This window comes from Pseudomonas sp. DR208 (genome assembly GCF_019823005.1).
GTDB lineage: Bacteria > Pseudomonadota > Gammaproteobacteria > Pseudomonadales > Pseudomonadaceae > Aquipseudomonas > Aquipseudomonas extremorientalis.
Genome location: NZ_CP081944.1, coordinates 335,001 through 450,343, shown reverse-complemented (window position 1 = coordinate 450,343; position 115,343 = coordinate 335,001). Strand labels below are relative to the sequence as shown.

At 61.0% G+C, this 115,343-nt stretch carries 93 protein-coding genes, 1 tRNA gene, 3 rRNA genes and 1 pseudogene (2 of these 98 cut by a window edge); 28 read left to right on the top strand and 70 right to left on the bottom strand.

What is annotated here, in order from left to right:
* The 6 genes in view from K5K89_RS02010 to K5K89_RS01985 are tightly spaced (at most 40 nt apart) and all read left to right on the top strand, a layout consistent with a single transcriptional unit that may run on beyond the window.
* Positions 1 to 921 carry the 3' portion of an SfnB family sulfur acquisition oxidoreductase gene (locus tag K5K89_RS02010; protein WP_071492516.1) on the top strand. The gene continues 273 nt to the left of window position 1, outside the view, so only the last 921 of its 1,194 coding nucleotides appear in the window; its start codon lies off the left edge, out of view; the stop codon is at positions 919 to 921.
* Positions 921 to 2,300: an LLM class flavin-dependent oxidoreductase gene (locus K5K89_RS02005; RefSeq protein WP_222540765.1), complete on the top strand. Its 1,380-nt coding sequence runs from the start codon at positions 921 to 923 to the stop codon at positions 2,298 to 2,300. Before K5K89_RS02010 ends, K5K89_RS02005 begins: the two co-directional genes overlap by 1 nt.
* Positions 2,297 to 3,112, top strand: coding sequence for a MetQ/NlpA family ABC transporter substrate-binding protein (locus tag K5K89_RS02000; RefSeq protein ID WP_025855519.1), 816 nt, complete (start codon positions 2,297 to 2,299; stop codon positions 3,110 to 3,112). The genes K5K89_RS02005 and K5K89_RS02000 overlap by 4 nt, the downstream gene beginning before the upstream one ends.
* Positions 3,109 to 4,224, top strand: coding sequence for a methionine ABC transporter ATP-binding protein (locus K5K89_RS01995; RefSeq protein ID WP_222540764.1), 1,116 nt, complete (start codon positions 3,109 to 3,111; stop codon positions 4,222 to 4,224). Before K5K89_RS02000 ends, K5K89_RS01995 begins: the two co-directional genes overlap by 4 nt.
* Complete coding sequence (locus tag K5K89_RS01990) at positions 4,214 to 4,858, top strand: methionine ABC transporter permease (RefSeq protein ID WP_071492519.1); 645 nt, start codon at positions 4,214 to 4,216, stop codon at positions 4,856 to 4,858. The genes K5K89_RS01995 and K5K89_RS01990 overlap by 11 nt, the downstream gene beginning before the upstream one ends.
* A gap of 40 nt (positions 4,859 to 4,898) precedes the next feature.
* Complete coding sequence (locus K5K89_RS01985; RefSeq protein ID WP_071492520.1) at positions 4,899 to 5,525, top strand: class I SAM-dependent methyltransferase; 627 nt, start codon at positions 4,899 to 4,901, stop codon at positions 5,523 to 5,525.
* A gap of 116 nt (positions 5,526 to 5,641) precedes the next feature.
* On the opposite strand, the gene K5K89_RS01980 is transcribed toward K5K89_RS01985, so the two are convergent.
* The 4 genes from K5K89_RS01980 to K5K89_RS01965 are packed head-to-tail and all read right to left on the bottom strand — an operon-like array spanning position 5,642 to position 13,027.
* Positions 5,642 to 7,825: a glycoside hydrolase gene (locus tag K5K89_RS01980; protein WP_222540763.1), complete on the bottom strand. Its 2,184-nt coding sequence runs from the start codon at positions 7,823 to 7,825 to the stop codon at positions 5,642 to 5,644.
* 2 nt (positions 7,826 to 7,827) lie between these two features.
* Positions 7,828 to 10,881 (bottom strand): efflux RND transporter permease subunit, encoded by a 3,054-nt coding sequence (locus K5K89_RS01975; protein ID WP_093513589.1) that lies wholly within the window; start codon positions 10,879 to 10,881, stop codon positions 7,828 to 7,830.
* Complete coding sequence (locus tag K5K89_RS01970) at positions 10,878 to 11,948, bottom strand: efflux RND transporter periplasmic adaptor subunit (RefSeq protein WP_222540762.1); 1,071 nt, start codon at positions 11,946 to 11,948, stop codon at positions 10,878 to 10,880. Before K5K89_RS01970 ends, K5K89_RS01975 begins: the two co-directional genes overlap by 4 nt.
* A complete protein-coding gene (locus tag K5K89_RS01965) occupies positions 11,945 to 13,027 on the bottom strand; it encodes an efflux RND transporter periplasmic adaptor subunit (protein ID WP_071492524.1) in 1,083 nt (360 codons plus the stop codon). Before K5K89_RS01965 ends, K5K89_RS01970 begins: the two co-directional genes overlap by 4 nt.
* Before the next feature lie 167 nt (positions 13,028 to 13,194).
* Here K5K89_RS01965 and K5K89_RS28580 point away from each other — a divergent pair.
* A pseudogene (locus tag K5K89_RS28580) lies at positions 13,195 to 13,266 on the top strand (ATP-binding protein); the annotation flags it as partial.
* A 122-nt stretch (positions 13,267 to 13,388) separates the two neighbouring features.
* Here the strand turns inward: K5K89_RS28580 and K5K89_RS01960 are convergent.
* From K5K89_RS01960 to K5K89_RS01910, 11 genes are all read right to left on the bottom strand, one after another.
* Complete coding sequence (locus tag K5K89_RS01960; protein ID WP_222540761.1) at positions 13,389 to 14,240, bottom strand: transporter substrate-binding domain-containing protein; 852 nt, start codon at positions 14,238 to 14,240, stop codon at positions 13,389 to 13,391.
* Positions 14,237 to 15,013 (bottom strand): amino acid ABC transporter ATP-binding protein, encoded by a 777-nt coding sequence (locus K5K89_RS01955; protein WP_071492526.1) that lies wholly within the window; start codon positions 15,011 to 15,013, stop codon positions 14,237 to 14,239. Before K5K89_RS01955 ends, K5K89_RS01960 begins: the two co-directional genes overlap by 4 nt.
* Positions 15,010 to 15,669: an amino acid ABC transporter permease gene (locus K5K89_RS01950; RefSeq protein ID WP_092248628.1), complete on the bottom strand. Its 660-nt coding sequence runs from the start codon at positions 15,667 to 15,669 to the stop codon at positions 15,010 to 15,012. Before K5K89_RS01950 ends, K5K89_RS01955 begins: the two co-directional genes overlap by 4 nt.
* The gene (locus tag K5K89_RS01945) at positions 15,650 to 16,315 is read right to left on the bottom strand and encodes an amino acid ABC transporter permease (protein ID WP_003187615.1); all 666 of its coding nucleotides are present in this window, start codon (positions 16,313 to 16,315) and stop codon (positions 15,650 to 15,652) included. Before K5K89_RS01945 ends, K5K89_RS01950 begins: the two co-directional genes overlap by 20 nt.
* A gap of 490 nt (positions 16,316 to 16,805) precedes the next feature.
* Complete coding sequence (locus K5K89_RS01940) at positions 16,806 to 17,588, bottom strand: MetQ/NlpA family ABC transporter substrate-binding protein (RefSeq protein ID WP_071492528.1); 783 nt, start codon at positions 17,586 to 17,588, stop codon at positions 16,806 to 16,808.
* 128 nt (positions 17,589 to 17,716) lie between these two features.
* Complete coding sequence (locus K5K89_RS01935) at positions 17,717 to 18,643, bottom strand: sigma 54-interacting transcriptional regulator (RefSeq protein WP_058424836.1); 927 nt, start codon at positions 18,641 to 18,643, stop codon at positions 17,717 to 17,719.
* 49 nt (positions 18,644 to 18,692) lie between these two features.
* A complete protein-coding gene (locus K5K89_RS01930; protein ID WP_071492529.1) occupies positions 18,693 to 19,274 on the bottom strand; it encodes an alpha/beta hydrolase in 582 nt (193 codons plus the stop codon).
* Positions 19,275 to 19,577: 303 nt separating this feature from the next.
* Positions 19,578 to 19,979, bottom strand: a complete 402-nt coding sequence (locus K5K89_RS01925; RefSeq protein WP_010565408.1) for an ExbD/TolR family protein — start codon at positions 19,977 to 19,979, stop codon at positions 19,578 to 19,580.
* Between the two features lies 1 nt (position 19,980).
* A complete protein-coding gene (locus K5K89_RS01920) occupies positions 19,981 to 20,703 on the bottom strand; it encodes a MotA/TolQ/ExbB proton channel family protein (protein ID WP_222541671.1) in 723 nt (240 codons plus the stop codon).
* 51 nt (positions 20,704 to 20,754) lie between these two features.
* Entirely contained in the window at positions 20,755 to 21,564 is an 810-nt protein-coding gene (locus K5K89_RS01915; protein ID WP_222540760.1) for an energy transducer TonB, read from the bottom strand.
* 240 nt (positions 21,565 to 21,804) lie between these two features.
* Positions 21,805 to 22,656: a LysR family transcriptional regulator gene (locus tag K5K89_RS01910; RefSeq protein ID WP_222541670.1), complete on the bottom strand. Its 852-nt coding sequence runs from the start codon at positions 22,654 to 22,656 to the stop codon at positions 21,805 to 21,807.
* Positions 22,657 to 22,765: 109 nt separating this feature from the next.
* On the opposite strand from K5K89_RS01910, the gene K5K89_RS01905 reads away from it, so the two are divergent.
* On the top strand, positions 22,766 to 23,950 hold the full coding sequence (locus K5K89_RS01905; protein WP_222540759.1) for a CynX/NimT family MFS transporter: 1,185 nt from the start codon (positions 22,766 to 22,768) through the stop codon (positions 23,948 to 23,950).
* Here K5K89_RS01905 and K5K89_RS01900 read toward each other — a convergent pair.
* Positions 23,947 to 26,295, bottom strand: a complete 2,349-nt coding sequence (locus K5K89_RS01900; protein WP_071489781.1) for a TonB-dependent receptor — start codon at positions 26,293 to 26,295, stop codon at positions 23,947 to 23,949. The two genes, K5K89_RS01905 and K5K89_RS01900, sit on opposite strands and share 4 nt — an antisense overlap.
* 155 nt (positions 26,296 to 26,450) lie before the next feature.
* On the opposite strand from K5K89_RS01900, the gene K5K89_RS01895 reads away from it, so the two are divergent.
* A complete protein-coding gene (locus K5K89_RS01895; RefSeq protein ID WP_222540758.1) occupies positions 26,451 to 27,395 on the top strand; it encodes a LysR family transcriptional regulator in 945 nt (314 codons plus the stop codon).
* Between the two features lie 190 nt (positions 27,396 to 27,585).
* Entirely contained in the window at positions 27,586 to 29,193 is a 1,608-nt protein-coding gene (locus tag K5K89_RS01890; protein ID WP_222540757.1) for an alkaline phosphatase family protein, read from the top strand.
* Here K5K89_RS01890 and K5K89_RS01885 read toward each other — a convergent pair whose 3' ends face one another.
* Positions 29,194 to 30,099, bottom strand: coding sequence for a TauD/TfdA dioxygenase family protein (locus K5K89_RS01885; RefSeq protein WP_092248649.1), 906 nt, complete (start codon positions 30,097 to 30,099; stop codon positions 29,194 to 29,196). It abuts the gene before it with no gap.
* Positions 30,100 to 30,278: 179 nt separating this feature from the next.
* On the opposite strand from K5K89_RS01885, the gene K5K89_RS01880 reads away from it, so the two are divergent.
* Positions 30,279 to 31,199: a LysR family transcriptional regulator gene (locus K5K89_RS01880; RefSeq protein WP_071489777.1), complete on the top strand. Its 921-nt coding sequence runs from the start codon at positions 30,279 to 30,281 to the stop codon at positions 31,197 to 31,199.
* Between the two features lie 6 nt (positions 31,200 to 31,205).
* On the opposite strand, the gene K5K89_RS01875 is transcribed toward K5K89_RS01880, so the two are convergent.
* Positions 31,206 to 32,207 carry an ABC transporter substrate-binding protein gene (locus K5K89_RS01875; RefSeq protein ID WP_092248652.1) on the bottom strand — a complete coding sequence of 334 codons (1,002 nt, stop codon included), beginning with the start codon at positions 32,205 to 32,207 and terminating at the stop codon, positions 31,206 to 31,208.
* A gap of 286 nt (positions 32,208 to 32,493) precedes the next feature.
* On the opposite strand from K5K89_RS01875, the gene K5K89_RS01870 reads away from it, so the two are divergent.
* From K5K89_RS01870 to K5K89_RS01860, 3 genes are read left to right on the top strand one after another with little or no spacing between them, the layout of a single operon-like run.
* Positions 32,494 to 34,092 carry an ABC transporter permease gene (locus tag K5K89_RS01870; protein WP_093121785.1) on the top strand — a complete coding sequence of 533 codons (1,599 nt, stop codon included), beginning with the start codon at positions 32,494 to 32,496 and terminating at the stop codon, positions 34,090 to 34,092.
* Entirely contained in the window at positions 34,089 to 34,904 is an 816-nt protein-coding gene (locus tag K5K89_RS01865) for an ABC transporter ATP-binding protein (RefSeq protein WP_222540756.1), read from the top strand. The genes K5K89_RS01870 and K5K89_RS01865 overlap by 4 nt, the downstream gene beginning before the upstream one ends.
* Positions 34,905 to 34,919: 15 nt before the next feature.
* Positions 34,920 to 36,530 (top strand): arylsulfatase, encoded by a 1,611-nt coding sequence (locus tag K5K89_RS01860; protein WP_222540755.1) that lies wholly within the window; start codon positions 34,920 to 34,922, stop codon positions 36,528 to 36,530.
* Here the strand turns inward: K5K89_RS01860 and K5K89_RS01855 are convergent.
* Entirely contained in the window at positions 36,502 to 37,581 is a 1,080-nt protein-coding gene (locus K5K89_RS01855) for a fatty acid desaturase (RefSeq protein ID WP_222540754.1), read from the bottom strand. The genes K5K89_RS01860 and K5K89_RS01855 overlap by 29 nt on opposite strands.
* Positions 37,582 to 37,681: 100 nt before the next feature.
* Here K5K89_RS01855 and K5K89_RS01850 point away from each other — a divergent pair, with 100 nt between their 5' ends.
* Positions 37,682 to 38,686: an AraC family transcriptional regulator gene (locus K5K89_RS01850; protein WP_222540753.1), complete on the top strand. Its 1,005-nt coding sequence runs from the start codon at positions 37,682 to 37,684 to the stop codon at positions 38,684 to 38,686.
* Positions 38,687 to 38,813: 127 nt separating this feature from the next.
* Here K5K89_RS01850 and K5K89_RS01845 read toward each other — a convergent pair whose 3' ends face one another.
* Positions 38,814 to 39,179 (bottom strand): response regulator, encoded by a 366-nt coding sequence (locus K5K89_RS01845; RefSeq protein ID WP_071489770.1) that lies wholly within the window; start codon positions 39,177 to 39,179, stop codon positions 38,814 to 38,816.
* A 98-nt stretch (positions 39,180 to 39,277) separates the two neighbouring features.
* Between K5K89_RS01845 and K5K89_RS01840 the strand changes: the two genes are divergently transcribed.
* Together K5K89_RS01840 and uraH are read left to right on the top strand one after the other, a co-directional pair.
* A complete protein-coding gene (locus K5K89_RS01840) occupies positions 39,278 to 39,751 on the top strand; it encodes a GlcG/HbpS family heme-binding protein (protein ID WP_093121803.1) in 474 nt (157 codons plus the stop codon).
* 10 nt (positions 39,752 to 39,761) lie between these two features.
* Entirely contained in the window at positions 39,762 to 40,172 is a 411-nt protein-coding gene (gene uraH / locus K5K89_RS01835) for a hydroxyisourate hydrolase (RefSeq protein ID WP_058424846.1), read from the top strand.
* Here the strand turns inward: uraH and K5K89_RS01830 are convergent.
* Complete coding sequence (locus K5K89_RS01830) at positions 40,169 to 40,858, bottom strand: Crp/Fnr family transcriptional regulator (RefSeq protein ID WP_071489768.1); 690 nt, start codon at positions 40,856 to 40,858, stop codon at positions 40,169 to 40,171. The genes uraH and K5K89_RS01830 overlap by 4 nt on opposite strands.
* Positions 40,859 to 40,941: 83 nt before the next feature.
* Here K5K89_RS01830 and K5K89_RS01825 point away from each other — a divergent pair, with 83 nt between their 5' ends.
* The gene (locus K5K89_RS01825; RefSeq protein WP_222540752.1) at positions 40,942 to 41,469 is read left to right on the top strand and encodes a DUF962 domain-containing protein; all 528 of its coding nucleotides are present in this window, start codon (positions 40,942 to 40,944) and stop codon (positions 41,467 to 41,469) included.
* Positions 41,470 to 41,587: 118 nt separating this feature from the next.
* Here the strand turns inward: K5K89_RS01825 and K5K89_RS01820 are convergent, their stop codons facing one another.
* From K5K89_RS01820 to dibA, 6 genes are all read right to left on the bottom strand, one after another.
* Positions 41,588 to 42,568: a sulfate/molybdate ABC transporter ATP-binding protein gene (locus tag K5K89_RS01820; RefSeq protein ID WP_034101869.1), complete on the bottom strand. Its 981-nt coding sequence runs from the start codon at positions 42,566 to 42,568 to the stop codon at positions 41,588 to 41,590.
* A gap of 3 nt (positions 42,569 to 42,571) precedes the next feature.
* Positions 42,572 to 43,444, bottom strand: a complete 873-nt coding sequence (gene cysW, locus K5K89_RS01815) for a sulfate ABC transporter permease subunit CysW (RefSeq protein WP_010214166.1) — start codon at positions 43,442 to 43,444, stop codon at positions 42,572 to 42,574.
* Positions 43,445 to 43,457: 13 nt separating this feature from the next.
* Positions 43,458 to 44,276, bottom strand: coding sequence for a sulfate ABC transporter permease subunit CysT (gene cysT / locus K5K89_RS01810; RefSeq protein WP_016975029.1), 819 nt, complete (start codon positions 44,274 to 44,276; stop codon positions 43,458 to 43,460).
* A 165-nt stretch (positions 44,277 to 44,441) separates the two neighbouring features.
* The gene (locus K5K89_RS01805) at positions 44,442 to 45,452 is read right to left on the bottom strand and encodes a sulfate ABC transporter substrate-binding protein (RefSeq protein WP_222540751.1); all 1,011 of its coding nucleotides are present in this window, start codon (positions 45,450 to 45,452) and stop codon (positions 44,442 to 44,444) included.
* A 65-nt stretch (positions 45,453 to 45,517) separates the two neighbouring features.
* Entirely contained in the window at positions 45,518 to 45,700 is a 183-nt protein-coding gene (oscA, locus tag K5K89_RS01800; RefSeq protein ID WP_003170956.1) for a sulfur starvation response protein OscA, read from the bottom strand.
* Between the two features lie 301 nt (positions 45,701 to 46,001).
* Positions 46,002 to 47,915, bottom strand: coding sequence for a phosphodiesterase DibA (dibA, locus tag K5K89_RS01795; protein WP_222540750.1), 1,914 nt, complete (start codon positions 47,913 to 47,915; stop codon positions 46,002 to 46,004).
* A 165-nt stretch (positions 47,916 to 48,080) separates the two neighbouring features.
* Between dibA and desA the strand changes: the two genes are divergently transcribed.
* Together desA and K5K89_RS01785 are read left to right on the top strand one after the other, a co-directional pair.
* Positions 48,081 to 49,265: a delta-9 fatty acid desaturase DesA gene (gene desA, locus K5K89_RS01790; protein WP_092248684.1), complete on the top strand. Its 1,185-nt coding sequence runs from the start codon at positions 48,081 to 48,083 to the stop codon at positions 49,263 to 49,265.
* A gap of 188 nt (positions 49,266 to 49,453) precedes the next feature.
* On the top strand, positions 49,454 to 50,455 hold the full coding sequence (locus tag K5K89_RS01785) for a sensor domain-containing diguanylate cyclase (protein ID WP_222540749.1): 1,002 nt from the start codon (positions 49,454 to 49,456) through the stop codon (positions 50,453 to 50,455).
* A gap of 107 nt (positions 50,456 to 50,562) precedes the next feature.
* On the opposite strand, the gene K5K89_RS01780 is transcribed toward K5K89_RS01785, so the two are convergent.
* From K5K89_RS01780 to gabD, 3 genes are all read right to left on the bottom strand, one after another.
* Positions 50,563 to 51,771 carry an HDOD domain-containing protein gene (locus K5K89_RS01780; RefSeq protein WP_071489762.1) on the bottom strand — a complete coding sequence of 403 codons (1,209 nt, stop codon included), beginning with the start codon at positions 51,769 to 51,771 and terminating at the stop codon, positions 50,563 to 50,565.
* 140 nt (positions 51,772 to 51,911) lie between these two features.
* On the bottom strand, positions 51,912 to 53,189 hold the full coding sequence (gabT, locus tag K5K89_RS01775) for a 4-aminobutyrate--2-oxoglutarate transaminase (protein WP_071489761.1): 1,278 nt from the start codon (positions 53,187 to 53,189) through the stop codon (positions 51,912 to 51,914).
* Between the two features lie 181 nt (positions 53,190 to 53,370).
* Positions 53,371 to 54,813, bottom strand: coding sequence for an NADP-dependent succinate-semialdehyde dehydrogenase (gene gabD / locus K5K89_RS01770; RefSeq protein ID WP_025855477.1), 1,443 nt, complete (start codon positions 54,811 to 54,813; stop codon positions 53,371 to 53,373).
* 371 nt (positions 54,814 to 55,184) lie between these two features.
* Here gabD and K5K89_RS01765 point away from each other — a divergent pair.
* Positions 55,185 to 55,261 (top strand) — tRNA-Arg (locus K5K89_RS01765).
* An 83-nt stretch (positions 55,262 to 55,344) separates the two neighbouring features.
* On the opposite strand, the gene K5K89_RS01760 is transcribed toward K5K89_RS01765, so the two are convergent.
* The 29 genes from K5K89_RS01760 to K5K89_RS01620 form a co-directional block, all read right to left on the bottom strand.
* Positions 55,345 to 56,409, bottom strand: coding sequence for a 2,3-butanediol dehydrogenase (locus K5K89_RS01760; RefSeq protein WP_261401107.1), 1,065 nt, complete (start codon positions 56,407 to 56,409; stop codon positions 55,345 to 55,347).
* Positions 56,410 to 56,663: 254 nt separating this feature from the next.
* Positions 56,664 to 57,257 carry a hypothetical protein gene (locus K5K89_RS01755; RefSeq protein ID WP_222540747.1) on the bottom strand — a complete coding sequence of 198 codons (594 nt, stop codon included), beginning with the start codon at positions 57,255 to 57,257 and terminating at the stop codon, positions 56,664 to 56,666.
* On the bottom strand, positions 57,254 to 57,826 hold the full coding sequence (locus K5K89_RS01750; protein WP_071489758.1) for an RNA polymerase sigma factor: 573 nt from the start codon (positions 57,824 to 57,826) through the stop codon (positions 57,254 to 57,256). Before K5K89_RS01750 ends, K5K89_RS01755 begins: the two co-directional genes overlap by 4 nt.
* Positions 57,827 to 57,978: 152 nt before the next feature.
* Entirely contained in the window at positions 57,979 to 59,601 is a 1,623-nt protein-coding gene (locus K5K89_RS01745) for a vWA domain-containing protein (protein ID WP_222540746.1), read from the bottom strand.
* 185 nt (positions 59,602 to 59,786) lie between these two features.
* Positions 59,787 to 60,437, bottom strand: a complete 651-nt coding sequence (locus K5K89_RS01740; RefSeq protein ID WP_058426354.1) for a DUF799 domain-containing protein — start codon at positions 60,435 to 60,437, stop codon at positions 59,787 to 59,789.
* Positions 60,434 to 60,796, bottom strand: coding sequence for a DUF4810 domain-containing protein (locus K5K89_RS01735; RefSeq protein ID WP_025855472.1), 363 nt, complete (start codon positions 60,794 to 60,796; stop codon positions 60,434 to 60,436). Before K5K89_RS01735 ends, K5K89_RS01740 begins: the two co-directional genes overlap by 4 nt.
* Before the next feature lie 29 nt (positions 60,797 to 60,825).
* Positions 60,826 to 61,506: a CsgG/HfaB family protein gene (locus K5K89_RS01730; RefSeq protein WP_071489756.1), complete on the bottom strand. Its 681-nt coding sequence runs from the start codon at positions 61,504 to 61,506 to the stop codon at positions 60,826 to 60,828.
* A 40-nt stretch (positions 61,507 to 61,546) separates the two neighbouring features.
* Complete coding sequence (locus K5K89_RS01725; RefSeq protein ID WP_071493217.1) at positions 61,547 to 62,128, bottom strand: hypothetical protein; 582 nt, start codon at positions 62,126 to 62,128, stop codon at positions 61,547 to 61,549.
* Positions 62,129 to 62,420: 292 nt separating this feature from the next.
* The gene (locus K5K89_RS01720; RefSeq protein ID WP_222540745.1) at positions 62,421 to 63,302 is read right to left on the bottom strand and encodes a tetratricopeptide repeat protein; all 882 of its coding nucleotides are present in this window, start codon (positions 63,300 to 63,302) and stop codon (positions 62,421 to 62,423) included.
* 58 nt (positions 63,303 to 63,360) lie between these two features.
* A complete protein-coding gene (locus K5K89_RS01715; RefSeq protein WP_222540744.1) occupies positions 63,361 to 64,056 on the bottom strand; it encodes a hypothetical protein in 696 nt (231 codons plus the stop codon).
* 79 nt (positions 64,057 to 64,135) lie between these two features.
* On the bottom strand, positions 64,136 to 64,528 hold the full coding sequence (locus K5K89_RS01710) for a DUF2846 domain-containing protein (protein ID WP_170856112.1): 393 nt from the start codon (positions 64,526 to 64,528) through the stop codon (positions 64,136 to 64,138).
* A 341-nt stretch (positions 64,529 to 64,869) separates the two neighbouring features.
* On the bottom strand, positions 64,870 to 65,352 hold the full coding sequence (locus K5K89_RS01705; RefSeq protein WP_222540743.1) for a DUF6985 domain-containing protein: 483 nt from the start codon (positions 65,350 to 65,352) through the stop codon (positions 64,870 to 64,872).
* A complete protein-coding gene (locus K5K89_RS01700) occupies positions 65,349 to 65,564 on the bottom strand; it encodes an HNH endonuclease (protein WP_071488113.1) in 216 nt (71 codons plus the stop codon). Before K5K89_RS01700 ends, K5K89_RS01705 begins: the two co-directional genes overlap by 4 nt.
* A gap of 599 nt (positions 65,565 to 66,163) precedes the next feature.
* Positions 66,164 to 66,622 carry an SMI1/KNR4 family protein gene (locus K5K89_RS01695; protein WP_222540742.1) on the bottom strand — a complete coding sequence of 153 codons (459 nt, stop codon included), beginning with the start codon at positions 66,620 to 66,622 and terminating at the stop codon, positions 66,164 to 66,166.
* Between the two features lie 6 nt (positions 66,623 to 66,628).
* Positions 66,629 to 75,208 (bottom strand): hemagglutinin repeat-containing protein, encoded by an 8,580-nt coding sequence (locus K5K89_RS01690; RefSeq protein WP_222540741.1) that lies wholly within the window; start codon positions 75,206 to 75,208, stop codon positions 66,629 to 66,631.
* Between the two features lie 30 nt (positions 75,209 to 75,238).
* Positions 75,239 to 76,960 carry a ShlB/FhaC/HecB family hemolysin secretion/activation protein gene (locus K5K89_RS01685; RefSeq protein WP_222540740.1) on the bottom strand — a complete coding sequence of 574 codons (1,722 nt, stop codon included), beginning with the start codon at positions 76,958 to 76,960 and terminating at the stop codon, positions 75,239 to 75,241.
* A 368-nt stretch (positions 76,961 to 77,328) separates the two neighbouring features.
* The gene (gene pgaD / locus K5K89_RS01680) at positions 77,329 to 77,811 is read right to left on the bottom strand and encodes a poly-beta-1,6-N-acetyl-D-glucosamine biosynthesis protein PgaD (RefSeq protein ID WP_071489608.1); all 483 of its coding nucleotides are present in this window, start codon (positions 77,809 to 77,811) and stop codon (positions 77,329 to 77,331) included.
* Between the two features lie 2 nt (positions 77,812 to 77,813).
* Positions 77,814 to 79,154: a poly-beta-1,6-N-acetyl-D-glucosamine synthase gene (pgaC, locus tag K5K89_RS01675; RefSeq protein ID WP_071489607.1), complete on the bottom strand. Its 1,341-nt coding sequence runs from the start codon at positions 79,152 to 79,154 to the stop codon at positions 77,814 to 77,816.
* Positions 79,155 to 79,156: 2 nt separating this feature from the next.
* A complete protein-coding gene (pgaB, locus tag K5K89_RS01670; RefSeq protein WP_071489606.1) occupies positions 79,157 to 81,154 on the bottom strand; it encodes a poly-beta-1,6-N-acetyl-D-glucosamine N-deacetylase PgaB in 1,998 nt (665 codons plus the stop codon).
* Positions 81,155 to 81,166: 12 nt separating this feature from the next.
* On the bottom strand, positions 81,167 to 83,647 hold the full coding sequence (gene pgaA / locus K5K89_RS01665) for a poly-beta-1,6 N-acetyl-D-glucosamine export porin PgaA (protein WP_222540739.1): 2,481 nt from the start codon (positions 83,645 to 83,647) through the stop codon (positions 81,167 to 81,169).
* A gap of 300 nt (positions 83,648 to 83,947) precedes the next feature.
* Positions 83,948 to 85,444, bottom strand: a complete 1,497-nt coding sequence (locus tag K5K89_RS01660) for a YdgA family protein (RefSeq protein ID WP_222540738.1) — start codon at positions 85,442 to 85,444, stop codon at positions 83,948 to 83,950.
* 146 nt (positions 85,445 to 85,590) lie between these two features.
* Positions 85,591 to 86,223: an NADH:ubiquinone oxidoreductase subunit N gene (locus K5K89_RS01655; protein WP_092248747.1), complete on the bottom strand. Its 633-nt coding sequence runs from the start codon at positions 86,221 to 86,223 to the stop codon at positions 85,591 to 85,593.
* A gap of 81 nt (positions 86,224 to 86,304) precedes the next feature.
* Positions 86,305 to 87,747: an efflux transporter outer membrane subunit gene (locus K5K89_RS01650; protein ID WP_071489603.1), complete on the bottom strand. Its 1,443-nt coding sequence runs from the start codon at positions 87,745 to 87,747 to the stop codon at positions 86,305 to 86,307.
* Positions 87,744 to 88,634, bottom strand: coding sequence for an efflux RND transporter periplasmic adaptor subunit (locus K5K89_RS01645; protein WP_058425808.1), 891 nt, complete (start codon positions 88,632 to 88,634; stop codon positions 87,744 to 87,746). The genes K5K89_RS01650 and K5K89_RS01645 overlap by 4 nt, the downstream gene beginning before the upstream one ends.
* Positions 88,631 to 88,840 (bottom strand): DUF1656 domain-containing protein, encoded by a 210-nt coding sequence (locus K5K89_RS01640; RefSeq protein ID WP_010214247.1) that lies wholly within the window; start codon positions 88,838 to 88,840, stop codon positions 88,631 to 88,633. The genes K5K89_RS01645 and K5K89_RS01640 overlap by 4 nt, the downstream gene beginning before the upstream one ends.
* The gene (locus tag K5K89_RS01635; RefSeq protein ID WP_092248756.1) at positions 88,837 to 90,915 is read right to left on the bottom strand and encodes an FUSC family protein; all 2,079 of its coding nucleotides are present in this window, start codon (positions 90,913 to 90,915) and stop codon (positions 88,837 to 88,839) included. Before K5K89_RS01635 ends, K5K89_RS01640 begins: the two co-directional genes overlap by 4 nt.
* The gene (locus K5K89_RS01630; protein ID WP_058425810.1) at positions 90,912 to 91,322 is read right to left on the bottom strand and encodes a MarR family winged helix-turn-helix transcriptional regulator; all 411 of its coding nucleotides are present in this window, start codon (positions 91,320 to 91,322) and stop codon (positions 90,912 to 90,914) included. The genes K5K89_RS01635 and K5K89_RS01630 overlap by 4 nt, the downstream gene beginning before the upstream one ends.
* A 271-nt stretch (positions 91,323 to 91,593) precedes the next feature.
* Entirely contained in the window at positions 91,594 to 91,848 is a 255-nt protein-coding gene (locus K5K89_RS01625; RefSeq protein WP_058425812.1) for a DUF2789 domain-containing protein, read from the bottom strand.
* Between the two features lie 33 nt (positions 91,849 to 91,881).
* Entirely contained in the window at positions 91,882 to 93,486 is a 1,605-nt protein-coding gene (locus K5K89_RS01620; RefSeq protein ID WP_222540737.1) for a glycosyltransferase family 39 protein, read from the bottom strand.
* 168 nt (positions 93,487 to 93,654) lie between these two features.
* Between K5K89_RS01620 and K5K89_RS01615 the strand changes: the two genes are divergently transcribed.
* Positions 93,655 to 95,823 carry an outer membrane assembly lipoprotein YfiO gene (locus K5K89_RS01615; protein ID WP_222540736.1) on the top strand — a complete coding sequence of 723 codons (2,169 nt, stop codon included), beginning with the start codon at positions 93,655 to 93,657 and terminating at the stop codon, positions 95,821 to 95,823.
* Positions 95,820 to 96,524, top strand: coding sequence for a DUF3142 domain-containing protein (locus K5K89_RS01610; protein ID WP_222540735.1), 705 nt, complete (start codon positions 95,820 to 95,822; stop codon positions 96,522 to 96,524). Before K5K89_RS01615 ends, K5K89_RS01610 begins: the two co-directional genes overlap by 4 nt.
* Here the strand turns inward: K5K89_RS01610 and K5K89_RS01605 are convergent.
* The 7 genes from K5K89_RS01605 to K5K89_RS01575 all read right to left on the bottom strand — a co-directional run bounded on the left by K5K89_RS01605 (position 96,424) and on the right by K5K89_RS01575 (position 104,287).
* Positions 96,424 to 97,974 carry an efflux transporter outer membrane subunit gene (locus K5K89_RS01605; protein WP_261400872.1) on the bottom strand — a complete coding sequence of 517 codons (1,551 nt, stop codon included), beginning with the start codon at positions 97,972 to 97,974 and terminating at the stop codon, positions 96,424 to 96,426. The genes K5K89_RS01610 and K5K89_RS01605 overlap by 101 nt on opposite strands.
* Positions 97,971 to 99,029 carry an HlyD family secretion protein gene (locus K5K89_RS01600; RefSeq protein WP_071489598.1) on the bottom strand — a complete coding sequence of 353 codons (1,059 nt, stop codon included), beginning with the start codon at positions 99,027 to 99,029 and terminating at the stop codon, positions 97,971 to 97,973. The genes K5K89_RS01605 and K5K89_RS01600 overlap by 4 nt, the downstream gene beginning before the upstream one ends.
* A gap of 15 nt (positions 99,030 to 99,044) precedes the next feature.
* Positions 99,045 to 100,580 (bottom strand): MFS transporter, encoded by a 1,536-nt coding sequence (locus K5K89_RS01595; RefSeq protein WP_071489612.1) that lies wholly within the window; start codon positions 100,578 to 100,580, stop codon positions 99,045 to 99,047.
* Between the two features lie 102 nt (positions 100,581 to 100,682).
* Positions 100,683 to 101,603: a LysR family transcriptional regulator gene (locus K5K89_RS01590; protein WP_071489597.1), complete on the bottom strand. Its 921-nt coding sequence runs from the start codon at positions 101,601 to 101,603 to the stop codon at positions 100,683 to 100,685.
* 51 nt (positions 101,604 to 101,654) lie between these two features.
* A complete protein-coding gene (locus K5K89_RS01585; protein WP_071489596.1) occupies positions 101,655 to 102,503 on the bottom strand; it encodes an ABC transporter permease in 849 nt (282 codons plus the stop codon).
* A gap of 12 nt (positions 102,504 to 102,515) precedes the next feature.
* Positions 102,516 to 103,367, bottom strand: coding sequence for an ABC transporter ATP-binding protein (locus K5K89_RS01580; RefSeq protein WP_071489595.1), 852 nt, complete (start codon positions 103,365 to 103,367; stop codon positions 102,516 to 102,518).
* A gap of 26 nt (positions 103,368 to 103,393) precedes the next feature.
* Positions 103,394 to 104,287, bottom strand: coding sequence for a TauD/TfdA dioxygenase family protein (locus K5K89_RS01575; RefSeq protein ID WP_071489594.1), 894 nt, complete (start codon positions 104,285 to 104,287; stop codon positions 103,394 to 103,396).
* A 365-nt stretch (positions 104,288 to 104,652) separates the two neighbouring features.
* On the opposite strand from K5K89_RS01575, the gene K5K89_RS01570 reads away from it, so the two are divergent.
* From K5K89_RS01570 to K5K89_RS01550, 5 genes are all read left to right on the top strand, one after another.
* Positions 104,653 to 105,363 carry a GntR family transcriptional regulator gene (locus K5K89_RS01570; RefSeq protein WP_071489593.1) on the top strand — a complete coding sequence of 237 codons (711 nt, stop codon included), beginning with the start codon at positions 104,653 to 104,655 and terminating at the stop codon, positions 105,361 to 105,363.
* Between the two features lie 313 nt (positions 105,364 to 105,676).
* Complete coding sequence (locus K5K89_RS01565) at positions 105,677 to 106,435, top strand: DUF3050 domain-containing protein (protein WP_222540734.1); 759 nt, start codon at positions 105,677 to 105,679, stop codon at positions 106,433 to 106,435.
* Entirely contained in the window at positions 106,432 to 107,379 is a 948-nt protein-coding gene (locus K5K89_RS01560) for a diiron oxygenase (RefSeq protein ID WP_222540733.1), read from the top strand. The genes K5K89_RS01565 and K5K89_RS01560 overlap by 4 nt, the downstream gene beginning before the upstream one ends.
* Positions 107,376 to 110,753, top strand: coding sequence for an amino acid adenylation domain-containing protein (locus tag K5K89_RS01555; RefSeq protein ID WP_222540732.1), 3,378 nt, complete (start codon positions 107,376 to 107,378; stop codon positions 110,751 to 110,753). Before K5K89_RS01560 ends, K5K89_RS01555 begins: the two co-directional genes overlap by 4 nt.
* An 18-nt stretch (positions 110,754 to 110,771) precedes the next feature.
* Complete coding sequence (locus K5K89_RS01550) at positions 110,772 to 111,230, top strand: SRPBCC family protein (protein WP_071489589.1); 459 nt, start codon at positions 110,772 to 110,774, stop codon at positions 111,228 to 111,230.
* Positions 111,231 to 111,274: 44 nt separating this feature from the next.
* Here K5K89_RS01550 and K5K89_RS01545 read toward each other — a convergent pair whose 3' ends face one another.
* The 4 genes from K5K89_RS01545 to K5K89_RS01530 all read right to left on the bottom strand — a co-directional run.
* Positions 111,275 to 113,155: a methyl-accepting chemotaxis protein gene (locus K5K89_RS01545; protein WP_071489588.1), complete on the bottom strand. Its 1,881-nt coding sequence runs from the start codon at positions 113,153 to 113,155 to the stop codon at positions 111,275 to 111,277.
* 282 nt (positions 113,156 to 113,437) lie between these two features.
* Positions 113,438 to 113,553, bottom strand: a 5S ribosomal RNA gene (gene rrf, locus K5K89_RS01540).
* A 109-nt stretch (positions 113,554 to 113,662) separates the two neighbouring features.
* Positions 113,663 to 113,778, bottom strand: a 5S ribosomal RNA gene (gene rrf / locus K5K89_RS01535).
* Positions 113,779 to 113,933: 155 nt separating this feature from the next.
* Positions 113,934 to 115,343: ribosomal RNA gene (locus tag K5K89_RS01530) — 23S ribosomal RNA — on the bottom strand; it runs 1,482 nt beyond the window's last position.

The window sequence follows — 115,343 nt, the reverse complement described above, 5'->3', positions numbered from 1 at the left end:
AACCATTTCTACGCCCTGGAAGTGCTGCGCGTAAACGGCAGCCCGGCACAGCAAAAACGCCTGTACACCGAGGTACTCGCCGGCCAGCGCTTCGGCAACGCCCTGGCGGAACTGGGCACCAAGACCGCCCATGACCGCGTCACCAAAATCACCCGCGACGGTGACGGTTTCCGTATCAGCGGCCGCAAGTTCTATTCCACCGGCGCGATCTACGCCCAGCGCATCCCCACTTCGGTGGTGGATGAACACGGCGTGCAACAACTGGCCTTTGTGCCACGCGACAGCGAAGGCCTGAGCGTGATCGACGACTGGAGCGGCTTCGGCCAGCGCACCACCGGCAGCGGTTCGGTGGTGTTCGATAACGTGTGGGTGGCCGCGCAGGACGTGATCCCGTTCCAGAGCGCCTTCGAACGCCCGACCACCGTCGGCCCGCTGGCCCAGATCCTTCACGCTGCCATCGACACCGGGATCGCCCGTGCGGCCTTTGAAGATGCGCTGCACTTTGTACGCACCAAGACCCGCCCGTGGATCGACTCCGGCAACGACAAGGCCACTGAAGACCCACTGACCCTGAAAAGCTTCGGCCACTTGAGCATCCGCCTGCACGCCGCCGAGGCGCTGTTGGAGCGCTCGGGCGAGTACCTGGACCGCGCCCAGGCCGACAGCAACGCCGAGACCGTCGCTGCCGCCTCGATTGCCGTCGCGGAAGTACGCGCCTTGAGCACCGAAATTTCCCTGGCCGCCGGCAGCACCCTGTTCGAACTGGCCGGCAGCCAGGCGACCCTGGCTGAACATGGCTTGGACCGCCACTGGCGCAACGCCCGGGTGCACACCCTGCACGACCCGGTGCGGTGGAAGTACCACGCGGTGGGTAATTACTACCTGAATGATGAAAACCCGCCACTGCGGGGGACCATTTGATGGCGAAGAAAAAAATCCTGCTCAATGCCTTCAACATGAACTGCATCGGGCATATCAACCACGGCCTGTGGACGCATCCACGGGACACTTCGACCCAGTACAAGACGATCGAGTACTGGACCGAGCTGGCGCAAACCCTGGAGCGCGGGCTGTTCGACGGTTTGTTCATCGCCGATATCGTCGGTGTGTACGACGTGTACCAGAACTCGATTGATGTGCCGCTCAAAGAGTCGATCCAACTGCCGGTGAATGATCCGTTGCTGTTGGTCTCAGCCATGGCCGCCGTCACCAGAAACCTCGGCTTCGGCCTCACCGCCAACCTCACCTACGAGCCGCCGTATTTGTTCGCCCGGCGCATGTCCACGCTGGACCACCTGAGCCGTGGCCGTGTGGGTTGGAACATCGTCACCGGCTACCTCGACAGCGCCGCCAAGGCCATGGGCCTCACTGAACAAGTCGAGCATGACCGCCGCTACGACCAGGCCGATGAATACCTGGAGGTGCTCTACAAACTCTGGGAAGGCAGCTGGGAAGACGGCGCGGTGCTCAACGACCCCAAGACGCGGGTGTATGCGCAGCCGGGCAAGGTGCACAAGGTCGAGCACCAGGGTGAGTTTTACCAGGTGGACGGGTATCACCTGTGCGAGCCCTCTCCACAACGTACGCCGGTGCTGTTCCAGGCCGGCAGTTCGGAGCGCGGGTTGCTGTTCGCCGGGCGCCATGCCGAGTGCGTATTCATCAGCGGCCAGAACAAGGCGGCGACCAAGGTCCAGGTGGACAAGGTGCGCGCCAGCGCGGTCGAGGCCGGGCGCAACCCGGATGACATCAAGGTGTTCATGGGCCTCAACGTGATCGTGGGTGCCACAGAAGCGTTGGCCTGGGCCAAACACGCCGAGTACCTCAGCTACGCCAGCCCGGAAGCCGGCGTGGCGCATTTCTCGGCATCCACCGCCATCGACTTTGCCCAATACGAACTGGACGAGCCGATCCAGTACGTGAAGAGCAACGCGATCCAGTCGGCCACCAAGAACCTGCAGAACAACGACTGGACCCGCCGCAAATTGCTGGAACAGCACGCCCTGGGCGGGCGCTACATCACCCTGGTCGGCTCGCCCGGACAGGTCGCCGACGAGCTGGAATCGTGGATCAGCGAGACCGGCCTGGATGGCTTCAACCTAACGCGCATCGTCACGCCGGAAAGCTATGTGGACTTCATCGACCTGGTGGTGCCGGAGCTGCAAAAGCGCGGGTCGTACAAAACTGAATATGAACAGGGAACGCTGCGGGAAAAAGTCTTCCAGGGCAGCGCCCGCCTACCCGAACAACACACCGGTTCCACCTACCGACAAATTGCTTCTCTGACTGGAAATACCCAATGAAAAAGACACTGCTCACTCATCCAGTCAAAGCACTGGCCCTGGCATTCGGACTGTTCAGCTCAGCGGTATTCGCCGCCGATGCGCCGTTGAAGATCGGCACCACCGCCGCCTTTGCGATTCCTCTGGAAGCCGCTGTAGCCGAAGCCGGCAAGCAAGGCCTCAAAGTCGAGCTGGTGGAGTTCACCGACTGGATCGCACCCAACGTCAGCCTGGCTGCCGGCGATATCGACGTGAACTATTTCCAGCACATCCCGTTCCTGGAAAACGCCAAGGCCGCCGCCGGTTTTGACCTGGTGCCTTATGCGCCGGGCATCATCAACAACGTCGGGCTGTATTCCAAGAAGTACAAAAGCATCAACGACCTGCCCCAGGGCGCCAGCGTGGCGATTGCCAACGACCCGATCAACAGCGGTCGTGGCCTGCAACTGCTGGCCAAGGCGGGGCTGATCACGCTCAAGCCGGGCGTGGGCTACAAGGCCACCGAAGAGGACATCGTTTCCAACCCGAAGAAGATCAAGATCCTGCAGGTCGAGGCCGTGCAACTGGTGCGCGCCTATGACGATGCCGACCTGGTGCAGGGCTACCCGGCGTATATCCGCCTGTCCAAGACCTTCGATGCCGAATCGGCGCTGCTGTTCGACGGCCTCGACCATCCGGAGTACGTGATCCAGTTCGTGATCCAGCCCAAAAGCAAGACCGACCCACGGGTGATCAAGTTTGTGGATATCTACCAGCATTCGCCGGTGGTGCGTGCCGCCTTGGATAAATCCCTCGGCAAGCTCTACCAAGTCGGCTGGGAAGATAAAAAATGACCGCCGCCCATGCCCAACTGCGCGACCTGGGCCTGCCGCCCAGGGACGCCGAGCAGAGCGAATTGCACCCGAACCTCAATCGCGCGCATGTGCGTTTCATCAACCTGGGCAAGACCTACGACGGCACGGTGCATGCGTTGCAAGGCATCGACCTGGCGATCCAGCGTGGTGAAGTGTTCGGCATCATTGGCCGCAGCGGCGCCGGCAAGTCATCGCTGATCCGCACCATCAATCGCCTGGAACAACCCAGCAGCGGGCGGGTGCTGATCGATCAGGTGGACATCGGTGAGTTTGATGAAGACCGTCTGGTGGCCCTGCGTCGACGCATCGGCATGATCTTCCAGCACTTCAACCTGATGTCGGCCAAAACGGTGTGGCAGAACGTCGAGTTGCCGTTGAAAGTGGCGGGCGTGCCGAAGCAGCAGCGCGAGCAAAAAGTACGCGAGCTGCTGGAACTGGTGGGGTTGCAGGACAAGCACACGTCTTACCCGGCGCAGCTGTCCGGCGGGCAGAAACAACGGGTGGGCATTGCCCGTTCGCTGGTGCACGACCCCGAGATCCTGCTGTGCGACGAGGCCACCTCGGCCCTCGACCCGGAGACGACCCAATCGATCCTAGGCCTGCTGCGCGAAATCAACCGGCGCCTGGGTTTGACCATCGTGCTGATCACCCACGAGATGGCGGTGATCCGCGAAATCTGCGACCGCGTGGTGGTGCTGGAACATGGGCGCATCGTCGAGCAAGGCCCGGTGTGGCACGTGTTCGGCAACCCGCAGCATGAAGTCAGCAAAACCCTGCTGGCCCCCCTGCAACACGGTCTGCCGGACGAGTTGCAAAGCCGTTTGCAGGCCAAACCGGCGACTGCCAATGCCTCGGTGGTGCTGCGCCTGCGCTTCACCGGCAGCGATACCGACGAGCCGGACCTGGCCGCACTGTTCGGCGCCCTCGGCGGGCGCGTGCGCTTGCTGCAAGGCGGCGTGGAACGCATCCAGGGGCATGCCCTAGGCCAACTGCTGCTGGCGGTCAATGGCTCGCCCCACAGCGCGGAAGAACTGCGTAACCGCGCCGGCAATTGGGCACAACAGGTGGAGGTGCTGGGCTATGTGGTTTGATCGTTTAGTGCAGGGCGCCATCGACACGTTGTTGATGGTCGGCGTGTCATCGCTGATCGCGCTGCTGGTGGGCATCCCGCTGGCGGTGTTCCTGGTGACCAGCGACAAAGGCGGCATCTACCAAGCCCCGGCGCTGAACCGCGTGCTGGGGGCGTTCGTCAATCTGTTCCGCTCGATTCCGTTCCTGATCCTGATGGTGGCGCTGATCCCGTTCACTCGGCTGATCGTCGGCACCACCTACGGCGTATGGGCAGCGGTCGTACCCTTGACCATCGCCGCCACGCCGTTCTTTGCACGCATTGCCGAAGTGAGCCTGCGCGAAGTCGACCACGGCCTGATCGAAGCCGCACAAGCCATGGGCTGCCGCCGCTGGCACATCATCTGGCACGTGCTGTTGCCGGAAGCGCTGCCGGGGATCGTCGGCGGCTTCACCATCACGCTGGTGACCATGATCAACTCATCGGCCATGGCCGGCGCGATTGGCGCGGGGGGCTTGGGGGATATTGCGTACCGGTATGGGTATCAGCGCTTTGATACGCAGATCATGCTCACGGTGATCGTACTGCTGGTGATTCTGGTGGCGGTGATTCAGGTGGGTGGGGATCGCCTGGCGCGGGGGCTCAATAAGAGGTGAGGTATAGTCGGGTCATCGAAGACGCCCGGTATTACCCGTCATGACACTCAAACCCGACGACCTTAAGCAGATCACCTCCGCCACCCTCGGCCACTACAACAAAGTGGCCGAGGACTTCCGTGAAGGCACCCGCGATCACGATGTGAGCCAGAACATCGATGCCCTGCTGCGGCATATCCAGGGTCCGGCACCGTTTACTGTGCTGGATTTCGGCTGCGGCCCAGGGCGTGACTTGCAGACCTTTACCCGCATGGGCCATATCGCGGTGGGGCTCGACGGCTCGGAGCGGTTTGCGCAGATGGCGCGGGAGGACAGTGGCTGCGAGGTGTTGCAGCAGGATTTCCTCAAGCTCGACCTGCCTGTCGAGCGCTTTGACGGGATCTTCGCCAATGCGGTGTTGTTTCATATCCCCAAGCAGGAACTGCCACGTGTGCTCAAGCAATTGCATGGGGCGTTGAAGGCGGGCGGCGTGTTGTTCAGTTCCAACCCTCGGGGTGACAACCAGGAAGGCTGGAATGGGCCACGGTACGGGTCTTATCACGACCTGGCGGCGTGGCAAACACTCCTGACGCAAGCCGGGTTTGTGGAGTTGGAGCATTACTACCGGCCGGCAGGTTTGCCCAGGGCGCAACAGCCCTGGTTGGCGAGTGTGTGGCGCAAGCGGTAGATTTTCGTTGCCTGGTCTGACGCCATCGGGGGCGAGCCCACTCCCACAGTTTGATGTGTGAATACAGTCAACATGTGTGAGGGGGCTTGCCCCCGATGACGCCTGCTGAAGCAACCTTACTCCACCCGATACACCAGCGGTTTTTCACCCACCCCATATGCAGTCACACTGCGCCCGGCATAGCCCTCCTTTTCCTTGACAGCAAAATTCGCCACCAACCGCGTCCCATCGGCAAAGGTGGTTTGCTGCACCTGCCTGTCCGCCGTCAGCCAACGAAAATCCGTCATCGCCTGGGTCGCCAAACGCTGGTGCAGCGGCCGGAAGAACCGATCCTGCCGCTGGATCACCGGCAGCCGCTGCTTAACGGTCGAGGCACTCAGGTGATACAGCGGCGGCACGTTGTAGAGCAGTTGCGTCAGCTCATTCTCGACCCGCACATTGCTCAGTTTGAGACTGTCGAACAGCCAGTGGTGTGTGGTGATCACCGAGCCGTGGAACACCGCCTGGTACAACGGCAGCCGCATGCTCGGCTCAAAGTAGATCGTACGAAACGGCTCTTTGAGCGGCACCGGCTTGAAGAACACCGTCGGCTGCTCCGGCGGGTACCAATTGCCCACGTAGTAAGGCGATTGCTTGTCCTGGGTCATGGCCTGGTCACCCCAGCCAATCACCGGCGTCTGCATGCCATGGGCGAACAGAATGCCTTGGGCGGTGATGGCGTTGCCGTCTTCGGAACCGGTTGGCAATTTGAGCACCGTGTTGAGCCAGCGCGAGGCGTCGATATTGCCCTCGGCGTTTTGCGCCTGGGTCATCCCGGCGCCGTCGCGGTAGCTGTCGAACACCATGCTGGTGGCATAGGCATCGAGGAACCAGGCGTTGAAACCGGCCTTGGCCTGCACGGCCTTCACACGGGCTTCGAGCAAAGGCCGCACGCAACGTGGGTCGGTGTAGTGACCGGACTGCTGGAAGCCGGTTTTCAGCGTGCCACCCTTCAACATAATCGCGCAGTCGCGGTAAGCCCTGCTGCCCAGGTGGGCGGTGGTCCAATCCGGATTTTCCGTGGCAGACAACGCGGTTTCATAGGAATCGTAGGGCGCCATCAGGTAACCCGCCTCAACCCCGGCGCGGATCGCCTCGGGGTGCCACAGGCCGCCCTCCCAGCCTTCGCCCAGGGTCAGCAGCAAGCGTGAAAGACCTGTATCACGCAGCGACTGGATCGCCCGGCTGCCCCAGGCTTGGGGGTTGTCGCTCAGCGCACCGGCGAACGCGACGGCCAACTCGCTGCGCAGCTCACCATAACGTGCAGCGAGGCGCGTCATATCCGGCTCTTGCACCTGCCAACTCTGCCGGGCCTTGCTGTTGATTGCCGCATTCAGCCCCCGCAGCAGCGCGGTCTGCTCATAGCGATTCAAGGCCGTCGCCTGCCCCAGGATCTTTGTCGACTCCTTGTCGAGCAAGCCTTTGAGTTCATGGCCACGCAGGCGCTTGAGCAACAACGGCCAGTCACGGACATCCTCCAGCGCCAGCAGGTCATTACCCCACAGGTAGACATGGCTGGCACCCAGCAACTTCTCGGCCTCGGGTGTCTGCCGCAGTTTTTCCGCCAGCGCTTCATAACGCCCTTGCTCCACCAGCCATTGGCGGTAGCGCTTGGCGCCGGCCAAGGGATCGGCCTCCCCCAGGTGCAACAGCAGGGTCATCGGCGCATCAGGGTCGAGCGCGGTGAACTCATGGGCCACGGACAGCGCCATCCCTTCCTGCCAGCGCAGGCGATTGTTGTAGGGGTTGGTCAGCAACCAGTTCAAGGTGAAGCGCCCGTGGTCCAGGCCCCAGAGCGGCAGGCTGAGGTCCTGGGTGGTGTTGAGATCACCTTGTTCCTGCAAAAACGCGTTCCATACAGCGTTGTCGGCGGGCACGTAATGCCCTTCGGCCAACGGCCACATCAGCCCGTTGCCCAGGGCGCTGGCGGGTTGCTGAAGGATAGGTAGCTCGCCAGGCCCACGCGCGCGCAGGGTCAACTTGAGGTCGCGCTGTTCAAGGCTGGCGCTCACCCGGAAGGCGCCGTCATCCCACTGCCAACTGGCCTGTTGATCGCTCCGCACAAGCTGGCTGACGGCACGCGCCGGCAAGCCGCTGGAAGCTTGTACCGTCGCCTGCCCGTGGGGCGTCACGCGGATGGCGAGGGTGGCCGGGTCGAGTTCGACCCGCCACAGGAGGTTTTCCAATACGGTGCTGGCAAAAGCCATGGGTGACAGCAACAGTGTGCAAATCAACAGACCGTAGCGCAGGGAGTGAGGCATGTTCAGCTCTGCTCTGGTTTGGGCTCCCGGATCTTGTACCAAGCCACATAAAGCGCAGGCAAAAACAAAAGTGTTAACAAAGTCGCGATGATGATCCCGCCGATCATCGCGTAGGCCATCGGCCCCCAGAACACCTCACGGGCAATCGGGATCATGCCCAGGCTCGCCGCCGCCGCCGTGAGCAGGATCGGCCGGCGCCGATGCTCGGTGGCTTCCACCACCGCATCCCACGGCGTATAGCCGGCCACCTCATACTCATGAATCTGCGTCACCAGGATCACTGAGTTACGGATGATGATGCCGATCAACGCCAGGATGCCGAGGATCGCCACGAAACCCATGGGCGTGCCCGTAGGGATCAACGCCAGCACCACACCGATCAACCCGAGCGGCGCGACACTGGCCACCAGGAACATCTTCTGCACGCTGTGCAGCTGGATCATCAGGAACGTCGCCATGAGAAACAGCATCAACGGCACCACGCTGGCAATCGGCCCCTGGGCCTTGCCGCTTTCTTCCACGGTGCCGCCGGTAGCGACCTTGTAGCCCACCGGCAGGCCAGCGCTGAACTTGTCGATTTCCGGCTTGAGCTGCTTGACCAGGTCCGTCGGCTGCATCTCATCGCGCACCGAAGCCTTGATGGTGATGGTCGGCTTGCGGTCGCGACGCCATACCAGTGGCTGCTCCAGCTCGTAACGCACAGTGGCGAAGGCCAGCAGCGGAATCGACGTACCGTTGGGCGTGACGATCTGCAGGTTCTGCAAGGTTTCCGGCGTACCGCGTTCAGCGTCTTCGGCACGGCCCACCACGTTGATCAGGTAGATATCGTCATGCACCTGAGTTACCGAAGCGCCGCTGACCACGCTGTTCATCAACTGCGCCACGTCTTCCGACGACAGCCCCAGCTGGCGCGCCTTGTCCTGGGCGATGTCGATGCGCAGCACTTTGCCCGGCTCGTTCCAGTCGTAGATGATCTCGCCCAGGTGAGTGTTCTTGTCCAGCAAGGTCGCCAGTTCGATGGCGTGCTTGCGCACCTGGTCGGTATCTTTGCCCGACACGCGATACTGAATCGGCCGGCCCACTGGCGGGCCCATTTCCAGCGGCTGCACGTAGCTGCCGATCCCGACGAAATCATCACGCAGGCGCTTTTGCAGGCGCGCGATCAACTCGCCACGCTCTTCCAGGCCCTTGCTTACGATGACCAACTGCGCGTAGTAGGGGTTTTCCAGTTGCTGGTCGAGGGGCAGGTAGAAACGGATCGCGCCCTGGCCGATGTACGTGCTCCAGCGGGCAATGTCCGGGTCGTCCTTGATGATCGCTTCCAGGCGGTCGACGGCCTTGCGCGTCTCGTTGATCGAGGCGTTTTGCGGCAGGTTGAGGTCGACGAGGATTTCCGGGCGGTCCGACGAGGGGAAGAACTGGTTCTGCACAAACTGCATGGAAAACACCGACGCCGCGAACAGCGCCACGGTGATGCCAATCGCCCACCAGCGGTTACGCATGGCCCACAGCATGCCGCCATTGAAAGCCCGTCCAATCCGCCCCGGCTCTGCGTTGTGAGGTTTGACGTTGGCGCTCAGGATATGCACGCCGATCACCGGCGCAAACAGCACCGCCACCACCCACGACACCAGCATCGCCACGGCTATCACCGCAAACAGGGTAAAGGTGTACTCGCCCGCCGAGCTGGCGTTGAGGCCGATCGGCACGAACCCCGCGACGGTCACCAGCGTACCGGTGAGCATGGGGAACGCCGTGGAGGTGTAGGCGTAGGTCGCCGCCTGCTCCTTGGTCTCGCCTTTTTCCAGGCGTGTGATCATCATCTCGACGGTGATCATCGCGTCGTCCACCAACAGGCCGAGGGCAATGATCAGCGCGCCGAGCGACACACGCTGCATGGTGATGCCGCTGTATTCCATGAACACGAACACCAGGGCCAGCACCAACGGAATCGAGCACGCCACCACCAGTCCGGCGCGCATGCCGAGGCTGATAAAGCTCACCACCAGCACGATGATGACGGCCTCAAACAAGGCACTGGTAAAACCGCCGACCGCCTCTTCCACCACTTCCGCCTGGTCGGACACCTTGTGCACGCCGACGCCCACTGGCAGGTCGGCGGTGAGTTCGTCCATGCGCTCGTGCAGGGCCTTGCCGAACGACTGGATATTGCCGCCCTTCTGCATGGCAATCGCCAGACCGATGGCCGGCTTGCCGTTGAACCGGAACATCGGCCGCGCCGGGTCCACATAACCCCGGCTGATGTCCGCGATATCCGCCAGGCGATAGAAACGGTCATTGAGCCGCAGATTGACGTTGGCCAGGTCCTTCTCCGAGGCGAACTGCCCCGAGGTGCGCACCGAAATCCGCTCCGGCCCGGCCTCGATCACCCCGGCCGGCGTCACCGCGTTCTGCGATTGCAGGCTCTGCACCACCTGGCGCTGGTCAATCCCCAGCGCCGCCAGTTTGCGCGTGGAGAAGTTCAGGTAAATCACTTCATCCTGCTGGCCGATCATCTCGACCTTGCCCAACCCCGGCACCGAGCGGATCTCGGCGCGTACCTGCTCCACGTAGTCACGCAACTGGCGCATCGACAGGCCATCGCCGGTAAAGGCGTACACCGAGCCAAATACATCACCGAACTCATCGTTGAACGACGGCCCCTGCAAACCCGGTGGGAAGCTGCCACGAATGTCGTCGATCTTCTTGTGTACAAGGTACCAGATATGGGGGATGTCCTTGGCGCTGGTGGTGTCCTTGAGGAACACGAATACCGTGGACTCGCCCGGCCGGGTGTAGCTTTTCACGTAGTCGAGGGAATCGAGCTCTTCAAGCTTTTTCTCGATGCGGTCGGTGACCTGCTTGAGGGTTTCTTCCTGGGTCGCGCCCGGCCAGCGGGTCTGGATCACCATGGTCTTGATGGTGAAGGAAGGGTCTTCCTCACGGCCCAGGTTCATGTACGAAAACACGCCCATCAGCAGCGCGACGAACATCAGGTACCAGACGAAGGACTGATGCTTGAGGGCCCAGTCGGATAAGTTGAAGCTCCCTTTCATCGTGGGCTGTCCTCGTCGATTTTGACTTTTTGCCCAGGTTTCAGGCTGTTGACGCCGGCGGTGACGATGCGCTCGCCGGGTTTGACGCCGCCGTTGAGCAAGGCGCTGTCGGCATCGCGGCTGATCACCGTGATATCACGCGGTTGTACCGTCTGGCTCTGGGTGTCGAGCAGCCAGATGCGGGTCTTGCCGTTGACGTCCTGCAAGGCGCTCAGGGGCACTTCGATGCGCGGGGCGATGGCGGTGCTCAACGTTACGCTGATCGCCGTGCCCAGGCGGAACGCGGGCGGCGTGTCGGCCAGGGTCAGGCGCGCACGTCGGGTGCGCGTGGCGCTTTGGGCCTGGGGTTCGATCTCGCGCACGATAGCGGTGGTATGCACGCTGGGGTCGAGCTGCCCGGCAACCAGGAACACCACGTCCGGTGGCAAGCGCTCGGCGAGGCCGGCGGGCAGGTCGATCACGGCTTCCTTGATATCCGGGCGCGCCAGGGTGACGACCTGCTGGCCGGCACTGACCACCTGGCCGGCCTCGGCATTCCAGGCGGTGACGATACCGGCGTGGTCAGTGCGCAGTTCGGCGTAGTTGAGCTGGTCCTTGGCTTGATTGACGGAGGCCTGGGCCTGATCGAGCGAGGCCTGGGTGGTCTTCAGGTCGGTCTGGGCGATATCCAGCTGGGCCTGGGCGCCGACGCCACGGTTGAACAGCTCCTGCTGGCGGCGCGCATTGGCCTGGGCGTTGATGTATTGCGCCTGCACGCGGGCCAGGTCGCCCTGGGCCGAGCGCAGTTGGTTCTGTTGGTCGGTGGGGTCGAGGACGGCGAGCAAGGCGCCCTTCTCCACCTCGGCGCCCACGTCCACCGCGCGGCGGGCAATGCGGCCGGGTACGCGGAAGCCTAAATTACTTTCGTAGCGCGCCTGGATGGTGCCGGCGAAGCGACCGAGGTTTTCCTGGTCTTGCGACTTCACTTCCATGGACAGGACCGGGCGCACGGGCTCGGGCGGCGGTTCTTCCTTGGAGCAGGCCACCAGCAGCAGGCTGGCGGCGAGTATCCACGTGAGGCGTTTCATGGCTGCGCTCCTGGCTGGGCGATCTCGACAATCATGCCGGGATGCAGCAATTGCCCGCCGGCGACCACAACTTTTTCGCCGCCCTTGAGGCCGTCGCCAATGATGACTTTGCCAGTGAGGTAACGCGCCACGGTGACTTTGTGCAATTGCGCCTTGCCGTCGCCGTCGACCAACCACACAGCGGGTTCGCTGAGGTCTTTGGTCAGCGCGGCCCACGGCAATTCGATACTGGCCTTCGCCGGGCCATTGGCGGTGGCGCTTACCACCGAGCCCAGCTCCATGCCTTTGGGTAAGGCCTGCAGGGCGATTTTCACCTGCACAGTGCCGGTGTTGGCGGCCACGGCGGGGGTGACCTCACGGACCTTGCCCACGGCCTTGATGCTGGGGTTATCCAGCAGGCTGACGGTGATCGGCGCATCGGGCGGCGGCTCCACCAGCAGGGACTCATAGACGTTGAACACCGCATCACGCTCGCCATCGCGCGCCAGGCTGAAAATCGGTACGGTGGCCTGTACCACCTGGCCGACTTCGGCCTGGCGTGCGGTAATCACCCCAGGCGCTTCGGCGATCAGCGCGGTGTAGCCGAGTTGCTCGCGGGCGTTGGCCAGTTGAGCCTGGGCGGCAGCCAGGGCGCTCTGGCTGCTGCGTAACGCGGCCTGGGCGGAATCGTATTCGCTGCGGCTGGTGTAGCCCTTGGGCAAGAGTTTTTCCTGGCGCACAAAAGCAGCGGCAGTCTGCTTGACCCGCGCCTGTTCGGCCACGACCTGGGCCTGCGCGGAATCGACGTTGGTCTGCAAGTCCTTGGGGTCGAGCTTGGCCAGCACTTGCCTGGCGGTCACGCGGTCGCCCACATCCACCATGCGTTGGATGATTTTGCCGCCCACGCGGAAGGACAGATCGGTTTGCACCCGAGCCTGGATATCCCCGGTCAGCGTGACCGCCGCCGCGAAGTCCGCCGGCTGCACGGTCTGCACGAACACCCGCGAATGGGCCTTGGGTTCAGCCTTGTCCTCGCCACAGCCGCTCAACAGCGCCAGTAGGCCAAGGCCGAAAATACAGGTGGAAATGCGAGCGCCCATGCAGGCTCCTTTTGCGTGATGCCGACGTGCCAGTGTGTATGCGACTGTGAGCTTAGTTCAGGGTTCCTTATCTGCATGGAGGCTCCCATACTCCAATGGTTCCCAAGACGACTGGATGCCCATGCTCAAGACCCACGCGGTGGCCAATTACCGGTTTGCCGGCGAACAAGGTGCTGGGGGAAACCCGGATTGACGGGCAGGGGATTCTGGATGCGCCGGCTTGGCATTGGCCGGAGTAGGCGGTGGCTGTGCTGGCCTCAGCGGGGGCAAGTCGAATCGTCGCACCGCCCCTCCCACATTATTGATCTGTGAATACATTCAAGTGTGGGAGGGGCGGTGCGACTTGCCCCCGATAGCGGTATCAGCCCTGCCACTTCCCGCCTTCAACAATCACGCTTTCAGGCTTGGTGTCATCGCTCAGTTCTTTACGCACATACTGGTCATACAGCTTGAGCAAAAACTTCTCCTCGCCCAGCTTCGCCAACTCGGCATTCACCCAGTCGCGCAGTTCGATGTTGCCTTTCTTCACCGCCGGCGCGATGGGCGCTTCATCACCGAGCTTCTCTTCCAGCACGCGGTAGCCCGGGTTCTGCTTGGCCCAGCTGAACAGCACCAGGTTGTCCTGGGCGTAGGCGTCGCCACGGCCGGCGGACAACGCTTGCAGCGACTCGGAGTTTTTCTCGAACTTGAGCAGTTTCCAGTCCGGGTGGTTCTTGGTCAGCCAGATATCGGCGGTGGTGCCGGTGGTGACGATGGTGGTGCGGGAGGCCAGGTCATCCAGGCTTTTGACCGCGCTGTCATTCGGCACCAGGGCCTGTACCGCGACTTTCAGGTTGGGGTTGGTGAAGTCCACCGCTTCCTTGCGCTCCGGCGTTACGGTCATGTTGGCGAGGATCAGGTCGACCTTGTCGCTTTGCAGGAACGGGATGCGGCTGGCCGGTTCGACGGCGACGAACTCGACTTTGTTTTCATCGCCCAGCAGGTCCTTGGCGAATTGGCGGCCGATGTCGGTATCGAAGCCGACGTAGCGCCCGGCTTCGTTGACGAAACCAAAGGGCGGCTTGTCGGTGAATACACCCACGATCAGCTTGTCGCGCGCCTTGATCTTGTCGAGGTAGCTTGCGGCGGCAACCGGTTTTGCAGGCTCTTCGGCCTTTTTATCGCAGCCGGCGAGCAGGGCGACGGCAAACAGTGGCAGCAGTAGTTTTTTCATATCAGCTCCAGTTCCTGGGTTTTCTTGGGCAGTGTTGAAACAAAGGAGAACTTCTCCAGGAACTGCTGCGCGCGTGCGGTTTGCGGGTTCGTAAAGAATGCCTCGGGGGTGTTGTGTTCGAGAATGCGACCGGCCTCCATGAACACCACGCGGTCGGCGACGGCGCGGGCGAAGGCCATTTCGTGGGTGACGATCAGCAGGGTCATGCCATCGCGGGCCAGGCCCTGGATCACTTCCAGCACCTCCTTGACCATCTCCGGGTCGAGGGCTGCGGTGACTTCGTCAAACAGCATGACCTGGGGGTTCATGCACAGCGAACGGACGATGGCGATGCGTTGTTGCTGGCCGCCGGAGAGCTGGCGCGGGAAGGCATCGCGCTTGTCCGCCAGGCCGACGCGGGCCAGCAGTTTTTCCGCCTGTTCGCGGGCTTCACGGGGGTCGCGTTTTTGCACTTTCAGCGGGCCGAGCAGGATGTTGTCGAGCACGCTCATGTGTGGGAACAGGTGGTAGCTCTGGAACACCATGCCCACGTCCTGACGCACCTGGCGCCAGTCGGTGTGTTTGTCCAACAGCTCTTTGCCGGCGAAACGCAGGCTGCCGCTGTGCGCGACTTCCAGCCCATTGAGGCAACGCAGCAAGGTGCTTTTGCCACAACCGCTGGGGCCGAGAATCACCACCACTTCACCGCTTTGCACGCTCAGGTCGATGCCCTTGAGCACCTGCGCCTCGCCAAAGAATTTGTTGAAACCCTGGAACTCGATCAATGCGTTCATGCCTGGCCCCAGCGCCGTTCCAGCACCTTGGAGGCGGCCGATAACGGGTAGCAGATAAAGAAGAAAAACAGGAACAGCACGCCGTAGATCAACACGGACTCGTAGGTGCGTTCGATGATTTGCTGGCCGACCTTGATCACGTCCACCACACCGATCAGCACCGCGAGGGAACTGGTCTTGATAATGCGCGTGTAGACATTGATGGTCGGCGGCGTCATGCGCTTGAGCGCTTGCGGCAGCAGCACGTAGCCGTACAGCTGCGGACCTGACAAGCCAATCGACAAGCCCGCTTCACGCTGGCCACGGGGCAGCGAATGCAACGCGCCGCGCACCACCTCGCCCACTTCGCTGGCGCCCCACAGCGACAGCACCAACACCGCGCACCAGAAGCTCGGAATGCTCAAACCAAAGAAAATCGGCAAGCCGAAAAACACCAGGTACAGCCACACCAGCACCGGGATCGCGCGGAACAATTCCAGGTACACCCGCAGCACGCCGTTGATCAGGCGGTTGTTCAAGGTGCGCAGTACGCCGTACAGCACGCCGCCGACGGTGCTCAAAGCGATACTCAAGAACGAAATCGACAGGGTTTGCGCAGCGCCCTTGCCCAGTTGCGGCAACGACACCCACAGCAACTCAAGACCCGAACTGGCCATGCTGGAGCCTCCTTTCCAGGCGGCTGAGCAGCAGCGACAGCGGCAAGAACAGCAACACGCAAATCAGCGTCAGCACGGCGAGCATTTCGTAGGTCTTGTAGTAGAGCGCTATGTAGCTCTTGGTGGTGTAGAGAATCTCCGGCACCGCCACGGCGGAGACCACGGTGGTCTCTTTGAGCAGGAAGATGAAATTGGCGAATAGCGCTGGCAGGCTGAGGATGCCGGCCTGGGGCAGGATCACATGGCGCAGCAGTTGCCAGTCGGACAGGCCGATGGACTTGCCCGACTCGATCTGCGCCAGCGGCACCGCTTCCACACCGGCGCGCAGCACTTCGGTGAGGTAGGCGCCGCCGAGGAAGGTCATGGTGATGATCGCCGCCCAGAACCCGGAAATATTGAAGCCCAGGGCCGGTAGCGCGAAGTACACGAAAAACAGCTGGATCAGCAGCGGCGTGTTACGCGCCAGCTCCACATACAGCGCCACCAGGCGCGACAGGTAAGGTGTGCGAAACACCAGCAGCGCGGCGTTGATCAGCGCCACCAGCAGGGAGGTGGCAATGGCGATCAGGCCCACTTGCAGCGTCACCCCCACGGCCTTCAGGAACGCCGGCAGGGTGCTGAGGATAAAAGCGAAATCGAAGGTCATTTCCAGTCCATGACGCCGCACGGGTAGTGCAGCGAGCGCAATCCGATCCGGTGTGGGTAACGCCGGGTAGCGCGAACTTTAAAGGTATAAAAAGTAAAGTTTAAATACCCAAATAGCATATTGATATCACCCAAAAAGATAACCGCCGGATTCGCGGGTTTGGCGGGTGAGGGCTATGGTTTGGAGGTCTGAGATTCGAGGGATCGAACCATGAAGGAAGTGAAACCGATGGATCCGCAGGAGTTGGTGAAGTGGTTGATGGCGTTGCGCAGGGCGATCAATAGCAGAGCTCTCTAGATCAAAGCGGATCAAATGTGGGAGGGAGCTTGCCCCCGATGGTGGTGGCACAGAAAAAATGTGCTGACTGAACCACTGCTATCGGGGGCAAGCCCCCTCCCACATTTGGATTGCATTCCACATTCAGGGCATAAAAAAACGCCGACGCTGTACAGCCGTCGGCGTTCAAACCTTGAAGGGGGTTTGGGTTACATCAGAACGCAGGCACTACAGCACCGTTGTACTTCTTCTCGATGAAGGCTTTGACTTCCGGGCTGGTCAGGGCCTTGGACAGCTTCTGGATCGCATCGCTGTCCTTGTTGTCCGGGCGAGCCACCAGGAAGTTCACGTACGGCGAATCGGCGTGTTCGATGATCAGCGCATCCTTGGCCGGGTTCAGGCCGGCTTCCAGGGCGTAGTTGGTGTTGATCAGGTCCAGGTCAACCTGGTCCAGCACGCGTGGCAGCAGGGCCGATTCCAGCTCCTTGAATTTCAGGTGCTTGGGGTTGTCCTTGATGTCTTTTGGCGTGGCCAAGGCATTGGTCGGGTCTTTCAGGGTGATCACGCCGGCTTTCTGCAGCAGCAACAGGGCGCGACCGCTGTTGGAACCTTCGTTGGGGATGGCCACGGTGGCGCCATCTTTCAGATCTTCAATTTTCTTGATCTTTTTCGAGTAGCCGCCGAACGGTTCAACGTGCACGCCGACCACTGTCACAAGGTTGGTGCCCTTGCCTTTGTTGAAGTTTTCCAGGTACGGCAGGGTCTGGAAATAGTTGGCGTCCAGGCGTTTCTCGGCAACCTGCACGTTTGGTTGTACGTAGTCGGTGAAGACTTTGATTTCCAGGTCCACGCCTTCTTTGGCGAGGGTTGGCTTGACCAGTTCGAGGATCTCGGCGTGCGGGATCGGCGTGGCGGCCACCACCAGTTTTTCGTTGGCCTGGGCGAAGCTTGCAGTCAGGGCAGCCGCCAGTGCGGTAAACAACAGAACCTTTTTCATGCAGTGTCCTTATCGGAATTCCGGGGGCGTCTCTGACGACCGTTTTTTATGTAGTGTGCCAGCGAAGTGCTATCGCGGCGTGGGAGGGACAATACCTAGATTTTTTATTCCCGAACAATATCTTTTATTCACGTTGATATTCCATTTTGTTCATGCAGGAATTTACTTAACGTTTCCCGCTCGGCGGGGCTGGCGCGCTCGAAAATCCGCCGCACCTGTTCCAGCGCAGAACCCGCTACCGGCAGATTCAAATGTTCGGGCAAAATCTCATCCCCACTGCTGACCAGCAGGGCAAAGTGAATAACGTTTTCCAGCTCGCGGGTATTGCCCGGCCAGCTGTGGTGTTCCAGCACACGCTGCGCGGCATCGCTGATCAGCGGCACCGGCAGGTCCAGGCGCTGACTGTAGATGCCCAGGAAGTATTCGGCCAGGGACAAGATGTCACCGACCCGCTCGCGCAGCGCCGGCAAATCCAACCGACCTTCGCTCAGATAGTGGAACAGGCGCTCATGGAACTTGCCGGCCGCCACGGCCTGGGCCAGGTCGATGCTGGTGGCGGCGACCAGGCGCACATCCACCGGGCTCGGCTGATGGGCACCGACACGGGTGACTTCGTGGTTTTCCAGCGCGGCCAACAGTTTCACCTGGATCGGCAGCGGTAAATCGCCGATCTCGTCCAGGTACAAGGTGCCGCCATTCGCCGAACCGAACCACCCTGCCCGGCTGCTGGCCGAACCACTGTGGCTGCCGGCGGCATAACCGAACAATTCGGCATCGGCATAGGTCGGGCTGATCGCACCGCAATTGACCGAGACAAACAGACCGGTGCGGTCGCTGCCCCGGTGAATATGCCTCGCCAGCAACTCCTTGCCGCTACCGGTCTCGCCGCGGATCAACACGGGCAAGGCACGGGGTGCGAGGCTTTCGAGGTCTTCGCGCAGCTGCCGCGAACGCGGGTCGACAAACACCAGCGCCTTGGCGCGGATGCTCAGTGGGCTTTTTTCCGCGTCGGGAAAGGTCAGCAATGGCTGGCCGTAGGTTTCATGCAGACTCATGGCAGGCTCCCGCCCCCAATCCACTCAAGGGACGGGGCGTTGAAAAAATTCAGGCAGTACGCCGGGCGTGATGCTCAAGGCGGCTTTGCAGGCGGTAGAGGTAGGCGAACCCCTGTTCCCAGCGCTGGTGGCCGGACTTCACATTGATGTGCCCCGCCCCCGACAGAATGCCGGCTTCGGCGCCCCAGTTGCGGGCCAATTCCAGGGCTCGCGGGGCGCTGACAGCACTGTCGTTGTCGGAGCTGACCACCTGGCTGGGGAACGGCAACAGGTCGGTCGGGATCGGCGCAAAATTACGCAACGCAGGTGAGCAGGCGGGCCGTTCGACATCGGCCGGGGCCACCAGCAAGGCACCGCGCACCTGGCGCAGGAAGTGCACCGGCGCGGTGGCCGCCCAATGCGCCACCGTGATGCAGCCCAGGCTATGGGCGATCAGGATCACCGGCGTGCTGTCGGCTGCGATGGCCTCGGCCAGCGCAGCGACCCAATCTTCTCGACGTGGCGTCAGCCAGTCGGCCTGCTCCACGCGGGCGCTGTTGGGCAGGCTGGCCTGCCAGTGACTTTGCCAATGATCTTCTGGCGATCCTTGCCAGCCCGGCACGATCAGATAACGAATCGACTCGCTGTGCATGGGTGTGCCCTCCTGCAGCGTTTAACGTTGCTGAACAGTATAGGGACGGGTGTTATATTCGTTAAGGAATAAGAAGCTATTTATTAATAACCAAAAATTCAAAATTAATGAAGTTCAAAATGTGGGAGGGAGCTTGCTCCCGATGGCGGTGTATCAGTTACAGATTGATTGGCTGACACACTGCAATCGGGGGCAAGCCCCCTCCCACATTGATCGCATTTCAAGTTGAGGATTGAATCGCAGGCAAAAAAAAGGCCGCACCCTGCCAAGGAAACGGCCAAAAACTTGTCGAGGCTTTTGCAACTAACGTGCGGTAATCACCGACAGCTTGGTAATGCCCGCGCGTTCGATAGACGCCATGGCTCGCGCCACTTCGCCGTAGTTCACGCCATCATCCGCCTGCAGTTGCACCCGCACATCGGGGTCCTTGGCCTTGGCCGCCTGCAGGTTGAACTCCAGCAAGTCCGGCTGGATTTCGTCCTTGTTGATAAACAGTTTGCCGGCGCCGTCGATGCTCACCACCAGCGGGTCTTTCTGCTCCACCGGCGCGACCGCCTCAGTCTTGGGCAGGTTGATCGGGATCGCGTTGGTCAAAAGCGGCGCGGTGACGATAAACACCACCAGCAGCACCAGCATCACGTCCACCAGCGGCGTGACGTTGATCTCGCTCAGTACCTCATCGCTGTCTTGCGTGGAGAAGGCCATGTCAGGACGCCTCCTTCACTTTCTGCGGGTTAGCGGCAGTGGTTTTGTTCAGGGTCGGGTGCAGCAGCACACGGAAGGAATTTTTCTGCGCCAGGCTGTAGAAGTCGTGGGCGAAGTCATCGAGGTCGGCAGCGGTCAGCTTGAGGCGACGCAGGAAGTAGTTGTAGACCAGCACCGCCGGCACGGCGACGGCGATACCGACGCCCGTCGCAACCAGTGCCGCACCAATCGGGCCGGCCACCGTTTCGAGGCTGGCGGAACCGGCGGCACTGATGCCCTTGAGCGCTTCCATGATGCCCCACACAGTACCGAACAGGCCGATGAACGGCGAGGTGCTGCCGATACTGGCGACCACGGCCAGGCCGGTTTCCAGGGAGCGCCGCTCTCGCACGATCTGCTGGCGAAGGGCGCGCTCAAGGCGGTCCTGGTGATTGATCGCCTGGCTCAGGTCCGTCGCGTGTGGGGTTTCGCCCACCTGGATCGCGGCGTAGCCGGCCTGGGCCACGCGGGCAGCGGCACCCGGCTGGGTTTGCGCCAGCTCGGCAGCCGAGTCGAGACTCGACGCCGCCCAGAACAGTTTATGAAACTTGCGATCCTGCGCCTTGAGGCGACCGAACTGCACGCCCTTGAGCAGGGCCAAGCCCCAGGTGGCGACCGAAAAAACCACCAGCAGCCAGATCACCGCGCTTTCGATGGATTCAAGTGGAGATGCTAATGCCATGATGTCTTCCCTCTGTGCAGGTCGCGGCGCGTGCAACACACCGCAGCCGAATAATTAGTGAATCTTGAAATCGATCGGGACGCTGACCCAGCCGTCCTGGGCCACCTCGCCCTGCTTGGCCGGCACGAAGCTCCAACGCTTCACGGCGGTCAGTGCGGCGTCATCGAGCTGCTGGCGACCGCTGCTCTTCTGGATCTGGATCTCGCCCGGCTTACCGCTGGCTAGTACATGCACCCTGAGCAACACCGTGCCTTCCCAACCGCGCCGCTGGGCCAGTGACGGATACTCCGGCGCCGGGTTCTTCAAGTACGCGGCGTTGGCCGAAGCGGGCGTAACCGGAGCCGGCGCCGGTGGTGCTGGAGGCGCGGGCGGCGCGGGAGTCGGTGGCGCAGGCGGTTGCTCGGGCGGTTTCGGTGCAGGCTTGGGCTCAGGCTTTGGCACTGGCTTGGGTTTGGGTTTAGGAATCGGTTTTGGCGGCGCCGGCTTGGCGGCCAATTCATCCACCACCGGCGGCGGTGGCTCGACCACAGGCGGCGGCGGTGGCGGCACGGGCGGTGGCGGTTCCACCACCGGGGGTGCCGGCTGGGAAAATTCGATGGTCATCGGTGGAATTTCCGGCGGCACGATCGGCAACACCGGGGTCGGCTTCTGGCTCACCCAGTAGATCACCGCACCGTGCAGGGCCAGCACCAGCAGGGCGAGCAGAATACCTTCGCGACGGCTGGAGAAACGCTTCGGAGTCCTCTGCGTTCGCAGTTGTCCCAACGGCGCGCGGTGCGGCCGGCCAAGGTCGACCAACTCACCACCCGGTGCCTGGCGCCACGGCGCCTCGTGTGCACTGGCGGCGGTCTGGACATTGCCCATTGATTCACTCCCTACGGTTTTTAAGCAAAAAAACCGACAGGCCTGCTTGGAAGGCCGTCGTGGGCTGAATCATCGGCGCCAGAGGCTTATCTCTTAAAGTAACCTTTAAAGTTATACATAGACCTAAAACGAATAAATGAAACATGATGAAACGCCAAAGCCCCGTCCTGCGTGGGCTGGCGTCCAGGCGATGTTTTTCAATGCTTTCCGGGCATAAAAAATATTCGGCAAAGGCATCGTTCAGGCTGAGCTGTTAGCACACAAATCCAGCAATTGGCGTTGCAGGCTCTGCCCCGCCGCGCCGAGGCCAGTGCGTCCGTACAACGCCAGCCGCACGCCCTGCACCGCAGGCAAACCGCTGTCCGCGCCCAATACGACATGCCCGGCCTGCACCACACGCCGGGGTAACAGACTGATACCCAACCCCGCCGCCACCGCCGAACACACACTGGCCAGGCTCGCGCTGGAGTAACCGATGCGCCAGCGCCAGCCCCCCACTTCCAGATGTTGCAGCATTTCATTGCGGTACAGGCCCCCCACCGGAAAGGCCACCAACGGCAAAGGGTCGCGCCCCAGGGATGGCGTACTGCGGCTGTCCACCCAACACAACGGCTCTGGCCATGAGGCCAGGCAGTCGTCGCTGTCGCCCATCTGCTTGACCAGCAATACGTCGAACTCACCGCTACGGTACTGGCGCTGCAACTCGGGGCCAAGACCGCTGGTGACCTCCAGGCGCACCCTGGGGTACGCCAGCACAAAGGCCGATAACAGAGGCATCAGGCGTTCGGCAGCGAAGTCTTCCGGCACACCGAGGCGCAGCACGCCGTCGCTTTGCTGGTTGATCAATACGTCGGCGGCTTCCTCATGTAACGCGAGGATGCGCCGCGCATAGGCCAGGAGGCGCTCGCCTTCCGCCGTCGCCACCACACGACGTTGGTCGCGATCCAGCAACTGGCACGCCACCGCCTCTTCCAGGCGGCGGATCTGCTGGCTGACGGTGGACTGGGTCAAGTGCAGGCGCTCTGCCGCGCGGGTGAAATTGCCGCAGTCCACCACGGCGACAAAGCTGCGCAACAACACCGGATCGAACATCGTGCTTACCATTCCATTTGCCACTGGTAGGCATGGTTATATTTAATTTCAGAATACCTCGGCGACTGTGGATACTTCACGCCTCATTTGCACACTCCGCAGGTTCTGCATGTCGCTTAACTCCTCAACCGCAGGCCGGTTCGCCGGCTGGGGCCTGCTGGTGGTCCTGGGCCTGAACCTGCGGCCGATCCTCAGTTCCATCAGCCCGTTGCTCGGCGAAATCCGCCTGGCCACCGGCCTGAGCTTCCAGAGCAGCGCCCTGCTCACCAGCCTTCCCGTGGTGTGCATGGGCCTGGTGGCGCTGGTGGGCGTGCGTGTTGAAGCGCAGCTGGGGGAACGACGCGGCATCGCCCTGGGCCTCATGATGATCCTGTTGGCGTGCCTGGCCCGCTGGCTGATGGGCCAAGGATCGACATTGCTGGTGACTGCGTTGCTTGGCGGTGCCGGCGTGGCACTGATCCAGGCGTTGGTGCCGGCGATGATCAAGCGTGAATTCCATCATCGCGTGCCGGTGGCGATGGGCGTTTATTCGGCCTCGTTGATGGCCGGCGGCGGCCTGGCGGCGCTGCTCAGTCCGGTGGCGGCCACGTATTTCCAGCAATGGGAGGCCGGGCTGGGTGTGTGGTTGTTACCCGCGTTGGCGGCGCTGCTGCTGTGGGCCTGGTTGCCACTGGGTGCGGCAAAAAACGCGAACGTCATCCCTGCCTACAAGGGGCTGCGCAATCGCCGTGCCTGGCTGCTGGCGCTGTATTTCGGCCTGGTGAACTGCGGCTACATGAGCCTGGTGGCGTGGCTGCCGGCCTACTATCAGCAACTGGGTTGGGCCGTGTTGCCCAGTGGTTCATTGCTGGCGTTCATGACCATCTTCCAGGTGATCGCCGCGCTGTTGATGCCGGTGCTGGCACAACGCGGGATCGACCGTCGGCCGCTGCTGTGGATCAGCCTGTTGGCCCAGACCATCGGCTATCTGGGCCTATTGATCGCGCCGTTGCAGTTTCCGCACCTATGGGTGGCGCTGTGCGGCTTTGGCCTGGGAGCATGTTTTGCCCTGAGCCTGTTGCTGACCCTCGACCACCACCGCGACCCGCGCCAAGCCGGCCAACTGGCGGCGTTCGTGCAAGGCGTGGGCTTTTTGATCAACGCGATTTCGCCGTGGATGACCGGTTGGCTGCGCGAACTCACCGGCAGCTTTGTCAGCGCCTGGGTGGTGCTGACCGTGACAACGGTGGCGATGCTGGTGGTGACCCGCGTATTCAGCCCGGCCACCTATCGCACCGCCAGCGTACCGGCCTAAAAGTCGTAGCGACCGGTTACACCCAGGGTGCGAGGCGTGCCCAGCAAGCCTTCATAACCGCCGTTACCGCCGGTCCAAAGGGTGGTGTAGTAGGTTTTGTCGAAGGCGTTTTTCAGCCACAGCGACACATCCCACTGCCCCTGCTGATAGTTGCCACGCAAGCCGGTAGACACGTTCACCACCGCGTACGCCGGGATCTGCCCGTAGTCCGAGTCCTCCACTGTCCCCACGGCCTTGGAGCGGAATGCATAGCTGGCAGTGACGTAGGGTTCCAGACCGTTGTCCAGGTTCCACTTGTACTCGCCATTGGCATTGGCGATCCATTTCGACGCGCCCACCACCTGATGCCCTGTCAGGTCACAGGAGGCCGGGGCACCCGGGCGCAAGCTGACTTCCGGTGGGCACGGGGCGTCCTTGTAGGACAGGTAGCTCACATCGTTGAACGAGCCATTCACGTTCAGCGTCAGTCCTTTGATGGGAACCAGGGTGCTTTCCACTTCCACCCCACGCGAACGTACGGAGCCTGCGTTGGTCAGGTACTGCACCCGGTTGTCCTGATCATAGGCGTTGGTCTGGTAGCCATTGACCTGGGTCCAGAACAGGTTGGCATTGAGTTGCAGGCGTCGGTCCCACAGCGTGCTTTTAAAGCCCAGTTCAGCGTTGTTGGCCCTTTCGGTGCCGACCAGCAGCGAATCCGCGCCGGCCGTTGGCGCCGAACCCACCGCCAGGTTGACCCCACCGGATTTCTCGCCATGGGACAGGGTCGCATAGCCCAGCAGGTTTTCATTGAAGCGGTAACTGAGGTTCAGCAGGCCCGAAGGGCTGGTGCTGTACTGGTTGAGGTCTGCGGAGTCGTAGGCCCCGGCACGCCCACGCCGAGCCGTAGCGGCCGCGCCCGTGACAGCCGCGCCACCCACCGGCGCATTGCGAGTCACCCAGGCGCTTTTCTCTTCATAAGTACCCCGCAGACCGGCGGTGAAATCCAGGCGCTCGGTGAGGTGCCAGGTCCCTTGGGCAAACAGCGCGAAGCTGTCGGTGCGGATGTGCCCGTTGCCCACACTGCTCACGTTGGCGAGCGCCCCCGTCGCCGTGCCGTTCCAGATGTCGGCCTGGGGTCCGTAATAGGCGAAGGACTTGTTGTCCAGGGAGTTACCGAAGTAATAGGCACCCAGCACGTAATCGAAAAATCCGCCGGTCGGCGAAGCCAGGCGAAACTCCTGGGACCACTGCTTATCTTCCACCGACACCCCGGCGTTATAGGACGCCGGCACATTGAGGCCATCATCATTGCGCGGTGTGAAATTCCACCAGCGGTAGGCGCTGACCGAGGTCAGGGTGAAATCACTCGGCAGCGTCCAGTTGGCTTCCAGGGACGTACCGCCCTGGAACACCGTGACATGCTGGTCGTTGTCCAGATTGACCTTGCGGTGGGTGCCGTCCACCAGCGTTGCGCCAGCCGCCGCAGCGCGTGACTCATAGAGGTTGGTGCCATTGATCGTGGGCCCGGTGCTGTAGAGCACGCGGGTGCCGGCGCTGGAATCCTCTTCGTTGTAATCGCCAATCCAGCGCAGGTTGAACGTATCGCTCGGCTTGTACAGCAGTTGCCCGCGAAAGCCCTGGCGTGAACCACCATTGAGATCATGGCCGTCGTGCTCGTTCTTGATGTCGCCATCGCTGCGCGTGCGATAGGCCGAAAAACGTCCCGCCAGATCATCGGTGAGCGGGCCGGAAACCGTGCCCTTGGTCTGGAAATAGCCATCTTCGCCCAACGACGTCTCGATGCTGCGCTCCGGGGTAAAACTGGGCGCACGGGTACTGATATTGATGACCCCGGCAGTGGTGTTCTTGCCGAACAACGTACCCTGGGGGCCGCGCAATACCTCGAGCTGTTCGATGTCCATCAGGTCGAACACCGCCATCCCCGGCCGGCCGAGATAGACGTTGTCGATATACAACCCCACGCTGCCTTCCAGGCCATCGCTGGCCGGGTTGTTGCCCAGGCCACGGATTGACACGCTGGACTGGCGCGCATGCATGTAGGCAACGTTGACGCTGGGCACCAGTTGTTGCAAATCCTGGATGCGGTAGACCCGTTGGCTCTCCAGTGCCTGGCCGCCAACCACGCTCATCGGCGTCGGCACCTCCTGCGCGCTTTCGGTACGACGGCGTGCCGTCACCGTGACGGTTTCCAGTTGGCCGCTGGCGCTTTCGCCCTCAGGTTCAGGGGAGATCACCTCGGCCGCGTGACTGGACGACCAACTGGCGCTGCCGGCCAGCAACAAGGCCAGCGGCAGACGCTTGAGCCTCCAGGAAGAGCAAGGTACAGCGGGCTTGAACACACTCATAAGCGGCTCCGTAACCAGGAAATACTCATCGACACATATTCCCCAAGGTTATTTATTTATGTTTTTTAGAACATTTACTGCATAAGAGATAGCCTTTATAAGGAGTCGACCTAATGCATAGCCAATGCATTTCCCCGATATTTTTGATGTGAAAAATGCATATCGATTTGCGCCAGCTCCGCCACTTCATCGCTCTCGCCGAACAACGCAGTTTTGTGGCGGCGGCGTTGACCGTGAACCTGTCGCAATCGGCGTTCAGCCGCAGCATCCAGGCCCTGGAACATGCCGCCGGCTGCCAACTGGTGGACCGCGGTCGCAAGGACCTGGCGCCCACCAAACAAGGCCAGGTGCTACTGGAGCATGCCCGGCGCCTGGTCAGCGGTGCCCAGCAACTGGCCAACGAGATCAGCCAGTTCAATGGGTTGGAGGCCGGTGAGCTGCGCTTTGGGTGTGGCCCCGCACCTGCGGCCGGGTTGATTCCCCGCGCCATTGGCAACTTTATCGGGCGCTACCCGAAGGCACGCGTGCTGTTCCAGGTAGATGACTGGCAAAGCCTGGGCAAGCGCCTGCTCAGCGAGGAGTTCGAATTCTTTGTCGCTGATACCCGTCACTTCGAAGCCAACCCTGACTATCACACCCATCGCTTGCGTCCACGCCGCTGGAATTTCTGCTGCCGCGCCGGCCATCCCCTGGCCGGTCGCGAGAGCGTGAGCGCCGCAGAGTTGATGAGTTATCCACTGGCCGTGACGATCCGCCCGCCCAACCTGCGCAAGGTCATCGTCGACCTCAGCGGACGCCCCGATTACCTGCCCAATGTGGAGTGCGAAAACGGCTACAGCTTGATGGGTGTGGTATTGCGCTCCGATGCCATTGGTATCGTCAGTGCCAACAGCGATGTGCTGCACATGGCCCGAGGCGAATTGGTGTGTTTGAAGATCGACGGACTCGCCGAAGACCTGGAGGAGCGTTTCACCCGCTACGGTATCGTCAGCCGCGCAGGGTACCGGTTATCACCACTGGCGGAGGCGATGATCGAGCAGATCAAGGAGATTGATGCGCTGGATGAGGATGTGTGTGCACTGGAGAATTTCGCTGTCTGAACTGATGCCATCGGGGACAAGCCCCCTCCCACATTTTGAATGCATTTCAAGTGTGGGAGGGGGCTTGTCCCCGATAACGCCTGCAGCAACGCCCATGCATGGCCTGCATGAAAACTAGTCCCCAAATGCACTTGCCAGCCCCGGCGCAAAGGACGAAAAAAGCCCCCTGTCCTCCGTTCGGTAAACCCTCATGCCTCAACCACAACCTGTGCGCAATGTGCTGTACATCATGTGCGACCAACTGCGCCGCGATTACCTGTCGTGCTACGGCCACGCTCATTTGCACACGCCGAATATCGACCGTCTCGCCGCCGCCGGGGTGCGATTCGGCCGTGCCTACACCCAGGGCACCATTTGCGGACCGTCGCGGATGTCGGCCTATACAGGACGCTATGTCAGCAGCCACCAAGTGGCTTGGAACGGGGTGTCACTGCCGTTGGAAGAGTTGACGATCGGCGATTATCTGCGCCCCCACGGTATCCGCACCGCGCTGGTAGGCAAGACCCACGCCACGCCAAACCTGGACGCTTTGCAGCGCCTGAAGATCGACCCCCACGGCGCCCAGGCCGAGCCACTGAACGAGGTCGGTTTTGAAGCGTATATGCGTCACGACGGGATTTACCCTGACAGCCCGTTGTTCGACGACAAGCGCGAGTCCGCGCCCTACACGCATTACCTGCGCGAACAAGGCTACAACGGCACCAACCCATGGCATGACTGGGCCAACGCCGCAGAAGGTCAGGACGGTGAGCTACTCAGCGGCTGGCACATGCGCAATGCCGGGCTACCGGCGCGGGTAGCCGAGGCGCATTCGGAAACCGTCTACACCACCGACCGCGCCATCGACTTTATCCACGAACAAGCCGAGCAGCCGTGGTGCCTGCACCTGTCCTATATCAAGCCGCATTGGCCTTACATCGCCCCCGCGCCGTACCACGCGCTGTATGGCGCCGAGCACATCCAGGCGCCCATCCAGCCGGGGCAACCCAGCGATCACCCGGTTTATCAAGCGTTTCGCCAGCACCAGGAAAGCCTCAACTTTTCCCGTGACGAGGTACGCCTCACGGTGATCCCGACCTACATGGGGCTGATCAAACAGATCGACGATCAACTCGGGCGGCTGTTCGATGTTCTGCAAAGCAATGGGCGCTGGGACGACACGCTGATCGTGTTCACCAGCGACCATGGCGATTTCCTTGGCGATCATTTCCTCGGGGAGAAAGAATTCCTGCTGGAGCCGGCCGTAGGCGTCCCGTTGATTGTGCGCGACCCACGCGCCAGTGCCGATGCCAGCCGTGGCACATTCGACGACCGCCTGGTGGAAACCATTGATGCGCTGCCGACCTTCCTCGACGCCCTGGGGCTGCCTGCTGCCGACCACCGCCTGGAAGGCCACTCACTGATCCCACTGTTGCACCGTACGCAAAGCGCCTGGCGACGCTACGCCATCGCCGAATACGACTACGCCTTCCAGGCCCCGGCCCGTGAACGGTTGGAGCAGCCCATCGACCGTTGCCGCATGACGATGGTGCGCAGCGAACGCTGGAAATACCTGGCGTACGATGGCTTTCGCCCACAGCTGTTCGACCTGGAAAACGACCCGCAGGAACTGCATGACCTGGGGGCCGACCCGGCGTACGCCGACGTGCGCGAAACCCATTCGGGCTATCTGTTCGAATGGCTGCGCGGCCTGAAGCGGCGCACCACCATCAGCCACACAGAGATCGATCTGCGTGGCCAACGGTTTCGTTATGGAGAGCCGGAAACAGACAAGGTGGTGCAGATCGGCGTGTGGTGATCACACACCCTTGGTGGTCTTGCTGGCCTGCCCGTGCACGCTCACCGGCACATCGCCCTTGAGCGTGACCCGGCGCACGATACGCTCCTGGGTGCCATAGTCATCCACTGCGTAATGCTGGGTGGCGCGGTTGTCCCAGATCGCTACATCACCGGTGCTCCAACGCCAGCGCACGGTGTTTTCCAGGCGGGTGACGTAGCTCTGCAACAGGTTGAACAGCTGCGCCGAATCTGCCTGGGAGTATCCTTTGAGGCGCTTGACGAAGTGTCCCAGCAACAAGGTTTTCTCGCCGCTGACCGGATGTACGCGCACCACCGGGTGTTCGGTTTCGTAGACAGTGGAGGTGAACACTTTGCGGTATTCCTCCAGCGTCTCCACCGACACATCCGGCTTGCGCGCGGCGTAGTCGTATTCGTTGCTGTGCACCGCCCACAGGTTGTCCGCCAGGGCTCGCAGCTCGACGCTGAGGTCATTGTAGGCGCTGGATGTGTTGGCCCAGACCGTGTCGCCGCCGGACCTGGGTGCCAGCACCGAACGCAGGATCGAAGCCTTGGGGTAGGCGTCGACAAAGGTCACGTCGGTGTGCCAGGAGTTGGCGCGCTGGCCACGACCGCCGTCCAGCTCCATCAGGAAACGGGTGCCGTCGCGCACTGGTACGGTCGGGTGGGCAATCGGTTCGCCCAGCAGGTGCGCAAAAGCTTCCTGGCTCTGGTCATCAAGGTGGGTCTGCTCGCGGAAGAAGATCACCTTGTACTGCACCAGGGCCTGCTGGATGGCCTCGACGGTAGCGGCATCCAGGTCGCCGGACAGTCTGACCCCACGGATCTCGGCGCCAATGCGCCCGCCGACGGGGTGAATGTCCAGCGCTTGGGCGATGGGTTGAACAGCGAATGCGGCATTGCTCATTGTGGTGACCCTCATGTGCCTGATGGTGGGAACGCTTTCCGACAACGCTCTATTCATATGCAATTTTGATCTAGTAGATGAATGAATGCTTCGTTGACGGAATAAGAGCTTGCATTTAAAACCTCAGCTCCCTCGGTCGCAAATGCCTTCGACCTATTTTTAAAATGCCGGGAAAGCATATGGATCTTCGCCAACTGCGCTATTTCATCGCCCTCAACGAACACCGCAGTTTTGTGCGTGCCGCGGACGCCATGGGCATCACCCAACCCGCGTTCAGCCGCAGTATCCAAAGCCTGGAACATGAGTTCGGCTGCGTATTGGTGGACCGTGGCAACAAGGACTTGCGCCCCACTCCCGAGGGCCAGGTAGTGCTGCAACATGCGCTGAGCCTGGTGCACGGTGCCGCCTTGCTGAGCAGTGAAGTCACCCGCATGACCAAGCTCGATGCCGGCGACCTGCGCTTCGGCACCGGACCGGCGCCCGCGGTGAAACTGGTACCCGATGCGGTGGCGCGCTTTATCACTGCACACCCGAAGATCCGGACCAGTTTCCAGGTGGATAACTGGGAAAAACTTAGCCGCGCTCTGAGCCGCGAAGAAATCGAGTTCTTCATTGCCGACATCCGCCAGTTCGAAAACGATCCAAACTTCCAGACCCGCGCACTGAGCCCCAAGCGTGGTGTATTTTTTTGCCGTCCGGGCCACCCGCTGCTGGCCAAGGACAGCCTGTCGACCAACGACATGTTCGACTATCCGCTGGCGTCGCCGCTGATCTCCCAGGGCATTCGCAAACTGCTGGCGAACCTCAGCGGGCGCATGGACTTTTCACCCAGCATCCAGACCGAGCACTTCCCGGCGCTGGTGAAGATCGTGCTGCAGTCCAATGCCATTGGCGTAGGCACCGAAGAAGCATTTGCCGAAGACATCGCCCGTGGCTCCCTGGTGGTGCTGCACTGGCGCAACCTGCCGCAGAACATGGACACCATGAGTGCGCGGTGCGGGGTGGTCAGCCGCACCGGCTCGCGCCTGTCGCCGGCGGCGAAGGCAATGATCGAGACGCTGGTACAAGTCGACCGCCAAGACGTGAGCGTGGCGGTCTGACGTCGCTTAGAGACCCGCCGCCTGCAGATTCGGCGCCACCCAGTCACTGACCTGGAAGGACTTGCGAATCAGCCGCTCCTTGGTCGCCAGGTCTACCGACTCCTGCAATTTGCCGAGGAACACCGGGTCGAGGGTCGAGGGGAACAGCTCGCTGAGCTTCTCGTTTTTCAGGTCATTGCTGAGGATGATCGGTGGGTAACTGGCCAGCCCCGACACCAGGTCGATATAGGCTTGCTTGTTGTTGTCATCGGTCAACCACTGCACCGCTTGCTGCTGGGCCTTGAGCAACTTGACCACGACATCGGGGTGCTCATCGACGAACTTGCCACTGCCCACCAATACAGCCTGGATGCTGCCAGCGCCGCCGAGGTCCTTGGTGGTCAGTGGCAATTCGGCCAAGCCCTTGGCCTGCAGCGCACTGAGGCTAGAACTGCCCCAAGTGGCATCGATCTGCCTGGCAGCCAGGGCGGCGCTCGCGGCGCTGAAATCCAGGTTGATTACTTTCAGGTCTTTTTCACTCAGGCCCTGGCTGGCCAGGGCGCTGTCGAACGAGAGTTGAGTGGCCGTGCCGCGAAACACCGCAACGCGCTTGCCCTTGAGGTCCTGCAGGGTCTTGATGCCAGAGCCGGGAACCACGCCCAGATACTGTTTGACGCCGCGTGCCGAAGCACTGAGCAGGCGGGTGTCCAAGCCATTGGAGCGACCGATGATCGCCGCCAGGTCGCCCAGGTAGGCCAGGTCCAGTTGACCGTTGGCGAAGGCCTCGTTGATCACCGGTCCTGCGCCCTTGAAGTAATTCCACTGGATCTTGATGCCTTGGTCGGCAAAGGCTTTCTCGAAGATCTGCTGGTCGCGCAACACATCCGTGATACCACCACCACTGTGCTGGCTCCCCGCGCTGAGGTCGGGTACGGCAATGCGGATTTCCTTGAGTTCGGCGGCCTGGACCCAACCGGCCAGGGCAGTACCCGCGAACAATGCAATCAAGCGTTTAAAGGGCAGTTTCATAAGCGCAGCTCCTGTGGGCGACGGTCGTCCGGGAGCAGAAAGTAGGCACAACCCACACAAAACTTTAAATACTATAAATGCACAATTTAATAGCTTTTAGAACTATAAGGCTTAAAACGCCGACCCTTGGGGCCTATGCATGAATAGCATTGAAAATATTCTCCGAATGCATTGGATGCGTGCCCGGCTGAGGCATTAAATGCATTTTCTTATCCCTCAATCATCTTGATTGCGTTTTTGTAAGATCAAAATCACATAACGCCATCGGCGACAACGGAGGTCCTCCATGGCCCGAATATCACTGTTGAGCCTGCCTCTGGCCGCTCCCCGTCATGATCGGGCGCACCGCTGGCCAAAACTGGGAGAACGGTTATTGCCCTGGCTGTTGCCCTTGGCGCTGTTCGCGCTGTGGTGGCTGGCCAGCCACAATCACTGGATGAGCGAGCAGATTCTGCCACCACCCTCACTGGTGTGGAGCAGCGCTGTGGAATTGGCCGGTGGCGAGTTGTGGGCTCACCTGGCAATCAGTGTTCAGCGCTTGTTCTGGGGGCTCCTGGCGGGCATCGGCGCCGGGGCGTTGCTGGGTGCCCTGCTGGGGTTCAGCGCCCGTGTCGAGCGCGTGGTATTCCCCACGTTCAGCGCTTTGGCGCAAGTGCCAACACTGGCCTGGATCCCCCTGTTCATGGTGTTTTTCGGCATCGGCGAAACCTTGAAGCTGGTGGTGCTGGTGAAGGCAATCGTAGTGCCCGTCACCCTGCATGTACTGGTCGGCGTGCGCGATGCCCAGCCCCACCTGCGTGAAGCCGCCCGCGTGCTGCGCCTGCCCACTCACCTGCTGATTCGTCGGCTGATCCTGCCGGCCGCGCTCCCCGCGTTCATGGCCGGCGTACGCCTCGCGCTGGCCGCCGGCTGGACCTCATTGCTGGCCGTGGAGTTGTTGGCGTCCAGCGAAGGCATTGGTTACTTGATGGTATGGGCTCGCCAGTTGTTCATGCTCGATATCGTTTTCGTGTGCATCGTGGTGATCGGCGTGTTGGGCGTGGTGATGGATCGCGGCATCGGCTGGCTGGACCGCAAATGGGTGCACTGGCCCCATCCGGCGACGGCACAGATTCCTCAGGGCCCCCGCTATCAAGGCTGGCAACGCCTGCAGCCTTGGCTGTTGCCGCTGCTGTTGCTGGCGTTATGGCAACTGGCAACCCAGCAGGATTGGGTGGATGCGAACATTCTGGTCAGCCCATGGACAGTCCTGCACACCACCGTGACGGGCGTGCTGGATGGCAGCCTGTCCGGTGCCCTGGGCAAAAGCCTGGGCCGTACGCTGGGCGGCTTGATCCTCGGCACCAGCCTGGGGTTTGCCATGGGCCTGTGGCTGGGATTGTCGCGGCGCAGCGAGCGCGTACTCGGGCCGACGCTGTCTGCGCTGCGCCAGATTGCGATCTTCGCCTGGGTACCGTTGCTCACCGCGTGGTTCGGACTGGGCGAGTTGGCCAAGGGGGTGTTTATCGCCCTCGCCGCGTTCTTCCCGTTATTTATCGCCACCCAGCGCAGCGTATTGAACCTGTCACCCCAACTGCGCGAGGCGGCGCAGGTGCTGCGCCTGAACCTGTTCCAGCGCCTGCGGCGCCTGGTGTTGCCCGGCGCTGCGACGGGGATTTTCGCCGGCCTGCGCCTGAGCCTGATCTATGCCTGGCTGGGCACCATCGGCGCTGAGTATTTCATGCCCTCCAACGGCGGCATCGGCAGCCTGATGATCGGCGCTCAACAGTTGCTGCGCATGGACCTGATCATGAGCGGCATGCTTCTGGTCGGCCTCACTGGCGCCGCCCTCAACCTTATCGGCCAACGCATCGAAACCCGCGCTACCCGCTGGAGACACGCATGAACGCACCTATCGTCCGCTTCAACCATGTGGGCAAGAGCTTTGACGTCGACGGTGTCGAGCTGGAAGCCATCCGTGAATTCAACCTGGAGATTGCCGAAGGCGAATTCGTCGCGATTGTCGGTTCCAGCGGGTGCGGCAAATCCACCCTGTTGCGCCTGCTGGTGGGCCTGGACACACAGTTCCGCGGCCAGATCGAGGTGGACGGCAAAGCCGTCAGTGGCATCGGCCGTGAGCGCGGCATTGTGTTCCAGGAACACCGCTTGTTTCCCTGGCTGACCGTGGAGCAAAACATTGGGCTGGGGCTGGTCAACGAACCATCAGGCGACGCCGAGCGCAGCCAACGGGTCCATGATTTTATCGAGCTGGTCGGCCTGGCCGACTTTACGCGTGCCTACCCCCATCAGCTCTCCGGCGGCATGGCGCAACGCGTGGCAATTGCCCGCGGCCTGGTGGCCAGCCCACGTATCCTGCTGCTGGACGAGCCATTCGGCGCCCTAGATGCGCTGACACGCCAGCAGATGCAGGATGAACTACTGGCGATTCGTGCCCGCGCCAGAATCACGACAGTGCTGGTGACCCACGACGTGGAAGAAGCGATCTTCCTCGCCGACCGCGTCGTGGTGATGGAGCCAAGGCCAGGCCGGATCAAACAAGTGGTGCAAGTCACCCTGCCCCATCCGCGCCAACGCAGCAGTTTCGAGTTCCATCAATTACGTGAGGAGCTGTTGCACGAACTGACCAACGATGACCATTACCAGCCCCCTGTGCGCGAACAGATCCGCAACCTGCCCCTGGCCTTTATTGCCTGCTGAATGAGGAGTGCCTTGATGCCGCAACGTCCCAATTTTCTCGTGATACTGGCCGATGACCTGGGCTTTTCCGACCTCGGCGCCTTTGGCGGGGAAATCGCCACACCACACCTGGACGCCCTGGCCCTGAACGGCCTGCGCCTGACCGACTTCCACACCGCGCCCACCTGCTCGCCGACCCGCTCGATGCTACTGACCGGCACCGACCACCATATCGCCGGCATTGGCACCATGGCCGAGGCCCTCACACCCGAGCTGATCGGCAAGCCCGGCTATGAGGGCTACCTGAACGATAAGGTCGTGGCCTTGCCGGAGCTGCTGCGCGAGGCCGGCTACCAAACCCTGATGAGCGGCAAATGGCACTTGGGCCTGACCGCCGAACTGGCGCCCCACGCGCGGGGTTTCGAACGCTCCTTCGCGCTGTTGCCCGGCGCGGCCAACCACTATGGCTTCGAACCGCCCTACGACGAGACGACGCCCGGCCTGCTCAAATCCACGCCTGCGCTGTATATCGAAGACGACACTTTCGTCGAGCGACTGCCTGAACATTTCTATTCATCCGACGCTTTTGGCGACAAGTTGCTGCAATACCTCAGGGAGCGCGACCAGGCGCGACCGTTCTTCGCTTACCTGCCATTCTCCGCCCCGCACTGGCCGTTGCAGGCTCCCGCCGAGATCGTCGACAAATACCGTGGCCGCTACGACGCCGGACCCGAGGTGCTGCGCCTGGAACGCCTGGAAAAGCTCAAGACCCTGGGGCTGATCGACGCGGATGTCGAACCCCATCCACTGATCGGATTGAGTGCCCAATGGGCCGGCCTTACCGAGACACAGCGCCAAGTGTCGGCGCGGGCGATGGAAGTGTATGCGGCCATGGTCGAGCGCATGGACTGGAACATCGGCCGGGTGGTGGAGTACCTGCGCCAGCAGGGTCAACTGGATAACACGTTCATCGTGTTCATGTCCGACAACGGCGCTGAAGGTGCGCTGCTGGAAGCCTTTCCCAAGTTCGGCCCCGAGCTGCTGACCTACCTCAACCAGCACTACGACAACAGCCTGGAGAACATCGGGCGGGCCAACTCCTACGTCTGGTACGGCCCCTCGTGGGCTCAAGTGGCAACCGCCCCGTCACGGCTGTTCAAAGCATTTACCACCGAAGGCGGGATTCGGGTGCCGGCACTGATGCACTACCCTCGGCTGACGCTTGAAGGCCGGATCAGCCATGGGTTTGGCACAGTGATGGACATCACGCCGACGCTCCTGGACCTGGCCGGTGTGCGCCATCCGGGCCAACAATGGCGCGGCAAGCCGGTGGCGCCACTGCGGGGCAAGTCGTGGCTGGGCTTCCTGTCAGGTGAAACCGCCGAGGTGCACGATGAGCACACCGTCACCGGCTGGGAGCTGTTCGGGCGCCGGGCCATTCGCCAGGGCCGGTGGAAAGCCGTGTACATCCCAGGCCCGGTGGGCCCGGCGACATGGCAGCTCTATGACCTGGGCCAGGATCCCGGCGAGATCCACGACCTGGCCCAGCGTCACCCGGACAAACTGGCCACGCTTATCGACCATTGGCAGCAATACGTGGACGAAACCGGCGTAATACTCAGCGCGTCACCGTTTCAGCCGGATTGAGCCCCGCGTTTGTGCGCGCTTGCGGCTCCAGCCGATTGGCCCGCGCAAACGTCCCGAAGTCATTGAAACGCACGCCCATCTCAGCCATGACCTTATGCGCCACCTTGGCGGTCATCTGGCGGATGTAGAACGGTTCCTTCACCACAAAATGGTGAATGCCATGGGTGCTGCCGAAGTTGAAGCAGAACGCCTGCAGAGGCCACATCCACCAGGGGTTCAACACTTGGGTCTGCTGGATCACATTGCCCAGTTCCACATCGCCGTAGTAGTGCATGTTGGAGCTGACAAAGTGCAGGCAAAAGGTACGCAGCACGTTGGGGCCGATGATCACCACGGCAGCGATATCAATCACCTGCATCATCTGCACGGTGCCGGCTGACCACTCGATAGGCGCACCGAGCAGACTGGCAATGCCATTGGCGGCATGAAAGCCAAGGAACACATACCACGCGCCCCAATGCAGCAGTGCCAGCGGTGCATACACCAGCAGCGAGCGCTTGAGAATCGTCAGTTTGTGCGTCCAGGTCCTGGCCCGCAGGATGCGGATGAAGGCCGACATGACGTTATCGCCTACCATCAGCAACCGCGCAAAACCCCAGGGCTCGCCGTTGGTGATCGCGCGCTCTTCCATGTCGGTTTCGGTGCCGGAGACCTTGTGATGGTTGAGGTGCAGGTGCCGGCGCACCCACGGGTTGATCGTACTGGGCCGCGCCAGCCATACCAGGCCCATCATCAGGTTGTGAGGCACACGCTGCTTGCGAAAGTACATGCTGTGGATCAGGTCGTGTTCCAGCTCGTGGGTCAGTGAAGCCAGGAACGCGTTGAGCAGCAGGCACACCCACCAGGCCATATGCCCGCTGATGTAGAGCGCTGCGCAGCCAATCATGCCCGCCAAGGCAAACGCCAGGATGCCCGCGCCCAACGCGTCTTGATGCAGCAGCCAAGGGTGCTGCTGGCGCAGGCGCACGCCCTCGGCCAGCACCACTTCACGGATATGCGCCGAGCGCTGTTGTGCGTTCATCTGCTGGGGACTTGCAGAAGTACCGTCCATGCTTCCATCCTCTGGTTATTGATGGATGCATCCTGGCCCAAGCGGTCCGCCAGGGCATCAGCCACGCACGCCAACCTGTTGACCGCAAGCGCCAATCGCCATGACCGAACCCACCTCCCTCGCCAGCTGGACCCGCGCCCTGCGCAAGCAACTCGACGCCCTGGGCCTCGACAGCGCCGCGCTGTGCCTGGAAGCCGGGCTCGACCCGCAGCAGATGGACGATCCCAACGCGCGCTATCCGCTGTCAGCGACCACGCGTTTGTGGGCGCTGGCGGTGCAGGCCAGCGGCGACCCGGCGATTGGTCTGCGGGTGTCGCGGTTCGTCAGCCCCACCACGTTTCATGCGCTGGGCTATGCGCTGGTGGCCAGTGGCAGCTTGCGGGAAGTGTTCGAGCGCATCGTGCGCTATCACCAGGTGGTCAGCGATGCCTTGAGCCTGGAGCTGAGCGGCGACGGCGAACGCTATCGGTTCCGCTTGCTGCAACTACCGGGAAACCCAGCGCCAGCGTTCGAGGCCATCGATGCGTTTGCGGCGATCTATGTGCGTACCTGTCGCAATCGCCTGGGGCGCGAATACGCGCCGCTGGCGGTGTACCTGCGAAGGCCGGAACCGGCCGATCCCAAGCCATGGCACACAGTATTTCGCGCGCCGGTGTTTTTCGGCGCTGAGGAAGACCGCCTGGAGTTCGCCGCCCAGGATTTCGACAGCCACCTGGACGACGCCAACCCCGAGTTGGCCGAGCACAACGAAACTGTGCTCAAGCGCACCCTCGCTCAACTGCAACCGCTGACCTGGGAGCGCAAGGTTCGCCGGGTGATCGAAGCGCAGTTGCCGGACGGCGAACCCAGCGCCGAGCGGGTTGCGCAGGCGCTGCACCTGAGCCTGCGCAGCCTGCAACGCCATCTGGCGGATGAAGGCTGCCGGTTTGATGCGTTGCTCAATGAGTGCCGGGAGAATTTGGCGTTGCTGCATTTGCGGGATCCGCAATGCTCATTGGCGGAAATCAGTCATTTGCTGGGGTTTGCTGATACCAGCAGTTTCAACCGCGCGTTCAAGCGCTGGACGGGGATGACGCCGGGGCAGTTCAGGGATGGGTTGCGGTAGGTGGATTTGCGGTGTTCGTGATGGCCCCATCGCGGGCAAGCCCGGCTCCTACAGGGAATGCATTCCAAATGTGGGAGCTGGCTTGCCTGCGATGGCGGTGGTCCAGGTATTGAAGATGCCGGATCAATCAGCGCCCACGGTCACGCCGCAACAACTTCTTCACCCGCGCCACCAAGGCCTTGGCTTCAAACGGCTTGAGCAAGTAATCATCCTCATGCAGTTCCAACTCGCGCAGACGGTCCTCGATTCCTTCCGGGGTCGTCAAGAACAACACCGGCGTCTCGCCCTTCTTGCGAATCGACTGCTGCAACCTCCAGGCATTCAAACCCGGCAACATTACATCCAGGATCACCAAGTCATAGTCAGTGCTTTCCACAAACCGCTGAGCTGCCATGCCATTGGCTGCGACTTCTACTGCGAAGCCGGCCTCACTCAAGCCCTGGGCCATAAGTTGCGCCAATTTCGGCTGATCTTCCACTAACAACACCTGCATGCCTACCTCTTGGTTCATTACAAACCTGTAATCGAATTGTTCGGCTTTTGAGCGAGACCGCTGGCTAAGGTAACGGCCTGCTTTCTGGAGCCGTTCCCATGTACCGCAATACCTTGTTCTTGAGCTTCGCCATCAGCGCCAGCGTCCTGGCAGCACCACCGCTGCCGCGCCACGCCGACCTGGATTTGCACACCGCACGCCAACTGGCAGACGCCAGCCTGGCGCAGTGCACGGCGGCACTTACCGTACTCGACCGGGGCGGTAATCCATTGCTGAGCCTGCGGGCCGATGGCGTAGGTCCACACAACAGCATCGCCAGCCAACGCAAAGCGTACACGGCGTTGTCGACTAAAACCCCCACTCGGTTGTTTGCCGAGCGTGCGCGCAACAACCCAGAGGCCGCCAACCTTAACAGCTTGTCCGAATTGCTGTTGCTCGGGGGCGGCGTGCCGCTGTTCGCCGACACTGAACTGGTAGGCGCGCTTGGCATTGCCGGTGCCGGCGGTGCCGAGCAGGACGACGCGTGCGCGGTAAAGGCGGCCAATCAACTTGGCCTGACAATCACCCCTTGAGGAAACCTCAATGAAAACCCTGACTATGACCCTCGCCGCCCTCAGCCTGAGCGGCCTGAGCAGCCTGGCCCTGGCGGCCGGCAACCCGCTGAGCGTGCATGTGCTGAACCTGGAAAACGGTCTGCCGTCTGCCGGTGTCAACGTCACCCTGGAGCAACACGTAGGCGATCACTGGCAGTCGCTGTCCGAAGGTGTCACCAACCAGCAGGGGCGCATCGCCGAACTGTTCCCGGCCAACCAAGCCATGAAGCCGGGCGAGTATCGCGTGGTGTTCAAGACCGGTGACTACTACAAGAAAGCCAATCGCGAGACGTTTTTCCCGGAAGTCCCGGTAATATTCGAGGTCAAGCAGGCCGACCAGCACTACCACATCCCGCTGCTGCTGAGCCCTTACGGTTTTTCGACGTATCGCGGTTCCTAGCCAGCCCCCGCGGCCTGCCGCAAGCGCGGCAGGTCGAGCACTTCAATCGCGCCGTAACTCAGCTTGATGATCTCCTGCTGCTCTAACGCCTTGAGCAAACTGTTGGTGGTCTGGCGCGACAGGCTCAGCATCGCGGCCAGATCTTCCTGGGGCAGTTGCAGGACGCGACGGGAATGCTCTATCTCGCCGTACCCGCCGGCAATCATCAGCAGCCGGTGAGCGATACGTGTCGACGCCGGCATCAGGCTCATCTGTTCGATATTGATCAGCGACAGGCGCAACTTCTGGCTCATCAACAACGCCATGTCGCGCCAATACGCTGGGCTTTGGTCAAGAATCTCGAGCATCGCCGATTGCGGTACCTGCAACAGCGTGCACGGCCCAACCGACAAGGCGTCGTGGGTACGCGGCAAACCGTCGAACAGGCAGATCTCGCCGAACCAGTAAGGCGTTTCAACCAGGCTCAGAATAGCTTCCTTGCCCTGCGCATTGACCGCACTGACCCGCACCGCCCCCTCCAATACCGCATACACCCCACAGGGCGGATCACCGCGCCGGAACAGGTACTGCCCCGCCGTCAGCTGACGCAGCCGAGCCGCCGCCAGCAAACTATCCTGTAGCGGTACAGGCAGGTGGCTGAACCACTGGCCGGTCGCCAATCGGGCATGCCAGGTTGCCGCAATCATGAGAACTCCAGAGATTGTCGCCCAGTTGACAGTCAGTCGCTGGCTGACGGGAGATGATCAAACATCCTACAGGAGGAATAACAATGAAAAGCCTCATCGATCACCTGAGTCAATACGCTGCCTACCACCGCGATCCGCGCAATATCGCCAGCCACTTTGTCGGCATCCCGCTGATCGTGGTGGCGGTTGCGGTGTTGTTGTCACGCCCGGAATGGGCCGTCGCTGGCCTATGGATCTCACCCGCCGTGATTGTCGCGCTGTTGGCGGCGTGGTTTTACCTGCGCCTGGAATTGGCCCTGGGTCTGCTGATGACAGTGCTGATGGGCCTGTCGGTGTGGGCCGGCCACGTACTGGCGGCGCAGAGCACGCTGGTGTGGCTCAGCAGCGGCATCGGCCTGTTCGTGGTGGGTTGGGTGATTCAGTTTGTCGGGCATTACTACGAAGGCAAGAAGCCGGCGTTTGTGGATGACGTGTCGGGATTGATCGTGGGGCCATTGTTCGTGGTGGCCGAACTGGCATTCCTGTTGGGGTTGCGGCATGACCTCAAGCAGCAGATCGAGGAGCGTTCGGGGCCGGTGGTTCGACGCGATCTGAAGCCGAGAGAGGCCTAAATGTGGGAGGGGGCTTGCCCCCGATGGCGGTGTTTCAGTGACATGTTTATCAACTGACCCACTGCTATCGGGGGCAAGCCCCCTCCCACATTGGCACCGTTTTCACAGTGCGGGATTATCAGGCTTTCTGCCAGACCTTGGGTTTGAAGAACAGCGTCTCGCCGCGCGCCAGGCCGGTCAGGCTGTCGTGGTCTTTCACCACTTCAGCTTCGATCAGCTCGCTCTGGCCTTCCACTTTCAACGTCACACGGGTAGTCGCGCCGAGTGGGCGAATATCACGCACTTCCGCCGCGTGATGGTCTTCCAGCTCATGCCGCGACAGCGACACTTCGTGGGGACGGAACAGCACGTGTTTGTCTTCACCCAGGTGCAGGCGGTTCGAATCACCCAGGAAGTGATAAACGAAATCGCTCGCCGGGTTTTCGTAGACGTCACCCGGTGAGCCGATCTGCTCGATCACACCCTTGTTCATCACCACGATGCGGTCGGCGACTTCCATGGCCTCTTCCTGGTCGTGGGTCACGAACACCGACGTCAGGTTGATGTCTTCGTGCAGACGCGCCAGCCAGCGACGCAACTCTTTACGCACCTTGGCGTCGAGGGCGCCGAAGGGTTCATCCAGCAGCAACACTTTCGGCTCCACCGCCAGGGCGCGGGCCAGGGCGATACGTTGGCGCTGGCCACCGGAGAGCTGCTCCGGGTAGCGATCCGACAACCAATCCAGTTGCACCATGTTCAGCAATTCGTGGACCTTGACCGCGATCTGGCTTTCGCTCGGGCGCTGGTTCTTCGGCTTCATGCGCAGGCCGAACGCCACGTTGTCGAACACGGTCATGTGACGGAACAACGCATAGTGCTGGAACACGAAGCCGACGTTGCGATCGCGCACGTCGTGGCCGGACACGTCCTCACCGTGGAACACGATGCTGCCGTCATCCGGGGTTTCCAGGCCTGCAATGATGCGCAGCAAGGTGGTCTTGCCGCAGCCGGACGGGCCGAGCAAGGCCACCAGCTCGCCACTCTGGATGTCCAGGTTGATGCTGTTCAGGGCCTTGAAGGCATTGAAGTTCTTGCTGACATTACGGACTTCGATCGACATGACTTATTCCTCAGCCGCACCGGCGCGCAGGCGGTTAATACGGTTCTCGCTCCACTGCTTGAGCAGCAGGATGAAGAGCGCCAGGATCAGCAACAGACTCGCCACCGCAAACGCGGCAACGTGGTTGTATTCGTTGTAGAGAATCTCGACGTGCAGCGGCAGGGTGTTGGTCACGCCGCGAATGTGGCCGGACACCACCGACACCGCGCCGAACTCCCCCATGGCCCGTGCGGTACACAACACCACGCCGTAGATCAGGCCCCATTTGATATTCGGCACGGTCACATGCCAGAACATCTGCCAGCCATTGGCACCGAGCAGGCGCGCGGCCTCTTCTTCCTGGGTGCCCTGCTCCTGCATCAGCGGGATCAGTTCACGGGCCACGAAAGGCACGGTGACGAAGATGGTCGCCAGCACGATGCCGGGCAAGGCGAACACGATCTGGATGTCGTGGTCCTGCAACCACGGGCCAAAGAAGCCCTGGGCGCCGAACATCAACACATAGACCAGGCCGGCGATCACCGGCGATACCGAGAACGGCAGGTCGATCAGCGTCACCAGGATGCTCTTGCCACGGAACGAGTACTTGCTCACGCACCACGCGGCGCTGACGCCGAACACCAGGTTGAGCGGCACCGAGATCACCACGGCGATCACCGTGAGTTTCAACGCCGACAGCGCGTCCGGTTCGAGGATCGCGGTGAAGAATGCGCCGAGGCCGTTCTTCAGGCCCTGGGTCACCACGATAAACAGCGGCAACAACAGGAACAGGGCGAACACCAGCCAGCCAAGGCCGATCAGGATGCGTCGCGACGCGGCGCTGCCACGGCGGGCAGCGTTGGCCGAGGACGCGGCGGAAATAGACGATTGGGACATGTTCCGCGCCTCCTTATGGACGTTCGATGCGCCGCTGCAACAGGTTGATCAGCAGCAGCAGGACAAAGGAAACCACCAGCATCAATACGCCAATGGATGTGGCGCCGCGGTAGTCGTACTGGTCGAGCTTGACCATGATCAGCAACGGCAGGATCTCGGTTTTCATCGGCATGTTGCCGGCAATGAAAATCACCGAACCGTACTCACCGACACCACGGGCAAACGCCAACGCGAAACCGGTCAACCAGGCGGGCAGGAGCGCCGGCACCAGGATGTGACGGAACACCTGCAACGGCTTGGCGCCCAGGCAGGCGGCGGCTTCTTCGACTTCCCGGGGGATATCGGCCAACACCGGCTGCACCGTGCGCACCACGAACGGCAGGGTGACGAAGGTCAGCGCCAGGGTGATACCCAGCGGGGTGTAGGCGATCTTGAAGCCCAGGTCGGCGGCGAACTGGCCGACCAGGCCGTTAGGCGTGTACAGCGCGGTCAGTGCGATGCCGGCAACAGCGGTGGGCAAGGCGAACGGCAAGTCGATCATCGCATCGATGACCTTGCGGCCGGGGAAGGTGTAGCGCACCAGCACCCAGGCCAGCAGCGTGCCGATCACGCCATTGATCAACGCTGCGTACAGCGCGGTGCTGAAGCTCAGTTGCAACGCCGCCAGCACACGCGGTGCGGAGATGATGTTCCAGAACTGATCCCAGGTGAGTTGAGCGGCGTGTACAAACATCGCCGCCAGGGGGATGAGTACGATCAGGCTGAGGTACACCACGGTGTAGCCCAGCGTCAGCCCGAAGCCGGGTATGACGGGGGAGATACGACGCGACATAAGAGTCCTTGGTCAAAGGGTAGAAACCACTGTAGGAGCGCGCTTTTCTGTGGGAGCCGGGCTTGCCCGCGATGCAGGCACCACGGTGTATCAGTCACACCGCAGTGATGCTATCGCAGGCAAGCCAGCTCCCACAGAAAAGCGAGCCCCTACAGGTATTTTGGCTTACTGCGCCGTGTAGATCTGGTCGAACACGCCACCGTCGTTGAAGAATTTCGGCTGGGCAGTTTTCCAGCCGCCGAAGTCTTTGTCGATAGTCACCAGGTCCAGTTTCGGGAACTGCTGGGCGTATTTGGCGGCCACTTTTGCATCGCGTGGGCGGTAAAAGTTCTTCGCCGCAATCTCCTGGCCGGCCGGGCTGTACAGGTGTTTCAGGTATTCAGTGGCGATTTCGGTGTTGCCCTTTTTCTCGGCGTTCTTGTCGACCACGGCAACCGGTGGTTCGGCGAGGATGGACAGGGACGGCACGACGATGTCGAACTTGTCGGCGCCACCGTCTTCCTTCAGTGCCAGGAACGCCTCGTTTTCCCAGGCCAGCAACACGTCACCCTGACCGTTGTTGACGAAGGTGATGGTTGAGCCGCGAGCACCGGTGTCCAGCACCGGCACGTGCTTGAACAGCTCCTTCACGTATTCCTGGGCCTTGGCTTCGCTGCCGCCGGCCTTGAGGCCATAGGCCCAGGCGGCGAGGAAGTTCCAGCGGGCGCCGCCGGAGGTTTTCGGGTTCGGGGTGATCACGGACACGTCTTTCTTGATCAGGTCGCCCCAATCCTTGATGCCTTTTGGGTTGCCCTTGCGCACCAGGAACACGATGGTCGAGGTGTACGGGGTGCTGGCGTCCGGCAGGCGGGTCTGCCAGTTTTCCGGGAGGGTCTTGCCCAGCTTGGCGATTTCGTCGATATCACCGGCCAGGGCCAGGGTGACCACGTCGGCGCGCAAGCCATCGATCACGGCACGGCCCTGCTTGCCCGAACCACCGTGGGATTGCTGGATCTTGACGTTGTCACCCGGGTGGGCCTGTTTCCAGTGGTTGGTGAACTCAGCGTTGTAGTCCTGGTACAGCTCACGGGTAGGGTCGTACGAGACGTTGAGCAACTCGTAGTCCTTGGCAACCGCGGAACCTGCAAACACGGCGCTGGCCAGGGCGGCCAGGGCGTAACGGCGAATCGACGACATAGAAGCTCCTGAAATTCTTTGGGTGTTGGCTTTTTTTATAGTTGCGGGTCTATCGCCGTTCTTGCTCAGCTCGGTTTGTTACCCGGGTTCTGCAGGCGGAATTTTTCCTTGCGTTCAATCTGTACCACTTGGGCGTTGTGCACGGTGATTTCCACCGCGCCAAACCGCAGATCGCGCAAGGCGCTCTGGATCTCACGCAAAATGGCTGCTTCGTCCTGGCCGTCGACGCTACGTAGAGATGCGCTCATGGTCTCGCTCCTGAAATGAATAGTGCCTGGCAGTGGCGGCACTGCTTGCGGCGTGAGGGCGATAGTAGATAAGCGCGGATATTCTTAAAAATACTATTTAAGAATGTTTATATAACCAGAAAGAATTTTCTGGTGGGACGTGGGGTTGCGTGCGGGTTTGGTGCCCAAGTACGTAAATAAAGCCTAGAGAAGATCCAAATGTGGGAGCGGGCTTGCCCGCGAAAGCGGTGTGTCAGCTAAAAATGTGTTAACTGATGCACCGCATTCGCGGGCAAGCCCGCTCCCACCTTTTGACTGCATTTCAGGTCTGGATTGGGGGGGCTCGGTGCCAATCAATTTCGTGGGCCGGCACCGGTCGGCCAAACCAATACCCCTGCCCCATATCGCACTGCTGATCCAGCAGAAACCGCGCCTGTTCAACCTGCTCGATTCCCTCTGCATGCACCTGCATGCCCATGCTTTTCGCCAGGGCGATTACCACGCGAACGATCGCTGCATCGTCCTCGTCCCATGGCAAACCGGCAACGAAGCCCTGATCGATCTTGAGCTTCTGCACCGGCAGGCGCTTGAGGCGCAACAGCGAGGAATAACCGGTCCCAAAATCGTCGATTGCCAGGCGCAAACCCAGCTCGCGCAGGCGATGCAGTTGTTCCAGGGCCATTTCAGGGTCATCCATCACCGCGCTTTCGGTGACTTCCAGTTCCAGGCAGGCAGGATCCAGACCCGTGTCGTGCAGCACCTGTGCGACCTGCTCGTACAACTCGCGCCGGGCAAACAGGCGGCTGGAGACGTTGATGGCGATAAAACTCAGCGGCACCTCATCGGCCAGCCATTGGCACATCTGCCGACAGGCCTTGTCCATCACCCAGGCGTCGATATCGGCAATCAACCCGGTGCGCTCGGCAATCGGGATGAACTCGCCCGGCGGCACCAGACCGCGCTCCGGGTGCTGCCAGCGCACCAGCGCTTCGACGCCGATCAGGCGGCTGCCCTGCAGGTCGTGCACCGGCTGGTAGTAGACGCACAGCTCCTGCTGTTCAAGGGCACGGCGCAGCTCACTGGCGATCTCCACCCGGTTCTGCGCATGGGCGGTCAGTTCTTCGGTGTACAAGGCATAGCTTTCGCGGCCGGCACTCTTGGCCTTGAACAGCGCGGAATCGGCGTTGCGCAACAGCTGTTCGGCGCTCAGGGCGTCGTTGGGGAACAGGCTGATGCCAATGCTGGCGCTGATAAACAGCTGATGGCCGTCGAAGATGAACGGTTGCTTCATCGCATCCAGCATGCGTTGCGCCAAACTGGCCGCTTGCGCCACCTGTGGACAACTTTCCACCAGCACGGCGAACTCATCCCCACCCAGCCGCGCCAGGGTCACGCCTGGGCCGAACAGCGCCTTGAGCCGTTCGCCGACCAGCTTGAGCAACTGGTCGCCAATGTTATGGCCCAGGCTGTCATTGATGATCTTGAAGTGGTCCAGGTCCAGCAACAGCAAGGCGCAACCACGCTTGTGGATTTGTGCCGAAGCCAGCGCCTGTTCGGCACGGTCGGTGAACAGCAGGCGGTTGGGCAGGTCGGTCAGCGGGTCGTGATGGGCGAGGTGAGCCAACTCGTGCTCGGAGTCCTTGATGGCGCTGATATCGGAAAATACCGCGACGTAATGGCTGACGTGGCCCTGGTCATCGTGGATCACACGAATGGTTTGCCACTGGGGGTAAATTTCGCCGCTTTTGCGCCGGTTCCAGATTTCACCGCTCCATTCGCCGGTGCGCTCCAGGCTCTGGAACATCTGCTGGTAGAAATGCGACGAATGGCGCCCGGACTTGAACAGACTGGGCTGCTGGCCCATGACGTCTTCGCGGCTGTAGCCGGTGATCGCCATGAAGGCCCGGTTCACATGCACGATCAGCCCCTGCGCGTCGGTGACCAGCACGCCTTCGCGGGTGCAGTCGAACACGGCGGCGGCCTGGCGCAGGCGTTCGCGGTTTTCCTTCAACGGTTGCTGAAGCTGGCTGGCACGCGCAAATCGGGCGCACATCAGGTAAATCGCCAAGGCGCTGAAGGCCACCCACACATAGTCACGCACTTGCAGCCAGCGTCCCAACTCCCACGGTTCATCGAGAAAGCTGATCAATAAGTGGTTGCTGAGCTGGAGCCACGCAATGGAAACCAGCAGGTATACCAGCCCCACACGCAGGGCACCTCGGTATGAAAACGGCATATGTTCAGTAATCCTTACCAAAAAACAGAATCGCCCTACAAAGGCTGCGGATTATAGAATAAGAAACATCCAGTCACTCCTATCTGAAAGGGCGGCTGGTTTTCTCTGTAGGCTTAGTGATAATGCGTGAGCTGTTCTTTTCTTTATCTGAGGGCCATACAGCCTATGTGGTACAACGGTTTTCTTGACCTGTCAGCCTGGCAACTGGTGGCAGTCACGCTGTTGATGACCCACGTGACCATTGTTGGGGTCACGGTCTATCTGCACCGTTATTCAGCCCATCGCTCCCTGGAGCTCAATGCCGGCCTGAAACATTTCTTCCGCTTCTGGCTGTGGCTGACCACGGCGCAGAACACCCGCGAGTGGACTGCCATCCACCGCAAGCACCACGCCAAATGCGAAACCGTCGACGACCCGCACAGCCCGGTCATCAAGGGCCTGTCCACCGTGTTGCGCAAAGGCGCCGAGCTGTACCGCGCCGAGGCCGAAAACCCAGAGACCCTGCGTATCTACGGCAAGAACTGCCCGGACGACTGGATCGAACGCAAGCTCTACACCCCCTACCCGCTGCTGGGCGTGGCGATCATGGGGGTGATCGACCTGCTGCTGTTCGGCACCATCGGCATCACCATCTGGGCGATCCAGATGATGTGGATTCCCTTCTGGGCCGCCGGCGTGATCAACGGCCTGGGGCATGCCGTGGGCTATCGCAACTTCGAATGCCGTGACGCGGCCACCAACCTGGTGCCGTGGGGCATCATCGTCGGCGGCGAGGAGCTGCATAACAATCACCATACCTACCCCAACTCCGCCAAACTGTCGGTGAAGAAGTGGGAGTTCGACCTGGGCTGGGCATGGATCAAGGTGTTCAGCTTCCTGCGCCTGGCCAAGGTGCAGCGTGTCGCCCCCATCGCCCACCGCGTGGAAGGCAAGGGCCACCTGGACATGGATACCGCCATGGCGATCCTCAACAATCGTTTCCAGATCATGGCCCAGTACCGCAAGTTGGTGATCGGCCCGCTGGTCAAGCAGGAGCTGGAAAAGGTCGATCACTCGGTGCGCCATCAATTCCACCGCGCCAAGCGCCTGCTGTCGCGGGAAACCAGCTTGCTGGATGACCGCCATCACGTGCGCATCCAGAGCATGCTTGAACACAGCCATGCACTGAAAGTGATCTACGAAAAGCGCCTGGCGCTGCAGCAGATCTGGCTCAAGACCAGCTCCAATGGCCACGATATGCTGGCGGCCATCAAGGAATGGGTGCATGAAGCCGAGGCCAGCGGCATCCAGTCCCTGCGGGATTTTGCGCACCAATTGAAGACTTATTCGCTGCGTCCTGCGGCAGTCTGATGCTGCGGTGGGAGGGCTTGCCCTCCCACCTATCGGCTTTTTGGCGTCATTTACCGGGCACCGGCAATCGGTCCTGTTGACGGAACTTCACTGCAATTCGCCTCTCTCAATGAACACTTCGCCATCATGGTGGCCCCTTGTAGTGACCGCTGCTCCTGTTTGCGGCGCGCCCAGAGAGAGTTGTGCCGATGGTTCACGAAAAGTCCTCCTTAATCGACGCGCCTGCAGCTGAGCATCCCCGCCCAGCGGCGGCGGCGACCCTGCTGGCGCTGATGCATGCCCAGGGCGAAGTCGAGCGACTGAGCGAACGTGAGCAATTGCTGAGCTCAATGCTGGTCAGCGTGAATGCTGTGCTGTGGGCCATCGATTGGGAAACCCGCCGCGTGCTGTATGTGAGCCCCGCCTACGAACGCGTCTTCGGGCGCTCTGCCGGCCTGCTGCTGGCCGACCACCGGGAGTGGCGCAACAGTATCCACCCCGAAGACCTCGACTACGCCGAACACAGCCTGGCCCGCGTGCTGGAACAGGGCGCCGTGGAAGACCGCGAGTACCGCATCATCACCGCCGACGGGCAGATTCGCTGGTTGAGCGACAAGTGCTACATCAACCAGCAGGTCGAGCCCGGCGAGCCACTGATCGTGGTGGGCATGGCCGAAGACATCACCGAAAAGAAACAGATGGAGCTGGAGCTGCACCGCCTCGCCACCACCGACGTGCTGACCCAAAGCAGCAACCGCCGGCACTTCTTCGAATGCGCCAACCAGGCCTTCGACAGTGCCTGCGCACAAGGTGCCCCGCTGGCCTTTTTGCTGCTGGATATCGATGACTTCAAGGACATCAACGACAGCTACGGCCACCTGGAGGGCGACCAGGTACTGCGGCGTATCGCCGAGAGCGGTCGAGGGGTGCTGCGCCGTGGCGACCTGTTCGGACGCATCGGTGGCGAAGAGTTCGCCGCCGTACTGCCTGGCTGTGCGCCGGAGATGGCGTTGCAGGTGGCCGAGCGCCTGGGCCGGGAGATCCAGGAGCTGAGCTTCAGCTACGAAGGCCAGGCTTTCAGCGTGACCATCAGCCAGGGCCTTGCCAGCCTCACCGAGCGCGACTCGACCCTGGACAGTCTGTTCGCCCGTGCCGATGCGGCCATGTACGAGGCCAAGCGCCTGGGCAAGAACCGTGTGATCGCGGGCTAGGAGTCGACACTGCTCAAATGTGGGAGGGGGCTTGCCCCCGATAGCAGGGGGTCAGCCAGCACATGGGTGACTGATACACTGCCATCGGAGGCGAGCCTCCTCCCACATTAGGATTTGCGTACTCGAGTCAGCTCCGAAAAGCCCAGCTTGAGCAATCGCGCCGTCTTGCCCGCCGCCAGCTCTTCCAAACCTTCATGTTCAGTCAAACGCGCCATCTGCGCCGCCAGGTTCACCACCAGCGCATCCCGCGCATACACACCGCCCTCCAGCGAGTAGATCGCCGCAATCAACTGGCGCAGCTCCAGCGGCAAACGCCAACGCGCGCGCAGTGCCGAGCCGTAGGCGGCGCCAAAGGTGTAGAGGGATTCGCCAATCGCTTCGTCATCCAGCTCGCCGCCACCCTGGCGCCAGTCCTCCAGGCAGCGTAACAGCGCCAGGTCGCCCAGCCGATGGAGGATACCCGCGCTGTAGCAGCGCTCGTGATCCAGCTCCAGCATGCGGGCCAGGCGCAGGGCGTAGTCAGCGGTGTCCTGGGATAATTGCCAGTGCCGCTCGGCGTAGGCGACCAGCGCCGGGTCGCTCAGTACCACGTTGTGCTTGAGCGCCAGCCCGAGGATCAGGTTCATGCTTTGCCCCGGCACCAGCTTGTGCAGGGCGCCGGGCAGGGTCTGCACCGGTGCGCCGTGATGGCCTGCACTGTTGGCAGCGGCGATGAGCACGGCGGTGATTTGCGGGTCCATGCGCACCTGGTCTTCCAGATGCTTGAGGTCAAGGCTTTCCGGCCCGAGGCTGTGTTGCACGGCGGCTTTCACATCGACCCGCAAGGGCGCGCCATCGCACACTTCGCGGCGCCGCTCGAGGAACACTGGCAAGGTCATGCCGGGCGCCAGCGGTGGGATCTCGCAGTACACCGTTTCGCCTTCGTTGAGCAGCAGGTCCTGCAGGCGCTGGGTCAGGCCTTCCATGTTCAAGGGTTTGGTCAGGTACGCCGTGGGCGCCAGGGGCAAGGCTTCGCGCACGCTGGCGCTGTCATTGCGACTGCTCAGCAGAATGAACGGCAGAAGCGGCGAGCGGCGCTTATGGCGCACACTGCGCAGCAGGCTCAGGCCATCGATACCGGGCAACTCCCAATCGGCCAGGATCAGGTCATAGGCCTTATCTCGCAGCAGGGTCGCCGCTTGCTGCCCGTCCGCACACACATCCAGCCGCGCATCGCAGCGCACATTCAACAGCACTTGCTTGAGCAGGTCCCGCGACCAAGGGTCCGCCTCGGCAATCAACACGCGGGGTACAGCGGGTAAATCAACAGCAGTCATCCAGCACGCTCCATCGGCAATGCTTGCAACCTTAGTCAATGGAGCCGCCTACGTACAATGAACACGACCTGAATGTGCGGCAATGGGCGTAAAAAAACCCGCCGAAGCGGGTTTTTTCTGTCGAACAGGTCAACTTTCTCTTACAGCTCGGAGAAGCACTCTTCGATGATCGCCAGGCCTTTGTCCAACTGTTCGTCCGGCGAAGTCAGCGGGACCAGTACGCGCAACACGTTGCCGTAGGTGCCGCAGCTCAGCAGGATCAGACCCTTGTCACGCGCCTTGGCCACCACGGAAGCAACAGCCGCCGCATTTGGCTTGTGGGTGTCGCCGTCATCGAACAGCTCGACCGCGATCATCGCGCCCAGGGCACGTACTTCGCCGATCACCGGGTACTTGGCCTGGATGGCTTTGAGACCGGTCACCAGACGCTCGCCAACTGCCTTGCAGCGGTCCAGCAGGTGCTCTTCTTCGAACACTTCCATCACCGCCAGCGCAGCTGCGCAAGCGATCGGGCTACCGGCGTAGGTGCCGCCCAGGCCGCCTGGCGCGATGGCGTCCATGTATTCGGCCTTGCCGCACACACCGGCCAGCGGGAAGCCGCCGGCGATGGATTTGGCAAAGGTGGTCAGGTCGGCGGCAACGCCCATCTGTTCCATGGCGAAGAAAGTACCGGTACGGCCGGCGCCGGTTTGCACTTCGTCGGCGATCAGCAGGATGCCGTGCTTGTCGCACAGTTCGCGCAGGCGCTTCATGAAGGATTTCGGCGCGACGTAGAAACCGCCTTCGCCCTGCACCGGCTCGATGATGATGGCAGCGATATCACGCGGCTCGGCATCGTTCTTGAAGATGCGTTCGATGCTGGCGATGGCGTCGTCGTCGCTCACACCATGCAATTCGTTCGGGAACAGAGCGCGGAACACGCCGCCTGGCATCAGGCCCATGCCGGCCGAGTAAGGCACGACTTTACCGGTGAGCCCCAGGGTCATCATGGTGCGGCCGTGGTAGGCGCCGGTGAAGGCGATCACGCCGGCACGGCCCGTGGCGGCGCGGGCGATTTTCACGGCGTTTTCCACAGCTTCGGAACCGGTGGTGACCAGCAGGGTTTTCTTGGCGAAATCGCCTGGGACCCTGGCGTTCACTTTCTCGCACAGTTCCACGTAAGGCTCATAGGCCAATACCTGGAAGCAGGTGTGAGTCAGCTTGTTCAGTTGCTCGGTCACAGCGGCGATGATCTTCGGGTGCACGTGGCCGGTGTTCAGCACGGCGATACCGCCGGCGAAATCGATGAACTCGCGACCTTCAACGTCGGTCACGGTGGCGTTCTTCGCGGATTCGGCGAAGATCGGGTGAATCTGGCCAACACCGCGCGGTACAGCGGCTTCGCGGCGTTTCATCAGGGATGCGTTGGTCTTGCTCATAAAGTCCTCATTCGCCACTCATCGGGTGGCGTGGTCCAAGGAATACGTGGCGGGGAGGCAACTACGGCAGCATGCGATGATCGACTGCCACAGCTTTCCCGGCCACTACGAATTACGCGATGGAACACGCAAAGGGTCAGCGCTCTCGTGCCCTTTGCGTTTGCTGCAATCTCTTGCCGGGTCAGATGCCCAGGCAGAGGTATTTGATTTCCAGGTAATCCTCGATCCCGTACTTGGAGCCTTCACGGCCCAGGCCCGAGGCCTTGATGCCGCCGAACGGCGCCACTTCGTTGGAGATCAACCCGGTGTTGACGCCAACCATGCCGTATTCCAGGGCTTCAGCCACACGGAACACACGGCCCAGGTCGCGGGCATAGAAGTAGGACGCCAGGCCGAACTCGGTGTCGTTGGACATCGCGATCACTTCGGCTTCGTCTTTGAAGCGGAACAACGGCGCCAGTGGGCCGAAGGTTTCTTCCTTCGCCACGGCAGCGTCTTTCGGCACGTCGACCAGGATGGTCGGCTCGAAGAAGTTACCTTCCATCACTTTGCCACCGGCCAGCAGCTTGGCGCCTTTGCTCAGGGCGTCAGCGATGTGTTCCTGCACCTTGGCCACGGCTTTCTCGTCGATCAGCGGGCCAGTGGTGGTGCCTTCTTCCAGACCGTTGCCGATCTTCAATTTGGCCACCGCCACTTTCAGCTTCTCGGCGAACGCGTCGTACACCGAGTCCTGGATGTACAGGCGGTTGGCGCAGACGCAGGTCTGGCCGTTGTTGCGGTACTTGGAGATGATCGCGCCTTCGACGGCCTTATCCAGATCGGCGTCGTCGAACACGATGAACGGGGCGTTACCGCCCAATTCCAGGGAGACTTTCTTGATGTCCTTGGCGCATTCGGCCATCAACTGGCGACCGATTTCGGTCGAGCCGGTGAAGGACAATTTACGCACGATCGGGTTGCTGGTCAGCTCACCGCCGATGTCGCCGGCACTGCCGGTGACCACGCTCAACACGCCTTTCGGGATACCGGCACGGTGCGCCAGTTCAACCAGGGCCAGGGCCGAGAACGGGGTTTGCGAAGCAGGCTTGATCACCATGGTGCAACCGGCGGCCAGGGCCGGGCCGGCTTTACGGGTGATCATCGCGGCCGGGAAGTTCCACGGGGTGATCGCGGCGGTCACGCCGATCGGCTGCTTGATCACGATCAGGCGCTTGTCCGGCTGGTGGCCCGGGATCACATCGCCGTAGATGCGCTTGGCTTCTTCGGCGAACCACTCGATAAAGGAGGCGGCGTAGACGATTTCACCCTTGGCTTCGGCCAGTGGCTTGCCTTGCTCGAGGGTCATCAGGCGACCGAGGTCTTCCTGGTTTTCGATCAGCAGTTCGAACCAACGGCGCAGCTTATTCGCGCGCTCCTTGGCGGTCAGTGCACGCCAGGCCGGCAGCGCCTTGTCGGCGGCTTCGATGGCGCGGCGGGTTTCAGCGGCGCCCATCTTCGGCACGGTGCCAAGAATCTCGCCCGTGGCCGGGTTGTTGACCTTGATGGTCTGACCGTTGTCCGCATCGACCCAAGCGCCATCGATAAAGGCTTGCTGGCGGAACAACTGGGTATCTTTGAGCTGCATGTCGGGTTTCCTTAACAGCACCGCGCGCACGCGGAGCGAATTAGAGTTGTTGAAAGGCGCCTTGTGGGCTGCCGTCAGGGAAATCAGCCCCAGCACGCGGGATAGCGTGAATAGCGCGCGGGAGACAGAGCGTTTGAAATCTCAAACGAATCCTAGGATCAATGGGGGTACAGGGCAATAGTCTGTTCGAAAAAAAGAACGAAAACGGCGCTTTTAGTCGATCTTTCTGATCAGCGTCGTTGGCCCGGATTCTGCCCTTCCGATGGGTGGCGCCCGGCCTAGGGCCTTTATGCAGCGAATTCCTACGCTTGAACGCCCAAAGACCAGCATGGACGCCCAAGGTCGACATGGGTATGATGTCGCCCGCACAAGCATCCGTAGCTCAGCTGGATAGAGTACTGCCCTCCGAAGGCAGGGGTCGTGGGTTCGAATCCCGCCGGGTGCACCAGATACAATGAGAAAGCCCCAGGTCGAAAGGCCTGGGGCTTTTTTGTGGGCGTGGGGCAAAGACCGCATCGCCCGCCCTTCGCTTCAAACCCGGGCAGGCGACACAATGATTTTCACATTATGTTCTTTGTTTTTGACCAGTTCCTCGAAGCCCTGCCCCACGATCTGCTCCAACTGAATACGCCCTGTCACCAGTGGCGTGATGTCCAGCCGCCCGTCCGCGATAAATGCGATCACGTCAGCGAACTCTCCGTTGTAGGCCAGCGCGCCCATTACCTGTTTTTCCGTGGCCACCAACTCGAAGAAGTTGAATTCGCTGGGCTCCTCGAAGATGCCCACCAGTACGCACTTGCCGGCCTTGCGGATCAGGTCGATGGCCAGTTTGGCGGTGTGTTTGTTACCGATGCATTCGAAACTGACATCCGCCCCGAGCCCGCCGGTCAGGCGGCGTACTTCGGCCAGGGCATCGCATTGACTGGGATCGAGCACGTGGGTCGCTCCAACTTCCAGCGCCTTGGCCTTGCGTGCTCCGGACATCTCCAGCGCGATCACCTGAGCAGCACCGGCGGCCTTGGCGCACATGATGGTGCACAGGCCAATGGTGCCCGCGCCGACCACCACCACGTTTTGCCCCAGCAGGCTTCCGGCTTTTTTCACCGCGTGCATGCCTACTGCCAGAGGTTCGATCAGTGCCCCGGCTTCTGCCGGAAAGTTCGCCGGCAACTTGTACAACAGGTTGGCGGGCACGTTGACCCATTCGGCAAAGGCACCGTTGTTCATCAGCCCGGTGAAGGCCAGGTTTTCGCAAATGTTGTACAGCCCGTGGGTGCAGTAGTAGCACGTGCCGCAATGCTGGCAGGCATCGGCTGCCACCGACTCGCCCACGCTGAAGCCCTGCACCCCGTCACCGAGCTCGACGATTTCGCCACAAAACTCATGACCCAGAATGCACTGGCCCTTAATCCCGGTCAGCGGGTGCGGCGCATCAACCGGTATGAACACCGGACCGGCCACGTACTCGTGCAGATCGGACCCGCAAATGCCGCACCATTGCACTCGGATCTGCACCCAACCCGCAGGGGGCGAAACGGGCAGCGGCACATCTTCGACGCGGATATCGTTACGGCCGTGCCATACAGCGGCACGCATGCTGCGTTGCGAATTGCTCGAGAGGCTCATGGCGTTTTTCTCCTTGAAGCGGATGGCACTGGCGTGCCGGGCGGTTTACCAGTGCCAGAGCAAGGCCAGTGCCAGCTGCGCGAAAACGCCTGGACACGCCTTTCATAGAGCGGCCGAAGAAAACCCGAGGGTAGCCGGCATTGAGCTCAAATGAGATCCGTGATGCCAGATCGCAGGCGGCGGCCATGAGACCGTGAGACATCGCGTCTCACGGCCTTTGTGGATCAACGCTTTTGCAACGCCTCCAAACGCGCCGGCAGGTCTTCGTCAGGGAAACGCGCATGCAATGCCAGCAGTTCTTCATCCGCGGCTTTGCTTTCACCGGCTTCACGCAAGCGCACAATCTTCTGCAACCCCTCCTCTAACGAAGGCAACACCACCGGCGCACGCTTGCTGAGTTTGGCGCCGGACTCCTCCGCCATCGAGCCCATGACCTGCGCACTCTCTGTCTGGGGCGCGGCGGCCATTCGGGCGACGGGGGCAGGCGCGGACATCGCGGGTGCAGCGGGACGCGGTGCTTCGTCGCGAAGCGCGGAGAAGGTCGCGGTGGAAACGTCGGGTTGCGGCACGGGCGAGCGCATCACCACGCCGATCATCAGGGCCAACCCTGCAACGGTGGCGAATGCCATCTGCCAGCGCGGCCGTTGGCAGGCTTGCAGCCAGCGTTGCCACAGGTTCGGCTGCCGCGCCGGGGCTTCACGGCGGGCGGCGTTGAGGATGAAGGCGTCGAGGGACGCCGGCGGCTCGACGGGGCTGTGTTGACGATAGTGCTGGAGCAATTCGTCGTCGGAATCGGGAGTGTTTCGGGAGTCGATCATGCGGGTATCTCCTCGGCCAGCAGGCGGCGCAGTTTCTGCTGGGCGTAACGCAGGCGGCTTTTCACGGTTTCCAGCGGGGCGTTGGTGAGGGCGGCGATTTGCGGCACTTCAAGGTCGCCGTGCAGGCGCAGCAGGAAGACTTCGCGCTGGTCTTCGGGCAGGTCTTGCAGCGCGGCATCGAGGCGCGCCTGGTCGCGGCTCAGGCTCAGTTGCTGCTCGGGGCCGGCGCTGTCGTCGGCCTGGGCATGCAGTTGTTCGTCGTAGCTGTCGTGCAAGGGGTTGTGGACGCCGTGCTTGCGCCAGTGGTCGATCAGGCGGTTGCGGGCGATCTGGAACAGCCAGGTGCGAAAACTCGCCCGGCCTTGTGGCTGGGTGGCGCTGCGGATCAGGCTGAGCCAGGTCTCCTGGTAGATTTCCTCGGCCAGTTCGGTCTTGTTGCTCAAGGACACAAGGAACCGGTACAGGCCCTGGCGGTGCCGCGCGTACAAGGCTTCGAACGCGGCGCTGTCACCGGTGCGGTAGCGGGCCAGCAGCGATTCGTCGCTGGGTAGATCATCTGGAACAGCCATGTAGGGGCGAACTCCTTTTTATCAGCCGAAGCTGGTCTAACTGTGGGAGGGGGCTTGCCCCCGATAGCAGTGGGTCAGTAGCACACTTGATGCTGATACACCGCCATCGGGGGCAAGCCCCCTCCCACATTCGATTGTTGTCATGGCTGTGATCAGGGTTTCAGGCTTTGGGCCAGTTCCACCAGTTGCACGAATTCATTGCGCAGGCCGAACGGATCATCGCCTCGGGCCGAGCGGGCCAGTGCAGCGGTGTCCTGCAGGCTCATGCTGCCAGTGTAGCGGCCATCACCCTTGAGCTGTTGGGCAAAGGCCGCCACTGCCGCCGCAAAGCGCAGGTCATCGCTGGTCTTGGTGGGCTCTTGGCTGATGGGCCTTTCGATCAGTTGGCTGGCACCGCCCGCAGCAGGTTTGTAGCGCACCCGCAGCATCGCCAGTTCAGCGGATCGATCCCCGGTCACAGGCGCAGTGGCATAGCGCAAAGGTTCCAACCACCCCTTCTCGCCTTTCGGCACAATTTCGTACAGTGCCGTGACCGTATGCCCTGCGCCAATTTCACCGGCGTCGACTTTGTCGTTATTGAAATCCTCACGTTTCAAGGCGCGGTTTTCATAGCCCAGCAGGCGATATTCACTGACCTGCGCCGGGTTGAATTCCACCTGCAACTTCACATCGCGCGCCACCACCGCCAGGGTCGAGCTGAGTTGGTCCACCAGCACTTTGCGCGCTTCGCGCAGGTTGTCGATGTAGGCGTAATTGCCGTCGCCGGCATCGGCCAGTTGTTCCATCAGGTGTTCGTTGTAGTTATCCACACCGAAGCCCAGGGTAGTAAGGGACACGCCGCTTTTGCGCTGCTCTACCGCCATCTGTTTGAGGCTGTCGAAATCACTGATGCCCACGTTGAAGTCACCGTCGGTCGCCAGCAGGATGCGGTTGATGCCCTTGTCGATAAAGCCTTCGCGGGCCATCTGGTAGGCCAGTTCGATGCCGGAAGCGCCCGCCGTGGAGCCACCGGCGGTGAGTTGATCGATGGCGTTGCGGATCTTGACCTTGTCGCGCCCGGAGGTGGGCTTGAGCACCACACGGGATTCACCGGCGTAGACCACCAGCGAAACGCGGTCCTGGTCGCGCAATTGATCCACCAGCAACTTCAGCGTGCTCTTCACCAGCGGCAAGCCTTCGCGGCGGTCCATGGAGCCGGACACATCCACCAGGAACACCAGGTTGGCCGGTGCCAATTGCGCCACGGCACGGTCGGACGCCTTGATGCCGATGCGCAGCAACTGGGTATGCGGGTTCCACGGCGTGGCAGCGACTTCGGTGGTCACGCCAAAAGGTGAGCCGTCGGTGGGCAGCGCGTAGTGGTAGGGGAAATAGTTGACCATCTCCTCCAGTCGCACAGCGCCTTCGGGCGGTAGGCTGCCTTGGTTGAGGAAACGCCTGACGTTGGCGTAGCTGCCGGTATCGACGTCGACGCTGAAGGTGGACACCGGCGTCTCGGCCACGCGATGCACCGGGTTGTCCGGCAGATTTGCGTATTGTTCACGGGGTTCGCTGCGGTAGTCCATCACGGCTGACTCCTGCATATGCATCGGTGCAGGCATTGCCATGCGTTTGACCAAAGCACCCTGGGGTGACGCGCTTTGCAGCTCGGCGACGGGCTCGGCCGGCTTGGCCAACTCAGGGGATGAGGACAGCCCACAACCGGCCAACGCCACCACCATGGTAACGGCAAAGCCTTGGGCGGCAGGACGCAGGAAAAACAGAGGGTGGGACATGGGCTGAACCTCGTGAATGAATGATCCGTTCACAAGGTCAGACGCGAGGTGTGGAATGTTCGGGTTAACCCTGATTCAAATAACAGTCCAACTGTGGGAGGGGGCTTGCCCCCGATGGGGTGGGTCAGTCAAACATGGACTGACTGATCTACCGCTATCGGGGGCAAGCCCCCTCCCACATGAACTCAGTCCGTGCCGTATTTGGGGTTACGCGGACCGTACAGGATCCCCGCACGTTGCCCCGGTGACAGCAGGCGCGCACTGGTGATACCGGCAATCGGGTGCGCCGCATCGGTGGAGCTGTTGATCACCTGCTTGACCGCCGCCGTGATCAGCATGCCGACGAGGCCGCCGCTGTTGTTGTTGCCCTCTTCGCTGGACGCTCGCGCCGAGCCGGTCCACAGCGTGGTGCCGGTGCGCAGGTCCACCAGTTTGGCCGAAGCCGTCACGGCGGTGTCGCTGGAGATCAGCATGTACTTGGTGCCGTACTCGGTGACGGTGATGTACAGCGCGGCGTCCGCGCCGAAGATGTCATGCAGCTTGGTCGGTGGCAGGGCCTGGATGTCGTTGGCGGTGGTGAGGCCGTTCTGGCGGAAAGTTTCGTCCACCAGGGCAATCGGCAGCACGTAGTAGCCGGCTTCCGCCAACGGGTAGGTCACTTGCGAGACCAGGCTGTAGGAAGCCTGCACTTCCGGCGATTCATTGAGCGGCGGCAGTACCAGGATCGACTTCGGTCGTGCCTGCTTGTACGCCGTGTAATCAATGGTCTTGGGGGCTGCGCAACCGCCGAGCAGGGCCAGGGCCAGCAAGGCGCCCGTAAGTTTCAACAGGCTCATTTAGTGGCGACTCCGGTCTTGGCGTTTTTCAGCAGAAAGTCCATGTACGAGGCGGATTCAGGGAACAGCGCCTTCTCGGTGCGGAACTCCTGCACCATCTGGTCATCCTTGCCCATGCTCAGGTACAGCATGCCCAGGTGGGCGTGATAACCCGGCGGGGCCTTGCGGCCGCTGGCGTTGATCTTCTGCAGATCGCGCTCCAGTGCCTCGACCTGCGCCTCCTTTGGCTCACCCTTGAAGTATTCGTAAACCTGCGGCTGATAACTTTCCCATTGATACAACGGCTGGGGCGCGGTTTGGCACCCGGCGACCGTCGCCACTGCTGTCAGCATCAGCGCCAACTTGACTGCCTTGCTCATCCTTGTACTGCTCCTTGAGGTGCTGCTGATCAGTTGCGCGGGTTCCAGGCGCCGGCATTGATGCCGTCGACGAGGCGGTTGATGGCTTCGCGCATGGCCAGGTCGAGGACCTTGCCATTGAGGGTGGAGTCGTAGCTGGCGGTGCCGCCGAAGCCGACCACTTCACGGTTGGACAGCGCGTACTCACCGGCGCCCTGGGTGGAATACACCACTTCGGAAGTGCTGATGTTGACGATATTCAACGCGACTTTGGCGTAGGCCACTTGGGTCTTGCCACGGCCGAGAATGCCGAACAGCTGGCGGTCGCCGGTTTCCTTGCGGCCGAACTCGGTCACGTCGCCGGTCACCACGTAGTCAGCGCCCTTGAGCTTCTGCACGGTGCCTTTGATCGCGGCTTCCTGGGAGATTTCGCCCATGTTGTCGCGGTCCAGCACGCTGAAGCGGTTGGTCTGCTGCAGGTGGGTGATCAGGATGGTCTTGGCCTGGCCGCCGAGGCGGTCGACGCCGTCGGAGAAGATGCCGCGCATGTAGCTGGAACGGTTGTCGAACTTGCCCACGGCAATCGGCACGCGCACGCCGGAATAAGCGACGTTGGCGCTGGCGACTTGCTCCACCGGCATCGCGCGGTTGCTCTCCGTGGCGCAACCGGCCACGGTCAGCAGCGCTGCGGCGGTGAAGCCGGACAGCAGGATTTTGGACAGTGTGTTCACAGGGTGCTCCTGGGTGATAAATCGGTTAAAGCGGATGAAACTAACGGGATGGAATGTTACGGAGATCGGTGGCGATGAAACTGCTCAAATTACCGGTATAAAACCCCTCGACATTTGAGTTGCCGCTGCGGGTCAAAATACCGCCAACGGTCTTCCAGTGTTGCCATTGTCCCGGCCCCATACTCGGCATGAGGCGTTCGCGCGTTTGCGCAAAATGCAGGACTTCGGTATCGCCTTTCTTGACCTTGACCTCATAGCTGAAATCAACCGAGACCAAGTACTTGTTGTCTTCGATGATCGTGCTGACGAGCGCGCCGTGCGTATCCTGGATGAGCCGTTTGTAGACGACTTTCACATCGAGCAGGTAATCGGCGGAAGCCTTGCTGGTGGCGTAGCGCTTGGCCTTGAGCAGGCGGTCGACCAGATCAACCCCGAGTTGCTGGCGCACTTTGTCATCCGGCAGGAAGCGTTCGTTCTTGCCGACCACCTCGACGTCGAAGGTGTCGAGCCAGTAAGTAGCGGTCTTGGGAATGGTCACCGGCGCCGGGGAGATGTAGTAATCCGGCTTGGAGGCACAGCCCGCCATGAGGCAGGCCGCGAGAAATACGGCAAACACGCGCATGTATGAATTCGTCCCTGAAAAGTATCGTGTTTTGAACAGTGGCGGCATTTTACGGAGTTGAAAGGCGTTCTCAAGCTGTTTTACAGCTCGAGCGGCGCTGAACTTCACGATGAAAAAGATCAGTACTGCGATGGCACAGTCGATGCCCCGTGCAGCCAGGCGACGACCGATGCTGGCCAGGACGGTCGGGCGCTCAGGGGTGTTGCTTGCATCCATACGGTGTTGCTCCAGATTCAAGGTGTTTGTGTCTGCGTTGAATGTGAACGGCCCATGGCATCAGGGCTCCAGCACTTCACTTCAAACCGACCTTGAGAGACCGCTCGGACGACCAGGAGTCCTGGCCTGCCTGCAATAGCGGCTCGGCAGGAAAGCGATATTGACCGAATGCAGTGACGACGGCCTGGTCTACCTCGGCGTTGCCCGAACTTTCGATCAATAGGATTTTCGGCACATTCGAACCCGACTGGCCTTGCACTTGCAGCGTCACCGGCTTGCTCGCGCTGCCGCGTTTGATTTGCTTGTTCAAGGCAATCTCGATGTCCAGTGCCGTACGATTGAGGCTCTTGCGACTGGTGTCAGCCCAGACCTCGTTGTAGCGCTGTACCTGTTCAGGCGTCAGCACCGGACGTTGCGCGCGAACGCGCTGAAGGCCTTTCCACGCGACATCGCCGGCATGCTGGCTGGCCTCCACGTAATACATCATGGCCCCGAACAAATCCTGCGGACCACCGCGCCCCTCTTCCATCAATCGGGCCAAGGCGAGTTTGCTTTTATCGCTGTCGCTGTTGGTCAGCGCCAACTGATAAAGCCGTCGCGCCTCCACATCGTTGCGCACTTGCCCGTGGCCCTCCTCGGCCATGCGCGCCAGCCTCTCGTAACCGACGCCATCCACGGCGGCGACGGACTCATAAAGCGATCTGGCCTTGACAAAATCTTGTGGCAGGCCGCCACGACCGGATTCGTACAAACCACCGAGCGCAGTCTTACAGCGCACGTTGCCGTTATCGCTGGCTTGACGAATGAACTGAGCCTGATCGGCTGTGGGGCTTTTCTCGCCCTCGGACAGCATGCACTGAACGTTGGCCAGACTCTGTTCAAAGGAGCTTGGTGGCCTGGCAGCTTGACACCCGGTGACGAGGCCCGTGACTGCCAGTAGAACCATTGCCTTTTTCATGTGATGCGTCCGTGGAGTCGGGAAACAGGGGCAGCCCAGCATTAACGCACGCGCCGGCTTATTTGAGCTCTTTGACCAAATACCCACTGGAGATCTGCGTAATCCCCGTGAGCGCGCGGCGCAACGCCTCGGGGTCGGTGCGATAGGTGAGCGGCGTGTAGCCGTAGACGTTCTGGCCATTGAACGGCGTGACTGCCTCGCTGGTGCGCCAGACCATTTCATCGCCGCGATTCATCTGCGCCAGCACATTGAGGGTGGGGTACACCACACTGCTGAACCCTTGGGTCAGGCGAAAGCCCCACTCGGCCACGGTCAGTTGGATCTGCGCATCGGCGGGTTCGTCGTCACCCACCACTTTGAGGGTTGAGGTCTTGCCCAACGCATCGATAAAGCCCTGTTTGAGCAACATGCCCAAATCGATTTTTTCAGCGTCCATCACCGTAAGGATCGCTACCGGCGTCGGCATCTCGGCCAACTGTCCAAGTTTCATACCGCCTGCAAACCCGGCGCCGCTCAACGCCGCCGTGCCCAACCTGGATGCACCGCTGGCCATGCCAACGCCCGCGCCAAGCCCGGCGCCCAATGCTGCGCCCCAGGCTTGCTCACGGCCCATGTAGACCATCTGTTGCGACTCCCACTTTACCGGCAGCACCTTGACCGTCTTGATCTGGGCGCGGTGTTCGGGCGTAAGGGGGTGGCTGACGCAGCCGCCGAGGATAAGGGCGGTAAAGAGGATGAAGAGGAGGTTTTTCACATCAGTCCTTGAACGTTTGCGCAGGGTGAAAAATGACGGCCTGCCGGACCTGGAGCCCGGCAGGCTTCAACGGTTTAACTCACTTGCTTTCTTTTGCCACGGTGCCCAGGGACGCATCCTTGACCAGGTAACGGCCTTCGAGGTCGCTCAGCACTTTAAGGCTGTTGCGTGCGATGGCGAAGCCCATGTCGACTTCCTGCTTGAGATAAACCACCTGACCCGCCTTGACATCAATCGGCATGTCCGCCCAGTTTTCAGCCTTGGAGCTGATCACGTGCTTGCCCGGTGTCACGAAAAAATAGATGTACTGGTTACCGCGGTTGTAACCCATCTCCGAGTCGGCTTCCTTGTCATCCAGGAACACGTTGAAGCGAACCATCATCCCCACGTTGCTCGGACGCACCACATACACCAAGCCTTTATCGGCGACAGCAGCCTTAGGCAACGAATAGTTCGCCACATCGGCCTGCATCTTCTCCACCGACGGCGTCGAGGAGCAGCCAAACAGCGTGGCCAGCGACAGAGCAACAGCGGCTTTGCAGAACAACTTGATCATGTATTTCTTCCTTGTGGGTAGCGGTGGAGCGGTTTCGAAAACGCCGGCGACGGCCGGTTCACCTTTTCCTGATGCGTTTGGCCATCGCCAGTGTGTCGGCAGTGGGTGGCGTTACATGAGGCATTGTGCCATCACTGTGATCCCGTGTGCGGTTTTGTACAAAATGTGGTCTGGCCCGGATTTTCTCCTGATCGGCAAGTAATTATTAAATGAGACTGTCCCCTTTTTTTGACTGACCCCTATTTTTCCTTTTTTTATCAACCTAGTAAGATATCCTGAGTATCAACGGTCTCCACAGAACCATCAGTGACTAGAACCCCCAAGCCAAGCTGCGGATCAAAATTCGCATCAAAAATAAAACCAATTTGACGCATTCCCGCGTCAAAGGGAGACAATACTTTAATACACTTCAGAGTGACCAAGTCCCGCATATGATCAACTGCATGGGCGTTAGGGGCTTTGATATCAACCTCATCAGCATCAAAGCTCTCTCGGTATTCCTCAGATCTACATATGTAATAGCTAAAGATAGCCTTTTCTACGGCCAAAGAGACGACAGCTTTATTTGAACTAAACTCTCGAAACGCAAGTCTCTGAATATCAGAGATAGAATCACCATCAAAAGTTTGGACAATGAGTTCAACCTCACACAAACGTCCAAAAATAAACACTTCACACAATCCTGTCCAAGCCTCGTCAAAATGCAGCTCACCAAAATCTCTATCTGATATAACTGTCATTTCTTAAGCGCCTCTAGCAAACTTTTCTCAGCGATTCCGCCAAGATGGCCATATTTCAAACCAAAATCCATCGAACCGACCTTGCCAGTATGGATAAACGAGGGCACCAACTGCAGTGTTCGCATATCTTCAACCTCATGCCACGTATATTTCTCTTCTCTAATAAACCGAGCCACATCAGCTTCTTTAATACCCAGTTGACTCGCCAACATTTTGTTAGACGCGGGAAAATTAGCATCCCTCAGGGTCTGACCCCTATTCCGTTTTAATTTCAACGCCGCCCAGTTTCGTATTTAAGCAAACCTTGCTCCTCACGCGCCTGTAAATAATTAGCCATACGCTGCGCTTCGACTCCATTAAAAATAGGGGTCAGACCACCAATATACATTGGTGCACTAATCGTGGTCTGCCCCCTATTTCCCCGCAGACCGGTTGTTTCCCCGCTGAATAATGTGCAACGGGATATCCGGCAGTATAACTCTAGGACGGCGAGCCATATAAACCCCCAAATGAATAAGAGCTTACAGCTTAGCCGCCCATCACTAGGCCAACAAAATCGAATAATTACAAAAAATAAATCATATTTTAAAAGAGCAATTCTGCTGAACTCTAAAAAGCGCAAAACCGTGGTCTGACCACTATCTTTTCCCAATTCCTTATAACAATCATGAGGCGTTATAAGTGCAGAAGGTTCCAGCTGTGCATTTACTCGGGGGAAATAGGGGAAACAGGGGTCAGATCAGCAATATACATAAGTGCACTAATCGTGGCCTGACCCCTATTTCCCCCTTTTTAAACGCAGAATTATTATTCAACTAAAAGGCATTATTCTTTTTTCTAAGAAACCGATAAAGTTTTTCGCATACAAACTAGAAGTTTGATCAGAAAGATCAAGCCTATAAACAGGATATTCCCCATCATTAAGACCATCGTCTGTGGCAAAATAAAATGATTCCCCTGCACCCGGCGGTTCACAGATAAATAGCCTCTCCTTCCCACACAACCCATTTCGACCGTTAACGATTGACATATAAACGATATCACCCCCCCTTACACTATCAAATTCCATTTCGTAGATACTATAAATCTCCTCCCCAGATATTTCCCCGCCAGAATAAAACTTCAGCCACCATTTATAGCTATCAGGCAACTTCAACCCAAGGCGAGCTTCAGCTTTATAAATCCACTCATCAGCAATCCCGTCACCATAATCAGCAAACTCAACAAAATCCGACTCTTTAATAAGATTAATTATTCTCGAATAATCCACGCCCAATTACTCCCCGCTCCGAGCCCGCAACTTCCAATAATCCGACTGATAAGAATTAAACTCTTTAGCCTGCTTTGTCAATGTTTTTGCATTCAAATCCGTAGGAACTGAAACATAATCAGTCGTAGGATTTCTGTATTCTGCAGAGTCTTTGTAACGAGTATACCTAAAGCTTTGAGCGGCATTGGATGGGACATGAAGAACACTGCTATTCTGGCTATGGAAAACAGAACCAACTTCTGCAAGTGAACCACGAGTACCAGCGAATCCATTAACCTCAGTTTGCGAGAGATGATGTAACTCAACTGATTTCCCATCATACCCAATTGGTGCTCGACCCGAGGCCATCCTCTCAAGGTTTGAGCCTTGAACAGTTTTACCTCGTACTCTCCAGGTCGATACGGCCTCTGGGTCAAAGAGGTCGTTACGTTGATAAACAGTCCTATCTAGAACTGTTGTTTTATTCCAAAAACCATCAGCTTTAGGCGTGGTAAGTGCGACATTTCTACCCGCCATCGTGCCCGTATCAGCAGAACCTGGCACTTTTGCACCGTTTGCCCCAAGGACAAAAACCTCACCTGACGCCTCCGTCGCCAATTTCCTTTTCGCAAAGGTAGCGGCCACGACCTCTGAAATCCTCGCTCCCAGACCTACACCTGTGAGCGAAAGGGCCGCCTCATCCAACGCCGTGACCGGTTCAGCCGATTTCCTGGCGAGTACCAACAGCCTCGACATCGCGTCTTTTGAAGCCAAGTCGTTGGTCGAGACGTTAATGATTTCCGTCGCATGAGCATCTGCCTGCTCCCGACCGTACTGAGCCCATTTGTCAGCCAAGGGCAATTCGCCATAAAGGCCTTTGCCCAGACCATTAAACAGGCTTGTGTCTACAAACTGCTCTTTGGTCGAATTGAACGCATACACCGCAGAGCCATTGGCAATAATTGGGGTACCGTCTTTCCACGTTAATGGAATTTTCTGATCAGCCAATTCTTGAATCGCGCCTCTGGCAATCACCAAATCACGATCCAACCAATCCCGCGTCGGGTCGTTGCCCCAGTTCTTTTCCAGTGCGTCTAAACGGGCGTTTTCGACGGCATCAACCTTTGATCCTGCTGCCATACGCAGCAAGTCTTCCCACGAGGCATCCGATTTCGGCTTGAGCCTGGTTTTCTCTAACTCTTCAGCTTTCTTCTTGAGTAGCGGCACCTCTTGGGTCAGGTGAAGCTGTCGATTGAATACTTCGACGCCGTAACCGGTCCCGCTACCGACAGCAGCGCCGCCGGTGCCATTCCCGGCGCCTGCTCCAGCGCCGATACCGGTCGCAACCAACGCTGCTATGTTGTCCTGACTGGCCTCAGATAATTTGCTGTTCTCAAGCGCCTTTGCAATCGAGGGCATCAACGCAGCAGAAGCACCGGCCCCCAACGCGCCACTCTGTACGTTGCCGCTGGACAACCCAATGGCCGCCCCTGCCAACGCGTGCAACATGACACGTGCTGCTCCACCTTCAGCCCATGCGGCTCGAGTGGCCGCGTCCGATTTCGGGTTGAGGGATTGCGCCTCGGCGTAATCACCCACGCGCTTGAAGATCTCGCTGGAAGCCGTATTGGCAACGATACCGACTGTCGTACCAACGGGCGCGCCACCAAGGCCCGCGGCGATCAGTCCCGTCGCGATATCGGCCATCATTTTCTTGTCGCCGCCGAACTGCCAACGCTTGGCTTCCGAATAAGCCAGATCAGCGGCACGGGCGGTATCAGCAGCACCAGGCGCGCCTGCGTCTGCTTGTTCCTTCGCCGCCTGCCCAAGCTTCTTGGCCTCATCGGCCTTCGCCCTGCCTACCGCACTAATCACCCCACTGGCCAACTGCGCCGAGCTTTGGATCAGGTCAATACGCTCTTGCATGGCCTTTTCATCAGGCCGGTCGAGTTTCTGATTGGCATTGGCGGTATCGCGATTTAGCCCCACCAGGTCATTGGCGCTTTCAGCACTGCGAACCACAATCGTGCCTTCGCTGACCGCGCTACGGGTGTAGCTATGGTCTTTTTCCTTGAGCGCTATCGGGATGCTACCGCCCATCGAGGCACCGCTGGTGCTGCTGGACGACACCGAAATACCGGCAGACTGACTTTTGATTTCGCTGACATTCTTGATGTCGCTGACGATCAGGCGGTCAGTGCTGAGCCGGTTCTTATCAGCCGACGCTTCACTGGCAATCACCGCACCTTGCAGGGTGGTGTTCTTGCCGACATTGATGTCGTAGCCGCCCGTGCCCGCATACAAACCGCTCTGGTCGGTCACGCCCTTGTAGTCGCTGTTCATATTGGCGGCGGCAAGGTTCGCCGAGCCCGCTACGGTAGAGCCGTAGCAGAACGGAGGGACGCAGATACTGGCGCCGAAGCCTGCGCTGCTTTGTTTGCTGCGCGACGACTCGGTGTCCTGTAGGGAGATGATATTAAGGTTGCCGCCAATATCTGCCTTGATACGGTCCGCACGAACCTGGGCGCCTTTGAGGGTGGTATCGCCACCGCTTTGTAACAACAGGCTGCCCGTATCGAGGGTGCTATTGACCTGAGTGACGGAGTTACCGTTGCCATTGTTCTTGGCACCCTGCGCTCCGAGGTCGAGGGTGAAGCCGTTTTGCTCGCCAATATTGAAGCTGGCGCCAATAGCGGTTTTATTTTTCGACCCTTCGTTTTTGCGGTCGGTGGTGTTTTGTGCGCTTTGCATCAACACATCGTTTTTGGCTAACAACAAGGTGTTGGCGGCTTTCAAGCTGCTGCCAGTGATCTGGATATCACCCTGAGTACCCGCCGCTGCGCCCGTGGCAACGATCGACAAGTCTTGCCCTGCGTTGAGCGTGCTCTGCTTGGCGGTGACGCTGTTGAATTCGCTGCTGTTTTTGCTGCGGTTATTGGCCAGTTCGGTGCCGATCTTGATCAGCGAACCGTTGCCGGGCGTGCCGCCGGTTTTGTTTTTGAAGCCGGAGCTTTGCGCATTGGCGTCCGAAGCCTGGCCGTTCAGGTTGTAGGCGGCGAGGGCTGCCTGGGCGATTTTGACTGCCTTGAGGCGTGGGTCATCAGCACTACGGGCCGCTTTGACGGCATCGCGCATGCTGGTGGCGGTGTCCACCACCGAGCCCGCGATCACGCGCCCAACGGCCAAGCTCTTGGAGCTGTCCTTACTGGTCTGACTGGCAGTCTCCACACCCGAGGTGACGGTGACATTGGCACCACTCAACTCCATGTTCATGGTGCTCACCAGATCACTGGCCACCACCTTCAACTCACGCCCTGCCGTCAACGACACATTGCCCGCACTCGAACCAATAGTGCTGCCGGTCAAGGTCATTTCATTGGCGGTGCCGTTGTGCTTGGAGCTGTTGATGTACAGCTTCTGGTTGCCGGTCATGTCATCCAGACCAAGCTTGTTGCCGGTCAACACGCCGGTGAGGTCGCGATTTTTTTCCTTGTGCATGTCGGTGCGGGCGAAGGTGTTTTGCGCCGCGTCGACGGTCAGGTCGCGGCCGGCCTGGACGGCGAGGTCGCCGGTGCTGACCAGGTTGGAACCGGTGACCGTGGCGTCGCGCTTGGCGGCGACGGTGACGGTTTCGCCGGAGACCATGCTGCCCAGGGCGGTGGTGCGTTTTTCGTCGACTTTGTCCTGGACTTTGCTCGACTTCAGGCCGCCCCAGCTGCTTTTGCTTTCCTTGCGTTCGTGGCGGGCGCTGTCGGCGTTGCTGACGGCGAGGATGTTCACGTCCTGGCCGGCCACCAGTTGGGTGGCACCTTTTTCAGCAGTGACGGCACTGCCGGCCAGCAGCAGGTCTGCACCCGCGACGACGGTGCTGTTTTTGCCAGCGCTGACCAGGCTGCCGACGTTGTTCACGGCATCGGTTTCATCCAGGCGGAATTTCTTGCCCTGGGAGGTTTTCTTGGTCTTGCTGTAGAAGCTGTAGTCCTGGTCTTGCGCGGCTTTGAGCTCAAGGTTCTTACCGGACACCAGGTACGCCTCGTTGCCGGCATTCACCTGGCTGGCGACCAGTTGCAGGTTCTGCCCGGCGCTCAGGGTGGCGTCGCCGCCGGCCTTGATCACGCTGGACACTTGCTGCACGTGGTCTTCGATGCTCTTGACCTTTTTTGTGTTGCCTGTGGAGTGCTGCTCGTTGGCCGCCGCAACGGCGTTGAAGTCGCGGGTGGCAATCAGGTTGACGTCGCGCTTGGCCTCGACCTGGCTGGCCACGGCGCTGATATCACGTCCGCCAATCACATGCAGGTCGCGGCCAGCGTCGACCACGGAGCCTTGCTGGGCGATGGTGGTGAAGCTGGAACGGTTGCCGATGGCGCCGCTGTCGAGGCTTTTTGAAGCGGTGATGTTGACGTCGCCCACGGCCTTGACCGTTGTGTCGGCACCACTCTTGAGCACGCCGCCGACGCTGTTGAAATTGCCCCCGGCTTGCAGGGTCAAATCGTTGGCCGATTCGATGCGCGCGGCGCTGTCGACGAAGTCGCTGCGTTCGGTGCGGTAGCTGCTGGCGCTTGCGTGGGTGGTGACGCTGCGTTCGTTGAGCAGGTCGGCGCCGGCGGCGAGGTTGACGTTGCCCGCGCTGATCACACCGCCTGCACGGTTGGTCAGGTTGTTGCCGCTGAGCAGGTCGAGGCGGCCACCGGCTTCCATCAACCCACTGTTGGTGAGGTTGCCGCCAGCGTTCGCCAACAGGCTACCGGTGGCACGCAAGGTGCCGGCGTTGTTGAGGTTACGGCCGGTGATCAGGTTGACGTCAGTGCCGGAAATCAATGCGCCGTTGGGCGCCAGGCGGTTGCCGGCCTGGGCCAGGTACAGCACCGGCACCAGCACTTGTTGGCCGGCGACAGTGGCGTTTTCCAGCCACACGATGTCGTGGGTCAGGGCGGCGACTTGTTCGGCGGTGAGGCTTACGCCTACGGACAAATTCAGCGCGCTTTTGCTGCTGATGGCGTTGTCCATCAGGTGCTTGAACAGGTCGGCATCGCTGGTCTGGCCATCGATGAAACGCTGGCCGGTGCGAGCGAGCACGGCTTGCTGGATCAGGCGCTGTTCGTAGAAGCCATCGCCGAGGCGTTTTTGCGCGGTGTCGGGGTCGTAGCCGAGCTTGCTCAGCATGTAGTCCGAGCTCATGAACTGGCGCATGTCGGTGAGCAGCGGGTTGGTTTCGATCAGGTACTTATGCGGGTTGGCCGCGAACTGGCTGGTGGGCAGGCCTTTGGCGCCATCGCTGTCGCTGAGGTGAAACAGGCCGTTCTCGCCAGCGGGCAGGTCGAAGCCGGGCAGGCCCAGTGGGTTGACCTGTTGCTGGGCAACATCCGGCGGCAGTTGCGGGTTGAGGCTGACCAGGGTCGAGTAGCCCGGCGCATGGGTGTTGGCACCGCTGCCGACGTAGGTGTAGCCACCGCGCACGACGCTGTTGTCGATGCCGGCCTGAGCCTTCACATCCACGCTGCCGCCGGCTTGGATCACGGCGGCGTAACTTTGGTCTGGCGCGCTTAACTGGGTGGTCTTGCGCAGGGCGATCTGCTCGCTCTCCATCTTACCGATGAACGAGGCCAGGCCCGCTTCGACGCCGCCCATGTCCTGGCCCGCCGAATAGCGCTGGGTGAAGGCCGCAGCCTCGCGGTACCAGCCCCCCGGCTTACGCTCGCGCTCGGAAGTGAAGACGCGATCGTACTGAGTGTCGTGGGTTACCAAACCAATGTTGGTCAGTTGGTCGACGCGCACGGTCATACCGCCACCGGCGGCAATGCTACTGCTGCTGTTGAGCAGCTCGCCGCCGGTGAGCAGCATGTTGCCGCCCGAGGTGATGCTGGACGCTGCCGTGGCCTGGGTGACGATGAAGTGATCACGCTGGGTAATCAGGAACGGGCGGTTCTGCTTGGGGCCGTCGCAGTCGCCACCGGTCACGCCAAAGATGCAGGCGGTGGGCGTGATGGAGGCGCTGTAGATGCCGGACTCGGTGTTGAGCACAGTGCGGATGTTCTGGATCGTGCTGGCGGCCAGGATCAGGTTGCGCTCGCTTTCGAGGGTGCCCGAGCTGTTGATGATGCTGGTGGCCAGGCCACCATGGCCGTCGCGGTCGACGCGCAGGTTGCCCATGGCGTAGATCGTGGCGCCGAGGTTTTTCAGGCGGTCGACCTTGAGGTTCAGGTCGCCGCCGCTGAAGATCAAACCGTGGTCGTTGAGCAGGTTGCCCACCGAAAGATCCAGGCTGCCCTGGCTGGCGACGCTGCCGCCCACGGTCCAGTCCTGGCCGCTGCCAACCAGGGCGCGGGTGCCGAGCAGCTTGCCGGTGGCGGTCTGGTTCAGGGTCCCGACATTGACGGTCAGGCGCCCGGCCTGGATCGCGGTGCTATTGGTCCAGTTGGCTTTATCGAGGGTCAGGTCGCCGTTGGTCACCAGGCTGCCGCCGACTTCGTCGAGGCTGATGCCACTGAGGTCAAGCACGCCGGCGCCCACGTGCAACACCTTGCCGCCGGTGTTCTGGAAGCGGGTGGCGGCGAGGCTCAATTGATCGTTGGCGGTCTCCAGGCTACCACTGTTGTTGAGCAGGCCGCCGATGGCGTAGCGGGTTTTGCCGCTGGTGCCCAAGGCGCGCATTTGCCCGCTGTTGTTCAGGCTGGCGGTCTCGACATCGAGGGCCGTGGCGCTTTCGATCAGGCCACGGTTGGTCAGTGCGCCATTGAGGCCAACGTCGATGCGGTTGCCGGCGATCTCGCCGCCGTTATCCACATTCATACCGGTCAGGTGCACACGATCCCGGGCGAACAGCGCACCGCTGCCGTTGTTGAAATCCGTGGCGTCGATCTGCGCATCACCGGCTTTGGCGGCAATGCGGCCACCGTTGTTGTCGAGGGTGCCGGCGGTGATGGTCACGCCAGCGTTTTCACTGTGGATCAGGCCATTGCCGCTGTTCTGCAACAGGCCGCTGGTGGTCAGGACCAGGCCATCGTTGGCGGCCAGGGTGCCGTTGTTCTGGTTGTCGACGCTGTTGGCGAACACGGTCAGCAAACCCTGGCTGGCGAGCTTGCCACCCTGGTTATCGATGTGCGCGGCGCGCTGGATCAGCAACGGCCCGGCGCTGGCCAGCTTGCCGCTGCGGTTGATCAGGTCGCCGATCAGATCCAGGGTGATCGCCCCGCCGCCGGTCAGGCTACCGGCGCTGTTATCCAGGCTATTGCCGTTGAGGGTGAACGCGCCGCTGCTGTCGATGATGCCGCCCTGGCTATTGTCCAGCAGGCCGCTGACGGTGAGGGTCTGTGCGCCGTCGCTGAGCAGGCGACCTTTGTTGCGGTTGTCGACACTGGCGGCGGTGATGTTCAGCGCCTGCTTGGCGCTCAAGGTCGCGCCCTGGTTATCCAGACTTTGCGCAGTAGCGGTGAGGCTGCGATTGGCGATCACGGTGCCGGTGTTGGTGATGCGCTGGCTGTCGAGGCTGACATCGCCACCGGCATTACGCGTGTTGTCGGCGTTGACCCCGGCTTCGATGATGCCGCTATTGGTCAATTGGCCGTTGCTGGCCAGGGTGATGCTGTCGCGCGCGGCGAGGGTCTTGCTGTTTTTCAGGGTGCCCTTGGTCTGTGCCTTGAGGGTGGTGCCGGCGTAGACCGCGCCCTTGGTCTCCAGGCTGGCGGCCTTGATGTCCACCGCACCGCTGGCGGCCGCCTGGGCCATGCTCAGGTGGCCGTTGGCATCGAGTTGAATGTCGCCGCCACTGGCGGCCAGCGTACCGTCGAGCTTCACGCCCACACCGGCTTCGGTGCCCACCAGCTTGATCGCGCCGGCGTACATGCCGCCCAAGGCCGACGAGTCAATCGCCAGCTCCGGCTTGGCACTGCCGTCATCGGCACGGGCGGTGGTTTTCAGGCTTTGGGCATCGACGTCATTGCGCCCGGCGATCACCGTGAGTTGTTTTGCGTTGATCTGCGCATTGATCTTGGCCGAACGGGTGATGATCTCGAAACGGTCGACGTTGCTCGCGTTCAGGCCTTTGCCGTCGATGGTCACGGCGCCGCCGTCGACCTGATAGCTTTTCAGTTGCCCCGCCTGATCGATCACCGGTTTACCGGTGGTCAGGGTGACGTTGGGGGTGTTGATGAAGCCGCAACCGTTGCAGCTGATGCCGTAAGGGTTGGCGACGATCACCTTGGCCGACTGGCCCGCCACTTCGGTGTAGCCGCGCAATTGGCTGGGGCTGCCGCCTTTGACTTCGTTGAGGATGACATTCGCCGCGCCGCCCTTGAGGTTCGGGTTGCCGACAATGATCCCGCCCAGTTGCGTGCTTTGCACAATGCCGTTGGCGTTGTTGAGGATCACGCCGTTGGGGCCGACGTTGTAGTCCTTGAACTGGTTGTGGGACAGGCCGCTGCCATTAGGGGTGGCGATGTTCACCACCGGCACGCCGTTGCCCGCCTGGCCAACCGTGGTACCGGGGCCACTGACCACGATGCCTTCGGCGCTCGCCAGCAATGGCTGCCAGAACAGCGCGTTGGCCAGGATCAAGGCCAGGCCGCGTTGGCTCAGGGTTTTCAGGGCAGTAACAGGGCGAACGTCCATATTCAAAATCTCAAAGCAGCGGGCGTTGAATTACAGGTAGAAATCCAGGCGGAAATAGATCGGCGCTTCGCGCTCGGTCATCACGCCAGGTCGCTCCAGGGAGTGGGCAAAGGTCACGCTGGTGCTGACGTTTTTGCCGCGGGCGAACAGCTCGAGGGAGTTACTCGACACCCTGCCGTGCTGCTCATCGTTGTAGCGATCGTGGCGAATCACGCCCTGGTCATAGCCGACGCTGGCACCGTATTCGGCAAAGGCCGGGCGCATCCAGTCGAGGGTCACCGGGCGGGCCCAGCGCACTTCGTTGCGCCAGTAGCCACCGCTGTCGCCGGTCAGTTGCTGGTCCTTGAACCCACGCACCGAGTACGAGCCGCCGAGGCTCATGCGTTGCGCCGGGTACAACACGTCTTCACTGCGCTGCCCGGTGGCCAGGCTGGAAAAACTCAACGATTCGCCCCACAGCGTGAAAGGTTGCAGGTAGCTCAACGTGGCGGTGTATTTACGGTAGCGCGGGGTTGGGGTGAGGTTGCCGCGGATACGTTCCTGGTCATCCTTCTGGGCGTCAAAGGCACCGGTGCCGTTCTGCATGCCGACATCCAGGTTGACGAAGGCGCTGCCGATACGGCGTCCATGGTTGATGCCCACCTGGAACTCGCTGAGGCGGTTGCTGCTGACGTCCAGGCGCTCGTCGTTGAAGTAGTTGTTGGTGCGTAGATGGGTCAGGCCGACATTGACCGAGGTCTTGCTCACGTCATCGCGATGCACCACGCGCTCGGCACGCAACTGGTGGTTCTGGCTGTCGCCTGTCTGCTTGTACTTGTAGCCGTCAAGGTCGCCCGGCGTGCGGTAGTCGCTCTCGCTGTAGGTGTAACTGAAGTTCCACCAGCCCCACGGCACGTTGTAATACAGCATGCTGTTTTTCGAGGTTTTCTGGTGGTCGCTGACGGCGTCGTGACCACCGCGCAGGATCAGTTGATCGGCCAGGCCCAGGGGGCTGTCCCATTCCAGGCCTGCGCCCCATTGCTGTTCGCCGGTGCTTTTCTGCCCGTCGTTGTTACGCGACAGGCTGGCGCGCCAGGGCTTTTGCGGGGTGTTCTTGACCAGCACTTCACTGCCGCCGATCTGGCTGCCGGGGGTCAATTCCATCTGCGCCTGCCTGGACGGCAAGCGGCTGAGCTGGTCGACCAGTTGCTCGACCTCCCGCAGGTTCAGCGCCTCGCCGACCTTGCCAGGAAACGCCATGGCCAGTTCGCGGTCGGTGACGGTGCTACCCTGCGCGCCTTTCAAGCCTTCGAGTTTGCCTTCCACCACCAGCACCTGCAGGTGGCCACTGGAAAGGTCCTGTTGCGGCAGGTAGGCACGGCTGGTGACGCGGCCCTTGGCGATGTAGTAGTCGGTGATCACCTTGAGCAGCTCATTGAGCTGCGCCACGCCCAGGCATTGGCCGATGTAGGGTTTGAGCAGACGCGTGCGGTCGGCGCCGGACAGGCTGTCGGCGCCCTTGAGTTCGATATCTTTGATCGGGAAGCAGCGGGTGTCGACCGGCGTGGCCGGGGCCTGGGGCTTTGCTTCTTTGCCAGGCAGGTCCTGGAGTTCTTCCAGGCGCCGACGCTGCTCTTCCAGAAGACGGTTCTGGCGGTCGCGGATCAGGTCCTGGTCCCCTGGCGTAGGGGCGGCCATGGCACTGTTCAGGCTCAAATAAGCGAGCAGGAAAGTGCACAGAAAGTACCGAGTCCGTGGCAATAATAAAGACATGTTCGATCCGTCGAAAATCAAGGGCCGGCAAACTAACATCGAACTTTCACCAACTCAAAAGACCGAGCTAGTTTCACATTCGTACTAGTTATTCACGCAAGCATTTGATTAATAACAACTAAAAATAATCAATCAGATGAGCGGGCTGTCATCGGAAGTATTATTCCGACCAGCGGCAGCACTATTGATCACGATTCATCGGAGAACTTAGAAATTGCCATTAATTGGCCATCAAGTTCCTGCCGAGATAGGTTAGTACCGGGAAAAGCAGAAAAGTTCGCGGGTGTTTTGTGAATTGGATCCCATATGTCGGGATTAACCGAAGTCGTTCCCACGTTGCAATGGGAACGACCTTGCAGCGCACTGGCTCAGCTGGCGTCTTTGTTCTGGTCCTTGCCGGGCACCAGGGTCAGCCCCGGCTTTTCTACATCGCGGGAGACATGGGACTTCACACCCGCCACACCGCCCTCGTCGTCATTCTGGATGACCAACACCCCGGGTCGGCGCAACTGCTCCAGGTCCCCTTCACCGAGGCTGAAGCTCTCGCTCAGGCGCTTATCGCTGAGGGCGTTGCCCTCGGCACGGCGCTGGGCAAACTTGCGCCCCTTGCGTTGCTGGTAGCGCGCCCAAGTGACCAGGATCACGGCATTGAACAATGCAATCCACAGGTACACCTGCAGGGTATTGAGCGCAGCAAAAATCGGTGCCTCGATGCGCGGCCCACCGTGGGTTTCCAGCATCGAAGTGATCCCCCGCGCCAGCAGCCAGATCAACCCGGCCCAGGCCATCAGGGTCAACAGCACATCAATGATCCACATCACCAAACGTTGGCGGGTTCTGACCAGTTTCATGATCACGCCTCCTCTTCAATGGGTTTGATGCCGCGATCGGGGCTGACCCAGCGCGCACGCTTGCGATGCTGGTTGAACAGCACCTTGGGGAAACTGACCAGGGTGGTAAACAGGCTCACCAGCCAGAACACCATCGGGTACCACACCGTCCAGAACAGGGTTTTCCACAGGTCTTTTTCGTAGCGGCGGTCGATCATGATGCTCACCGCGAACTGCACCAGGCACACCATCGCCAATACCAGCCCGGTAAACGCCGGCGGTACCAGCGAGTCCACGGTAATGGCCGGTGGCAGCACCATGAATTTGCCGAGTACGTAGAAGATCACCGACAGCAGGAAGGTAAACGCCCAACCGGTGGAGAGGCAGTACTCAAACAACAGCGGCCACAGGTAGCGATGGCGCCATTGCCAGATGCCACGGATGTTCTTGAACAGCACTTCGGCACCGCCCTGGGCCCAACGCAGGCGCTGCTTCCACAGGCCGCCGACGGTTTCCGGCATCAGGATCCAGCACAGGGCGCGAGGCTCGTAGAAGATGCTCCAGTGATCGAGCTGCAGCTTCCAACTGACATCGATGTCCTCGGTGATCATGTCGGTGCTCCAGTAGTCGATGCGGTCCAGCGCCTTTTTACGGAACGCTACCACCACACCCGACACCGTGAAGATCCGGCCGAACACCCGTTGCGTACGCTTGATCAAGCCGATGATCGAAGAGAACTCGCCGACTTGCACTCGACCGATCAGCGTCGAACGCGTGCGGATGCGTGGGTTGCCGGTGACCGCACCCAGGCGCGGGTTGTCGAGCATCGGCGCGACCATGTAGGCGGCAGCGTTTTTGTCGAGCAACGCGTCGCCATCGATGCACACCAGGTATTCACTGCGCGCCGCCACGGCGCCCATGCGCAGGGCCACGGCCTTGCCCTGGTTCTGCGCCAGGTGCAGCACCCTTAGGCGTGGATGCTCCAATGCCAGGGCGTCGAGCACTGCGGCGGTGTTGTCCTTGGAGCCGTCATTGACCGCGATCACTTCAATGTTCGGGTACAACTGGCCCAACGCCGCATGGATGGTGTCGGCCGCGTTATCGCCCTCGTTGTAGCAAGGGATGATGATCGAGATCAGCGGGTTGCCAGCCAGGGTTGGTGCCGGAGTGTCTTCTTTCCATGGCCAATGGCGCTCCCAGTGCAGCCAGAAGTACAGGCCGCCCGCGATCCACAACGCCGACATGAACAGCGGGTAGAAGAACACAAAGTCCATCAGGAACTGCCCGGTGACCAGGAAGATCAGGCCCAGGGGCACACCCAATACCAATGCCAGCACGAATAAAGCCAGGATTCTATCGAACATGGTCAAGGGTTCCATTGGTTGGAAAGGGCCGGACGCACAGTCTTCAGGTCCGGGGAGTTTTCCAGGAAGTTGTCCGGGTAGTAGCCAAAACTCGTGACACCCTGGCGCTTGAGCACACCCATCCACTCAGCCATCTGTTGACTGTCGATATCCGGTGCGGCCTTGGTGCGCCAGTCTTTGGCTTGCAGTTCGAATACGGTGCGCTCCAGCGCGCCAGGGCGTGCCTTGACCGTCGCCACCAGCTTTTCCAGCCAGGCGTTGGAGGTTTTGTATTCCTGGCCTTCCATCAGCGGCATGGCCATGGGCGCGGTCCAGTCGTAGGTCTGGAGGAAGTCATCGAGGTTCTGTGCGAACCAGGCTTCGCTGCCTGGGTTGAGCATCGGCTCGGCGAAGATATTGCGCGCCGTCAGCAACTGCGGCCCTCCGATGGCGCGGACCTTGGCGGTCAGCTCCTTGGTGAAGTCGATCAGGTAGCGGCTCTTGAAGCGCGTCCAGCGTTGCATCACCGCAGGGTCGGCACGCAAGGCCTGAATCGTGCCCGGCAAGCCGGCGGCGACATAGGCCTTGAGCGCGGCAGGGCTGGCATCTTCGAAATCGTTGAACACCGCATCGTCGTGGTACAGCACGCCGTCGATGGCATTGTTGCGTGCCAGGTCTTCGTAGATTTCACCAATGATCTTGCGCACCTGCGGATCAAACGGCGACAGACGCTTGTATTGGTCCGGGTCGAGGCCGACCTGGCCGGTTTTCGGGTCCCAGCGCGTCACCCGTGGCAGCTTGGGGTCGAGGGCAAAGCTGAGCACCGGCATCCACGCGTACACAGCAGCATGAGCCCGGGTGTGCAACTGCCAGGAGACACGGTTGAACAGGTCGGCACGTACCGGCAGATGACGGTTGGGGAAGTACAGTTCATGCACCAGGCCGTCGCCCTTGGGATCGGCGAAGGCTTGCAGGAACACGGTGCCCGCGCCCATGTCCACCACCCGCTGTACAAGCTGGTCGAGGTTGCGTGCCTGTTGGGCCGGGTCCGGGTCGTAGACGTTATCCAGGTCCACGTGCAACACGCGCAGCGGTGCCTTGGCTTGCGCCGCGACAATGCTGTTGGCGAAGTGCTCGCCATCCGGGTCGGACGCCACCAGGAAGCGCGGGCTGTTCATCAAGTCGGCAGAGCTGTCGAGACCATCTTCCAGGGTCAGGGCCATCTGGTAGCCCTGCTCGCCAATGATCGCCAGCGAGGTGCCCTTGGCAGCACCGTAAGGCCATACCCAGACGCGCGGTTTCTTGCCGGTGACGTTCTGGATCTTGTTGGAGATGGCTACGACGTCGGCACGCATGCGCGCATCGAACTGCGCCTGGCTTTCATAGCGGCCCGTCGCCGGATCAAAGCGCAGCGAGGTTGCCGCCGGCTCCAGGTTGCCCTGGGGGTTGGCCAGGATGCCTTTATGGTTGTTGTCGGTATGCGCGGCAATTTCCACCAGGCCCGACTGCGACACTTCGCGAATCTGCTGCCAGGTCAGGAACTCCCCACGCGGCCGTGGCTGGCCGGCGAAGTCCACCGGCTGGTTCATCGGCGTATCGATCCAGTAGCCCACTGGCGCCAGCAGCGCCGGCCAGCGATAGGCGCGCAGCACCGGCATCACCCGGGTGTAGAAACTGGAGTAGCCGTCATCGAAGCTGAGCATGATGGCTTTGGGCGGCAACGCCGGCCCACCGTTGCGCGCCGCCAGGATCTGGTCGACGCTGACCGCCTGGTAGCCGTTCTCGCGCAGCCAGGCCAACTGCTCGATCAAACGTTCGGTGCGCACCGCCACCACTGCCTGATCGGGGTCGCGATCCTCGACATCGTGGTAGGCAATGCCCAGGAAATGGTTTTTCGGCCACGGCGCTTCGTTGGCCGGTGTCGGCCGCTCGGCGGGTGGGGTGAAAGGTGCGGGTTGCTGGGCGCAGGCACTGGCCAGCATTACACCCAGGATCAACAGGCAACGGCTGAAGACGGTCATGGTCAGGCTCTTCTAGAAACGGTAAGTGAGGTCGACGAGCAGACGCAGATCGCGTTCGCGATCACCGTCGTATGGTCGGCTGACCAGGCTCAGGTTGGCGCCGGCTTCCAGTACATCGTTCCAGCGAAAGCGTTGGCCGTAGCCCACCAGACCGATGCCACCGGTGGAATAGTCCCGCTGGCTGTAGGTACCCGCACCGACCTGGAACTGCTGACTCCACTGGGTCTCGTAGCGGTGATAGAGCACGTGGTTGATGTTGAGGACGGGCAACACGGTGAAGTCCGACTTCGGGTTGAAGTAGATCGTGTCTTCCTTGCTGTTGCGGCTGGCGCCGACTTCCAGGCCCAGGTCCACCTGCACTTTCGGCGAGCTGTAGAGGCCTTCGCGGCCACTGAGCAAGGCTTCGAAGCGGTCGTTGCCGTCGCTGAAATGGGAAGGGCTGAGGGTCAGTTTCCATTCACGGCTTTCGTTGGCGCGCCAGCGGATGAAACCGCTGCCGCCGTTGGCCGTGATCCCGTCATTCAATGCGCGCAGTGGCGTGGTGGATAGCAGGTAACCCAGGCTGCCGCCGTATTGCCAGTTGTCGTTGATGTCGCGGGCGATCGACACGGCGGCGCCTTGTTTTGAGCCATCGCCGTAGGAATGGTTGGAGACCTCGGCCTCAATGGTCATGTCGCGTGTGCGCCGCTCTACGCCAACCACCTGCCAACGATGCTGCCCGGTGCCCTCTTCGAACGTGGCGCGGGCATAGCCGGCACCGGCGAACAGGCGCCAGTCTTCGTCGATGGGTGGCGTGTAGAGGCGGCTTTCAATGCCCCAGTCACGGCTGCCCGAGACGGCACCGGCATCGCCGTTGTTACCGCCGCCGAAGCTTTTCCCGGTGTAGGCCTCGACCCGCAGCTCGGCCATGTCATGCACTTCGCGCAGGCGTTGCAGGCGCTGCACCTGGCGGTTGTCCGGGTTGCGGGCGACCACGTCGTCGGTGAGGATGTCGAGTTGACGCCATTCCTGCAGGTCCAGCGCGGTGAAGCCCTGGGACATTTCCAGGCCGATGTCGCGCGGGCTCTGCGCTTCGGTTTCCTTCAGCGAGCTTTCAGCGCGTCTAGGCCAATCGCGGGCGCGGTACATTTCCGCTTGCGCCAGACGCAGGCCGATGCTGCCAGGGGCCTTGCCCACCAACTCCTCCAGGGCCTTTTCGCTGGACGGCAGGTCGGCGCCATAGGTGCCGGCCTGTGCGGACAATTGTTGGGCGTCCATCCACTCATCGTTCGGGTTGCCGATCGGCAGTCCCTTGAGCTCAACCCGGGGTTTCTGGGTGTCGGCCAAGTGCTTGGCGACCGCACGCGCTTCATCCACCTGGTCGTTTTCGAGCAAGGCGTAGAACAGCGCGGTGGTGTCTTCTACACGGTCGCCCACGTCCGCATCGGGAGCATCCAGCGCCTCGCGGTACAACGGCGCGGCCTTTTCCGGCAGACGCTGATCGAGGTAGGACGCGGCCACCCAACGCTTGGCATAGGTGGGCAAGCGCACACCTTCGGCCTGGAGGGTCTCGTATTCGCGGATCACCTCTGCGGTACGTGCCCGTGCCTTGAGCGCGCCCAGGCGGTCGATGCGCCAGATCACCACGTCGTCATGGGCGGTGGCGTCAGGGGTCCAGCGGGCAAGGAGCCTGTCGTAGTCCTGCAGCGCACGGTCGGCGATGACATAGCGTTCTTTCTCGGTACGCGTTGCGAACTCGGCGATGCGCACACGCTCGGCGGCCAGGTCACCTTCGAGGCGACGCTGGGTCACGGGGTCGACAAGCCCCGGACGCTGGGCCGAGAGACGCAACGCCGGCTGCGGCAGACGGGCCTTTTGCAGGGCAACCACGTATTCGCGGGCGACCTCAGGCTTGTCGCCGGCGCGGATAAAGGCCTGGTCGAATTCAAACAGCGCGTCGTAGTGCAAGCCTGCACGGGTCAGCGCGTAGCCCAGCGCCATCCGGCGGTTGGGATCGTCGGGCTTGGCAGCCACCAGTGCGCGTGTGCGTTGCACCGCTGCGTTGGCTTTGCCACCGTCAGCCTCGGTGAGGGCCAGGCCCAATTGCAGGTCAATGTTATTCGGCTCACGCAGCAGCGCCTTGCGATAGACCGCTTCGGCCTGCGCCCACTGCTTCTGGTTACGATACGTGCGCGCAACCGTGGCCAGCGCCTGGGCGGTCAGGTTGCGATTCTGCCCCTGGGCCTCGTAAACCTTCAGCACCTCGGCATCCTGGCCGGCCCAACCGGCGATCACCAGGTGGTCGCTGATCTGGCCTGGCGTCTGGCGCTCGGCTGGCAATTGGCGCAATTGAGTCAGGGCGGGGGTGAAGTTGCCGTTGCGCGCCTGGATGATCAGGGCGTCATAGGCCGGGTCGGCCAAGGCGAAAGTGGGCATCAGCAACTGGCTGCACAAGGTTACCCCGATGAGCAGCCGCAACCGGCCTGAGGCACTGAGTGGGAGTGTTCGCAGCATATCGTGAGCTTCCTTACACACGGAAAGCTGTAACGATAGGTGGTCCTGAGCGGTTTGCATCAGGGTGTCGGCGTCTCGTGACCCGACCTAGCTTTCCTGTAGGAACTATCCCCGACGCGTGGATGGAAAAGGACAAGTCATAACAATTGTTCAGAATTGCACTGCAAATCTGAAATACGAATGGGGGAGCAGGGTTAGCTGCGATAGAGGGTTGCCAGTCGACATAGGTGTCGACGGTTTGACCTTTATCGCAGCTAACCCCGCTCCCCCATTTTTTATTTCAGGGTGATGACGAAATTTTTACTGCGCGCCGCCAACCGCACCGACTTTGGACATCACGAAGCTGATGAATTGCTCGACGGTCATTTTCTGGCCGTTGAAAGTCACTTCATTGTTGGCGTAGTGCAGCTTGGACACCACATCGCTGCCCACCAGGGTTGCCAGTTGCGTACCCACGGCCATGCCGCTGACCATTTCGCTGGCCATCTGGGATTGCTGCTCGATGGCTTTAGGATCGGTCACACCGCCGACCTGCGCTTGCAGGGCCGCCACGTCGGCGATCATCGGCTTGGACAGGGTCAGGTTGGCGTCCAGCAGCGAGACCATCTGCTTGCCCAGTTCAACCGGCGGCAGCTCCATGGAGGTCGGTTTGGCAAAGTCCAGCACCAGGTTGAATTTGCTCTCGCCGTGGGTGGTTTTCAGCGACAGGTTTTCCAGCGCCAGGTGCGGCTTGGCAGCCAGCAACTGGTTGACGTTGGCTTCGGCCAGGGCCTGCTCGGCTTCGGTCAGTTGCAGCTCCGGCACCGGTTGTCCGGCAGCGGCAGCGGCCTGCACCGGCTGCATCTTGTCCTGGTACAGCTTGGTCAGCACCAGGCCCGAAGGCACATCGATGTTCTTCAGGCTCAGGGCCATGGCGGCAGAGCCGACCGGTTTGCCCTGGTAGCCGATCTCGTCGATCTTGTAATCGACGCGGCCGGCCATGTTGTTGTCTTTGACTTCGCTGGAGTCTTTCTGCTCGAAGCCCTTGAGGGTCAGCACGGCTTTCTGCGGGCCGAAGGTGACTTTGGTGTCGCTCAGCTCGATGGTGTTCTGGCCGGTATAGAAGCCGAAGGTGGATTTCTCCAGGTTGCTGGCCACAGTCAGGCCGGCGAACTCAGCGTCGAATGGCGCGCCATTGGCGTCGACAACGGCCAGTTTGAGGCTGTTCACGTAGCCATCCACCTTGACCTTCTTGCCTTCGGCAGTGCTGTCGAAATCCAGGTTGAGGCCGGAGAAGTCCACAGAGGACGTTTTGTCCTTGAACGCCAGGGGCAACAGTTCGAGATTGCCGTTCACCGAACGGCTGTAGCCGATATTGGCCACGCCTTTGAGCGGCGATACATCTTTGGCGGCAGCGAACCACTTCTCGGTGGTGGCGTTCTTTTCCAGTGCATAGTGACTGGTGGCCATGACCGGCAGCCATTTCAACGACACCAGGCGCGAGAACGGCAGCGGGCCGTGTTCGATATGGTCGACAATCAGCAGCTCGGGGTTCGGGTTCTGTTCGCCGAAGACCGAGCCCTGGCCCTTGAGGCGATAGTGCGCGGTACTGCTGAACAGGCCACGGTCCAGGGACACCAGCTCCAGGGAAACGGTGCCGTCGACGCCGGCCATGGAGCGTTGCAGTTCCTTGTTGGCGTCCTGCACGGCCGTTTGCAGCACCGGCTCCAACTGCTTGCCGGTGTACCAGGCACCGCCTGCACTGACGACGCCCACGGCGACAACAAAACCCAAAAGAACGACTGCTGGCTTATTCATGAAGTGACCTGATCAAATCCTGTGAGAAGTGGGCTGTCTTCCTTGAACCCCGAGGGGATTGGCTCAAGCCCGCCGAAAACGGGGGAAGATTAGCACTGGGGGCCGCGAACGGCCCAGCTTTTCAGAGGGATCAGTTCAGCAGTAGTTCAGGAGTACTCCAACTCAATTTCATCCAACTGGTGGTCAAAACTCTTCAGCCGCGCCGTCCAGGTGTACACCAGCACCTCAAACTCGCGGTGTATCACGGCGTTGCCGGGGGTATCGGCCTTGGGGTCGCAGAAGTCCAACTGGTAGCGCTCGCGGGCCATTTGCGTGGCTACGTCGGACAATTCCCGCGCGTTATTCAGCCAGTGCCTACCTTCGGCAACTTGTTTATCGAGCGCCACGCACTGTTTTTTCAGGACTTCGAGGCTTTTTTCCAGGGGGGTGCCGGTGAGGTCGCCCATGACTTCCTGGAAGGTACGCCCCGGCTGCCAATAGCTGCCCCAGAAATAGCGGTCGAACACCGTCTCGACCCGGCGCAACGCGACCTTGGTGTCCCAGATCGCGACACGGGTCTTGCCCTGTTCGAGGAGCTTTCGCTTCACCCGCTGATTTTGGTAGGAGGCCCAGGCCACCACACCGATGGACAGGGTGCCGATCACCAGGCAAGCGCTGTCGAGAAACACCATGGCCTTGTCGAGTTGGTGAGCCAGCATGACGCCGTAGAAATAAGCAGCCGATAACAGCACCAGTGCGAAGAGCACGCACCAGAAAGCGGGAGCATAAGGGTTTTTCATTATTGGAATCCCCATGAGCAAACGCGAGCAGTGTCAGGTGGAGCGTCACGGCGCCCCACCTGACCAAGCATAGCTTTTAGCTCAGGGTTTGCCGGGCTGTGACGCTTGCGTTCGTCCGCTTTCCCAGCCGCCGCCCAGGGCCAGGAACAGATCGATCTGGCTCATGGCAACCTGGGTGTTGGCCGCCGCCAGCTGGGCGCGCACATCGGTATAGGTGCGGGTGGCTTGCAGGTCGGCCAGGAACGACGCGCGACCGGCCTGGAAGAAGCGATGGGTCTGGCCCGCCGCTTCCTTCGCCGACTCGCCGGCCTCATTCAGGGCATCACGGCGTTGCAGTTGCGCGGTGTATTGCGCCAGGCCGGTCTGGGTTTCGCGGATGGCATTGAGCACCACGCCGTCGAAGTGGGCCAGGGCGCCCTGGGTGGCGGCTTCGGCTTCGTGGATGCGTGCGCGGGCGCCGTTGGTCGGCACCGTCCAGCTGATCATCGGGCCGAAGCCCCAGCGGTTGGTGGGCGCCGTGCCCAAGTCGTCCAGTATGCCGACGGTACCCACGGTGGCGCCAATGCTGATGTCCGGGTACAGCGCAGCGGTGGCCACACCGATACGCGCCGTGGCGGCGGCCAGTTGGCGTTCGGCCTGGCGCACATCGGGGCGGCGCTTGAGCAGCGCAGCGCCATCGCCCACCGGCAGCAATTGCGCGATATGCGGCAGCTCGGCGCAAGTGCCGGTGCCGGCCGGCAATTGATCCACCGGCTTGGCCAGCAGCATCGACAGGCGGAACAGTCCGGCCTGGCGCGCTGCTTCGTAGCGCGGCATGTCGGCGCGCAGGGATTTGTATTGGGTCTGCGAACGGGTGACCTGGGTTTCATCGCCCCGTCCGGCATCACGCAGGCGCTGCGTCAGCTTAGTACTCTGGGCTTGCAGATCGAGGGACTCGTTGGCGATGGCCAGCTCTTCATTGGCTGCGCACACCTGGGTGTAGGAACGCACGACATCCGCCACCAGGGTGATGCGGGCGATGTCGGCAGCGGCCTGAGCCGCATCCGCGTTGGCCTGGGCGCTTTCGATACCGCGCTGCAAGGCGCCGAACAAATCGAACTGGTACGAGGTGGTGATCCCCACGCTGCCGATGTTGGCCACCGGGACTTTTTCCGTCAGCAAAAACGCCTCGCCGGATTCCTGCAGACGCTGGGCCTCGGCCTTGGCGCCCGCGCTCCAGCCGCCCGCGGACTCAGCTTCCTGGGTCTGGAACCGCGCGCGCTGCAGGTTGGCGGCGGCCACCCGCAAGTCGGTGTTGGAGGCCATGGCCTGGCGCACCAGTTCATCCAGGCGCGGGTCCTTGTACAGCTTCCACCAGTCGGCCGGCACCGGGGCCGAGACGACGTTGCCACCCTCGCCGGCAATCTGCCCTTGCAGGTCGCTCCGGTTGATGGCGGACTTTTCCGGCAGCGTGTAATCCGGCCCCACCACTTGGCAGGCCGACAGCAGCAACCCCAGCGTAGCGGTGGCCAGCAGCTGCTTCATGGCTTGTCTCCGTCTTTAACCTTGTCGCCGATGATCGAGACGGTGGCCGTGCGCCCGGCGATCATGCGGAAGTCCGCCGGCACATCGTCAAAGGCGATACGCACCGGAATCCGCTGGGCCAGGCGCACCCAGCTGAACGCCGGATTGACGTTGGGCAGCAGATTGGAGCCACTGCTGCGGTCGCGGTCTTCGATACCGGCGACGATGCTTTGCACGTGGCCATGCAGGCGGGCGTTGTCGCCGATCACCCGGATGTCCACGCCCATGCCGACATGGATACCGTCGAGCTTGGTTTCTTCGAAATAGCCGTCGATATGAAACGAATTGCTGTCCACCACCGACAGCACCGGGCGCCCGGCGGTGACGAACTCCTGGGTACGCGGCGCACGGTCGTTGACGTAGCCGTCCACGGGGCTGCGGATCACCGAGCGGTCGAGGTTCAGTTGCGCGGAATCCACCGTCACCTGGGCTTCGGCCAGGGCCGACTGGGCACGGGCCACGCGGGATTGGCTTTCTTCCAGTTGCTCGCTGGGCACCAGGTTGCCCAGGCCTCGGTTACGCTTGTACTCGCGCTGGGCCTGGGCCAGGGTTTCCTGGCGGTCGGCCACGGCGGCCTGGGCTTGGCGCAAGGCCAGCTTGAAGCGGTCCTGATCGACGGCGAAGAGCACCTGGCCCTTGGTCACCAACTGGTTGTCGTGCACGTCCACGCGCTGGATCAGCCCGGACACGTCCGGAGCGATCTGCACGATGTCGGCACGGATGTGGCCGTCACGGGTCCAGGGGGCAAACATGTAGTACATGACCATGCGCCACACCACGACGACCGCGAACGTCACGATCAACAACGTGAGGACTACACGGCCGATGGTCAAAAAAGGTTTTTTCATGTCATCAGGTATCGACTGAGTGAGTCCACCGCGCCCAGCAACAGCGCGTACAGCCCCACATTGAACAATGCCCGGTGCCAGACCAGGCGATAGAAGTGGAGGCGGGTCAACAACCCGTGCACCACCAGGAACAACACATACGTAATGCCCATCAGCACCAGCAGCGTGGGCAGGAACACCCCGCTGATATCCAGATCACCGATCATAAAGGCGCTCCATCAGGCAGCGGCGCTTGCATCTCAGTGCCGCCAATGAACTCCACACCCGGCAGCAACGCCAGGCGCAAACCGGCCAGCGCGTGCAGCAAGTGCAGGCGGGTGTCGTCTTCGTCTTGCAGGCCTTGGCCGTTGAGGGCACGGCGCGTGCGGTCCAGGGTCATCAGCAGACCGCTGGGCGCGGGCAAGCGTTCACCGGCCTTGAGACACGCCTTGAAGTAGCCGCCTACGCCTTCCACCACTTGGTTGAGCAACACCCGTGGCACGCCGAGGATGCGCGGCGAGTAGGCCAGCAAATCGAGCAGGTTCAGCGCCACGCGCAAATCGCGCAGGGCGGTGCCGGTGTCCTGGTTGATCAGGGCCAGGCGCGGCAGGTGTTGCATCAGGCGGTCGAGCATCTGCACGGCCATGTGGCGGTGTTCGGCCAGGGTCGCGGGTTCGGTGAGGCTGACGATGTCGCGCCAGCTGAAACGAGTCAGGCGCTTGGCCGCCAGCTCGGCGCCGAAAGGCCGCGCGATCAGCGTCCACACAAAGGCGAACAGCAGGCCCACCGGCCCGGCCAGGTTGACGTTGGCGAAGTTGAGGAAGTCGGCGTCGTAAGCACCCTGGATGCTGATGAACGACGAGGTGTTCACCAGCGTCAGCAACATGCCCAGGTAGAAACGCGGCTGTACGGTGAGCGTGCCGATGCAGATGAACGGCACCGCGAAGGCCAGCACCAGCATCGGAAAGTCGTGCAGATTGGGCAGCACCAGGAACAGATAGAGACTGGCGAACAACACCGACATGGCGGTCCAGAAAAAGAACCGGTAGATCTGCGGCGCCGGGTCGTCCATCGAGGCAAAAAAGCTGCAGGCGACGGCGGCCAGGATCACCGCGCTGCCGCCGTCGGTCCAGCCGAGCAGGATCCACAATACCGACGCGACAATGATCGCGGTGACGGTGGAAAACGCCGAGTAGAACATCAGCCCACGGTCGAGGAACGGCGTGAGCCGGCCCAGGCGCCAGTGGCGGTAGACGGCGCGCCAGGTGTCCTGGCTTTCGCACTGGATGGCGGCTTGCAGGCTGCGGCAGTCCTGCCACAGGTCGATCCACTCGGCCAGACGATACAGCGCATTGGAGAACAGCAGCGTGTGACGATCGTCGAGCGCTTCGCCGCTCGGTTGCAGGGCGTCGACCTGATCACGCAGGACGCGCCAGCGTTCCATTGGCGCCGCTTCTTGGGTGTCCTCCAGCCACTGGCTGGTCGCTTCCAGCAGCGGCGTGATTTTATCGAGGAACTCGGGCGCGCGATGTTCGATGGCATAGAGCGCGTCGTCGAGGGCGTCCACCACCGGCAGCAGGTGAATCATGCGCCCGCGCAGCTCCTTGGTATTGCGCACCGTCTGCGGCCGTGCGCCTTCGTGAGGCAACTGGCCGATCATCAATTCGAGGGTGTTGAAGGTGGCGACCATGCCGCCGCGCAAGGTGCTGATTTCTTCAGGCGCCACATTGCGCGTGATAAAGCGTTGGCTGTAGACCTGGGCATCGGCAAACCACTTGGCCACCGAGCCATCGAACACCGGCATCAGCCGGCGCGGCCAGAACATCGCACCCACCACCGCCGCTACGGCGATACCGAGGAAGATTTCTTCGGTACGCGCTTCGGCGACATCCCACACCGCCAGCGGGTTATCCACCACCGGCAAGGCGATCAACGGCAAGGTGTAGCCGGCGAGCATCAGCGCGTAGTTGTTCGCCGTGCGCAAATGCATCGACAGGAACAGCAAAGTGCCCGTCCACAGGGCAATCACCACCACCAGCATGTAGGGCGACTGCACGAACATCGGCACGAACAGCACGGCCGCCGCCGCGCCCATGAAAGTGCCGATGGCACGGTACAGCGCCTTGGAACTGGTCGGGCCGACAAACGGGCTGGAAACGATATACACCGTGGCCATCGCCCAGTACGGACGTGGCATTTGCATAAGCATGGCGATGTACAAGGCAATCATCGAGGCCGCGAAGGTACGCACCCCGTAGAACCAATCACGAGCGGGCGGGAAACCGGTAAAAAATCCGTTCAAAGCGACGCTGCCTCGAAGGCACGCAGCACACGCAGCGCGGCTTCCATATCACCTTGGGTCATGTCGGCCAGCACTTCCTTGCGCAGGCGTACCAACTGCACTTCCACCGCCTGTACCAACTCGCGGCCGCGCTCGGTGAGGCTGAGGGACTTGGCGCGACGGTCGTGGATATCTTCGGTACGGCACACGTAACCGTCGGTGCACAGCCGGTCGAGCAAGCGCACCAGCGACGGGCTTTCCATCCCCGAGGCCTGGGCCACTTTGACCTGGTGCACACCGTCGCCCAGGCGACCGATCATCAACAACGGCACGGCGCAGGCTTCGGAGATGCCATAGCTCACCAGCGTGGTCTGGCAGATTTTGCGCCAATTACGGGCGCCCACCACCATGCTGCTGCTGAGGTTCATCTGGAGTTGTTCGAGGGATTGAGGCACTGGATAGTTCGCATACAGTTAGTTTGCTAACTATCAATATGATAGGTGAAGCCAGATGCGTCAAGTTTTGAAACAATTTTGCGGATGGGTGGTGGGTGGTAGCGGTAAGTAAAGCGGGTCTTGGGGGCCGGTGCTGAATTCCCGCCATCAACCCCAGGCCCGTGCGTCAGAAAAGTTCACTAACGCGGAAAAACCTCAGATTTTTTTAACCTTCACCAGATTTTTTCAACTTTTGCCCTTTCTGCTAAGTTTTTTGCACCCCTCGCCCACCCCGCAACATCAGATTCAACTCATCCACCACTTCTGCCCAATCCGCATCTTCCAGAATCTCCTCGCGCAAAAACGCCTTCTGGCTGTCCGTCCAGAAAAACGCATCCGCCAGGTTCAGCTCCGGCTTGAGCGGTGAATGCACCGCCACGAATTTCTCGATACTCACCGGGTCATCGGGCAGCCCGAGCTGTTTGAACAGTGACGGCAAGCTATGTACGGGCGATTGCATGACGGGCTCCTGATAGAAAAGCATTTACCCAGTCTAGCGGCAGCCCTCGGGTTGCGCCGACGGGACGTTGCACAACACGAACAAGCGCGCCCTGGCGCCTCCGCCATCCTGGCGACTGAGTTCGCGCCAGCCTTCGGGCAGCGGGGCGAATTCGTCCGGCGCTTCATTGCTGCTGATCAGCCACACACGGCGGGTTTCGGCGGGCAGTGCCGACAGGCGGTCGAGGTAGATGCGTCCGCCGTCCTGGTCCACCAGGGTGCCGAAACCATAGGCATTCGGCCGGGTTGAGGTGCCATCCGGCTTAGGTGGGGTGTAGAGCTGCAATTGGGCATCGGTCTGGTCGTAATACACATAGCTCAGGTACCACAACATGTCGCTGAGGACGATGCGGTCGTCTTCCTGGTAATTGCGGTTGACGAACTCCACCGGCACATTGAACTGGTCGTGCTCATCCACGGTGAAATTGTTCTTCAATCCCACCAGCTCGACGCCGACGAATAGCACAAACAATGCCGCGCCCAGCAGTGCAAACCGCGACGGCAGACGATCAATGGCCATCGCCAGCAGGATCGGCAAGCCCAGGGCGTACACCGTCAGGTAACGTTCGATAAACACCGGGGAAATAAACGACACGCCGTAGACCAGCAGCAGTGGCAACAGGAAAAAAAGCAACAACAGGCTGGCCGGTCGGTGGCGTTCGCGATCGCGCCAGGCGGTAATGACAACCACCGCCACCAGCAGCAGCGGAAACAGCCAGAACAGCGGCGCCCAGAAGCCGACGCCTTCATCCTGCAGCACGAACTGCCAGATCATCGACGGCAGGGAGAACAGGCTGACGGGATCCTCCCAACCGATGTCGCCCCCCACCTTGAGCTGTTCGACATGCTGCACCAGGTCCAACAGGTTCGGCAGCCACGGCAGGTACAACAGCACAATCGCAGCGTTGGCCGCCCACCAGGCCGGACGCGTGATCAGGCGCTGGCCTCGCGGCGCCGTGCCACACAACACACCCAGGTAAGCCCAGTGCACCAGCACACAGAGCGCGGTGAAGTAGTGGGTGTAGAAACCGGCACTCATCAACACGACATACGCCGCCAGATAACGCGTGCGCTCGGGCTGGCGCACCCAGTACACCAACGCCAGCGTGGCGCCCAGCAGCCACACGCCGAGCAGCGAATACATGCGCACTTCCTGGCTGTAGCGTACCGCCGTCGGCAACAGCGCCAGCAGGATCCCCGCCAGCACCGCCGCCCGGCGGGTGGAGAGTTGCCGGGTCAGCCAGACGCCCAGGCCCACGGCGACCACACCGGGAATGGCGCTCATGCCGCGAATCGACCAGATGCTGTCGCCGAACAGCTCGATCCAGCCGCGCAGCAGGAAAAAATACAGCGGTGGGTGCACGTCGTGTGCGGCGTGGAACCACAGGTCGCCCACGGCGTATTCGCTGAGCAGCAGGCTCGAACCCTCGTCACCCCAGATCGCCGACGCCGTCAGGTGGTAAAACCGCAGGGCCATGGCCAGCGCCAGGATCGGCAACCACCAGAGACCGCTGATCCAGCCGGCACCTTCCCACGTGAGGCGATTGAGTGCCGGTAACGTCCCGACCTTTTCGTTTTGCTCTACCACAGACCGACGCACCTCAATTCCCCTGATTGCCCAAGCGCAAACACCGCCACTCTAGGACAAAAGCCCAGGATCCGCCGCTGGAATCGGACAAATCAGCAATTTGTGCAGGGCTTCTCCGAAGCAACCGCAGGAACAGGCTATTATTGCGCCCCTCCAAGGACTCAGGATCAAGGACACGTCATGCGCATCGGTTTTCTGTCACCCCTGGCACTGGCATTGCTCGCCGGTATTTCCCTACAGGCTCAGGCCAGTTCCGACGACTCGTGCTACCCCGACTGGCGGGTTTCGCGTGACAGCCTCGATTCGTGCAGCAACCTGCCTTTCCTCAGCCCCGGCAACGACAGTCGCGTCAACCTGCGCCTGCTGCTGGCCGATAAAAACGCGGCGCCCCTGGCACCCAATGCCTTGAGCGAAGACGATCTGTCACAGGGCTTTGGCGCGGTGCCCTTCCCGATCTACCGCCTGGCGCCGATTCCGAGCACCAACGAAGAACCGGATAACAAGCCCGACGACTCGCGCACTGCCGAACTGGACGCGCTGCTCCAGCCCCTGGGCATCAAGCGTGACGAGTACAAAACCGCCGGGGAAGAGTTTCTGAGTGGCGAAGGCAGCCGCTGCCGCAGCAACGACGATGACAGCGCCACCGCGTTCATCAGCCAGGTGACCAAGGCCGACATGCCGGCGGCCGAACGCGAGTTGCTGGTGAAGGCGCGCTTGCAGTTGCTGACGACCTGCTCCTGGGAAGGCCAGGTAGTCGACGCCCAGCAGATCCAGTCCGCCGATGGCCAACTGTTGCGCACTTACCTGCAAGCCGCTGCCGACTTCTACAGCGGCCGTTTCGGCGATGCCGAACGGGGGTTTGCCGCCGCCAGCTCCAGCCCTCTGCCTTGGCTGAAGGAAACCGCGCTGTACATGACGGCACGCACGTCCTTGAACCTGGCCCAGGCCGAGGCCTTCGACGAATACGGCATGCCGCAACTCGCGCGTGTGGACAAGTCGGCCTTGAACGACGCCGAACAAGGTTTTCTCGGCTATCTGAAGACTTATCCACAAGGCGTTTACGTGGCCTCCGCCCGAGGCCTGCTGCGCCGGGTTTATTGGCTGGGGGATGACAACAGCAAGCTTGCCGAGGCCTACGCCTGGGCCATGACCCAGGCCACTGACACACAGCGCAATGTGTCGGTGGATGAGCTGGTGGAGGAAGCCGACCTCAAGCTGCTGATGGTCAACAGCGAGACTGTCTCCACACCGATGATCCAGTTTGTCAGTGACTTGATGGTGATGCGCGGCGGCAACCAGCCCGCCCTCTCCCGCGCCGATCTGGAAAAACAAAAAGCCGCGTTCGCCAGTGCGCCGGACTTGTATGACTACCTGCTGGCGGTCAACGCGCTGTACAGCGAGCATCAACCGGACGCCGCCCTGAAGCTGTTGCCGCAAAGCGTGCCGTCGAACCTGAATTACTTCGCCTTCAGCCAACAGACACTGCGCGCACTCGCCCTGGAAGAGAAAAAGGACTGGAAAGGCGCCGAAGCGCTCTGGCTGCAACTGCTGCCCCTGGCGAAATTGCCGCTGCAACGCGATCAGGTGGAACTGGCCCTGGCGATGAACTACGAACGCAGCGGCCAGTTGGCCAAGGTGTTCGCCGCCGACTCGCCGATCAGCGCCAAGCAGGTGCGTTACATCCTGCTGCGCAACGTCGCCGGCCCTGAGTTGCTGCGCCAGCAGATCGCCCAGGCCAGCGACCCGCTGGAACGCCAGACCGCACAATTCGTGCTGCTCTACAAAGACCTGTTGCGCGGCCAGTTCGCCACCTTCGCCGAGGACCTCAAGCAACTGCCGGCCAGCGCCCCGGAAGACAAGCTGGGCACCAGCCTGGGCTACGTCTACAGCGCCAGCCAGACCTTGAAACTGTTCCAGTGGAACGGTGACAAAGCCGAGTCCGGCTACGCCTGCCCGAGCATCGCGCAGATCGCCGCAACCTTGCAGGCCGATGCCAAAAACCCACAGGGCCTCAACTGCCTGGGCGAGTTCATCCTGCGCAACGGCCTGGACGGCATGCCGCTGGAACAGGCACGCGCCGCCGGCAGCCTGGGCAGCACCGCGTCGGACTTCAAGGGTGAAACCTTCTCGCGCCTGGACGGCTACAAGCAAGTGATCGGCAACGCCAAGGCGCCGAAGAACGACAAAGCCTATGCATTGTTCCGCGCCATCAACTGCTACGGGCCATCGGGCTACAACAGCTGCGGCGGCGTCGAGGTGGAGCCGGCCGTGCGCAAGGCGTGGTTCCGCCAGTTGAAAACCGGCTTCGCCGACACCCAGTGGGGCAAGTCCCTGCAGTACTACTGGTGAAGCACCTGTGGCTCGGCTTGCTGTTGCTGGCAAGCCCGGCCTTCGGCGCTGTCGACGCCCGCGACTATGACGCCTTCTGGCTGTGGAGTGGGGTCACCCCACAGCCGGTACTCAAGCAGGCCAAGACCCTGTATATCCTCCAGGGCCAGATCAACTCGACTCGCCGCGCCCCTCAGCTCGGCGTGCAGATGATCGCCCAGGGCATCAGCGTGCCGCGCCTGACCCAGGGCGACATCTGGATCGTCTACCGCGCCCACACCCTGCGCTGGCCCGAGCCGGTCTACCGCCAACTGCTCGGTCAGGTGCAACGCTGGCGCGACGCGGGCAACCCGGTGGTCGGTATCCAGATCGACTTCGATGCGCGCACCCAATACCTGCACGAATATGCCGGGTTCCTGCGCGACCTGCGCCAGCGGTTGCCAGCCGACCTGCGCCTGAGCATCACCGGCCTGATGGACTGGAGCAGCAACGCCGACCCGGCCGCCATCGCCCAACTCAAAGGTGTAGTGGATGAGGTGGTGGTGCAGACGTACCAGGGGCGCCATAGCATCCCGGATTACGCGGCGTACTTGCCACGCATGAATCGGCTGGGGCTGCCGTTCAAGATCGGGTTGATTCAGGGTGGAGAGTGGGAAGCGCCGGGGTATTTGCAGGGGAGCGAGTGGTTTCGGGGGTACGTGGTGTTTTTGCAGAATCCCTAACCTGAGCCGCACCCACCGTTCGCAACGGATACACCGATTCCCATCCTCCGCCCAACGCTTTATACAAGCCAACCATCGCCAGAGAGACGCCGGTGGAGCTTTCGACCCACTGCTCCTGCGTGGCCAACAGTGCGCTTTGCACGGTGAGGACGTTGACGAAATCCACCACGCCTTCCACGTACTGCTGCTGCGCCGTGCGCAGGGCAATCCGGTTCTGGCGCACGGCTTCGGCCAGGCTGTCGCGGCGCAATTGGCTGGCGTTGTAGCGGGTCAACTGGTCGTCGATCTCATGCCAGGCGCGCAGCACGGTTTGCTGGTAGGCGAGCGCCGCTTCCTGTTGCTGGGCTTCGCGCAGGTTCAACATGCCTTGCAGGCGCCCGCCGTTGAACAGCGGCAGGCTGAACTGCGGGCCGAAGGCAAAGGCACGGGAGCTCCAGGAACCGAAGTCCGAGAGTTGCATGGCCTGGGAGCCGAGGCTGCCGGACAAGGTAATGCGCGGGTAGAAGTCGCCCTTGGCCACGCCGATGCTGGCGGTGGCGGCGTGCAGGCGGGCCTCGGCCTGGCGGATGTCCGGGCGGCGTTCGGCCAGTTCCGAAGGCAGGCCGATCGCGACCTGGCGCTGGGTTTGCGGCACGGCAGCGTCCTTGGACAGTTGCGCGTGCAGCGCTTGCGGCGGCGCCCCCATCAACAGGCTGAGGGCGTTGATCAGTTGGTCCTGGCGCTGTTGCAGATCCGGCAGGCGCGCCTCGATGGCGGCGACCTGGGCGGCGGCTTCGGCGACATCCAGGTCGGTGGCCACGCCGTCGGCCAGGCGCAATTGCGACAGCTTGAGGCTGTGACGGGCGACGTCGAGGTTCTGTTCGGTGACGGCGCGGGTGTTCTGCACGCCGCGCAGTTGGATGTAGTCTTGGGCGGTCTCGGCGAGTACCGACAGCAGCACGGCGCGGCGGTCGTCTTCGGCGACTTGCAGGGTGGCGTCGGCGGCTTCGGTTTCGCGTTTTACCCGGCCCCAGAAATCCAGCTCCCAGGCGGCGGAGAAGCCCGCGTCCCACTGGTTGAACGCCGCACGGCCGTTCTCGCCGGACGGGTCGCTCAGGCCTTTGCCGCTGTTGCGTTTGCGCTGGTAAGCTCCCGTCGCATCGACCTCGGGGTAGCGCTCAGCGGTCGTCACCTGGCGTACCGCGCGGTTTTGTTGCAGACGGCTGCTGGCCAGTTTCAGGTCAAGGTTATCGGTGAGCGCACGGCGTGTAAGGGCCGAAAGCTGCTCGTCGCGGAACACATCCCACCAGCGTTCCTGCAAAGGATCACTGACGGCGCGGTTGGCCGCCTGGCGCCCCTGTGGCTCGCTCCATTGCGTCACTTGCGGGCCCTGCGGCGTGTGGAAATCCGGGCCGACCGTGCAGGCACTCAGGCTGATGAGGCTCAAGGTGAGCCAGGCAACTCGCTTCATTGCTGGGCCACCTCACGCTGCTGCGCGACCGGGCGGGTGTCGACGCTGGCTTCCACCGACATGCCGACACGCAGGCGTTCGATGTGGGCCTGGTTGGGTTCGAGGACGATCTTCACCGGGATGCGCTGTACCACTTTGGTGAAGTTGCCGGTGGCGTTATCGGGCTTGACCGAGGCGAAGGTCACCCCGGTTGCAGGCGCGAGGCTTTCAAGATGACCGTTGAGCAACTCGCCGTCCAGGCTGTCGACACGCACCTGCACCGCTTGACCGGCGTGCATGTGGGAAAGCTGGGTTTCCTGGAAGTTGGCCACCACGTAAGCCTCCTCCAGCGGCACGACCGCAAGGATCTTGCTGCCCGGTGTGACATAGGCGCCCACCCGCACCGCCCGCTCGCCGACCATGCCATCCACCGGCGCGACGATGCGCGTATACGACAGTTGATAACTGGCCAGTTCCAGCGCGGCCTGGGCACGCTTGAGCCCCCCTTCGGCGGCATCGCGCTGGGCGGTGAGGATTTCCACTTGCTTGCGCTCGGCCGCCAGCACCGCTGTAGCGTTGGCCAGGCGTGCGGTGGCCTGGTCGATGCGGGTCTTGGCTTGCTGGGCGTTCTGCACGGTGCCGGCACCGACACCGGCGAGGTGGTTGTAGCGGTTCAGTTCGTGTTCGGCAAAGGCCATTTCGGCGCGATCCGCTGCAACGGTGGCCTGGGCCTGGGCGATCACCGAGCTTTGGCGCTCCAGGGTCGCGGTGGCGTTTTTCAGTTGGGCCTGGGCGACCAAGGCGTCGGCATCGGCAGCCTGGGCAGCGGCGCGGAAGTCGCGGTCGTCGATCAGCGCCAGCAGTTGGCCGGCCTTGACGCGCTGGTTGTCTTCCACCAGCACCTCCTTGATGAAGCCGGCCACACGCGGCGCCACCAGGGTGAAGTCAGCGGCGACGAAGGCGTCGTTGGTGGTCTGGCGCTTGCTGCCCAACACGCCCGGCGCGACCAGGTACACCAGCACACCCACGGCAACTATGGCGATGACGGCGACGGCGATTTTATCTTTGCGTTTCATGAACAGTCCTTTCAATCAAGTCGGTGCGCGCGGCGGAAAAATCCGCGTGGGCATCCAGAAAATCAGCAGGATCAACGCCACCGCGACCGCGGCCATGACGTAGTACAAATCCGAAGAAGTCAGCACCACGGCCTGCTCATGCAGGCGGTGCGCCAGGCCCGGCGCATCGCCATCGGCCAGGGGCGAATTGCCCAGACGATCGACCAACATGGTCGAGTGGAAGTGCAGGCGCTGGGTGGTCAAGGTATCGAGCACGCCGGTGGCGATCACGGCGGCCAGGCCCTTGATGGTGTTGAACCAGGCCGAAGCAAACGGCCCGTCCATGGGCTGGATGCTGCCGGTGGAGAGCATCAGCAGCGGCAGCACGGCCATCGGTTGCCCGAAGATTTGCAGCAGGTACAAGCCGTAGAAGTCGTCGCGAATCCACGCTGACGTCAGATGCGCACTGCCCACGCAGCACAGCACCAGCATGCCCAGGCCGATCCCCAGCACCCAGCGGCAATCGACCCAGCGCAAGTTGCACAACGCCGCCACCAGCGGCAGCGCGATCAACTGCGGGATCGCCATCAGCAACATCACCGGCGCGGTTTGCAGTGGACGGTAACCCTGCACCTGGGCGAGAAAACTCGATGGGATGATGATTACCGAGGTCAGCACCATCAGCACGCCGGCCAGCACAATCAGGGCGAACGCCAGGTTGCGCAGGCCGAGCATTTGCAGCTTGAAGAAGGGAATGGGCTGCGACCATTCGTTCAGCATGAACAGCACCAGCAACACCCCCCCGCCACACAGCAGGAAGGTGATCAGGCCCGACTCGAACCAATCCAGGCGGTTGCCTTGCAGAATGCCGATCACCAGCATGCAAATCGCCGGGAAGCCCAGCAGCAGGCCGCGCCAGTTGAACTGCTTGAAGCGCTCCAGACGCAGCGGGTCTTGCGGCAGACCATAGGCCACGGCGGCCATGGCCAGCAGGCACGGCGCGACGATTTGCCAGAACGCCCACTGCCAGCCGACGTACTCGGTCCACAGGGCCGCCAGCGGTGTGCCGAGGCTTGGGCCGAAGGTAGCGGTGAGTGCGTAGCCGGCCAGGCCGTACAGCTTGACGTTGGCCGGCAGGAAACGCAGGGCCACGGTCATCAGCATCGGCGGCAACGCGCCGCCGGCCAGGCCTTGCACGGTACGCAAAACCAGCAGGCTTTCGTAGTTCGGCGCGAACGGGCACAGGACGCCGAGCACCGTGAACAACCCGATGGCATACAAGGTGAAGCGACGCAGGGAAAACGTTACCGAACACCAAGGCGCAAAGGCCATGGCCGCCACGGAAGTGGCGGTGTAGGCCGCGACCAGCCAGGTGCCTTCGTCAAACCCGATGTACAGCGCGCCACGGATATCCGCGAGAGCCACTTTGGTGACCATCTCGTTGAGACCGGAGACCAGCACCGCCAGCAACACCCCGACCAGGCCGATGATGATGCGCGGGCCGAATACGGGCGGGGTCATGGCAGTGGGTCTGGCTGCGGCCGCAAGGGTGGGGGCAGCGAGGGAAGTCATGAACAGGTAACTCGGAATGATCAATACCCGAGCAGTTTAATCAGGCACACACATGACAAAAAGTTACTTGTTGGCAGGATATAAGTGCGCCAAACGCAATTATCAGGCGGGCTGGGCTTCGAGCCATGTGGCGTGACAGCTCTCGCGCATGGTTTCACGCAGCCATTTGTGGGCGGGGTCCTTGTCGAAGCGCGGGTGCCAGGACTGGGCCAATACCAGGGTCGGCAACGAGATCGGCAAGGCGAAGGCGCGCAGTGGCAGTTTCAGGCGCGTGGCGCTCAGCAGCGCTTCCTTGGGCACCGGCAACAGCAAATCGGAATCGGGCAGCATGAACATTGCACCGTGAAAGCCCGGAGCGATCATCGCCACGCGACGTTCCAGGCCCTGGGCGTTCAGTGCGGTATCGATCGGCCCCCGCGCAATACCGCGCCGCGAGATGCTGATATGGGAATAGCTGGCGAAACGTGCAGCGGTGATTTCCTCATCGAACAACGGATGGTCCTCCCGCGCCAGGCCGACGAAGGTAGTGGAGAACAGGTTCTGCACCTTCACTTCAGGGCTGGCGGGCATGGTGTTGCTCACCCGCAGATCCAGGCGACCTTCGCGCAGCGCCTCGTCGTCGGTGTCGCCTTCGGGCACGAAGCACAGTTCGCACAGGGGGGCCATGCGCTCCATGGTGTCGAACAGGCGCCCGCCATACACACCGATGAAAAAGTCATTGGCACGCACGCTGAAGCGGCGACGCAAGGTACTCAGGTCCACCTGGTCCGCCGAACGGAACAGCAGCGCCGCCTGCTCCACCACATTGCGCACCTGGCCTTGCAACTGCAGGGCCTTGGGCGTGGGCACCAGGCCACGACCGGCGCGCACCAGGATCGGGTCGCCCACGGCTTCGCGGATACGCGTGAGCGTGCGGCTCATGGCCGCCGGGCTGAGGTTCATGCGGCGCGCGGCGCCGACCACGCTGCCCTCGTCGAGCAGGGCGTCGAGGGCGACCAGCAGGTTCATGTCCGGTAGTTGCATGCCAGGCACTCGTGATCGGTGGCGCGTGAATTTGACGCAATCGTAGCGTATTCAACGTTGCATGCCCCAGCGTTTCACGGTCAAGCGCTCGAATGTGTCGAACACCAGGTTCTCCACCAACAGTCCGATCAGGATCACCACCGCCAGCCCGGCGAACACCTTGTCGGTGTACAGCTCGTTGCGGTTCTGGAAGATGTACCACCCCAGGCCACCCTTGCCGCTGGTGGCACCGAATACCAGCTCGGCGGCGATCAGGGTGCGCCAGGCAAATGCCCAACCGATCTTCAGACCCGCGAGGATCGACGGCAGCGCCGCCGGGATCAGGATGAACAGCACAAAACGCATGCCCTTGAGGCCATAGTTGCGACCGGCCATGCGCAGGGTTTCGGACACGCCGAGGAACCCCGAGTAAGTATTGAGTGCCAGCGCCCACAACACGGAATGCACCAGCACAAAAATCAAGCTGTTCTGCCCCAGGCCGAACCACAGCAGCGCCAGCGGCAGCAACGCAATCGCCGGCAACGGGTTGAACATCGAGGTCAGGGTACTCAGCAAGTCGCGTCCCAGTTGGGTCGACACCGCCAGGGTGGTCAGGGCGAACGCCAGCACGATGCCGATCAGGTAGCCTTTGATCAGCACGGCCAGCGAGATGCTGACTTTGCTGAGCAATTCACCACTGAGCAGGCCGTCGTAAAGCGCATGAAAAGTCTGCAAGAAACTCGGCAACAGCAGGTCGTTGTCCTGGTAGCGTGCAACGGCTTCCCAAAGGATGGCGAGCACAATCAGGATCAGGCCCTTGCGCAGCCAGCCTTGTTGCCACAGGCGCTGTCGCAGGGGCAACTCGCGTTCCACAGGGACGCTGAGCAGCGGTTCCAGGGTGATTTCAAATTCCTCGCGCATTGGGTTGACCCTTCAGTAAGCGATGCGGATATCGGCGAAACCCAACTCACGTTCGGCCTCGGGTGCTTCATCGAACAGCAGGCGATGAATGCGCCGCGCCGATGCCTGGAACGCCACGCCCCCAAGGCTGTGCAGGTCGTATTGATGGCTGTGGACTTCCGCACGTACGCGCCCGGGATGAGGCGACAGCAACAGGATGCGATTGCCCACCACCAGCGCTTCTTCGATGGAGTGGGTGACGAACAGCAGGGTAAAGCGCACCTCTTCCCAGAGCAGCAGCAACTCTTCCTGCATTTTGCGTCGGGTCAGGGCGTCGAGGGCGGCGAAGGGCTCGTCCATCAGCAGGATTTTCGGCTGCATGGCCAGGGCGCGGGCGATGGCGACGCGGGCTTTCATGCCGCCGGAAAGGGTATGTGGATAGGCATCGGCAAAGGCGCTGAGGCCGACTTTATCGAGGTAGTGCAGCGCGCGCTCTTCAGCTTCGGCGCGCTTCAAGGTCTTCGAGGCCAACAGCGGGAACATCACGTTCTGCTTGACGGTTTTCCACGGCGGCAACTGGTCGAACTCCTGGAACACCACGATGCGATCCGGGCCGGGTTGCTCGACCTTTTGCCCCAACAGGCGGATCTCGCCTTCGCAGGGTTTGATAAACCCGGCGATGGACTTGAGCAAGGTGGATTTGCCACAGCCCGACGGGCCGAGCAGCACGTAGCGGTCGGCCGGGTCGATCTCGAAACTCACTTGGTGGGTGGCCCGCACCACCCGCTCGGGCGTGCGATATTCCAGGCTGACGTTATCCACCGCCAGCAGCGGCTGCGCCGTGTTCAGAGTGCTGGCCGCGTGGCCTTGCAGGGGCATGTTCATTTCATCTCACTTGGCGCAAAGGGGGATCAGAAAGGCGCATCGCCCTGGATGGTGGTGCGAAACAGCTTGCGGCGCAGGTGGCTTGGGCAGCCGGCGGCCAGGTGGATCAGCGAGCGGTTGTCCCAGAACACCAGGTCGTGGGGCTGCCATTGGTGGCGATAGATGTTGTGTGGCAACACGCTATGGGCGTAGAGCTGGGCCAGCAGGTCACGGCTTTCGTCTTCCGGCAGGCCGACGATGCGGGTAGTGAACCCTTCACTGACGAACAGCGCCTTGCGGCCGTTTTCCGGGTGGGTGCGCACGATGGGGTGCACGACTTCCGCGACCTGGGCGAGCTGCTCTGGGGTCAGCGTGGGGCGCCAGTTACCTTCGAATTTGGTTTCGCTGTAACGCGCGGTGTAGGAATGCGCGGCGCTGCGGCCCTCGACGGCTTTACGCAGGTGCTCGGGTAACTGGTCCCAGGCTTTGTGCATGTCGGCGAACAGGGTATCGCCACCTTCAGACGGCAGTTCCTGGGCGTGCAGCATCGAGCCCAGGCTCGGCAGCTCTTTGTAAGACAGGTCCGAATGCCAGAATTTGCCCGCATCTCCCAGGCCGATGGATTGGCCGTTTTCGATGATGTTGGAGACGATCAGGATTTCCGGGTGGTTGGCCAGCAGGAACTGTTTGAGCACGTGGATCTGCAGCACACCGAAGCGGCGACTGAAGGCAATCTGTTGTTCGGGGGTGATGCGTTGGTCGCGAAACACCACGACATGGTGGTCCAGGTGCGCTCGATGGATGCGGGTGAAATCCTGATCGTTGACCGGACGCGACAGGTCCAGGCCGATGATCTCGGCGCCGACACTGCCGGAAAAAGGAAGAATCTCGAAGGTTTGGGCGGTGGCGGTCGCTGTTGGAACAGTAGAGGTGGCGGACATGAGGTCACTCCCGGTCAGTCAGGAGAGCGACTTTATAGATATAAGAACTTCAATTTAAATACCGTTAATGAATATCCATATGCAGGAAAGTACCGTGAGAACTCATCCCTCTGGCACCTGGGAAATAAATTGCAACGGTAAAGTGTTGAGTACATCGCCGGCGGTCTTGCCATTGGTGGCTGTTGGAACAGGCTCAATGAACCTGGTTGCGTAAGACGCCATAAATGCCGGCTGTGGGCGCTGAGAGCATGGTGTTGAACCGCTTACAAGCCGAAACCGTGCCCGTTTGACAAGCTCATGGGCAGTCTCTAGTGTGCATTGGATCCAATTAGCCACCCAATTAGAAAAAGGAGGATAGCGTAACCGTGACGCAGAAGCCGAACCCTTTGAACAGCATCAAGATAAGCGGTCCTATTCCCGCGCATCTTGCTCGTTCCGTGATTGAAGAAACCTTGCGCAACGCCATCCTGGATGGTCGATTGCCCTGCGGTACCGCTATGCGTCAACAGGAACTGGCGAGCCTGTTCGGAGTCAGCCGCATGCCGGTGAGGGAAGCCTTGCGCCAGCTGGAAGCCCAATCACTGCTGCATGTGGTAACGCACAAAGGCGCCGTGGTTGCCCCCTTGATCGAGGACAACTCGGCCGAGACCTATGAACTGCGGATGCTCCTGGAGTCTGAGGCGCTGCGCTTGTCGATTCCTTTGCTCACCGAGGCCGATATTGCCGAGGCGGACGCCATTATTTGTGCTCTGGAGCAGGAAAAAGACTATGCCGAAATGGGCCGCCTCAATCGACTGTTTCACATGGCCCTCTATGGCAAAGCCCCGAACCAGCGGCTACTCAAATTGGTGGAGCATGGGTTGAACGAAGAGGAGCGTTTCCTGCGTTATAACCTTGAGGCCATGGGGCTGGGCGAGACGTCCCAGGAAGACCACCGCGAACTGCTGAACCTGGTGGCGCGGAAGAAAACCCAGGAAAGCATCCTGACGCTGCGCAATCACTTGATGCGAGGCATGGAAGTGATCACAGCGTACCTCAATGGTCTGGATGCCCAAGGCAAGAAAGATACGCAGTAAGGCACACGGCCCTCTTGCCCCGACCTTCCCTGTGGCGGGGCATCCTGACTGACGGTGAGCGCCTCGCCCGAAGAAACTTCCCACTTACAACCAAGACGCCAACTTACATAAATATTATTTAGAAAAACTTCTAACATATTTGTATGTTCGCCAACTTGTTTAACCCGCTTATTATATTTATTAACAACCCCGGCACTCGTCATATTTAGCGACCCTGCACGCCAGCAGCCGTTTAACAACGACTGCCCCCTGCCAACCATAAAGAACTCATCGCTGTTTACACAGCAGACGCGACAACTTATAGGCATCAACCATGCATCAACCGTTACTTGAAACAGCAAAACTGCAGTTATGCAGCCATTCGTTATTTTCAGAAATAACTTCCTTACGGAAGTTACAACTTTTCATGGAGAGCCATGTATTTGCAGTCTGGGACTTCATGACCCTCGCCAAACGCCTGCAACAGGATCTGACCTGTACACGCCTGCCCTGGCTGCCACCGACAGACCCGCTGGCCGCACGTCTGATCAATGAGATCGTATTGGGCGAGGAGTCGGACGAACATCCCGCGCAAGGCTATTGCAGCCACTTCGAACTCTATCTGGAGGCCATGGCCGAAGTGGGCGCCAGCACCACGTCTATCAACCGCTTTATTACGCTGCAACGCCAAGGCCTGGAAGCACATGCTGCCTTACAGGAAGTCGAGGTTCTTCCTGGCGTGGCGCGCTTTGTCAGCGACACCTTGAACCTCGCGCTGAGCGCTCCCACCCATTGTGTGGCTGCAACATTCCTGTACGGACGCGAGCATGTCATCCCGATCATGTTCGAGCGCATCCTGCAATCCGATCAACGCCTCCACCACCAGGCGCCTACCTTGTGCGCCTACCTCAAGCGTCACATTGAGATGGACGCCCAGGAGCATGGGCCGGCCGCCGAGCAGTTGCTCGAACGGCTCGCCAGCGCAGACCCGGCGCACGCGCAACAGGCCCATGACGCAGCCCTTACCGCCATGGAAAACCGCATCGCGTTCTGGGATGAGGTTCAGGGCTCGTTGCAAGAGGTGCGCCCATGAACACCGGCGACTACCCATCCATCGCCGACGACTGGGAGCGCCGCGCAACCATCCGTACACGCCCTCGCCGTTTGCTGGAAAACGATGACAAGCTGATCTACCCATTGTGCCGCCAACCGTTGGTGCTCAGTGCGACTTTTCTTGAACACTGCCCGCAATGGCGCGATTTCGTGCTGGTGCAGAGCTTCTACAAGTTCATCAACGACGTGGTGATATTCGAGACAGAGATCGTCGACAAGACTGCGCGCAGCATTGCCAAGAACCGCTTCTCGATCCCCTTCCCGCTGGCCTGCCGCGTTGATGCAATGACGGTCGTCGTGGACGAGGACTACCACGCACTGGTCGCACTGGATTTCCTGCAGCAAACCGTGGCCCTGACCGGCATACAGCCGTTGGAGCTACCCAGGCAAATCGAATTGACCCGCGCACTGCCGACAGCACAAGCCCAGGCGCCAGCCCATCTGCACGATGCAGTAGAACTGATTGCCGTGGCCATCGCCGAAAACACGGTGACCCATGATGTAGCAGCATTCTCCAAGGACAGCAGTGTCAAAGCCTCCATCCGTGGCTTGATGGCCGACCACCTGTTTGATGAAGGCCGCCACGCGCACTTCTGGACGCGACTCGTACGCATGTATTGGCAAGCCGCGAACGCGGACGATCGCGACAGTATTGCCAAGGTACTGCCGACGTTCCTGGCTCAGTACCTGACGAACGATCTGCAAAAAGACTTTGACCTTCACTTGATCGAACACCTCGACATCGACGCCAGCCTGCGCAACGCGTTGCGCAATGAAATCGCCGCGCTCACCTTCCCCATCACCCGCCGGCACCCGCTGTTGAGCAATATCCTTGGCTTCCTGCAACACAGCGGTTTGCTGCAGACACCGAGTGTGGTGCACGCGTTGAAAGACTATTTGCCGATGCCTGGGGGCGCGATATGAGGCGCCTGACAATCGGATTTTCCGGTGCCAGCAGCGCCTTGGACGCCATCAGACGGGAGCTGGAACAGCATGGGCATGCCTCGAGCGATGAAGGCGTCGACCTGTGGATAGACGACGGACGTCAGCCGCTGCGGGACCCGGCAGACCCAACCCCGGCGTTGAGCCTGCGCCTGGGCGTTGGCCCGGTATCCGACTGCGGACTGCCCGCGCTGCAGTTGCGCGCCTATGGGGCTAGCCGGAGCTTGTCGGGAGTCCTGGACATCGCCGACGAACCAACGGGCAACGGGCAACGGTTACGCCAGCAAGTGAGCCACGCATTGGTGGAATGGGTCGCGCTGCACGTCAGTCGTTTGTCACGGGACCCTGGATATTTCTCCGTGAGTGCGGTTGCCAATGACTGGCCAGAGCAGGGTTTGGATGCGCTTGACGCGCTGGCGTTTGTCCATCGATTCAACCGCACCGAAGACCTCGCTGTACTGCGCGAAGCTCAAGTGCCCGTGATTGAGCGCGTGCAGGCCAGCCTCCATAGGTCCGCTGATCGCCCGGCGCTGAGGATCGCCGGTAGCGTAGTGACTTACCGCGAGTTGCACGTCCAGGCCCTCACGATCCAGCAGCAGTTACACCCCATGCTGGGCAATACGCAGGCGCCCCCCGTGGTTGGCGTGTGCCTGGAAAAATCCATCGAGTTGTACGCCAGTATCCTTGCGGTGCTCGGCTGTGGAGCGGTGTATCTACCGCTGGGCCCGGACCACCCGCCACAACGCCATCAAGTGATGCTCGAGACCGCAGGGGCGCATGTGTTGCTGGACGCCGGTCAACATCCTTTGCGAGCGCACTTCACTGCACTGGATGTCACCCGTCTCGACCTCAGGCATGTCGACCTCACGCTTGCGTTGATGCCAGCTCGCCCCCACCCCGATGCGCCCTGCATGACGCTCTTTACGTCTGGCACCACAGGCCAACCCAAGGGCGTGCTGCTCAGCCAGGCAAACCTGGCGCATTTCACGGCCTGGTTCAGGTCCTGTATGAACCTGGATGACCAGAGCCGTGTCTTGCAGTTCTCACCATTGAGCTTCGACTCATCGCTGATCGATATTTTCCCCGCTCTGATAGCGGGTGCCGAGTTGATCGTCCCCAGCGCCGAACAACGCCACGCCCCTGAGCAACTGTTGGATCTGCTCCACCAGCAACGCGTCACCCATGCCTTTTTGCCGCCTGCGCTGTTGAGCATTCTGCCGCTTGATCAACCATTGGGCCTGACGCACCTGCTGACCGGCGGCGATGTGTGCGAACCCCATGTCATCGAACGCCTGGCAGGGCAGTGCCGGTTTCACAACCTGTACGGGCCCACGGAGACCACGGTGCTGGCCACCCATCGGACACTGCACCCCGGTGACTGCAACCGCAACCTCGGCTACCCCATCGCCAACAGCCAGGTGCTGATCCTCGATGACACTCTGCAACCGGTGGATGAAGAGGTGATGGGTGAGGTGTACATCGTCGGCCCCGGAGTCAGCCTGGGGTATGTGGGCACGTCGCAACCGTCTGCCAGTCCTTTCGTGGAACTGGCAGTACCAGGAGGTCAGCCACTGCGGGCCTACCGCAGTGGCGACCTTGCACGATGGACCGCCGACGGGATCGTGCTGGGTGGACGGCGTGATGACCAAGTGAAAATCCGCGGGTTTCGGGTCGAGCCGCAGGAGATTGAACAATGCCTGCGCAATAGTCGGCTGTATCGCCAGGTGGCGGTAGTAATCGACCGGGACAGCAGGATCCGCAGCTACATCGCCCAGCCTGAACCAGACGCGAGCGTGGCCGCCCTGAAGCACCATGCACGGCAATGGCTGCCAGACTACATGCAGCCGGGTTTCTGGGAGGTGTTGCCCCACCTGCCGTGCTCCGTCAATGGGAAAGTCGACCGGCCGGCATTGCTGGCACTGCCGATTCGGCCTGCGTTGCAAGCGGACGGCAGTGCCGCGAAAAATCCGCTTCACGTTCGGTTGTCCCGCTTGTGGAGCGAGCTGCTGGCAGTGCCCGCAGGTAATCTGTCTATTGACCAGAGTTTCTTTGATCTCGGCGGGCATTCGATTTTGCTATCGACCTTGCTGCTGCGTGTTCGCGAGCAATTCGGCCGTAGCTTTGTGTTGAGTCACTTTATTGAAGTGCCGACGATTCGTACGCTCGCAACGCTGGTGGAGAACCGTGAACGACCCGATGCAGGATCCGGCCGGGCCGCCCGTGATGCTCAATCGGAGTGGGTGCTCGACACGTTGCCCGAGGACCGTGCAGGTGATCCGCACAAAGTGATCGTGACCGGAGCCAACAGTTTTGTGGGTGTCCATATCGTCGAAGCATTACTGGCCGCTGGTGCAACCGAGGTGGCGTGCCTGGTACGTGAGGAACCGGGGCGGTCGCCAATGTCACGACTCATCCAGGCGTTACATGAATACCGCCTGGAGCATGTGGACCTGAGCCGAGTGAAGGTATATGCGGCCGATATCAGCCAACCTCGATTGGGCCTGGCTGACGCTGTGCATGAGTCTCTTGCCAGAGACTTCGGCGTGCTGGTCCATAACGCGGCGCGGGTCAATCACGTGATGGACTATGCGTCACTGACGCGGGACAACGTTGACCCCATACGCGAATGCCTGCGCTTGTGTGAAACCCACCGCAAGAAAGTCTTCAACTTTGTCTCGACACTGTCAGCCTCAAGCAGTGTCGACTCGCAGGGCTATGTCCTCGAAGCACCCGCCTCTACCACGCTGCCGCTGTACATCAAGAATGGCTACAACCTGTCCAAATGGGTTGCGGAGCGACAGTTGGGGCATGCGGTGACGCGCGGTGCCTGGGTGAATATCCATCGTCCCGGCAATATCAGCTTCAACAGCCGAAACGGCGCGTGCCAGCCGCAAAAAAATCGCCTGATGCTGATGCTCAAGGGGTCGCTGCAACTGGGCCTGCTGCCCCGGCTGGCGCTGAACTTCGACCTGATGCCGGTGGACTTTCTGGCTCGCTTCATTGCATTCCACTGCACCCGCTTTCACGCCAACCGGAGTGTGTTCAACCTGCATAACCCACAACCGTTGAGCTGGGCGCACTACCTGGATGCGTTCAGTCGGGCGGGCCATCGCTTCAAGCGAGTGGGCATCGCGCAATGGCAGCAGGCGCTGCGAACGGTAAGCCAGGACAACGCACTGTTTGGCGTGCTCGGTTTTTACCTCGACCGTCTCGACGAAGACATCGGGGACACTTCAATGATTCGTTACGACAACGCGCGACTAGGTGTCCAGCAGATGGGTGAACACTACCCCGCAAAGGACACGGCACTGTTGAGCAAAGGCTGCAATTACCTCAAGGCCATCGGCTTTCTTTGAATACCCCAGGACAACCTCATGAAACTGCTGCAACCCGATACATTAATCCGCAACCCGAGTGGCCTGCCGATAGTGGCGTCCGTTGTGGTCAACTGCTCCGCCTCTCGCCTGTGGGACATGGTGGGGCAATTTGCCGGCTTCGATATGTTCATTCCGGACTTGAGCCATATCGAAATGATGGGCTCAGGCGTGGGCGCCTTGCGGACAAAATTCTTCCGCGATGGCAATTGTGTAGTGGAGCAACTCAATAGCCGGGACGAGCAGGCTATGCACATGACCTGGACCACGATCTACAACACCCTGGGTGTGGCCAGACTATGGGCGGCGATCCAAGTGGAAGCAATTGAAGCGGAGCGCGCCGAGGTGATGTGGACAATTATTGCAGAGCCCACAGAGGAGGCGAACGAGGGGTTCGAACAGTTTGTGCAAGGCTTTGCCAGCAGCGCCCTGGACAATGTCCGTCGAATGCTCAGCTAAACGGCAGGAGCGACTCGATGCGCCCCCGCCGTTGAATCAGCGGGTCATATCTTGAAGCTATCGACCAATTGCTTCAAACGATTGGCCTGCTGCGAAAGGGCATCGCAATCCTTCAGGGTTTCATTGAGATTCGCCACGCCCTGCTGGTTCAGCAAGTTGATCTGATTGATGTCCACATTGAGGGTCTCCACCACGGCCGTCTGTTCTTCAGTAGCTGCGGCGACGGACTGGTTCATGCCGTCGATCTCAACGATCCGCTGCGTCACACTTACCAGGCGCTCACCAGCCTGGTTCGCGACTTCTACGCTTTCTTCGCTGGAGGCCTGGCTGGCGTTCATGGTGGTGACCGCTTCGCGCGAGCCTACTTGCAGCGAAGTGATCATTTTGTGGATCTCCTCGGCCGACTCCTGGGTGCGGTGAGCCAGGTTACGCACCTCGTCGGCGACCACTGCAAAGCCTCGCCCGGCCTCACCTGCACGGGCGGCCTCGATGGCAGCGTTAAGCGCCAGCAAATTGGTTTGCTGGGAGATGCCTTTGATCACATCAAGGATGTGACCGATGTTGTCGGTGCTGGCGTTCAGGGTCTCGATCTGGGTGCAGGACAAGCTGATCTTTTGCGACAACTCAGACATGGCAAGGATGGTCTGCTCGACCACTTTGCGGCCATCGTCGGCCTGCTCGCTGGCACCACTGGCGTGTTGTGACGCATCGGCGGCGTTGCGCGCGATTTCCTGGGTGGCGGCACCCAGTTCATTGATCGCTGCCGCGACGCTGTTAGTGCGCGCGCTTTGCTCGTCGGAACCGACGATTGAGGCATTGGACGAGGCCATCACACGCTGGGACAAGTCATGCACCTGGCGGGTAGCCGAGGACACTTCCGAAATCGAAGCATGGATGCGCTCTACGAACTGATTGAACGCACTGCCGACTTCGCCAAATTCGTCCTTGCTGGTGACCGCCAGACGACGGGTCAGGTCACCCTCGCCCTGGGCGATATCCTGCATCGCCACGCCCATAGTGGTCAGGGGTCGCAGCAAGACTTGAATCAGCAAGCTCAGGAGCACGGCAATCGCAACCACGGCGATCAACATGGCAATCAACGCAGATGTCCGGAATTTGCCCAGCGGTGCGTAGGCTTTATCTTTATCAATCGATAGGCCGATATACCAATCCGCGCCTGGCAAGCCGCTGATAGGGGTGAATGACAAGATTCGGTCCTGGCCATTGAGAACGACGTCCTGACTGACCTTCTCAATGCGCACTTGGGTGCCGGGGTAGATGTCCTTGAGGTTTTTCATCACCTGGTCCTGATCGGGACTGACGATGACTTGCCCGTCACCACTGACCAGGAACGCATGACCAATACCGCCAAAATCCACCGAGTTGATGATCTTCACCAGGGTCTGCAGACTCAGGTCACCGCCGACCACACCGAGCAACTCGCCGTTCTTTTTTACCGGCATGGCAATGGTCACGATCTGCCCACCCACCGCTGCCATATAGGGTGGCGTAAGCATGGGTTTATCTGCAGCGACTGCTTGTTTGTACCAAGGGCGCTGACGGGGATCGTAGCCGTCGGGCATTTTTGCGTCAGGACGTTGGGTAAACACGCCGTTGGTTTGGCCAACATAGGTGAACTGGAAGTTATCAGTGAACGCCGGCTGATCAACCAGGCCAGGAAGGTCGGCACCACTGCCTTGGTGAGCAACGTTTTGCGTAAGGCTTTCGAGCACCAATATTCGGCCACTAAGCCAGTTCTGCACACTGCTGGCAGTGAGTTCACCGGATTGCTGGATGGACGACTCCAGGTTCTGCTTGATCGTGCTGCGCTGCAGGTAGTCGTTGTAGAGGGTGAATAACGCGAAGGCCAGAACCACGACGCCTGACGCGGCCAACAGAATTTTATGACTGAACTTGAGATTCATTTCATCGACTTCTTTTGCCAAAGGGGGGTGAGCGTGCCGAGCGGAACATTCCATGTAACGGTATAGGCAGCTTCTCGGGCCGCTCTATTTCGGTGCACGCATGGCTCGTCAGGCTTTCGGCCAAGCCGCGGTAAAGCTTAGAAAATTGTGAGACGTTTCTGATTTTTAAGCAGGAAACTGACCAGCGGTAGGCATATGTGAGGAAACTACAAATTGTGCCGACTATAGCCCCAAACGACAAAACCCCTGTCTGCGCTAGCAGACAGGGGTTTTGGAATTCAATCTTGACGATGACCTACTCTCACATGGGGAAACCCCACACTACCATCGGCGATGCATCGTTTCACTGCTGAGTTCGGGATGGGATCAGGTGGTTCCAATGCTCTATGGTCGTCAAGAAATTCTGTGTACCGGACCGTTGGGTTAGCAACGTGCCGGTGAAATTCATGGACTTCTACATAAACAAAACCCCTGACTGCGTTAGCAATCAGGGGTTCTGGAATTTAATCTTGACGATGACCTACTCTCACATGGGGAAACCCCACACTACCATCGGCGATGCATCGTTTCACTACTGAGTTCGGGATGGGATCAGGTGGTTCCAATGCTCTATGGTCGTCAAGAAATTCGGGTACTGAGTCGTGGCCTGCGCCTCGCTTCAGCAAATTGGGTATGTGACAGCTTTCGGTGTTTTGTGAACGTCGAACTTTCGGTTCATTTCGTCTTCACACACCGCAATCTGATGCTCGTTAGAGTAGTCAAATTGCTTGGGTGTTATATGGTCAAGCCTCACGGGCAATTAGTATTGGTTAGCTCAACGCCTCACAGCGCTTACACACCCAACCTATCAACGTCGTAGTCTTCGACGGCCCTTCAGGGAACTCAAGGTTCCAGTGAGATCTCATCTTGAGGCTAGTTTCCCGCTTAGATGCTTTCAGCGGTTATCTATTCCGAACATAGCTACCCGGCAATGCCACTGGCGTGACAACCGGAACACCAGAGGTTCGTCCACTCCGGTCCTCTCGTACTAGGAGCAGCCCCTCTCAAATCTCAAACGTCCACGGCAGATAGGGACCGAACTGTCTCACGACGTTCTAAACCCAGCTCGCGTACCACTTTAAATGGCGAACAGCCATACCCTTGGGACCGGCTTCAGCCCCAGGATGTGATGAGCCGACATCGAGGTGCCAAACACCGCCGTCGATATGAACTCTTGGGCGGTATCAGCCTGTTATCCCCGGAGTACCTTTTATCCGTTGAGCGATGGCCCTTCCATACAGAACCACCGGATCACTAAGACCTACTTTCGTACCTGCTCGACGTGTCTGTCTCGCAGTCAAGCGCGCTTTTGCCTTTATACTCTACGACCGATTTCCGACCGGTCTGAGCGCACCTTCGTACTCCTCCGTTACTCTTTAGGAGGAGACCGCCCCAGTCAAACTACCCACCATACACTGTCCTCGATCCGGATAACGGACCTGAGTTAGAACCTCAAAGTTGCCAGGGTGGTATTTCAAGGATGGCTCCACGCGAACTGGCGTCCACGCTTCAAAGCCTCCCACCTATCCTACACAAGCAAATTCAAAGTCCAGTGCAAAGCTATAGTAAAGGTTCACGGGGTCTTTCCGTCTAGCCGCGGATACACTGCATCTTCACAGCGATTTCAATTTCACTGAGTCTCGGGTGGAGACAGCGCCGCCATCGTTACGCCATTCGTGCAGGTCGGAACTTACCCGACAAGGAATTTCGCTACCTTAGGACCGTTATAGTTACGGCCGCCGTTTACCGGGGCTTCGATCAAGAGCTTCGCGTTAGCTAACCCCATCAATTAACCTTCCGGCACCGGGCAGGCGTCACACCCTATACGTCCACTTTCGTGTTTGCAGAGTGCTGTGTTTTTAATAAACAGTCGCAGCGGCCTGGTATCTTCGACCGGCATGAGCTTACGGAGCAAGTCCTTCACCCTCACCGGCGCACCTTCTCCCGAAGTTACGGTGCCATTTTGCCTAGTTCCTTCACCCGAGTTCTCTCAAGCGCCTTGGTATTCTCTACCCAACCACCTGTGTCGGTTTGGGGTACGGTTCCTGGTTACCTGAAGCTTAGAAGCTTTTCTTGGAAGCATGGCATCAACCACTTCGTCATCTAAAAGATAACTCGTCATCAGCTCTCGGCCTTAAGATCCCGGATT

What these genes read in the sequence shown, in the direction of transcription:
- K5K89_RS02005 (WP_222540765.1), top strand. Translation starts at nt 921, where the DNA reads ATGGCGAAGAAAAAAATCCTGCTCAATGCCTTCAACATGAACTGCATC.
- K5K89_RS02000 (WP_025855519.1), top strand. Translation starts at nt 2,297, where the DNA reads ATGAAAAAGACACTGCTCACTCATCCAGTCAAAGCACTGGCCCTGGCA.
- K5K89_RS01995 (WP_222540764.1), top strand. Translation starts at nt 3,109, where the DNA reads ATGACCGCCGCCCATGCCCAACTGCGCGACCTGGGCCTGCCGCCCAGG.
- K5K89_RS01990 (WP_071492519.1), top strand. Translation starts at nt 4,214, where the DNA reads ATGTGGTTTGATCGTTTAGTGCAGGGCGCCATCGACACGTTGTTGATG.
- K5K89_RS01985 (WP_071492520.1), top strand. Translation starts at nt 4,899, where the DNA reads ATGACACTCAAACCCGACGACCTTAAGCAGATCACCTCCGCCACCCTC.
- K5K89_RS01980 (WP_222540763.1), bottom strand. Translation starts at nt 7,825, where the DNA reads ATGCCTCACTCCCTGCGCTACGGTCTGTTGATTTGCACACTGTTGCTG.
- K5K89_RS01975 (WP_093513589.1), bottom strand. Translation starts at nt 10,881, where the DNA reads ATGAAAGGGAGCTTCAACTTATCCGACTGGGCCCTCAAGCATCAGTCC.
- K5K89_RS01970 (WP_222540762.1), bottom strand. Translation starts at nt 11,948, where the DNA reads ATGAAACGCCTCACGTGGATACTCGCCGCCAGCCTGCTGCTGGTGGCC.
- K5K89_RS01965 (WP_071492524.1), bottom strand. Translation starts at nt 13,027, where the DNA reads ATGGGCGCTCGCATTTCCACCTGTATTTTCGGCCTTGGCCTACTGGCG.
- K5K89_RS01960 (WP_222540761.1), bottom strand. Translation starts at nt 14,240, where the DNA reads ATGAAAAAACTACTGCTGCCACTGTTTGCCGTCGCCCTGCTCGCCGGC.
- K5K89_RS01955 (WP_071492526.1), bottom strand. Translation starts at nt 15,013, where the DNA reads ATGAACGCATTGATCGAGTTCCAGGGTTTCAACAAATTCTTTGGCGAG.
- K5K89_RS01950 (WP_092248628.1), bottom strand. Translation starts at nt 15,669, where the DNA reads ATGGCCAGTTCGGGTCTTGAGTTGCTGTGGGTGTCGTTGCCGCAACTG.
- K5K89_RS01945 (WP_003187615.1), bottom strand. Translation starts at nt 16,315, where the DNA reads ATGACCTTCGATTTCGCTTTTATCCTCAGCACCCTGCCGGCGTTCCTG.
- K5K89_RS01940 (WP_071492528.1), bottom strand. Translation starts at nt 17,588, where the DNA reads ATGAAAAAGGTTCTGTTGTTTACCGCACTGGCGGCTGCCCTGACTGCA.
- K5K89_RS01935 (WP_058424836.1), bottom strand. Translation starts at nt 18,643, where the DNA reads ATGAGTCTGCATGAAACCTACGGCCAGCCATTGCTGACCTTTCCCGAC.
- K5K89_RS01930 (WP_071492529.1), bottom strand. Translation starts at nt 19,274, where the DNA reads ATGCACAGCGAGTCGATTCGTTATCTGATCGTGCCGGGCTGGCAAGGA.
- K5K89_RS01925 (WP_010565408.1), bottom strand. Translation starts at nt 19,979, where the DNA reads ATGGCCTTCTCCACGCAAGACAGCGATGAGGTACTGAGCGAGATCAAC.
- K5K89_RS01915 (WP_222540760.1), bottom strand. Translation starts at nt 21,564, where the DNA reads ATGGGCAATGTCCAGACCGCCGCCAGTGCACACGAGGCGCCGTGGCGC.
- K5K89_RS01910 (WP_222541670.1), bottom strand. Translation starts at nt 22,656, where the DNA reads ATGTTCGATCCGGTGTTGTTGCGCAGCTTTGTCGCCGTGGTGGACTGC.
- K5K89_RS01905 (WP_222540759.1), top strand. Translation starts at nt 22,766, where the DNA reads ATGTCGCTTAACTCCTCAACCGCAGGCCGGTTCGCCGGCTGGGGCCTG.
- K5K89_RS01900 (WP_071489781.1), bottom strand. Translation starts at nt 26,295, where the DNA reads ATGAGTGTGTTCAAGCCCGCTGTACCTTGCTCTTCCTGGAGGCTCAAG.
- K5K89_RS01895 (WP_222540758.1), top strand. Translation starts at nt 26,451, where the DNA reads ATGCATATCGATTTGCGCCAGCTCCGCCACTTCATCGCTCTCGCCGAA.
- K5K89_RS01890 (WP_222540757.1), top strand. Translation starts at nt 27,586, where the DNA reads ATGCCTCAACCACAACCTGTGCGCAATGTGCTGTACATCATGTGCGAC.
- K5K89_RS01885 (WP_092248649.1), bottom strand. Translation starts at nt 30,099, where the DNA reads ATGAGCAATGCCGCATTCGCTGTTCAACCCATCGCCCAAGCGCTGGAC.
- K5K89_RS01880 (WP_071489777.1), top strand. Translation starts at nt 30,279, where the DNA reads ATGGATCTTCGCCAACTGCGCTATTTCATCGCCCTCAACGAACACCGC.
- K5K89_RS01875 (WP_092248652.1), bottom strand. Translation starts at nt 32,207, where the DNA reads ATGAAACTGCCCTTTAAACGCTTGATTGCATTGTTCGCGGGTACTGCC.
- K5K89_RS01870 (WP_093121785.1), top strand. Translation starts at nt 32,494, where the DNA reads ATGGCCCGAATATCACTGTTGAGCCTGCCTCTGGCCGCTCCCCGTCAT.
- K5K89_RS01865 (WP_222540756.1), top strand. Translation starts at nt 34,089, where the DNA reads ATGAACGCACCTATCGTCCGCTTCAACCATGTGGGCAAGAGCTTTGAC.
- K5K89_RS01860 (WP_222540755.1), top strand. Translation starts at nt 34,920, where the DNA reads ATGCCGCAACGTCCCAATTTTCTCGTGATACTGGCCGATGACCTGGGC.
- K5K89_RS01855 (WP_222540754.1), bottom strand. Translation starts at nt 37,581, where the DNA reads ATGGACGGTACTTCTGCAAGTCCCCAGCAGATGAACGCACAACAGCGC.
- K5K89_RS01850 (WP_222540753.1), top strand. Translation starts at nt 37,682, where the DNA reads ATGACCGAACCCACCTCCCTCGCCAGCTGGACCCGCGCCCTGCGCAAG.
- K5K89_RS01845 (WP_071489770.1), bottom strand. Translation starts at nt 39,179, where the DNA reads ATGCAGGTGTTGTTAGTGGAAGATCAGCCGAAATTGGCGCAACTTATG.
- K5K89_RS01840 (WP_093121803.1), top strand. Translation starts at nt 39,278, where the DNA reads ATGTACCGCAATACCTTGTTCTTGAGCTTCGCCATCAGCGCCAGCGTC.
- uraH (WP_058424846.1), top strand. Translation starts at nt 39,762, where the DNA reads ATGAAAACCCTGACTATGACCCTCGCCGCCCTCAGCCTGAGCGGCCTG.
- K5K89_RS01830 (WP_071489768.1), bottom strand. Translation starts at nt 40,858, where the DNA reads ATGATTGCGGCAACCTGGCATGCCCGATTGGCGACCGGCCAGTGGTTC.
- K5K89_RS01825 (WP_222540752.1), top strand. Translation starts at nt 40,942, where the DNA reads ATGAAAAGCCTCATCGATCACCTGAGTCAATACGCTGCCTACCACCGC.
- K5K89_RS01820 (WP_034101869.1), bottom strand. Translation starts at nt 42,568, where the DNA reads ATGTCGATCGAAGTCCGTAATGTCAGCAAGAACTTCAATGCCTTCAAG.
- cysW (WP_010214166.1), bottom strand. Translation starts at nt 43,444, where the DNA reads ATGTCCCAATCGTCTATTTCCGCCGCGTCCTCGGCCAACGCTGCCCGC.
- cysT (WP_016975029.1), bottom strand. Translation starts at nt 44,276, where the DNA reads ATGTCGCGTCGTATCTCCCCCGTCATACCCGGCTTCGGGCTGACGCTG.
- K5K89_RS01805 (WP_222540751.1), bottom strand. Translation starts at nt 45,452, where the DNA reads ATGTCGTCGATTCGCCGTTACGCCCTGGCCGCCCTGGCCAGCGCCGTG.
- oscA (WP_003170956.1), bottom strand. Translation starts at nt 45,700, where the DNA reads ATGAGCGCATCTCTACGTAGCGTCGACGGCCAGGACGAAGCAGCCATT.
- dibA (WP_222540750.1), bottom strand. Translation starts at nt 47,915, where the DNA reads ATGCCGTTTTCATACCGAGGTGCCCTGCGTGTGGGGCTGGTATACCTG.
- desA (WP_092248684.1), top strand. Translation starts at nt 48,081, where the DNA reads ATGTGGTACAACGGTTTTCTTGACCTGTCAGCCTGGCAACTGGTGGCA.
- K5K89_RS01785 (WP_222540749.1), top strand. Translation starts at nt 49,454, where the DNA reads ATGGTTCACGAAAAGTCCTCCTTAATCGACGCGCCTGCAGCTGAGCAT.
- K5K89_RS01780 (WP_071489762.1), bottom strand. Translation starts at nt 51,771, where the DNA reads ATGACTGCTGTTGATTTACCCGCTGTACCCCGCGTGTTGATTGCCGAG.
- gabT (WP_071489761.1), bottom strand. Translation starts at nt 53,189, where the DNA reads ATGAGCAAGACCAACGCATCCCTGATGAAACGCCGCGAAGCCGCTGTA.
- gabD (WP_025855477.1), bottom strand. Translation starts at nt 54,813, where the DNA reads ATGCAGCTCAAAGATACCCAGTTGTTCCGCCAGCAAGCCTTTATCGAT.
- K5K89_RS01760 (WP_261401107.1), bottom strand. Translation starts at nt 56,409, where the DNA reads ATGCGTGCCGCTGTATGGCACGGCCGTAACGATATCCGCGTCGAAGAT.
- K5K89_RS01755 (WP_222540747.1), bottom strand. Translation starts at nt 57,257, where the DNA reads ATGATCGACTCCCGAAACACTCCCGATTCCGACGACGAATTGCTCCAG.
- K5K89_RS01750 (WP_071489758.1), bottom strand. Translation starts at nt 57,826, where the DNA reads ATGGCTGTTCCAGATGATCTACCCAGCGACGAATCGCTGCTGGCCCGC.
- K5K89_RS01745 (WP_222540746.1), bottom strand. Translation starts at nt 59,601, where the DNA reads ATGTCCCACCCTCTGTTTTTCCTGCGTCCTGCCGCCCAAGGCTTTGCC.
- K5K89_RS01740 (WP_058426354.1), bottom strand. Translation starts at nt 60,437, where the DNA reads ATGAGCCTGTTGAAACTTACGGGCGCCTTGCTGGCCCTGGCCCTGCTC.
- K5K89_RS01735 (WP_025855472.1), bottom strand. Translation starts at nt 60,796, where the DNA reads ATGAGCAAGGCAGTCAAGTTGGCGCTGATGCTGACAGCAGTGGCGACG.
- K5K89_RS01725 (WP_071493217.1), bottom strand. Translation starts at nt 62,128, where the DNA reads ATGCGCGTGTTTGCCGTATTTCTCGCGGCCTGCCTCATGGCGGGCTGT.
- K5K89_RS01720 (WP_222540745.1), bottom strand. Translation starts at nt 63,302, where the DNA reads ATGAAAAAGGCAATGGTTCTACTGGCAGTCACGGGCCTCGTCACCGGG.
- K5K89_RS01710 (WP_170856112.1), bottom strand. Translation starts at nt 64,528, where the DNA reads ATGCAGGCCGATGTGGCGAACTATTCGTTGCCTAAGGCTGCTGTCGCC.
- K5K89_RS01705 (WP_222540743.1), bottom strand. Translation starts at nt 65,352, where the DNA reads ATGACAGTTATATCAGATAGAGATTTTGGTGAGCTGCATTTTGACGAG.
- K5K89_RS01700 (WP_071488113.1), bottom strand. Translation starts at nt 65,564, where the DNA reads ATGTTGGCGAGTCAACTGGGTATTAAAGAAGCTGATGTGGCTCGGTTT.
- K5K89_RS01690 (WP_222540741.1), bottom strand. Translation starts at nt 75,208, where the DNA reads ATGGACGTTCGCCCTGTTACTGCCCTGAAAACCCTGAGCCAACGCGGC.
- K5K89_RS01685 (WP_222540740.1), bottom strand. Translation starts at nt 76,960, where the DNA reads ATGTCTTTATTATTGCCACGGACTCGGTACTTTCTGTGCACTTTCCTG.
- pgaD (WP_071489608.1), bottom strand. Translation starts at nt 77,811, where the DNA reads ATGAAACTGGTCAGAACCCGCCAACGTTTGGTGATGTGGATCATTGAT.
- pgaC (WP_071489607.1), bottom strand. Translation starts at nt 79,154, where the DNA reads ATGTTCGATAGAATCCTGGCTTTATTCGTGCTGGCATTGGTATTGGGT.
- pgaB (WP_071489606.1), bottom strand. Translation starts at nt 81,154, where the DNA reads ATGACCGTCTTCAGCCGTTGCCTGTTGATCCTGGGTGTAATGCTGGCC.
- pgaA (WP_222540739.1), bottom strand. Translation starts at nt 83,647, where the DNA reads ATGCTGCGAACACTCCCACTCAGTGCCTCAGGCCGGTTGCGGCTGCTC.
- K5K89_RS01660 (WP_222540738.1), bottom strand. Translation starts at nt 85,444, where the DNA reads ATGAATAAGCCAGCAGTCGTTCTTTTGGGTTTTGTTGTCGCCGTGGGC.
- K5K89_RS01655 (WP_092248747.1), bottom strand. Translation starts at nt 86,223, where the DNA reads ATGAAAAACCCTTATGCTCCCGCTTTCTGGTGCGTGCTCTTCGCACTG.
- K5K89_RS01650 (WP_071489603.1), bottom strand. Translation starts at nt 87,747, where the DNA reads ATGAAGCAGCTGCTGGCCACCGCTACGCTGGGGTTGCTGCTGTCGGCC.
- K5K89_RS01645 (WP_058425808.1), bottom strand. Translation starts at nt 88,634, where the DNA reads ATGAAAAAACCTTTTTTGACCATCGGCCGTGTAGTCCTCACGTTGTTG.
- K5K89_RS01640 (WP_010214247.1), bottom strand. Translation starts at nt 88,840, where the DNA reads ATGATCGGTGATCTGGATATCAGCGGGGTGTTCCTGCCCACGCTGCTG.
- K5K89_RS01630 (WP_058425810.1), bottom strand. Translation starts at nt 91,322, where the DNA reads ATGAACCTCAGCAGCAGCATGGTGGTGGGCGCCCGTAATTGGCGCAAA.
- K5K89_RS01625 (WP_058425812.1), bottom strand. Translation starts at nt 91,848, where the DNA reads ATGCAATCGCCCGTACATAGCTTGCCGTCACTGTTCAAACAGCTCGGG.
- K5K89_RS01615 (WP_222540736.1), top strand. Translation starts at nt 93,655, where the DNA reads ATGCGCATCGGTTTTCTGTCACCCCTGGCACTGGCATTGCTCGCCGGT.
- K5K89_RS01605 (WP_261400872.1), bottom strand. Translation starts at nt 97,974, where the DNA reads ATGAAGCGAGTTGCCTGGCTCACCTTGAGCCTCATCAGCCTGAGTGCC.
- K5K89_RS01600 (WP_071489598.1), bottom strand. Translation starts at nt 99,029, where the DNA reads ATGAAACGCAAAGATAAAATCGCCGTCGCCGTCATCGCCATAGTTGCC.
- K5K89_RS01595 (WP_071489612.1), bottom strand. Translation starts at nt 100,580, where the DNA reads ATGACTTCCCTCGCTGCCCCCACCCTTGCGGCCGCAGCCAGACCCACT.
- K5K89_RS01590 (WP_071489597.1), bottom strand. Translation starts at nt 101,603, where the DNA reads ATGCAACTACCGGACATGAACCTGCTGGTCGCCCTCGACGCCCTGCTC.
- K5K89_RS01585 (WP_071489596.1), bottom strand. Translation starts at nt 102,503, where the DNA reads ATGCGCGAGGAATTTGAAATCACCCTGGAACCGCTGCTCAGCGTCCCT.
- K5K89_RS01580 (WP_071489595.1), bottom strand. Translation starts at nt 103,367, where the DNA reads ATGAACATGCCCCTGCAAGGCCACGCGGCCAGCACTCTGAACACGGCG.
- K5K89_RS01575 (WP_071489594.1), bottom strand. Translation starts at nt 104,287, where the DNA reads ATGTCCGCCACCTCTACTGTTCCAACAGCGACCGCCACCGCCCAAACC.
- K5K89_RS01565 (WP_222540734.1), top strand. Translation starts at nt 105,677, where the DNA reads ATGCATCAACCGTTACTTGAAACAGCAAAACTGCAGTTATGCAGCCAT.
- K5K89_RS01560 (WP_222540733.1), top strand. Translation starts at nt 106,432, where the DNA reads ATGAACACCGGCGACTACCCATCCATCGCCGACGACTGGGAGCGCCGC.
- K5K89_RS01555 (WP_222540732.1), top strand. Translation starts at nt 107,376, where the DNA reads ATGAGGCGCCTGACAATCGGATTTTCCGGTGCCAGCAGCGCCTTGGAC.
- K5K89_RS01550 (WP_071489589.1), top strand. Translation starts at nt 110,772, where the DNA reads ATGAAACTGCTGCAACCCGATACATTAATCCGCAACCCGAGTGGCCTG.
- K5K89_RS01545 (WP_071489588.1), bottom strand. Translation starts at nt 113,155, where the DNA reads ATGAATCTCAAGTTCAGTCATAAAATTCTGTTGGCCGCGTCAGGCGTC.